This window comes from Exiguobacterium sp. s125 (assembly GCF_018618605.1).
Classification (GTDB): domain Bacteria; phylum Bacillota; class Bacilli; order Exiguobacteriales; family Exiguobacteriaceae; genus Exiguobacterium_A; species Exiguobacterium_A oxidotolerans.
Window position 1 is genome coordinate 1,028,988 of the sequence record NZ_JACSMI010000001.1, and the last position, 112,129, is coordinate 1,141,116.

Consider the following 112,129-nt stretch of genomic DNA (forward strand, 5'->3'; position numbering starts at 1 on the left):
GGATTGCGAACGATACACAGACGCTTGCTTACCGCGTTACGAAAAAATCTTTTTTTGAAACATTGATGGCGACCGTCCGTAGTAATCGAAAAGATCGTATCGCCCAACTATCTGAACTTGGCATGACGAAAGATGTTGCAGAAAGTTTGGAAGATGAAGTCCGCCATGGCCATATCGTCATTGTCGGATCAAAGTCAGACTTAATCAACCCGGCCTATGCCGCATCTTACGTCGCAGATGAATCGAAAGATTATGGAGCGGGTGTACCGAAGCTTGAAGAAGAGGAAACGACGACAACCTTGCCTGCCGACCAAAATGTGAAGCTCAAAAACGACTAAACAGTCAAAAGACGCATTTGCGATTGCAAATGCGTCTTTTTTTGTCCTATACGACTTAACGAGAAGGCTCGATCGGATTTAAGGGAGTGGAGTGAGAATCAAGTCGTGGTCGCACGACCCGTATTTCTTCATCCGTTTGAAATAGCTGTTCTAGTAAAACGATATGATTGCGTGTCTTAAGTCGTTTCCACTTGCGTTCATTGCGTTTTTTCGACTGTAACATCTAGCACCACCTCCGATTAGTCTGACTACAGAATGGAACTAATCAAAAGATTCCCTTACATAACTTTCCTTAAACGTACGCTTTTGACATTTTTTCTCGGAACGCATCAATCTCTGCAAGGGCGACCGTATCGCGTTCGACGTCCCCCGGTGCATTCCCTTCCGCGAGGATCGCCGTTTCAAGATGGGCTCCTAAAAAGGTCGCGATATGCTCGAACTGTGTCACAAGGGCGCGTCCTTTTTCTTTCGGATCATCGCCGCCGACAGCAATCAGGTGGAATCGCTTGCCTTGCATCCGCTCACGGAAACGTAAGTCTTCATCACGCAACGATTCACTGAAGCGGTCGATGAAGAGCTTCATCTTCGTGGACATCGAATACCAGTAGATCGGCGTAATGAACACGATGTCGTCATGCTCGAGCATTTCTTCCACGATCCGCCGGTAATCATCGCCAATCGGTAAGAACCCACCATGATGCCGCCGGTCTTCCACAGGTTGAATCATCGTGTTGGCTAAATCGACCGACACATGAGGAATGCCTTCGAATGCGCGGACACCGAGCCATTCACTGTTCCCTTTTCTAGAACTGCCGTAAATCGTATACATCTTCGTTCCATCTCCTTTATTAATCGCTATTTGTCCATTGTAAGACAAAGGAAACGTTGAAATAAACTGATTTGCTTCTAAGAATGGTTTTGAAAACCGGGATTGCGGAAAAAGACTATCAGCACACCAGTAAAAGAGGAGGAAACGTCTGATGGAAAGAAGTATTTTGATTGCTTTAGAAAAACACCTTTATGCGATGCACCATGATTTAGACGGTCTCGCTCGTCTCATCACGAAAAAGTTCGTTCAGCTCAGTCAAGTCGCAGCCTCCGTCGAACATTTTCGTCGGATGAGCTTTGATATCTATAAATCACGGGAATCGTTGGCTCAAATTTCGCCGCAAGTCCTCTATGAGACGGCACTTGATTATGAGGACTGGCTTGAAGAGGAGTTTGATCAAATCCCACCGAGCTGGATGCTCAGCCGTGATGAGGAACACGCACTTGATCAACTTTGGTGGTTTGAATTTTTCCGGATTCAAGCTGAACTCGAGGAATGGCTCAGCCTGTACTTAATTCGTCGGATCCGTGAAGACATTCGGTATGTACCCCCTGTCATTGAAAAGAACGCCTATGCATTATCGGACGACGCCCGTCATGTCTTTTGGCGTTTGTTGCAACGGTCCGTTGCCAAACCTTCGTCGAAAATCAAAGCGAATCAACTGTCCTGTCGAATGGGCATCGCAGAAATCGCCCGCTGTGCCCGCTTGAACGAAGAACGGACGGAGCAGGCGATCGACGAATTGACGGCCCGGGGAATCATCTCGATTGTCGAGGAAAATGAAAAAATGAAGCTACATGTTCGTTTACAGGTGATTTAATGTGATGAAGCGTTCAATCATTCGTTCATCTCGTCGTGCTGAAGGACCAATCCAAATCAAATGACCCGGACTTTTCGATTCGATGAACTGGGCATGGGGGATCAGACGCTGCGTATAGCGGGCATGCTCGAACGGGACAGCGCGATCGGCTTGTGAATGGACGATTAGGACTGGGCAGCTGACCGTTTCGAGTGTCTGTCGCTCAAGCTGCTGAGTGATGTCGAACAAGACGCCGCGCCCGGGACCGTTCTGTAGTCCGACGGCATACAATAAGCGTTCATCTTCATGCGTCAAGAGTGACCGAATGTCACTACGTTGCAACAGGCTCGTCATTTCGACCATCCGGACGGACGCCTCTTCAGGAAATTTTTTTAACTTATCTTTGACATACGTCCATAATACCCACTGAATGAAGTGGAGTGGACGTTGGAAGAGCGGTTGAATCAATACGTTCTGGTATGGAAGTGAAATTTGATGAGACATCGCACACGCTAAAACGAGTGAGCAAGCAGCATCGTTTTGGCTCGCTAGGGCGATTGCTGTCGGACCGCCTGCTGAGATGCCGTAGATGGTATAGCGTGTAAAACCGCGTGCCTGCATCCAACCTTTATAGAACGCAGCTAGCTCGACAGGAGACTCCGCTAACCGCAGCGGGGTTTTTCCGTATCCGGGACGTGACGGGACAATCACACGGTACCCGGCGTGAATTAATTTTTCGACATGATAAATCTCCCGGTAATCGGACTGTGTACCGTGGATTAACAGAATGATGGGACCTGTTCCGCTATCTCGGTAATCAAATTGTTGTTCCTTCCATTCAGCAATCAAATGCATCCAAATTCTCCTAACGATATAAATTTTACCAATTTATTGTTAATATTATTATTTATTTACGGTATACTCGAAGTATAATCAAATACCGTAACGATAGGAAATGAGGATGTACCGTGCCTACTGAAAAATTATCAAACCGTGATCGCTTACTGGCTGTTCGGGATATTTTTGAAAAATACTCGGACGAAGAGGAGACCTTGACGTTAGAAGATTTGAGTATCGCTTTATCAAAACGAGGATTGATTGAAAAATTATCACGAAAATCGCTGAAGGACGATATCGAGGCCCTTGCGAAATCAGGGTTTGATGTCGTCAAAGAAGAGACGAAAAATGGACTGGCGACGCCATATCATCTCGTCAGCCGGCGGTTTGAGCACCACCAGTTGCGTTTACTCGTCGACGCGATCGCAAGTGCGAAATTCATTTCGGAAAGTGAGACGAAGGCGCTTGTTCGAACGATCCAATCGTTGACGAGCGAGCGGTTGGCGAAGACGTTGAACCCCGTCATCCATACGGTCAAAAAACCAAAAGGAGTAATTCCGTTCTCGATCGATACGATTCAAAAGGCGATTACGGAACAAGAAATCATCAGCTTCCAGTACCAAGGGAAATTTAATGAACGGACGCGGAAGTTCGAGCTCCGCCGAGATGGTGATTTTTATCTCGTCACACCAGCGCACCTAATTGTCGATAACGGGAACTATTACTTAATCGGTCGTGATGAACGTGTCCAGCAGATTCGGACATATCGTGTCGACCGGATCGTCCAGTGCAGTGTATTCGAACCTACAGAGACTCCGGTCGAGGTGGATCCTTCCTACTTGAGTAACATGTTCAACATGTACGAAGGGGAAGATGAGCAACTGACGTTAAAATTTCACGAAAGCGTCATGCCGACGGTCGTCGATCGATTCGGGACGGATATCCGCTGTCGACGAATCGACGAGGAATGGTTCGAGGTTAAAGTCAGTGCCCTCTTCTCGGAAGGCTTCATGATATGGTTGATTCAATTTGCTAACCAAGCTGAAATCATCGAACCGAGCATCCGTCGTGAAACCTTTAAAGAGAAGGTCCTTCAGTTGGCGCGAATCTATCAGGAAAGTTCTGTTGTAAACTAATGCTGCGAAAAGTGTCCTTGCAAGTGAAAGGACACTTTTTGTCGTTTTTTGTCGTATATTCATATTTGAATATTTTCGCGTATCTTTTCCGTCTACTATTAAGGGTATCTGATACTTATGTAGGAGGAACGTCATGCAACAGATGGAAAATCGCCGTACACGGGGCTGGATGGATGGACTATTGTATCTATTCTTCGTCTGTCTATCCTATATTTCCTGGTACTTATTGTTTATTTTCGCTTTTAACTTACTTTTTGCGGAAGAATTATTAGAAACGATGGATATCGTCATTTTTGGTTTTAGTCCACTCTTTGCACTAGCCATTACAATTTTTTCGATTCGTCTCTTTAAACGTCGTGGTCAACTCAAACATATCCCGGTAATTCTTGTCGTCTATTCGCTTGCAACGAGTATTTTACTGTATTATTCAATCGCTTATTCGGTCTTACCGCGGCTGTAACGAGACTTGCATCATCCCGTTATTTGGAATATGCTACGCTTATAGCTCATGCCAATAAGGGGGGATACCATGAACACACAGTATATCCTCGACTGGATGCCGTTAGTGCTTCCTGTCGGTGCGATCGTCTTTATCGTCGTCATCGCACGTAAAGCCTCGAAAATTGATTCAACTAAATGAAAAATCTCCATTCTCTGTTACAGAGATGGAGATTTTTTTTTATTGTTCAATACGTTCCCGAACCTGACGACGGAAAACTTGCAAATGATAGGCGGGTTCACTTTGACTAAACTCGATTCCGTCAATCAAGCGGGCATTGCGCTCGACTTCCGGGAAGGCGATCCGCTCAAGCCATTCGTATGTCGTCTCATCGCGTTTGCGTGGAAAGGCTTGCTCCAGTTGCGAGGCGAGTTGGAGCAACGGATGCTGACTGTGCTTTTTCGCGGCCTTCGTCCGCTTTTTGGCGGTTGGTCGGACGATCTCGTCCTGCTCCACCGTGACGACGCGTCGTTTACGGAGGAAATAGAACATCAGTCCGACGACGAGGAGAGCCAGTCCGAGGGCGGCATAATTAAACACCTGGACCGTCGCGGCGTTCATTACCCCTTGTTTGATGGGTTCGACCGCTTCCATGTTGCCGAGGTTTGCACCAGTCTGCATTTTTTCATCGACCTTTTCCGAAAGCGGAATCGTCCACGTAAAGAGTGAACCGAATATCTCGAAGGCGGGGCGCATTAAATTTGCGACGGATCCGAACAATGCTTCCTTCATCAGGCGAAGAAGGAAAACGAGCAAAAAGCTAAGTCCGAAGGCGAGCGTGACGCTCGTCAAAATCCGGCGCCACTCGACGAAATGTCGCTTTAAGAATGGCGTCAGGACGAGTAGACCAAGCAAGACATAGGCGAGGAGCGGTGGTGTCAGTCCGGGGTACAAGAAACAAATCCCGACGAAGACAGCACCCGTCAAAGCAAAGCGGTACTCGAGTTCGATCGTCTCGAGGAAGGCACCGATCGCAGTCGCTAACAATAAGAAGATGCTGATCAATGGTGATACATAAAACAGGGCGAGCGCAGCAATCACTTGCAGAAGAATCCGGACTTTCCGAACGGGTAGGACGGCAAGCAGCGCAAAGGCAAGCAACGGGAGTGCCATCGTCTGTAAGAGACTGATGATGAGTAACCACCAGAGCAACATCATGCGCTCACCTCCTTTTGCCGATGACCGAGGTGGATCGCGGCAGTCGTCGACGGGACGGCCCGTTGGAGACGTTTCATGAAGTAGCGGCGCTCAAGCGGTAAGTCGTACTCTGACAGGCGCGCCAAACACTCCATCGTCCGTAAAAACTGTTCCTTTCCTTTTCCGGACGGAACATGATACCACTGACCATCCCGATTGACCATCGAAATCCAAAGACTGTAAGAGGCACCTTGTTTTTCAAGTTCCCGGATGATTGTCGCACCACGGGACAGAAGTTTTTCAAAGTCACTCCGTAAGGACAATCCGTCACCGGACAGACCGTCGATGATGACGGCATAATCATGATTCCGGACACGGTCGTATTGATAGGAATAGAGTTCGCTCGTCTTCGCATATGCTGACCAGTAAATTGTCTTGGCGTCTCCCGCATAAGGGACGACGGAATGAAAGCTCGACCGGTCCGTGAACGGGCTCGACCGATCAACCGCCTCACCGGGGATTTGCCGTTCGTTCCATTCGACGGAAGCAGGGGCGAAGTCCGGGAAGACATGCCCGAGTTGTTGAATCGGTAATGTCAAGTAGACCGTCATCGTATGGAACGGATCTGAAATCATCACATCGAACGACTGAATCCGAATCGTTCCGCGATGTGCGGCGATGACGTCAATTTCGAACGGAACGATTTGATTTTTACCGACGAACAGGTGATGCCGCCAAAATTGACTGCCTGCACCATCGATTCGGACCTGATCCCCGAGCAAGCCGGATACAGTGACTTTACCGAGCGGAAACCTTGCCCGGTTTTCTAAAGCAAACGGGATGGCGAGTTCATCGTCACGAAAGGCACGTGTCGTTTCGACCAGTCGGACGTCGATCTGATTAGCTAAGTATTCGAGACACTTCGGCATATACCAGCCGTAGAGGACATAGGCGACGAATAGACTGGCGAGGACGAGTGAACCATATAGGGCGCAAAAGACACCACTTACCCCGACGAGAAATAAGAAGATGGGATGGAATGCTTTAGGTGTAATCAATTGCATGGTTACACCTCAGTCGGTACAGTCAAAGATTCAAGGGTTTGTTTGACGAGTCGTTCATTCATCATCTTTAACGTCGCTTCAAGGGTCAAGACGAGACGGTGGGCGAGCAAGGGGGTGGCCAAGCTCTTGATATCTTCCGGCGTCACGTAATTCCGCTCATGCATCCAGGCGCGTGCTTTTGCCGCTTTCAGCAAGGCGAGCGTCGCCCGCGGACTTGGACCGATTTCGATGTCACGGTGCGCTCGTAGGGCGTCACATACATCAAGGAGGTAGTCCTCGACCGTATCTTCGATGGTTACGGCTGCGACTTCCTGTTTCCAGGCGTTCAATTGCTCGAGTGGGAGATGAAGATCCATCGCCTCGAGATGCGCGCCCCGCAAAAGTGCTTTTTCAGCAGTCCGGTCGAGCGGCGTGAACGAAAGTTTGAACAGAAAACGATCGAGCTGAGCTTGAGGCAACGGGAACGTTCCTTGTCCATCGAACGGGTTTTGTGTCGCGATGACAAAAAAGTGTTGCGGTAACGTATAGGACGTGTCACCGATTGTGACTTGTGCTTCCGCCATCGCTTCAAGGAGCGCTGACTGGGTGCGCGGGGTCGTCCGGTTGATTTCATCGACGAGGACGATGTTGGCGAACAGAGGACCGAATCGTTGTTCGAATGAGCCGGTCAACGGATTGAACAACTCCATTCCGAGTAAATCGGTCGGTAGCGTGTCGGCTGTACACTGGACACGGGAAAACTTCGCATCGAGCGACTGCGCCAATGCCTTAGCGAGTGTCGTCTTGCCGGTACCCGGTCGATCTTCCAGTAAGACATGTCCTTCGGCGAGCATGCCGATCAACAGATGATCGATGACATGGTCCTGCCCGAGGACGGATTGTTTTAAGGATGTACGTAGTTGTTGAAACATAAAATAATTCCCCCTTGTTTTCTTCTTCTCACTAAAGTGTACGAAAATTCAGATAAAACCGCCAGTAATTCTCGATATTCCTTCTAAATAATTCCATTAATCCGTAAAAAAGCAGACACGCTGTGTCTGCTTCCTGCGTCAATCCTCAAACAGTTCATCCATCAACTGGTCGATTTCCTGGCGACGCGCCACCGTCTCGGTACGTAAAATCCGGATCGAGCGACCTTGCCATTCCAGCCGATCGCCGACTTCTGCTGCGACCGGCAGTCGTTCTCGCGGGAGTTGAATCGTTTCCCGTGCTTCCGTCTCACACAAGGCGAATGCTTCCTCGAAAGCTGTGACCGTCATCTTCATCGTCATGCCTCCTTAGTTCGGACGGAAGTCTTTGCGACTTGTGACGGTAATCGCCGTCCCATCCGATGTGTATTCAATCGTCCCCATCCGGTCCGTACGGTCGATTGTGATGCTCTCTGCTGCTAAGGCATTCATGACTATCGGCCGGGGATGGTTGTAGGCATTTCCTTCTCCCGCTGAAATTAAGGCACGTTCAGGGTGGACCGCTTGCAGAAATGGAATCGACGACGATGTATCGGCACCGTGATGACCAATCTTTAAGACATCTGCCTTGACGTCAATTCCGGCTGTTAGTAATTGTTGCTCCGTCCGAGTCGGCGCGTCCCCCATGAAGAGGAACGTATTCTCCTCGTGCGTCATCTTCAGGACGGCACTCCAACTGTTTAAATCACGGGTCCCGTCCGTCAAAGGAGCGATGATCTCAAAATCGGCTGATTCACTCGGAATGACGACGCCGGCTTTCGCCGTTTTGATTGTCACCCCTTCATTTTTAACAGCAAGCAAAAAGTCACGATAGGTATCGGTCGTGTGATTGACACGCGGGGCGTAGACTTGGTCGACATCAAATGCTTCAAGGACGGTGTCGAGTCCGCCGATGTGATCGGCGTCAGGGTGGGTCGCGATGACGGCTGTTATGCGTCTCACCCCAAGCGCTTTTAAGTAGCGGACAACGTCATCTCCTTTCCCATTGTTGCCGCCATCAATCAAAATCGCGTCCGTCTTCGTCCGGATGAAGGTGCTGTCACCTTGTCCGACATCAAATCCGTATACCGAGACCGTCGTTTCGGCGCGGTCGGTGCGTAGCGCTTCGTCCTCCCGCGTCATATAGAAAATGATGATGAGACCGAGGGCGAGCAGAATCGTCGAAGCCCATTTCATCGTCTAACCTCACTCTTTTCAAATTGATAGAGCATCCCGTTGCGCGGGTGACGGAAGCGGGGGCCGGTGTAACCACGTTTTTTCAGTGCCGTCCGCATCAATAACATCATTCCGCCGTGACCGACGAGGAGAACGCGTTCATTATTCTCGAACGCCAATTGATTCAACAACACTTCAATGCGTTGGTTGGCATCTTTAATCTGCGCCTGAATCCGTTTGCTGAACGGAGCGACAAGCCGACCGATGATCGCCCAGGCGAGGAAGGGGAGGCGAATCCGGGAATTGATTGTCGGGAACGGCACTTCCCGTAAAAGGTCGGTCACGATGATCTCATCCTCATAGACACTCTCCGCTGTCTGGATCGCCCGCGGCATACTGCTCGCATAACAGATCGTCCAGTCCGTCTGTCCGAGTTCGACCGGTTTGACATCGATCGCCGAGCTATCGTACCGTTCAATCCAAGCTTCGATATCGGAAGCGCTAATCCAACCTTTCGTCGGATATCCTTCTGTGACCCGGTGGTGTCTGACTAATCCAATTGTTTTCATTTTTGTTCGACGGTCTTTCTGGTAAAGCCAGGAAGCCGTCTCACCTCACTTTCTTTCTCGTTCTATAATACGAAGCGAATGGCGATTCCGCAGAGGAGTGCGCTCAAAATACTAAGTAAACTGCCGATGATATAATATTCCGCAAAACGGCGGTCTTCAAACTGCTTGAACCGCGCCAATGCTTTGAGAGCGATGATGAAGCCGATTGCACCAACCGCATTGACGGCGACGAGAATAACGATGATTGCCCGCTCGACGAGACCGATATAGCGACCAACGCCATTAATCTCTGTCGTGTAACTGCGGGCCGAATCCTCAACCTCGTGGGTGACGGAACGGCTGATCCCGTTCAATTGTTCCTTACGAGTCACTTTCCGCTCGAAATGGGATTCAATCAATCGGGGAGCGAACGGTAGCAGCAAGGGGGCGATGCCGCGTCCGACCAGTTCCGTCGCAACCAGGCTCCACATGATGATCCAAAGCACTTGGAAGGAGAGGGTGATAGCACTTGGCCAACTGATTGGGAACATCACCGCAATCAGACCAATGATGATGCCGATATGTAACAGTTGATCAATCCAAAAAGCCGGTGCCGGTTTGATGATCCGCTTAAGTTGCGAGCGGTCAATGACGGCGTGTGATCCGATAATCGCACTGAAGAGATACAGGGCACTTACGAGCTCGAATTGTCCGGTCAGGTAAAAATAACTTAAGACAGCCGCTGTACAGAGGCTATGTATCCCGAGATGGACGAGCAGGGGGCGAAGCTTCCGGTGCTTGTGCTCCGCGATCCGTTTACCTTGCAGCGGGAAATCGGCAATGAGATGGGCAATCAGAAGGCTCAACAGTAAATTCATCCAATCGCCTCCCAGACCTGGAGTTGCTCGAGCGCTTGTATAAAAGCCGTTTCGAGTTGCTTCCGTTGTTTACGTTGCGAGCGGGCAACAAGTTTCGCGACGTTAATTCGGGCATCTTTTTCTTGAAAACCCATTTTTAGTCCGATTTCTTCATACGTTGCGTCCGGGAATCGGTCCATCAGTGTATGGAGCTCGACTTGACGATCTGTTTTCCCAAAATAAGCGGGATACAGCATATCGACATAGCCTGTTAGTAAAGCAGCCGGGAAATAAGGGGGGCCGGCGAAAACGATTTGATTGTCTGATTTTTTGGCCGCCTCTTGCGCTTCGAAGGCAAAAATGATGGCGCTACCGTTCGCTTCGTCGGCTTCTGTCGTCGAAAGCGTTTCATATTGACCAAATCCGACGCCGACATAACCGTCGAGCGGACTATTAACGAGTTCGAGTAAAACAGGATAACAGATTGGGTAGCTTTGGAAAACACCGAGTAAGCTGTCTCCAGACTTGATTTGAAATGGGACGAGTGCGTCTTTAAACTGATCATTTAATTGCTCCGCTAACGTCCGGAGTGTCTGCAATAATTCTTCTTTGTGCGGAAAAGTGCGTGAGTTTTTGACGTCAAATGAAATGGCGACGGCTTGCATCAAATTCCTCCTTTGTTACTGATAATCCGGTTACAACCGTAATGTTACCGACATAAAGGTAACAAGTGATTTGTTACTGTATTTAGAGTAACAGGGGTGGATGTAAAAAACAAAGGGGCAAACTGACTATTTTTTATGGGGGACATGCAAAAAAATTATTTTTCTTTGTTAGTTAACATAACATATATTATCAATAGTTAAATAATCTTGTCTCATAAGTAAGGTAAACTCAATATAGTGAGACAAAACAAAAAAACACGACATTAGCCGTGTTTGCGACAATCATATGGTTGATTACGTTCCAACCGATGAATGAGCCGATCAAGAAAAATATGATGCCGGCGTTCGAGCTGTGTGATGCGATCAAGCGGCAACCAGGCGAAATGGAAAAAATCACCGCAATCTTGACCGTCACCCGCAACACAATGCGTCCATCTGTTTTCTTGGCATTCGATATGGGCATGATAGAAATACGTGTAATGGACCCGCATCCGCTCTGGGTAACGCATCTCTTCTTCGCCAACGTATTGAACGGTCGCAAGTGATAGACCACTTTCTTCCAACGTCTCGCGGACGGCTGCTTCCTTGGCGATTTCTGCGTCTTCAATCGTCCCGGCAGGAATCTGCCAGTCACTATCTGGAGCTGATTGTGGATGAAAAACAAGTAGTTCCCATCCCTCTGGTTGTTCCCGTGTGATATAGATTGCTACTTTTTCGCGTCGTCTGAATTTCATCTTCATCACCTCTCCAGTTAGGCAGATGGCACAAAAGCAGCTAAGGACGGATCCGTAGCTGCTTGAGAAATACATATAAGCTACGCTTCGAACCGCTTCGCGTCTGATGTGACATGCTTGACCTGACCATTTTCTTTTATTGTAGCGGTTATTGGTCACTCTTTCAATTTGTAAACTAAAGATTCACCGATAATTTGTGGAAATAATCTAAAAAAATGATTAAAAAGACGACATTTCCTACAAAAAGACAGAAAAAAAGACGTCCCCCACGCTTCATCGTGAGGGACGTCTGACCGTCAAACGGTATACCAGTCAACGAGTGGACCGAATTTTTCTTCATCATACGCAAACGAACCATTCGATAACCGATCGAGATAAGACAAGGAACCGATTTGAATCGATTTTGCCTGCTCTTTTCCGATCAAAACGAGTTCTTTTTGATTCGTGACATCAAGTAACGCCGCTACCTGATGCGGTTTTGATTTTAAATCACGCAACAATTGCTGACCACGTAAGGCACGATTCGTGATTTGGAACTGATCCGAAAGGCGCATCTTCTTCAAGGCACCCCGCTGTGTCAGTAAGACGATATTCGGTGCTTGCATAAAGGCAATCGCCCCTGCGACGACATCATCATCCTTCAGGTTGATGGCTTTGACACCTGCTGCCCGAACGCCGACGACCGGCACATCGTCTTCCGTGAACCACAGACCAAAGCCGTTTTGCGTTGCGAGGAACAATTGTTTCTCGCCAGTCGAGACCGCAGCATAGAGGACCTCGTCATCTGCTTTTAAGCGGACGCCTTGCAATGGTTTCGACTTCCGCTGGGCATTGTAATCGCTCAGTTTCGATCGTTTGACCATTCCTTGGCGAGTGACGAACAGACAATGTGACGTTTCGTCGAACGTCCGGACGAGATCGATCGAGAGGACACGGTCACCCGGTTCGAGTGGTACGAGATTCGCGACGTGTTGTCCGCCATCCTTCCATTTCGTATCTGGGAGCTGATGGACCGGAATCAATAAGTAATTACCGCGTATCGTCCAGACGATGACGTGATCGGTCGTCATCGCTTGCCCTTGATAGAGCAGACGATCTTGTTCCTTCATCTCCGGAAGGTCGTTCGAGGCACCGAATGACCGGAGCGACGAGCGTTTGATGTAGCCGTTTTTCGACATGAAGACCATCGTTTCTTCGACGGCGATCATGACTTCCGTCTTCAGCTTCAGTTCTTCGACTTCGGCTTCGACGGTTGAACGGCGTTCATCCGCGACTTGATCCTTTAAGATGCTCAATTCTTTAATGATGAGGCGGTTCCGCGTCTTCTCATCGTTCAAGATTTTCTCGAGACGCGTGACTTCCTTCTCGAGTTTTTCAGCCTCTTCCTGCAATTCGACGATGTCCGTATTTGTCAGGCGATACAGTTGGAGCATGACGACAGCTTCTGCTTGGCGGTCCGAGAAGGCGAAGCGTTCAATCAGATTCTCTTTTGCTTCCGCTTTGTTCGTCGCAGCCCGAATCAGACGGAGTGTCTCATCGAGGACGGAAATCGCAGTCATTAAGGCAGAGACGACTTCCTGGCGGCGTTTCGCTTGATCGAGATCAAACGTTGTCCGGCGGATGACGACTTCCTTGACGTGGCTTAAATAAGCATCCAGTAAGGCGAGCACACCCATTTGACGCGGTGTCCGCTCATGGATGGCGACCATATTGTAGTTATAGGCGACTTGGAGGTCGGTTTGTTTGAGGTAAAAATGTAAAATCCCCTCTGCATCAGCCTCTTTTTTCAGTTCGATGACGACACGCAGTCCGTCGCGGTCCGTTTCATCGCGGACTTCAGCCACTCCTTCGACTTTACGGTCGAGGCGTAATTCTTCCATCCGTTTGACGAGATTTGCTTTGTTGACTTCGTATGGCAGTTCCGTGATGACGATTTGCTGACGTCCCCCGCGGAGTGTCTCGATTGTCGCCCGCGACCGGATGATGACTTTCCCGCGTCCTGTTTCGAACGCTTTTTTGATCCCGTCGAGCCCTTGCACGACGCCACCAGTCGGGAAATCAGGTCCTTGCATGTGCGTCAGCAGGTCGTTGACGTCATTGACCGTGCCTGAGATGCGACCGATTGCCGCGTCGAGGACTTCGCCCGCGTGGTGCGGAGGAATCTCTGTCGCGTATCCGGCAGAAATCCCGGTCGAGCCGTTCATCAACAAGTTCGGTAACAACGACGGTAAAACGAGTGGTTCTTCCGTTGTATCATCGAAGTTGAGGGTATAGTCGACCGTCTGTTTATTGATGCCGTCTAGAATCAAGCTTGAGACTTTTGAGAGACGTGCTTCCGTATACCGCATCGCGGCCGCACTATCGCCGTCGATCGATCCATTATTCCCTTGCATGTCGACGAGCGGGTACCGTAACTTCCACTCCTGACTCAAGCGGACCATCGCCTCATAGACAGACGAGTCGCCGTGCGGGTGGTAATTGCCGATGACGACCCCGACCGTCTTGGCAGACTTCCGGTACGCACGGTCATACAGGTTCCCTTCCGTATGCATCGCATAGAGAATACGCCGCTGGACGGGTTTGAGCCCGTCGCGCGCATCCGGTAAAGCCCGGTCTTGAATGATGTATTTCGAATAACGTCCGAACCGGTCACCGACGACCTGTTCGAGCGATAAATTTAAGATGTTTTGTAGATTAGACATGCTTTGTCACACTCGCTTTCGTCACGTGTTCATTTTCAATGATTGAGATGTCTTCCGCGAGTCCGAACGCGACGTTATCTTCAATCCATGACCGGCGGTGGCCGACGTTATCGCCCATCAAGACGGAAACACGTTTTTCAGCAACGGCGGCGTCGTCGATCGTGACGCGAATCAATGTCCGGGTCTCAGGATCCATCGTCGTTTCCCAAAGTTGAGGAGCATTCATCTCACCAAGTCCTTTGTAGCGTTGGATCATATAGCCTTTACCATACTTTTTTGTTGTTTTCGCCAGTGTGTCTTCATCCCAGACATACTCGAACTTCTCCGTTTTCCCCTTACCTTTCGAGACACGATACAGCGGCGGTAAAGCGACGAAGACTTTCCCGGCGTCAATCAACGGACGCATGTACCGGAAGAAGAACGTCAGCAGGAGGACTTGAATGTGGGCGCCATCGGTATCGGCATCGGTCATGATGATGACCTTGTCGAAATTACAGTCGGACAGGTCGAAATCTGCCCCGACCCCGGCTCCGATCGCATGGATGATCATGTTGATTTCTTCATTCTTCATAATGTCGGCGAGTTTCGCTTTTTCCGTATTCAGGACTTTCCCGCGTAACGGTAAAATCGCTTGGAACGTCCGGTTCCGTCCTTGTTTCGCAGAACCGCCGGCAGAATCTCCCTCGACGAGGAACAATTCATTTTTGTCGGCGTTTTTTGAAGCGGCCGGTGTCAATTTCCCGTTTAAGATGCTGGAACGTTTCTTTTTCTTGCCGTTGCGCGCTTCTTCCCGGGCTTTGCGGGCTGCTTCGCGAGCTTGTGCCGCACGAATGGCTTTTTTAATGAGCAAAGTCGCCGTTTGCGGGTTTTCTTCGAGGTACGTCGACAGACGGCGGCTGATGACGGCGTCACAACTCGTCCGTGCTTCAGGAGAACCGAGTTTTGACTTCGTTTGTCCTTCGAACTGGAGGAATTCTTCCGGAATCCGAATCGAGACGATCATCGTCAAGCCTTCCCGGATATCATTGCCGTCGAGATTTTTATCTTTTTCTTTTAATAAACTATTTTTACGGGCATATTCGTTCATAACGCGGGTCATTGCCGTTTTCGAACCGACTTCATGGGTTCCGCCGTCACGCGTCCGGACGTTATTGACGAACGACAGGACGTTTTCCGAGTAGGCGTCCGTGAACTGGAACGCGATATCGACTTCGATTTCGTTTTCGACGCCTTCAAACGCGACCGTCGGATGCAGGACATCCTTGTCGTCGTTCAAATAACCGACGAACTCGCTGACCCCTTCTTCGTATTGGAAGACATCTGCTTTGTCGGACCGTTCGTCCGTCAACGTGATTTTCAAGCCTTTTAAGAGGAAAGCGGATTCACGAAGACGTTCAGCGAGCGTTTCGTAGTTGTATGTCAAGGTACTGAAAATTTTCGCATCCGGCTTAAAATAGACAGCCGTTCCTTTTTGACGCGTCGCTCCCGTCTCAAGTAACGTCGTTTTAGGCATTCCGCCATTTTCAAACGTTTGCTCGAACTGTTTTCCGTCACGATAAATCGTCACCTTCAAGTCTGTGGATAAGGCATTGACGACGGAGGCACCGACACCATGCAATCCACCAGACGTCTTATAACCGCCTTGACCGAATTTTCCGCCGGCGTGGAGAACGGTGAAGATGACTTCTGCCGTCGGTTTCCCCGACGCGTGCATTCCCGTCGGCATCCCGCGCCCGTGGTCACGGACGGTGATGGCGTTATCTTTATGGATCGTGACATCGATCTGTTCCCCGAACCCGGCAAGGGCTTCATCGATTGCGTTATCGACGATCTCATACACCAAGTGGTGGAGTCCACGATGATCGGTCGATCCGATATACATACCTGGGCGCTTCCGGACAGCTTCGAGTCCTTCGAGCACCTGGATGGCATCGTCATTATAATTGTTTAAATCTGTCGCCATAGTTTTCACCTCATATAGAAAAACGCCGATTTTCCAAACATTCGTTCGTTTTTCTAGTAGTCTGTATCTAATTGTAGGCATCTTCTTGCTATCTGACAAGGGGGAACGTAAAAAAGACACTCACTCGCGTTTGAGTAAGTGTCTTGATTTGACTCGAAATCATAAGTATTGGTGTTCGATTTTGATGCATCGATTTTCGATATACGGGATTCCTGCCCCGAGCGCTAAACTTTCCGCTTCGACGCTCGACAGACCGAGCTGGTTCCAAATCATCCCGACGTCGCCATGGGCAACCGCTTCTTTTGCAGCGTCCGCTAAAAACTCGGAGCGACGGAACACGTCGACGATATCGATATGACCCGGGATGCTATCGACCGTCGGATAAACTTTTAATCCGTTCCATTCGTCAAGCGTCGGATTGACGGGAACGACCTCGTACCCGTGCTGCACAAGATAATCGGCGATCCAGTTCGCAGTTTTCCCGGAATCACTTGAAATCCCGACGACGGCAATCCGTTTCGCTTCTTTTAGTAATTGGCGTGCTTGTTGATCAGAAATCATTCGTTTCTCCCCCTATACGTAATTGAGTCAATCTTCTTGTCTATACCCGAATCACTTTCGGTTAAGCCGTGTTTCTAAAAGTTTGCAACAATTCCGAGAAAAAACGAAAAACGATCTGTACGAAAATGAGACGACCAACCACCTGTCGAAGTCATGTTCGATGCAACTGAGAGCGAAATTGGTTTTCAAGAATATTTTTCTGAATTCATTCTATCAAGGTGACATAATACAATTATTGTTCTGTTTGACATAAGAAAATACACCTTTCGTTGATTTGCATCGAGTTGACCAGTCGCCCGTTAGTCGGAAAGTCGATGCAACTGAGGGCTCCCTGTCTGACAATTTAACATTGCGTGAAATAACTATTTCACGCAAACTAGTGTACCGTCTACCAACGTTTGGTATAGTAAGGTCAGAGGGGGAATAGACTGATGAGTTTATTTAAAAATCTAGGAAAAACCGTTAAAACCGTCCAAATTCCGGCCCATACCGTTGATCTACCAGGCTATCACCGGATGCCGGAATTTATTCGCGATTACATCGACCACTTAGCTTCAAAAAATTTCTCGAAAGCAACGATGCGTCGTTATGTGTATGATTTTGATTCGTTTTTTAGCTTTGTCGCTGCTGCGTCAGGTCAGGATGTCCGGGCGATTGATATCACGCAAGAGGCATTCCTTGAGATTGACGGCGCGGGAATTGCGGCTTACGCCGAATACTTAGCCTTGACGAAGGGCAATGCGCCGAGTGTCATCAACCGGAAGTTATCGGCGTTACAATCATTATTTCGCCATTTGATCGACATCGGCGTCCTGTCGGAAAATCCGGTCGCAAAAATCAACCGTCCGAAACAAGCGAAACGCGATCCGGTCTACTTAACGAAACGCGAATGGGATGAACTGATTCAATTGTTGCCGTCGAACATTGAGATGAATCCGCGGGAGGCGGCGCATTATGAGCGTGACCGCGTCCGTGACGTGACGTTGTTCCAGCTACTCGGCTATAGCGGGATGCGTCTCAGCGAGATGACACAATTGACGTGGAACGATCTCGATTTTCATGAAGGAACGATTCGCGTGATTGGTAAAGGCAACAAGGAACGGGTCATCCCGCTTGCGCAACCGGCACGCGTCGCCCTCAGAAAGTATGCCGCGCACTATCAGTTGTCGATGCGTGGGAAAGATGCTGTATTCGAAAAACAAGGGAAACCGCTCAGTCCGCGGGCGGTCCAACATATATTAAAACGGCATACCGATCGGTTACGACCGGTCTTACCGTTTTTGGAACGGAAACAAATCACGCCGCACAAGTTACGGCATACGTTTGCGACGCGTCTCGCGACAGGTGGCGTCGATGTCTTGACGATTCAGCAACTCCTTGGGCACGAGTCCGTCGCGACGACTCAAGTCTATGCCCATATCGGCGATCAGGAGAAAAAACGGGCGATTGAATTATTTGATGGTGAACGATAATAGTATTATGTCATCTTATAGTAAAGGAGACCACAGATGAATTTTGGATTAAGTGAACGAAAAATCAAACAAATGTCAGATACTTATGCCTTTCGCCGCGGAAAACGGTATGTGACGGCAAAAAAAGTGATCTTACGCAACTACACACCGGGTGACCTCTTCGTCGAGGCGGAAGTTGCCGGTGAAACACGTTTTCACGTCCACGTTCATCTCCGGGAAACGGGTGTTGACGCCGGATGCAACTGTCCCTCGCTCGCCATGGATGCCTCGTTTTGTGGGCATATCGTCGCAGTGCTGTTAGCCTTACAACAAATTCAAGCCTACGGGACGCCCGGACCGAATCGTCCGGCCATCACACCGTTTTCAGCGCAACCGACAATTGAAGATGCCGCAGCTGCAACCTATCTTGCGACATTGACACGCGAAAATAAAGCGCAGCTCCGGTTTGACGTCCGCGACGGCGGGATTGCACTCGAAAGCCTGACGACACAGCGCAGTTATCTCTTGTCCCTGCCCTACTTCGACCGTTTACTGAACGACCGCGACTGGTTACGGGAACGGGCGGACATCTGGATGAGCGCCGCTGTCCGGGGCCGACTCGTCAGCGGATCCCCTCGCGTCAAACTGGCTCTCGACCGGATCAATACCCGCCTGGAAGTCGTCGTCACGTTTGATTACGACGGCAAAACCGTCAACCCGTTGACTCCGACACGCTGGATCGGGCGTGACTTGTCGACGGAGCGGGCGGTGACGCGTTACTTGGAAGCGACAGGACTCCGCGCGGATCAAGCCCGTTATGTAGTAGAAGGAGAAAGTAATCACTACGTTGTCTTAAAAGGTTTACTTGACCCGATGGTTGCCCTCGGTCAACTCGAGTTATACGCGACGGCGAGTATCAAAACGGCATTGCTCCCCGGTCCATTCCATCCGAAAATTGAAGTCAACGTGACGAAGCGACTCGATTGGTTGACGTTCAAGTTTTCGATGGACGGGATTTCAGAACAAGAACTGTCGGCGGTCCTCGCGTCACTCGTGACGCAAAAGACGTACCACCGTTTACGTTCGGGACAATTGTTGTCGCTTGAAGACCGTGCCTTCACGCAAATCAAACGGCTGTTACGGGAAGTCGAAGCGACGGAACAGACGTTACTTGAAGCGGAATTGACCGTTCCTGCCGTGCCGAACTTGGCCCTGTTGACCCCGGCTGCTTTCTTGACGGTCCACAGTCAACTGAAGGAACGATTGCTCGAGATGAAAGCCGGAAAAACAGAACGACTGGCGTTACCGGAACCGCTCGCGACACAACTTTTGCCGTATCAGCAAGACGGCGTCCGCTTCTTCAAGAGTCTTGCGGCACACGACTGTCATGGCATCTTAGCGGACGAGATGGGACTCGGCAAAACGATTCAAGCCATCGGTTATATCGAAACGCTCCCGAGTGCACGTGTCTTGATCGTCGCCCCGGCGTCACTCCTCTACAATTGGGCAGCAGAGCTGCACCGCTTTGCTCCGACACGCACCGTCCGTGTGCTCAGCGGGAGTCGTGCGTCGCGCTTACGACAGCTCGAAGACTTGCCGGACGACGTCATTCTCATCATCTCCTACCCGTCGCTCCGGCTCGACATCAAAAATCATCAAACGATCCATTACGATTGTATCTTTTTTGATGAAGCACAACATCTGAAGAATCCACGGTCGCAGACGACGGTCAGCTTAAAACAACTGTGGGCGACGCGGCGGTTTGCCTTGACGGGGACGCCGCTCGAAAACAAGACGCTTGATCTCTGGTCAATCTTTGACGTCGTCTTCCCGGCACTCTTGCCGGACCGGCAACGGTTTCTCGACTGGTCAGCACGGGACGTCCAACAATTCGTCGAACCGTTTTTGCTGCGCCGGACGAAAAAAGATGTTTTGCAACAGTTGCCGGCGAAACAAGTCGTCCATCAGTACACGGAACTGACGGCGGGTCAGAAAAAACTCTATGCCGCCCACTTGGCAAAGTTACAGCTCGAGACGTTACAGCATCTTGATCAGTCAAAACCGGAAGAACGGATGAAGTTACTCGCCGGATTGACCCGGCTCCGGCAAATCTGTTGCGATCCCCGTCTGTTCGTCGAAAACTACCGCGGCCGGTCGGCGAAACGGGACCGGTTGCTCGCCTTGATTCAAGAAAAACGGGCAGCAGGCAAACGGATCTTAATTTTTTCACAGTTTACAAAAATGCTCGATTTGATTCGGGACGACCTGCATGAGTTGCACCTCCCTCATTTCGAACTGCGCGGGGATACACCGATTGCGGAGCGTCTCGAACGCTGCGACCGTTTTAATGCAGGCGAAGTCGATCTGTTTTTGATTTCACTGAAGGCGGGCGGCACCGGACTGAACCTGGCGACGGCGGATACTGTCATCTTATATGACAGTTGGTGGAATCCGGCTGTCGAACAGCAAGCGGCTGACCGGGCACACCGGATGGGACAAACACAGACGGTCGAAGTCATTAAATTAATCACGAAAGGCACGATCGAAGAAAAAATCATCGAGCTGCAGGAACGGAAAGCGACACTCGTGACGGACATACTTGAACAACCGGCGTCACTTGCGTTATCGGTCGATGAGATGGTTCAATTGCTTGAATAAGAGGAAAGGCACCGATTTCTTTACATGATGTAAACCGTTGCTGCTCTAGGGAGAACAGGTTTCTGGCTATCGTTTTTTCGCCGGTTGATGTTTAGCTTTTAATGTTACAGGGGTATAACTATCATAGCACCGCATCAGCGAGTTGCTTTTACAACCACATGTTTCTCAATATCAGCGTAATGACCTGGGAGAGAAATGCTAACCACTCACTTCGATCTTCATTTTTATGAAATCAATTTGAAATAGCATTCGATGCACTGTCTTGATCCGGAACGATTCGTTCCACTCCTTTCTTCATTACCTTTTGAGGGCTATACCAAATTCAAGGGGGAAATGAACATGTCAGTAACATTAAAAGTAGAAGAACGCGAAGTACGCCCACGCTCACTTAGAAAGCAATTACGTCATGAAGGAAAAGCTCTTGGTGTCGTGTATGGTTACAAAGTGGAAAGTACACCGATTGCCTTTGACGAAAAAGCATTGATCAAAGTCGTTCGCGAACATGGTGAGAATGCACTTGTTGCACTTCAAATCGGTGGTAAAAAAGTCAACACACTGATCAACAAACTCGATATGGATATCTTCACACCAACAATCAAGCACGTTGAATTCATCGCTGTTAAAATGGATGAAGAAACAGAAGTCGAAACAGATATCGTCCTCGTCGGCGAAGCGGCTGGTGCAAAACTTGGTGGATATCTTTCACAAACACTCTTTAAAGTAACAGTTGCAGCTACACCAGATAAATTACCGGAACGCGTCGAAGTCGATGTGACAAATCTTAACCTCGGTGATTCTCTATCGGTTTCGGATTTGCCGGAAGAAAAAGAATACCGTATCGTTACGGAAGGTGACATTCAAGTCGTTGCCGTCGTCGAATCGACACTTGAAGCGGATCTCGAAGAAGCAGATGCTGAAGAACCAGCTGAAGCGACAGAAGAAGTTTCTACTGAAGAACAAACGAAAGAAAAAGAATAATTTTTCTTACCCTCCCCTCGCGGAGGGTTTTTATCTGTATTGACAACTGTCGGTAGAGTCGGTACAGTAAATAGCGTACACACTATATGCACATCCACTAGGGGAGCCCATTGGCTGAGACGATTCACTTCGGACCCTTTGAACCTGATCTAGTTCATACTAGCGTAGGAAAGTGGAGCGGTAATTCGTTCAATTTTTCTGCATGTTTGCAGATTCAGTGACCGCTCTCTTTCATAGAGGGCGGTCTTTTTGTTTGTCTGGTGGTTGTGCCAAAGGGAGATAGGAACATGAACAGTTGGAAAATGAAAGAAATCATCGTCATGATGATGTTGTCGGTTGCTTGCGGGGTACTCTACTTAGGGTGGTCGACATTGTGGTTACCGATTTCCGCGATCTTCGGACCGGTCGGATCGAACTGGATGTTCGGGATTTGGGTCATCGCGAGTCCGCTTGTCGCCTACATCATTCAAAAGCCCGGGGCAGCACTGATTGCAGAAGTCGTCGCCGCGGCTGTCGAATTATTCACGGGGAGTCACTTCGGATTATCGGCCTTATTGATTGGTTTCGCTCAAGGAATCGGTGCCGAAATCGCTTTTGCCCTCTTCGGATACCGGAAGTTCAACACAATGACGTTAGTTCTATCCGGAATGTTCGCCGCAATCGGTAGTATGGTCTATAGTCTTGTCGTCAATGGTTTCGCCTACTATACGACGACGACACTTCTGTTGACGTTTTCCCTTCAACTCGTCAGCGGTGCATTGCTCGGTGGATTACTTGCGAAAGTCATCGTCGATGCGCTCGTCAAGACAGGGACGTTGAACGGTTATGCGATCGGGCGTAAGCGGCGGAAGCCGGATGCAGCATGATTCATTGTAACGACTTGTCTGTCCGCTATCCGGGGCAACATGACAACGTCCTGCACAAGGTGACGGTGACGCTACACGAAGGGGAAACGACGTTGCTCGTCGGACCGAGCGGCAGTGGGAAAACGACGTTTTTACATGTTCTCGCCGGTTTATTACCTGACGCGATCGAAGCCGATGTCAGCGGCCACTGCAAAACGAATGGGACGGTCGGAATCCTTTTTCAAAATCCGGACGACCAGTTCTGCATGCAGACCGTCGGAGCGGAAGTTGCCTTTAGTCTTGAAAATCGCTCAGTCGACCGCAGTCAGATGGATGACCGGGTTGACGCCGTACTGGCACGTGTCGGCCTTGATGTGCCGCTGACGACACCGATTATGCAACTGTCAGGAGGGATGAAACAACGACTCGCCCTCGCCTGCGTCCTAGCCCTTGAGCCGGATATTCTATTGCTTGACGAACCGACGGCGCAACTCGATCCGGCAGGACATCGGGTTTTGATGCAGCTGATTGAGGAACTCCATCACGACCGGACGTTGACGCTCGTTCTGATTGAACATCAGCTTGACCGCTGTGTGACGTTCAGTGACCGGGTGCTCGTCTTCGATCACGGCGGAACGATTTTACGCGATGGTCCGCCGCTTGATGTCTTCGGTCAGTATCGCGATGAACTTGAACGACGCGGCATTGCGACGCCGCTCCTCTACCCGTATGAACTGGAAACCGTGCCCCCCGCTTCTTCCCAGGCGGGGCGGTTACGAAAAGTGACTAACAACCGTCCTCCGGTTCGGCACGACACGACGTTCGCGCTGACGCGCACCGCGTTAGGACGCCGTAAGCAAGTGATTGTCGATAACCTGTCGCTTGCAACACACGCCGGAGAATGGATCATGGTCGTCGGATCGAACGGTGCCGGGAAAAGCACGTTGCTCGAAACACTGGCGAAATTGATTCCGGCGCAAGGCGGTACGGTCCGCTTGTTCGAAAAAGAACTGCGGACATGGAAAAGTCGGAGCTATTACCGACACGTCGGATTCGTCTTTCAACAGCCAGAGCTCCAATTTCTCAAGCAGACGGTCGAAGACGAGCTCGTAATCAGCATGGATGCACCGACGCCGGAGCGGATTGAAACGGCGTTGCAATCCTACCGGTTAACCCATGTCGCCCGTCAGTCGCCCCTCGCCCTGAGCATGGGTCAAAAGCGACGGCTCAGCGTCGCAACGATGTTGTTAGAACCAAAAGACGTCCTGTTACTCGATGAACCGACGTTCGGTCAAGATGCCGAGACGACAAGTCAACTCATCGAGATGTTCGAGCAGGCGCGATTAAACGGGACGACGCTGATCATGGTGACGCATGACATGGAGCTGGTCCACCAGTATGCCGACCGGGTCCTCGTCCTTGGTGACGGGCGACTTCAGTTCGACGGCACACCGGACACTTTGTTTAAAGACGAGACGTTACTCGAGCATAACCAACTCTCTCGTCCGTTATCGTATTTGTATCAGCAACTCGAGGAGGTGAAACGTCGTGCAGGAAAACGACTCCCCGCTCGCACGTATTAATCCGGCACTCAAGCTCGGTGCCCTCCTGTACGTGATGGTGCTCTTGATTGCGGCACCGACGTTACGCGAAACGATAGCCTTACTTTTACTCGCTGCGGTCGGATTGGGCTGCTCCGGTTGGTCACTGTTGACGCTCGCCAAACGGGTCTCCCCCTACCTCGTCTTGTTCTTGCTGACATTTTGGATGATGGCAGCCTTCGGAAAAGGCAGTACGGAAGTTTGGTCATTCGGTTGGTTTCGCGTCACGGAAGAAAGTATCGGTCATGCCTGGTTGATTGCACTGCGGATGCTCGCCTTCGTCTTCCTCAGTTTGACGTTCATCGCGACGACCGACCAAACCCGGTTCGTCATGAGCCTGATTCATCAGTGCCGCCTTCCGGACCGTCTCGCATACGGCTTTTTAGCAGGGATTCGTTTTATTCCGATCTTTCAGCAGGAAATAAGAACAATCCGTCAAGCACGGCGTGTCCGGCAACAGCACTCGATTTGGCCATGGCAGACGTTTTTCGCCATCAGTTTACCGCTTTTTACGAACAGTATCATCCGTTCGGAACAAATCGCGATTGCGATGGAAGCGCGTCGGTTTCAGGCCGAGCGGACGTATTATGTCCGTCCTGTCGTGACGCGTCACGATCAAGTGTTTTTTTGTCTCGTTTGTCTCGTGGCGAGCTTGCTTCGGATTGTCCTATGACATTCATTAGATTAACGCAGACGGATTCAGGGAATCATAGTTTCGGAAGCAGTTAATTTAAAGAAGTAGGTGAAGGTTTGAAACGAATCGTATTAGTCGGGGCAGGTCATGCCCATTTAGAATGTATCAAGGAAGGAACGCATCCGGATGTTGAATGGATCGTCATCAACCCGTCCCGTTATCAGTATTATTCAGGAATGTTCTCCGGTCTTGCGGACGGCACGTATCGACTCGAGGAGACCCGGGTCGATGTCAAAGCACTCTGTGCGCGTCACGGAAAGACATTGATGGAGGACCGTGTCACGCGAATCGATCCGCAAACGAAACAAGTTTTCTGTCAATCGGGTCAAATCATTCCCTATGATGTTGTATCGTGTAACATCGGTTCGAATGACTGGAATGTCTCAGATGCGACGTCACGCGTCACGATCAAGCCGAATTATCAAATCGATCAGGCGCTCCGTCAGTTTAAAGAGGCATCGTCGCCCGTCATCGTCGGGAGCGGTGCTGCTGCAATCGAGATGGCCGCCTCATTCCAATCGGACGGTTGTCCGGTCACGCTCGTCCATGATGAACCGCTCCTCGCAGGACACCCGGCAGAAGCGAGCATCCTTGACCGGTTGGATACGCTGGGCGTGACACGCATCGTCGACCGGTTCGTCTCTCTTGATGAGCAAACCGTCCGGCTCCAGTCGGGCCAATCATTTAAAGCAGATGCCGTCCTGTTTTTAGGTGGCGCGTCAGCGCTGGATTTGTTTAAGGCATCCGGCCTCTATTGTGACGACCGCGGGTTTTTACTCGTCCACGAGACGTTCCAGTCGCTAGAGGACCCTTCTCTGTTTGCCGTCGGCGACTGTGCGACGCTCGCCGCATATCCGAACACACCGAAGAACGGTGTAACCGCCGTCCGGCAAGCACCGGTCTTGCTTGAGAATCTCCTTCGTTTCGTCAATCAGGAACGTTTGCGGACGTTCCGGCCGCAAACGCGTTACTTGACGATTCTTTCGATGGGACATCAGCAAGGGACCTTGCTTTACGGACGACACTATCAGACGAATCATTTGAGCTGGCGTTTGAAACAATGGATCGATCGCCGGTTCATCAAAAGTTATACGACATAAGAACTCGAATTTCGAATGAACTGGGTGTTCGGTTCAAGGCGGAACGTGCACTAAGGTGTCTGCATGTGGAACCTCCTAAAACAGAGAGGTATTCATTCCTCAATCTAGACACAAAAACAGCCATCACATACTTGCGATGGCTGTTTCAGACTGTAGACAACGTGCTATCAGGAAATCAAGCGTCTTTTTTCGTTGCTTTCCTCGGGCGAGGCGCAAGCCGTTGCTCCTTGATCCTAACGGACAACGAGCAGGGTCTTGCCTGCCTCTGAAAGTGCGTTAAAAACGCACTTTTTCCCGTAGGAGTCAACGAAACGTGACGCTTTTTAGGGAATACCGTGAGATAAATCCAAATATGCAGACGGTTTAGAGCGTAATCTGTCTTGAATCGCTTAGAACCGCGAACGATTGCCGCTTTGAATACGAGGTGAGACAGGGAAGCGCATCTCGATATAGAATTTTCAGGCTTCATAACCGTTTGTCTACAGCTTTAACAGCCATCGCATACTTACGATGGCTGTTTTTCGTGTCTTTGATTATTTAAGAAAGCAAGTAATGTATCGTTGAATTTTTCGCGTTCATCGAGTACTGTCCCGTGCCCGCTCTCTTCAAATGGTTCGATCCGTGAGTTCGGGATTCCTTTTTGCATCTCTTCCGCAAATTCAAACGGACAGACTTTATCTTTTTTGCCATGAATGATTAACGTCTCGACGTCAATCTGCTGCAATTCATCCCGTAAGTCTTCGTCGCGCAAGGCGATTGCCGATAAAATCGTGCCGTGAGAAGAGGCTGCGACACTTAAGTTGTGGAACCATTGTGTCAGCGGTTCTGAATGGTCTTGTTCAAAGAAGATTTTTCCGAATCCTTCAAGCATCGCCGGACGGTCTTTTCTCGTATCGGCAATCAAGTCATCGACTTCGTCTTTTGTCATCCCGTACGGGTACCCTTCCCGTTGCGTGAAGACCGGAGCTGCAGCACCCGCAAGAATCAATTTCGAGATTTTGCTCGATCCGTGGTTAAGGAGATAGCGTAACGCAATCCCGCCCCCCATTGAAAAGCCGAGTAACGCTGCGTCTTTCAGTTCGAGCTGCGTGATGACTTGATCGATGTCAGATGCCATCGTTGCATAATCATATCCGCTGGCTGGAGCATCCGATTTGCCGTAGCCGCGGTAATCAACTCCGATGTAACGGTAGCCGGCGTCGAGCAAGGCATTCTTTTGATATTCGAACATGTTGTTATTCGCTGGCCATCCGTGTAACATGACGACCGGTTGTCCTGAACCGACATCTTCGACATAAATTTTAGTTCCGTCAACTGCTTGAATGAATGTACCCATTTGAATAACCCCCGTGTAGTAGTGAAATTCGTGATGATTGAGTATTACCCGTTCTGATAGATTATTAACATCTTAAGGTTAAAGTGAAATGAAAAATAGATAAAATATGGAAAAATATATGGTAAAATAAGTAGAAAACGACGGGGAGGGATTGTCATTAAATCATGGTCACTGGCATTAGGACTGGCCTGCAGTCTCGTCTTGACCGGGTGCGGTCAAGAACGTTTATTGAAGCTTGAGTCCGTACCGGCGTACTGGTCAGTCGAACGTTTTACCGATCATCAATTCGTAGACGATGTATCGACGAAAGAGAAAAAACAATTGTTAAAAACGTGCAAGAATAAAAAGACGACGGCACTGCCCTCATCCTACCGGATCCTTAATACATATGAGATGTACTTTTCCTTAAAAACGCTTGAAATGTATGGAGCTCAAACCGAGGTCTTTTATCTCGCTGAAAAAGAAAACCTGTACCTCGCCTGCCGGTCGCGGGATACGCATCAATTAAAAATTCATCCGGTCGAAGCAAAAGACCATCCGTGGGTGAAGGTAGACCAAGGAACGGACAAAACGCCCTTGCAGACGCCGACATTTTTCCCGGTGACGGAAAAACAACGGACACGCCATGCGGATCAAAATCGTGAAGCGAAAACAGAGGGTGATTTCAGCCGTCGTCTCGCACCCTTCCATAACTTACATATGCCGATTGCAGGACAAATACTCGTCATCCTGACAGAGAACAACAAAGAGCACGTGCTCGTCGATGTCCCGACTTCGTTCATCAACCAGACGACAGACTTTTATTTGACGACGCGTCCGAGCGGGAACGGAGCAAATGCGATATATCATTCGATTACTTTCGAAAGTCCCGGTTGGTACCTGCAGGACCGGATCGTAATGACGACATATGATCAGGAAAAAGTCGACATGACGTACCATCCCTTACCGGAGACACTTACGGCGAATCAAACGATTCCGTATGTGACGTTACGCGCAAAAAATGAGCTGGGCGATGTAGAAGAAAAAACCTTGTCCTTACGCTATCAACCGGTCTATCAGAAGGTGAAGTTATTCGAAATGGACGATGAAGAACGCAATGACGGAATCGAAGGTTTCCTCCATCCGACGATCGAGTCCCTGCAAGAAGGCAATATCCGCAAAATTGGTATCATGCCGGATGAATTATCACTTGCCCTCGCGAACGAACTGAAACAGGTCACCCTCGAGCAACCGCAAGGAAATAAACCGTCGCTTCAGTATTTAACACTCGTCGACAAGGGGAAAACACAAACGTTCACCGTGTATTTAAAAAAGCGTGCCCAGAAAACAGATGTCTACCTGCAAGACACAACCTCGAAAAAAGGTACAAAATTGTCAGGTGAGCTGGCTGCACAGCTCGCGGAACAGATTGAGGGGGAATGAGATATGCGCATACGGTTCGTGTTGGCCCTCTGCCTCGTATTCTTAAGTGGCTGTGCTGAAGATCCGGAACCGGTTCAGTTCAGCTATGTACCGGACCTTTACGATACGTTAAACGTCAGCGACTTTAAAAGTGCCGATCCGAAACTGGGGAGCCTGATTCAAGAAGTCTGTCATCAAAAAAAGGTCAAGCCACCAAAACAGTATACCGTGGGTGACCATTATTACGTCTCGCTCGTCAACATCGGACTGTTCATCGAAGGGACGCGGGCGACGTATATCGAGGCGGACGGTCAACCATACCTTTATTGTGAAGATATGCGGCATCTGCCGACGTTCCATTCGTTAACGAAAAAACAAAAATCGTTTTCAACTTCAGCCTTGAAGAAACCGGTGAAAAAGATCGAAATCAAGAACATTGATCCGAAAAATCGTCAACTGTACAGCCATCTGGTCGATCATGTTCGCAAGTCGCAAATGCAGTTGACACTGCCGACGACGGGATACCTCGTCATCCGGGCGACGAATGATCAGACGAAAGAAACAACCGTCACGAATGTGATGGAATTGACGCCGTTTGCTCACGGGATACCGCACTTCGTATTTATTGATAAGACGTACATGGACGACCGACATCAGATTCGTCCGCACCTGCTGACGGATGGGATCAATCTTCTTTTTGAAGCGCCGATTATCGAGGCGGAAAAACCAGTCAAGGTACGCTTTACACCGGCAGAACCGAACAGTCGGGGTGAGTATGGATTGCTACAGGTAACAACGACATCAGGAGAACGGTCGCGCTATACGTTGACCGTCAGACAGGAGTCCGAGCTACCGCCAGGCATCAAGCTGCTACCAGATGACGACGACAGTTCGGAGTCCCCCCGCCATGCCGTTTTTCATGACCGTCCGTTTCCAAAGGTCGACTACACACAAAAAACGCCATATGACGAATTGAGCGAGCAGGAATTCCTGATGACATCCGTCGAGGAAATGAAGACGTTGACAGGATTGATCAAGCAAAGTCAGGTCGCGGAGAAAAAGGGAAAACTCGCAGAGCGGTCCTATTTGACGCTCTTCAACGGAGATCAAGCACAACAGTATCGGATTTATCTCGATCGACGTGTCAAAAAGACGGATATCTACCTTGAAGACCGGACGCGGAAAATCAGCTTTAAATTGACGCCGGAAGCACGGGACTTACTGCTCGATTCCTATCAGATCAACTGATTAGAATAAAAAATGCTGGGTGACATAAATGAGACAACATACGAGGATGAAGACAATGCCTTCTTGCAACCATTCTGCACGGGACAGCGGTTCCCGCAAAAACGAGGCACAACCGATCAGGATGGCAAAGAAATAAAGATAGACGAATCCACCTGACAGTAAAAAACCGAGAATCAATACCATGCCGAATACTACGGTCATACCGGATACAATCAGTTTCCGTCGCGTCATGCTGTCTCACCTCTGTTGTCCGTTTTAACTCTTTTACCCATTTCTGCGAAAGAACATGTAAAATGCCTGACATCCGAAGAACGGGTGTCAGGCATTTCAGACTGTAGACAAATCCTCATATCCACTTGGAAATGAGGGTTTGTCTTATGTATGCGTAAAAAATATGACACTCCATTAGGATTCCGACTGGAATCCCATGACCAATTGGCCAATTTTTTGAGGTTCAGGGCAGCAAAAGTGAGCATGGTCTGCATCGTTACTTTTTTTAACCCGCGGTAGCGAGTCCAACGCATGCCATGCTTTTCTTTCGCGTCGGCAAAGACACGTTCGATTGTCTCTTTTCGTCGGGCATACAGCTGCCTATTAACCGGTGTGTGGCGAAGGTGCTCGACTTCGTCGATTGCATCTTGCCAGAGATGCCGATGAATCACTTTCTGCATCGTCTGACTTTTCGTACACCGTTCTAGAAATGGACAAGTTTCACAGATTTTTGGATCTGATACGTACTCCCGTCTCCCTTCCCGTGTAGTTGTTCGATAGACAAGCTGCTGATTATTTTCACAGAGATAGCAGTCGTAATACGCATCATTATAAAAGGCATTCGTTTTGAACATACCTTTCACCCCTTTGGGGCGAGTGTAGGGGAAGACTGGCAAAATACACTGTCTGAGAAGTAAATGTACGATGGGGGCGGTTTTATAGGCGGAGTCTGCGACGACTGCAAACGGGACGGTAAAACGGTGGATGATGAGCTCGAGCAAGGGATTTAAAATGATACTATCGTGAATATTACCTGGTGTGACAATTGTCCCGAGTACAAAGCCATTCCGATCACACGCTGTATGAAAGGAATAGGCGAACTGCTTTTCACGCTCCCCCTTCACGTAATATCCTGACTCAGAATCCGTGGTACTCTCCTTCGTCAAACGTCGATCATTCTCGTCCTTCTTCTTGGGGGTAAAACGCTTTTTTCCGTGCGCCTCACGATCATCATTGATTTCTTGTTCCAGTTCATTTTGATAAAAACGTGCTGCACGACGAACATGTTTCTTTTTATATTTCCGCTTATTCGCATTTGCTTTGACGTGTGTCGAATCGATAATCAGGACCACTGGGTCCACGAATCCAGCATCGACGCCTTGGTTCAGAATTTTGTAGAAGATATCTTCAAAAATCGTCGTGTCTTGGAAGCGTCGGACATAGTTTTTTCCGAAGGTTGAAAAATGAGGAACCTTTTCATCCAATCCAAGTCCTAGAAACCAACGATAGGCGACGTTCGTTTCGATTTCTTCGTCTTCCGCATAGAAGGAATACCGAATAAATATTGAAGGAGAGCCATCTTGATTAAGAGAACAGAATCCACGCTAGGTCTTCCGTTATTTTCACAGTACAACTTTTCAACCAATGGATAGATGAATTGAAAGTCCATCACCTGATCGATCTTGCGGACCAAGTGGTCCGCAGGAACCAATTGTTCGAGTGTGACCGTGATGTTTTCAGAACGATGGGGTTGATTTCGTTTTCCCATCATGGGAAACCCTCCTTCGTGGTATATTTCTTTTACTTTATAATATGAAAGAAAGCTAAAAAAGCCTCGATTTCCGATCTAATCGCTTCCTAGTAGAAAGCAAACAGGAGCGACCCTGCAGCGAAGCGAAGCGGCGCGATGTTTGCCACAGGAAGACGATTAGGGAGGAAAGAGAGAGCAAAAAAAGATGGGAGATCACATTCAAGTGACCTTCCATCTAGTTTGTCTACACGCTGAAATGCCTGACATCCGAAGAACGGGTGTCAGGCATTTTTTAGAGATGCGGATGATCGGCGACGACGGCATATTCCGTCACGGCATTCGAGAGGACAAGTGGTTTGACTTCAGAAGTCCCAGCGTCTCGTTTTTTATGGACGCCTTTATATGCTTGGCTCGCTTGCCAAGCGTGGAAATCTGCTTGTTTTCCCCATGTCGTCATGATTGTCACGACATCATGTTCGTCCTGACTAATATCGACGAGCACTTGCATCCGGATGAATCCTTCCATCTGCTCAATCCCTTTTGTCGTCTTAAAGCGCGCCGCAACTTGATCGGACTTCCCTTTGACGACGCGTAGTTGATTCATTACAATCCACATACCGATTCCTCCCTTGTTCACTGCAACTAGTATACCGAACGAGAAGACGAGTGCCCACTCTTGATGCTTCAGTCGATGCTGTTCGACAGGAAGCGGAACCGTTCTGCGCCTGAGGCGTCGACCGCGTGGAGATCAAAGAACAGTGATTTCGAAAAAGCTTGCGGGAGCTTTTGCACCGTATGGAACCGTTCCTTCGTTGCGACGTCAAATGTACGCGTCATCGCTTCGATGGCACGGGTCTCTTCTGCGCCGTTCGTCAACGAGACCTTATAAGGCGCGATCGTCAAATGATCAATCAGGCGACGGTGATTTTCCCCGATAACAATCAAGAAGCGGCCGGCGTCCGTTTCGATGACATCCGCTTCCGCCCACTCTTGTCCGTCGTTTATGGTGCGGCGTGTGACGTGGGTGACGGCGTACGTTGCCTCGTTGCGCCGTAACACAATCAAATAGCGCGTCGTCTGCGTCTCTGCATAAGCGATCGCTTGCGTGTCGCTTAATGTTTCTGTCCAGTAGACCTCTTTCGTCGTAAGCTGAATGGTCGCATCTTTGTTGAAACTCGCGACGACCGCTTGCGGTGTCAGTTCTGGGGCCGAATCCTGGAACGCAGCGGAATGGTTGTCGTGTTGTAAAAATAAGAAACAACCAATCCCGACGAGGAAACTGCTGATGAGCCATACAAGTTGTTTCTTCATGCGATTCTCTCCTTGTGTAAGCGACGGTCCGTTCAACCGATTGATGGTTTCGTCTAGTTCTTTAGCATAACAAAGACCTGCTCGTCGCAACAAGAGCAGGTCTTATGTCCCGATGGAAAATCCATCAAAGTGTCGTCCGCCATGTTGTGTTAGCCACGTCTCGATCAACTGAATGACCGGTTGTTTCTCATCATGACGGAAATAACGTTCGAAAGCATCCGTGAATCGGTCAGCATCTGCTTGACTGAGGGCGGCGAGTTCACGCGGCAACCATTTTCCTTGACCGAGCCAGCGTCCGGATGCCGTTAAGTGAAAGGCAGCTGCTTGATCGAAAAGACGTGTTGCGATGGCGAGTCCTTCCGTCCGATCCTCTACCCCGATGAAGTCATCGAGCAGATCCGTCAAAAAATAGCGATTCTGATTTAATTGTTCAACCGTCCATCGCGTTGGTCCAGCAAGCAATTGGCGCGACGCTTCCGTTTTCAACCGGTCGACGAGTGGATGCACCCGGACCGGCACCGCTTCCGCGACCATCCGTTGCAGCGACGGACGACGACGCGCACGGTCAGCGTCGAAAAAATCACCAATCGTCGCTTCCGTATAAATGAATGCTTCGACGGGGTGTCCTTCATACAGAAACGACTCCCGGTAGGTGCGTGATCCTGTTGGCATGAGGACAATCAGGTCGATGTCAGACGTTGTTGTCGCCCGTCCGCGGACATGACTGCCGGCAATCATTGCAGCTAAGGATTCAGGGAATCGTTCAGCCACCAGTTCATTCGTAAGTGTAAGAATTTCTGGATTCATATCAATCCATGACTCGATCTTGATCTTGGAATAAGGCGTTATCACTGGAGAAAACGGCCACTTCATCTCCCGGTACAGCGACGATTGAGGCCGTCGCTTCGGCGTTCAACCGTAAATCGACCGTCCAGGATTCGTAATACGTATCCGAGCCGTTGACGACGAGTGTCTTCCCGGAACTGAACGTCAGAAAAAGGTGCGGAATCGTTTTTCCGATGCGTACACCGGTAATCCGTTCTGTATGTAAAGTCACAATCAGATGCAACATCTCTTCTTTCGTCATATGGCGGACGACCCAGTCTTTTGACGATTCGACGTCCCCGTAATAGAGGCGATCGGTTTCAATCCGTAACGAAATTTCCGGGTTCATCGTATCGTAGAGATTAATGAAATCCAGGCTGACGAAACTAGCCAAGTGAATCGTCGCGAGTTGGGTTCCGGTTAAGTAGGTCGTTAAAAGTTTTCTCGCAAGTTGATGGTCTTCTTTGTTCATCTGTACACACCTCTTCATGTAAGTTTTAAGTCAGTTCAAGATGATTTCCAGTCCATACATCACCGTCATGAGTCCGGTCATCGTAAGCAGCAGACACACTAACACGATTTGCAGGATGCCGGTATACACGTGTCGCATTTGACTGAGTAGTACGATCGAACAGGCCGACAGCAAAATTCCCAAGTAAAACAGCAAACTGAACGGATCGGCGACGGCGATTCGGAAATAGCCGCTCAAGACGAGACTCGAGACAATCAAATAGAGGATCGAGGAGCTGACGACGACAGGGATCGACCGACGCAATACATGATTCAAGAGCGTACCTCCTCTTAAAAAGAATCTTTCTTCCAACAAATTTACCACATATTAGTAAGTCACGGGAGTCCTAAAGAAAAAAGGAATCCTATCGGTAACGATAGAACCCCCCCTTCAGACCGACTCAGTCTGCTTTCTTTAAGATGTTGAGTAACCATTTTTGCAGGTCTTTTCCACCTTCGTAAAAAGAGCTGTCACGTAATTCAATCGTGTGTCCGCCTTGCTTGATCGCTTCGTTAAACGTATCACCAAGATCGCGGTTTTCCCACTTGCGTTCATCATTCAAATATTTAAAGCCGAAATTACATTCGACATTAAAAATGATATGGAATGGTTCTTTAAATGAATTGACGGCCCGAATCATCTCGAGCAAAATCATCCGCTTCGGTGTCGATTGTTTGATGGTGTCGATCGTCGTCGTCCGACGCCCGTGAAACTCGACGACGCGGACGGCACGTCCCTGGTCTGCTTTAAAATCATAACTTGTCCGGATGGAGACGATAATTTCTCTCATGCTTTCTGTCATACGCTCTCACTGCCTTTCTCTCGCTTTCGAGTATACCACCCCACTCCACCTTCCTTGAAGAAAAAATTTTAGTATTCCGTCCTGAGACGGATTGAATACTACCATATTTTGTATTAAAATGAAGTAAATGACGAAAGGAGCCTTGTTTTGAAACCGTTATTTTCCATTATCCTGACTGTTTGTTTAGTCTTCACAGGGTGTTACTGTTCCCTTGAAGCACGAACAGACGACCCGCACTTCAAATCACGGACACGTTCGATTTCGACGTATCATACATTCGATATTGAATTTTCACATGGACTCCGCGCTGATCAAGTTTCGAACCGAACCGTTACCGTCACGGATTCGACGGGGGAACGGATGCAAAATGAACTCGTTGTCATCGATGGGAAAGAGTTGCGGATTAAACCGCCTCGCTCTGGGTATCGGAAAGGACGACAATACATTATACATATCCGTGACTCGATTGATGCCCGGAAACAATTGAAAACAACGACTGTCCGCGAACGGATTTTTACTGTTGATCGTTAACAGTGAGATTCGTTTTTCTTATGTATTTTATTAAAAAATCGGACTGAACAAGCGTTATTTGCTTTCGGACAAATTAAAAGATGACGGGGATGTCCGTCATCTTGATTACGCTACAGCCTATTGCCCTATTATAGTATATGCTCTCGTCTTATCGGCCTAATAGGCACTCCATCCCCCGTCTGCAACGACGATTGCCCCATTGATGAAACTCGCGTCGTCTGATGCAAGAAACAAAGCGAGCTGTGCGATTTCGTCAGGTTGTCCGGTTCTGGGGTTCAAGCCCATCCCGAGCATCGTCCGTCCCATCCCGAACTCACTGATGTTCGTCATCGATTGTCCGATGTTCGTCTCGACGGCACCGGGCGCGATTCCGTTACAGCGAATCCCTTCTTGTGCATACATGAACGCCGTGTTTTTCGTCAGACCGACAACGGCGTGTTTGGAGGCGGCGTACGCAGCACCGGCACGCGCTCCGTTTAGTCCACCGATTGAGATGTTGTTGATGATGTTTCCGGAACCTTGTGCACGAAATAAGGGAATCGCGAGCCGTATCGTCCGCATGACGGCCGTCGTATTGATGGCGAGAACGCGGTCCCAGCGTTCATCGGTCAGCTCGTCGACCCCTTCCATCCCGTCCATGATTCCGGCATTGTTGACAAGGATATCAAGTTGTCCGTAAGCCGTTAACGTCTCGTCAAACAGTTGTTTGATCGCTTCAGCAGACGTGACATCCGTTTTGATGGCGGTCGCCGTCCCACCGGCTGCTTCAATCGCCGCGACTACTGCGTTTGCCCCGTCCAGCTGAATGTCAGACACGATGACACGTGCTCCTTCTGCTGCAAACCGCTCCGCGATGCTCTTGCCCATTCCGGACGCCGCCCCGGTCACGATGGCCACTTTGTTTTCGAGTCTCATGTTTTTTCATCCTCTCTGCTTAAACACGACGACCTTACTCGTCTTTACCCGTTTCGACGTGTCATTTCACTTCAATCACGAAAGCCGAGTTCCCGTCCCCTTGCTCCCAATCAGCAAGGACATGATACACATAGATTCCGCGCGCATCAGGTGCTTTGAGTTGTTCGCCTTGCAGCGGAACCGTCTGTATTGTCCCTGCATCTTGCCACTGTTCGATTTTTAAATCGTCCGGCGCAGGGCCGTCATGAAAGGCAATCGTAATCGGTGACTCCGGTCGGACCACGGTCGGCTTCAATTTTTCTGTCATTTCGAGCGGGTTCGTGTAGATATAGTCGACACATTGTCCCCGTATGAGACCATGCCAGCAATAGGACCCTTGCTGCGTCGGGATCGTTTGGTTTCCGACCGACACGTCAGGAAGCGGCGGTTGATTTCGGAATGGTTCGATGATGAAAATCAATCCAATCACAAGTAAGATGACGATTAAACGAATCGTCCGTCGTTTCATACGAACCAGCTCCTTTTTTCATAAGTGTCATCCGAAGGTTTGTCCTGCAGCAAAACAGGCAATAACTCAACAGTGAGCATAAATCAGTGAAGCAACTACTACAGGAGGTTATCAATCATGGCTGAAAACAAAGTCGTCATCATTACAGGTGCATCAAGTGGTATCGGGGAAGCCACAGCGAAGTTACTTGCGAAGAATGGTGCAAAACTTGTCCTCGCAGCACGTCGTGAAGAGCGGTTGCAAGCATTAAAAGAAGAAATCGAGCAGCTCGGTGGTCAAGCGGTCTATCAAGTGACGGACGTGACAAAGACGGAGCAACTCGAACAACTCGCGAAACTGGCACAGGAGACGTACGGATCAGTCGACGTCCTCGTCAACAATGCCGGTCTGATGCCGTTGTCGCAACTCCATAAAAACAAGCAGGATGAATGGGATACGATGGTTGACGTCAACATCAAAGGGGTTCTTTACGGAATCGGGGCTGTCCTTCCGTACATGCGAAAACAAAAATCAGGGCATATCATCAACATCTCGTCCGTCGCAGGTCACGAAGTCATGCCGTCAAGCGCTGTCTACAGCGGAACGAAGTTTGCCGTTCGTGCGATTACGGAAGGTCTCCGGAAGGAAGAATCAGTCGACAATAACATTCGCGCGACAATCATTTCACCGGGAGCCGTCGATACGGAGTTAAAAGACCACATCACGGATGAAGACATCAAACAAGGAATCGGCAACATGCAGGCGATTGATGCCGACGCGATTGCTCGGGCAATCAACTATGCGGTCAGTGAACCGGATGATGTTTCGATCAATGAAATCCTGATCCGTCCGACATCACAAAAATAAGGAGTATACAAGAACGGCCGACACATCGTCGGCCGTTTTTTAGTGCTGTATCATCTGTTCGGCGATCAACCGGTACGATTCGAGCCGTTTGTCTTGGTCGTAAGCATTGTTGATTAACAAAAATTGATTCGTCCCGTACCGGGTTGCCAACTGTTCGAGTGCTGCTTCGACTTCCGTCGCCGTCCCGACGATAGTCCGGCGCCGGTCATGTTGGATCCGTTTTAATTGTTCCGGGTTCCAGTCCTTCGTCCCGACGGTATCAAACGACGGGACGATCGAGTTTCCGAGCCGGATCCCTTGAATCCAAGCATCTTGTGTCGTCGCCAACTGTTCTGCTTCTGTTGTCGTTTCGGCACAGATCGCAAACACACAGACGATGACCGTCGGCTCCTTGAACTGCGCACTCGGAATGAACTGCTCGCGGTATGTCCGTAATGTCTCTTCCCAGCGGTCCGGATTGATGAAATGACCGAAGACAAGCCCCATCCCCCGCTCTGCCGCGAGCCTTGCACTGTTCGGTGACAGACCGAGCAAATAGAGGGGAGCCGTTTGCGTGAGGCGCGGCGTCGACTTGACGATCCGAAACGGATGCTTTGCGGACAACGAATCAGTTAAAAAACCGGACAATTCATCCATCAAGCGTGGGAACTCAGAATACTTATTCGCTTCCCCGTCCGTCAAGGCACTTCGTGTCCGCTCGCTCCCGCCTGGTGAACTGCCGATTCCGAGTTCGATCCGTCCCGGATAAAAGGCTTCGAGCGTCGAAAAGTTTTCCGCGACTTTTAATGGGCGGTACTGCGGCAACAGGACGCCGCCTGTCCCGAGCTTAATCGTTTTTGTCTCACTCCCCATCCGGGCAATGAATAATTCAGGCGCCGCGCTAAGTAAACCATTCGTATTATGGTGTTCGGCGAACCAGTAGCGCTCATAACCAAGCTGTTCTGCTGCTTCGACGAGTCGTTTTGTTCGCATCATCGTGTGTTCGATCGTATCCCCTTCGTGGAGCGGGACTTGATCGAGTATGCCAAGTCGCATCGTGCGTCGCCTCCTTTACTGATAAGTGTAAAGGGTCAGCCGTCCGAAAACAAAATCGGTGCTCCGTCAGACCGTGACGAGTCGCGAGTCCGCGATGACGAGTCCGTCCTTCATCTCGATTTTTCGATTGGCGCGGTCAGCAAGCTCCGGGTCATGGGTGACAAATAAGACGCCACATCCTTTTTCAGCGTTCAACCGTTTTAAAAGTTGAAAGATGATTTCCCCGGTTTCCGTATCGAGGTTCCCCGTCGGTTCATCCGCGAGGAGCCACTTCGGCTCATGGACGAGTGCCCGGGCGACGGCGACACGCTGCTGTTGTCCGCCGGAGAGCTGGGACGGCAACGAGCTGGCTTTTTCTGCAAGACCGACTTGGTCGAGTAAGGCAAGTGCCCGCTCCTTCTTATCATAGGAAACTTTGCGTCCGAACAATGGAGCCATCACATTTTCAAGTGCCGTCAACGTCGGAATCAAATGAAACTGTTGGAAGATAAATCCGACGTTCTCGAACCGGAAATCAGACAGTTCTTTGCTCTTCAACTGATTGATCGGTTGATCACCGTACAGCAGTTGCCCCGTCGTCGGACGGTCGAGTGTCCCGATCAGACTAAGCAATGTCGATTTCCCTGATCCAGACGGTCCGATGATTGAGATGAAATCACCTGCGTCGAGCGTCAGATTGACGGCGTCAAGTGCCTTCGTTTCGATACCGTCCCCTGAAAATGATTTACCGATGTCCTGACACTGAAATGTATCCTTCATCTGATTTCCTCCTTAAATTCATCTTGTCCTGAATGGAATTCGTGATGTATTTGGAAATTCCTGCAAAACAAAAACGACCTTTAAAAAAAGATCGTTTTACGTCGAGACAGAGGGACGTTTAACCCGTTTTGCACAGACTTCATACGGAATCACATAAAACAGACAGGCGATGACGGCAAAGCGAACGATTCCGAGCACGTTCAGTTGGATATCGATGGATGATTGACCAAACGCTTGATAACCACCGATAAACAAGAGAATGGCGAAGGTCAACGTCGTCAGATAAATCAGGAGACGTAACGGTAAAGGGTACCGCCCGGCAATCCATAACATGGGAATCCCGAACAAAAATGAAAAAAGTGTCACGGCAAACGTTCCAAATTGATAAAGAAATTCATTTTCTAAGTTGTTTAACAGCGCATAACCCGTAAAACATAAAAACGATAAAAGGACACTCACAGCAGAGTAACTGACTAAGCGCATCGTTTATCCTCCTTTGAATCCGTTTACAAATCTAGACACGACCACCATCATCTCGGAATGAGACGATGGACGACATCAGCTAACGTTTCTGCTGCAAGTTCTGCTTCTAACGCCTGTTGAGCCCGGCTGAACGTCGTCTCGAGCGCGCCTTGAATCTCGCGGCCGATCGGACAATTCGGATTCGGGGACTCATGCATCATGAATAAGTCTTCTTTCGGCTCAACAGCACGATAGACCATCAGCAATGTGATGTCTTCCGGCTTTAGTGTCAGGATTGCACCGGTCCGTCCCGCCTGTGTCTTGAGCAGTCCTGCTTTTCGCAAAAGACCGGTCAGGCGACGGATGACGACAGGGTTCGTATTGACACTCCCGGCAATGATTTCGGAAGACATCGGTTGTTCTTCACTTGAACTGATTAAAGCGAGTATATGCACTGCGACCGCTAGTCGACTATTGATCATTGTTTTCACCACCAATATCTTCAGTTTAGTGAGGGGATGTTTTTTTGTCAATTTCCTTGACAGAATAAATTTTTGTAACTAAAATGATTACAAGTGTCATGCTACATAAACTTAAAAGGAGGAGATGTGAGATGAAAGTTGCGATCATCGGTGCAAGTGGGAAAGCAGGACGAACCATTTTAAAAGAATTAGCAGAAAGAGGTCATGCCTTGACGGCCATTGTCCGAAATGTAACCCGGACGACGCACGATGCTGTCCTCGAAAAAGACGCGTTTGCATTGACGAAGGACGACCTGTCGGGATTCGATGTCGTCATCAATGCCTTTGGCGCGGCGCCTGGAGATGAACTGCAGCACGTCGAACTCGGTCGCCATTTGATGGAGGCATTGTCCGGAACGGCAACGCGTTTAATCGTCGTCGGTGGCGCCGGCAGCCTGTTCGTCGACCAGGAACAAACGACACGTTTGGCAGATACACCGGATTTCCCGGAAGCATACCTTCCGACGGCGAAAAGTCAGACGCTTAACCTGATTGATTTGGAAAAGACAACCGACTTACATTGGACGTTCGTCAGTCCGGCAGCCTTCTTCGATCCGGAAGGTGAACGGACAGGAACGTACCAACTCGCTTCAGACGTCTTGACCGTTAATGCAGCAGGTGACAGTTACATCAGTTACGCCGATTATGCCGTCGCCATTGCGGATGAGGTCGAACACAATCGCCATGATAAAGAGCGCATTTCAGTTGTCTCGAAGTAACAGATAACGCCCGATGTCCTGTTCAAAAGGACGTCGGGCGCTTTTTCTGTCATGCTTGGTTTAATTCTTTACTTCAAAGGAGTTACGTAATGCCCAAATCGTGGTACCTAACTCCTCCAGTAAGGCATGTGCCCGTTTTTCGATTTTTTCCGGGAGCGCATCTTGACTGAAGTATGCCAAGTCAAAACTTTCGTCATCATTGATTTGTAATGTCCCCGTGACTTCGTGCGCGTGGAACAGGTTGATCACACTATCCGTCTCGTCTCCGTTCGGATATGTGAACTGGTAGCGTGGTCCGGAAAAGACACCAATGAGTTTGACCTTGTCCGTCACAAGTCCCGTTTCTTCATATAATTCCCGGATTGCGACTTCTTCTAATGTTTCCCCGAGTTCCATCGAGCCGCCCGGTAATCCCCAATCGTTTGTATCGGAACGGTGTTGGAACAAAAGTTGTCCTTGTTCATTGATGACGAGGATTGTCGCACCGACGCTGATGATCGGTCGACTGCCGATGAATTTTCTTAATTCTGTTATGTATCCCACGTGTTGTCCTCCTTTGTTACGATTGCTTCCAATTTCACTGTACCCTCTTTTGTAAAATACTGTATGATATGAAAGTCAGTTCATTTTACCAAAAGAGTGGATTTTCGTGAAGTCGTTTCCTAAAGAACTAGATCTGTTGTCCTTATTTTCAGTAAACCCGGGTGAACCGGTTCCACTCTTCTATTACGACGAATCGACGTACCGCTTTCAAAATGCCGTCGAACAGTTCATCGTTCGTCTGACACCGGCAAGCGGTCAGTTTTTCCTTCAAGTCAATCAGCGTTCCGACGGTCGACTGCTGTCGAGTATGTACTTAGAGGCACTTTCGTCATTTGAAATCATTCAAGACGACCGGGAGGCTGCACGGATTTTACTGACCTTGGAACAAGACGAAGTCGTCCAAACCATCGAAATCGACGTTCGTCCGAAGTTTCGTCTCATCTTTCAAGAACAATTAACGCGTTAAAAGGAGCAGATCATGTCGTATTTCGTATTATTGGGGACTTTTTTGCTGGCGACGCTCCTCCATGAACTCGGACACGTCGCAGGTGCCAAGCTCGTCCGGATACAGGTCCGCACCCTGTCAGTTGGGTTCGGTCCCGTTCTCGCGCGGGCGACATACCGTGGAGTCACCTACCAGCTTTGTTTGCTGTTACTCGGAGGTTATGTCTTACCGGCTGACGCTGCTGTCACTCGCGGTAGACGGATCGTCTTTGTCGCTTCGGGACTAATCATGAGCATCGTCCTCGTCCCGCTTGCTTGTCTCTCGGTCCTGCAAATCATGAATCCGGCACAATCTCTAGTGGCCGGGTGGTATCACCTGATAACACCGTGGGTCACGTATCCGGTTCACTTCCTGTTTGATAGTCTGCCGTCTCTTTTGCCGGACGGTCCTTACACCGTGACGGTCCTGCTTCAGTTACTCGCTGCGACGAGTCTCTTTCTCGGATTGACGAACTGTCTTCCGCTGATCATGCTCGACGGCGGACAACTGCTTTTGCTGCTGTTTGAAGGTTGGTTCCCCGTGTTGCGGCAACAAGAGCGCAGATTACTCAAAATCAGTTATGTCCTGCTCGGCCTATTGATTGCCGTCCCGATTCTCATTGTATTCGTCAAACACATCGAGACGACGTATCCGATCCTGTTGGTCGGTGCCTTCGTACTCTACCGTATCGGCAAATTGACACCCGGACTCGCTTAAAATCAAAAAACAGACCACTTTGTGTGCAACGGCAACAAAGTGGTCTGTTTTTTGTATAGAGAATATCCCCTCGTCCGGTCATTTGACGATCATGACGGGGCTTTTAACGCGTTTCGCGACTTTATGGCTGACGCTGCCGAGGACCATTTCCTGAAGCGAGTTCAACCCGCGGCTACCGATGATCGTCATATCCGTCGGCTGCTGATTCGCATGCTCGACAATGGCCGGCCCCGGTTCCCCGCGGAGGATTGTAACGTAATAGGACACCCCTGCCGCTTCGAGCTTTTCTTCGACCGGTCCGAGCTTTCGTCGCCGTGCGACTTCTAGCGCCCCGCTCCCCTCCGAATGCAAGACTTCTTCGCGTGCTTTCGCGAAGTCTGCGACGAAGACGACCTCAATCTTGCTCGATTCGTTCAAGCGTGCGAGTTTAATCGCCTCTTCCGCTGCACGGACAGAATGGTCAGAACCGTCGACGGCTAATAGAATATGATTGTACATACAAATCACTCCTTCAGGTTAATGAGGTGAGGACTTCGAATCCGGTCGGTTATGAATCGCCAAGCGATCGACGAGACGTTTACTTTCCGGATTCAATCCAAGGATCGTGATACTATTCTGATTCGACATCAAGCGTAACATTACCTTGTCGATGGCACCGACTCCTGAATCATCCCAGATTTGTGTCGATGAGAAATCGATGATGATCGCAGTATCGTGGACCTCATAATCAAAAGATGCGATGAAGTGATCGACGGAAGCGAAGAAGAGTGGTCCCTGGACGGTATAAATCGTCTGATCCTTCTCCTGTCGTTTGACGACGTTGATTTTTGAGACTTTCGCGACAAAGAACAAGGCGCTCAAGATGACTCCAGTAATGACTCCGATTGATAAATCATGTGTTGCGACGACCGTGATGACCGTCGTCAACATAACGATTGCATCGGCTTTCGGCGCCTTTCGGATATAGGTGAAGGACGACCAATCAAATGTTCCGATTGAAACCATGATCATAATCCCGACAAGAACCGGCATCGGAATTTGAATGACCCAGTTGCCAAGGACGATGATTAAGAACATTAAGAACAGTCCCGCGACGAGCGTCGAAAGTCGACCACGTCCCCCGGATTTAACGTTGATGACGGATTGTCCGATCATCGCACATCCAGCCATCCCTCCGAAAAAACCGGTGACGAAGTTCGCGATCCCTTGCCCCCGTGCTTCGCGGTTCTTTTCGCTCTCCGTCCCCGTCATGTCGTCGACAATCGTTGCTGTCAGCAACGATTCGAGCAATCCGACGATCGACAAGGCGAGTGCGTACGGGAAGATGATGCCGAGCGTCTCGAATGTGAACGGAACGTCCGGTAAGAAGAACGATGGCAATGACCGCTCGATCGTTCCAAGATCTCCGACCGTCCGTAAGTCGAAGCCGAAGTAAATCGTCAGTCCCGTCAAGACGATGATGGCAACGAGTGGTGCCGGAACCGCGTTGAACAAGCGCGGCAACAAATAGATGATGGCGAGTGTGATGCCGACAATGACATACGTCAACGTTGAAATCCCGACGAAGTGCGGGACTTGTGCCATAAAAATCAAGATTGCCAGTGCGTTGACGAAACCAATCATGACGGCTCTCGGGATGAACCGCATGAAGCGGGCAACCTTCAAGATACCGAATACGAGTTGAATGACACCGGTTAAAATCGTTGCCGCTAATAGATAATCCAGTCCGTGTTCCTTGACGAGCGGGACCATCAGGAGTGCCATCGCACCGGTCGCTGCCGATATCATTCCCGGTCGTCCGCCGACGAAAGCGATGATGACGGCGATACAGAACGAGGCATACAAGCCAACCATCGGATCGACACCGGCAATGATCGAGAAGGCGATCGCTTCCGGAATCAATGCGAGGGCGACGACGATTCCCGCTAAAATATCACCGCGGATGTTTGAGAACCACTGTTCCCGGAGTGTCAAATTCATCAATTTCGTTCCACCTTTCCTTTCACCCCTACAGGGTTTCCCGTATACTAAGGGTGACCCGAATGGGTGGTTTCGTTGAATGTCCGTTAAGCGTACCACTTAAAGTATCATAATGGAACTGTTTTGGGACGATTGATTTTACGACTAGTGTACGATGTGAGGAGAATTTTATGATTATCAGTTATATGCGTCCGTTTTATGAAGATCCGGAATGTATCCTTCAAATGGAAGCCGTTCAAGCCTTCAAACCCGAACGCCAAGTCATCGAAGAACACGCTTCGTCCAAACGACGGGAAGCGCTCGAACAGTTAATCGCTTCACTGGCGACGGGGGATGTGGTTGTCGTCTCGCAACTTTATGTCTTGGCTGACTCATCGCGCCATTTGATTGAATTGCTTGAACAAATCGAACAAAAGCAAGCATACCTCGTGACGATCCGGGAACAAATCGATACCCGCGAACCGCTCACGCACTCGTTTCGAGAACTCGTCGAACATCTTGTCGCCCTCCAAAGCGATGTCGTCAGTATGACGACACGCCAAGGGTTGACGAAAGCGAAGGCGGACGGGAAACAGACGGGCCGCCCGCGTAAAGCAGATGCCAATGTCAAACGGGCAATCGAAATGTATCAAAGCAAACAGTACAACCTCGCTGAAATCCGTCAGGAAACGGGGATTAGCAAAAGTACGCTCTACCGCTATTTGGAGCAATGACTAGAGACCTGTTAATCAAATCCGTGTTTCCTTCCGAAGTGACAGGAAACACGGATTTTTCATATTTTACAGTGAAAGTGGGTATACTGACTGTAACGAGTAGATGAAGAATGGAGGTATTACCCATGACTACAACAGAAGAAGAGTTGTTACTCGAACAACTCGAAAAACGCTTCAAGGAACAGATGCACCGGCACCCGAATGTCGACTGGGCTAATGTCGAAAGACGCTTACAGCAACAGCCTGATGCGTTAGCGGTTATCAAACGAATGGAACAGACCGGTGGTGAACCGGATCTCGTCACGGACCCGGACGCACCCGATGACTTAACCTTTTTTGATTGCGTCAAGGAAAGTCCGACGGGTCGCCGCAGTTGCTGTTATGACCAGGCTGCCCGCGAGAAGCGTAAAAAAAATTCACCTGCGACGAGTGCGCTCGAACTGGCAACCGAGATGGGGGTCAGCTTATTGACAGAAGCGCAATACCGAATGCTGCAAGCACTCGAACCGATTGACCTCAAAACATCAAGTTGGATTGCAACGCCATCATCGATTCGTGACCAAGGTGGTGCGCTTTATTGCGATCGCCGGTATGATACGGTATTCGTCTATCACAATGGAGCGGATTCCTATTATGCGAGTCGTGGCTTTCGCGGCTGCTTGACGCTGTGACGTGAAACAGAGATAAACCAAGAGTTACTCCGTGCTTACGTTGGAGTGTGTCTTGGTTTTTTGTTTACCGTCTAGTCAAGGTGTGGTCACTTGCATCAATCGCTCGTTCAAGGAGTTGGACCTGTTGATGCATCGTATCTCCATGACGTTTTAACTGTTCCTGCCGCGCGATGTTCACATTCATTTGATCACCCAGCGTCTTGCCGTACGTTTGTAACGTCAGTAAGGTGTGCTGGATGGTCTTGAGGTGCGAGGCGACTGCTGGATTCACCGTATTGACCGCATGGCGTTCCAGCTCGACGTGTCGTAATGCTTCTTCAATCCGGGATGAACCGGAAAATAGCTGGGTCATCCCGTCCGTCGCTTGACCTAACTGTTGGAACGTGTCATTGATGTGGGTCGTCATCTGGCTTAAATCGCCTTCCATCGTCGTGACACTCGCTGTCAATTCGTCGTTGGCTTGATTGATGCTCCGAATCAAGTGCGTCACGTCAAGCGATAGCAGTTCGACTTCTTTTGCGACGATTGCGAAACCACGCCCCGCTTCACCGGCGCGCGAGGCTTCTATCAAGGCATTAAGCGATAACCGTCGTGTCGCCTCAGCGACGCGTTGAATCTGCTGAATGGAGTGGTTCATCGAATCATTTTTCTCACGTGTGCTGTGTAGTGACCGCAAGACGACGTCGGACGACGTATGTAACGTCTGCGTTCTGATTTTCAACGCATCAAGAATGGTTTCTTCCTGTGCGATCTCCGACTGGAACTGGACGAGCGTCCGTTGACTCTCTTGTAGTGATTGATTCATCCGTTCTAACGCTAACGAGGAGGTGTGCAGGAGTTGATCCGTTTCTTCGACGACAGATTCCACTTCCCGTGAATGGGTGGTCAAGGAAGTGGCGACTTCTGAGATGGCGGTCACCGACTCCTCGGTTGCCGATAGCTGAGTCATGAATTCCGGTTGCATCCGTTTGAGCTGGTTACTCGTGTTGCCCAGTTCATCCGTCAAGCTTGTGATTTGGTTCATCAATTGATTGTATTGGAACACTAACTGTTCGACTTCAAACGTGGTGGTCTTAAGGGAAAGCGGCCGATAGTTCCGTTTCGCGTGGGCCTCTTCAATCTTCAGCGAGAGGACGGATAACGGGGCCAGCTGTTGTTTAATCCGGAAGCGGATCAGCAGACTGACGAAAAACAGGACCGCGAGGCTTAAGGTCCCGAGTTCGAATGCCAGTGCCTTGGCCGGACCAATCAGTTGATCCCGGTCGACCGATAAGAAGACGATCGTATCGAGTTCCTGAATCGCTTTTGCCAGGATGAACCGGTCTCCATGTGTTACCGTCGTGACGGTTTTCGTGTTTAAGTCGCGCCGGACGGTGGTTTGCTCGGTGTTCGTTAATGCAATTGCCGGGAAAACCTGATCTTTCGTACGGAACGTTTCGAACGCAGCTTCATAATCATCTTGCGCAAGATCCGCCAACTGTTGATTTTTCGTCCGTTTCACCGCTTGATCCCGCGCTTTATTCGCTTCCGGATAGGTCAGCGCAATCGCTTTGACGCTTGTATCGAGCATCGTCAACTCCCGTTCGAGCCGTTCCGTCACTGACTTCGTCGATGTCTGATATACTTCATAGACGCTCAGTAAACTAATCGTCAGTAAGCCGATTCCGACTAAAGGAATTAACCACCCGTTCAATTGTTCACTCAGCAATGGTTTTCTTTTTCTAGGTCTCATGGCGTATCATCTCCTCGTCGAGTCTATCGGAGATGTCGACCGTTTCATTTATGAAGGGCGTGTAACGATTCGGTAAACTTCTGGTGCGGGCTGCCGCTACACGACTTCGAAAGGAGAAATGACATGACAAACTGGCAAATCTGGATGGACCATTATGGGTATCTCGGTGTCTTTCTCGCCCTGTTCGCCCACTTTATCCCGACCGAACTGATCATGAGTTATGCCGGCTTTTTAGTGGCGACGAATCAGCTCTCCTACGTTTTGATGCTTGCGACGGGCGTCATCGGATTCGTCCTGTTGCAACTCGTTTTGTATGGTCTCGGCTACTTCGGCGGTGAACGGCTGCTGCATGTGCTGACGAAGTGGCTTCACGTACGTCCGGACCGTTTGCAACGCGCCGAACACAACTTACGCCAGTATGGTGGCTGGTACCTGCTCTTGTCCCCGCTCTGGAAAACGGTTTTTGCGTTTGGTGCCGGGACGGTCCGGATTCGCTTGACGACATTTTTACTTTCAACGGCACTGTCCTTTACGGTCTGGTCCTTGCTCTTCATGACGAGCGGTTACTATCTAAAGGAACGCTGGGATCTCGTTGCCACATTTGCCATGAAACACGTCTCCTGGATGGTCGTGTTCGTCGTGCTTTCTGTGCTCGTGATTCGTTGCTGGAGCAGGAAAAGAGATTGATTGAAGAAATCAAGGACCGCATGACTCGTCTGACGTTTACTTGATACTTCCTTCGATTCGAATCGAGATTTGTTTAATCAAGATTGCGACGAATAAGATGAACGGGAAGAATTGAAGTGGGAACAAAAATAATAACAACGTCGCCGTGACGAAAGGTTGTTTCAAAATGACGGTACAGCTCGCAGCAACGGCGACGGCGACGAGTAACCCGGGTGTATACGGAAACAAGACGGCAAACGCGAAGCCGATGGAGGTACTTGAGAAAATCGCCGGAAAGATTTTCCCGCCCCGCCATCCGAATGAAAAACAGATATTCGTCAGCAAAGCTTTTCCGAGCGCAAGCAAGACTAAAAAGAGAATGGATTGATCGAGCGCTTCTTTTGAAAAGTCTAATAGTTCATGTTCACCGGAAAATAAAAAATACGGTGACCAGATACCAAACAAACCGATGGCGAGTCCGGCGCTGATTGCGAGTCCGAGCGGTGATGGATATTTGATTGCAAGCTGGTCCGTCCATCGACCAAGAAGAAGAAACACTGCTCCGAAACCTGCCCCGATGAGGATTGCCGGGACTATGAAGTAAAGGACTTCCCGCGTCCAATTGACTTCGGGGGTACTGATACCGAATACGGAAGCACTCGGGAAGAGGCGGTTCAACAACGTAAACGCTAAAATCCCGCACGCTGTCGTAATCCCGTACAAGAGGGCTTTCGTCAGTTTTGATTGAAAACGACGTTCTGCGATTCCCTCTTCGATCGCTTCACTGACACCGACGAACGGTGCATAAAATATCGTCGCTAACATCGCCCCGATCCCGAGTTCAAGCAATTGTTCCTTTTTATGAATCGTCCACGTCATCCGGTCGCCGATCCACGTCATCAATCCTCCCAAAATACTGACGAGTGCCGCTTCCGGACCAAGACTTGCCCCGAACGTTAAGACAAGTAATGCCGCGCTACTGTTTTTGATAATCGCCCCTTCATACGTAACCCGTCCGGTTTCCTGAAATTCACGTAACGTTTCGTGCATCGTCTTCGGATAATCCCCGATGTATTTCTGAAACAGTCCAATCAACACCCCACCCGTCGCTCCCATCCAAATCGGGTACCAGGTGCTGTCAAACGTTTCCGGTAATGTCGTCCACACAAGATGAATCAATGCGTTGACGACGCCTAAAAAAAGTGACGCGACTACACCGACGAGAATCCCGAGTAAGCAACTGTAGAAGATAAAAACCAGATTGAACTTCACATCATTCCCCTCCTCCTTTAGACCTCATTTCGGCTTCCGTTTCGTTTGATGAAATTCTTTTAACGCCCGATTGAAGTTGGCAATGACGGCACTGAGGACCCCGATGCCAAGCAACACGTAGACCATCGAAAAGATTTTTCCGAGTGGCGTGATCGGATGAACGTCACCATAGCCGACCGTCGTCAATGTCATGACCGCTAAGTAGACGGAATCGAGATACGTCAATTTTTCGACGCTATGATAGAAGAACATTCCGACCGCGAGTAAGAAGACGACGGAAAACATGACCGCTTTCTGTTCTTCTTGGCGAAACAGGATTCGGACGACATGAAACATGTTTCGCATCAATATGAAAAAGGCAATCATCGAATCAGTCCTTTAATTGGAATGGAAGTTCATCAAGATTGAATGACCGGTTGCTGAACCAGCTGGATTGACGCAACCGTTCTTCGAGATAACGGTTCAGGACGGCTGCTGCTTGTTCGCCCGTCAAGGCGTTGATGTCCGGGACCTGATTGATCACCAAGTCTGTATCCGCTAATCCATAGTCCGGTAAGCTCGATTCGATTGCCGTCACCTCTTCTTGAGACAGGCGTTTCCCGGTGACCGTCACCGTCAATTGTTCTTTTTGTTCATCATAGGACTGGTCAATCACCACGTTTTCTGCGAACTGCTCATCGATTAACGACGTGATCCCGGTACTGATGACACTTTCTTGGACTAACGTCACGGCAGAAAAAATACTGGGGATCGTAATCAGGATGGACAGGACGGCAAGTGCAATGTTAATGCGAGGGTTTTGACGTTTATTAGCATTCACTGCAGAAGCGATGCCCATGAACCGAATACCGATGAACGTCGCAATCGTGATGAAGCCGCAATTGATGACGAATAAATAACTCGATCCTAAAAAATAGTCCAAATTCATCGTCGCAATCGAATAGCCGACCGTACAAAGAGGCGGCATTAAAGCGGTCGCAATCGCGACACCGGGTACGATGTTATTGCTGACTTTTTTTCGCGCACCGATGATGCCTGCCGTCCCGCCGGCAAACGCAATCACGACATCCCAAATCGTCGGTGACGTTCTTGCAATAATCTCATTACTTGCATACGTGATGGGTGAAATGGAAAAGTATAACGTTGCCACAATCAGACTGACGGACACTTGGACAATCAATAATTTCGTCGCACGTTTGAGGAGTGTTAAATCGGATACGGATAATGCAAATCCGACACCTAAAATAGGGGTCATCAACGGCGAGACGAGCATCGCGCCGATGATGATTGGAATGGAGTTCATGTTCAGACCGATTGAGGCAATGAAGATTGAACACATGAGAATAACGGAGTCGCTCGGTGTTACTTTTAAATCGGCATACATCTTATCTTTAAATTCACTTGGCGAATAATGATGATCCATTATTTAATCAACTCCTTTAAAACAAAAGGACAGCTGTCGTGAACGATGCATGATGTTGATCCATTTAATTAATGGTGATGCGAATGAGGTGCGGCACGCCCCTCGAGTTCACAAAGTAAGGCATCACTATGCTCGTGATTGGCAGTCTCGATTTGAATCGTCGCATGATGGATATGTTGATCTTCAAGCTTATGCTTGATTTCCTGAAGTAACGCCTCCCCTTCAGCAATCGACATGTCCCCGTCCGTGACGACGTGACACGACAGGGCATTCAATCCACTCGTGATCGCCCAGACATGTAAGTCATGGACGTCGTTGACACCCTCTGTCCCTTGAATCGTCGCGGTGATTTCTTCGAGATTGACGTTCTCAGGGACACCTTCCATCAAAATATTGACGGCTGATTTCGTCACGAAGTAACCACTTCGTAAGACGAGCAGCGCTACGATGATACTTGCGAGCGGATCGGCCCAGTTCCAACCGAAAAACATGATGAGCAAGGCTGCTGCAATCGCACCAATCGAGCCGAGTGTGTCACTCAAGACATGGAGATAGGCACCTTTCATGTTCAGGTTTTCTTTGACGTCGCCTCCGCGTAGCATGATCCAAGCGACAAGCAGATTGACGAGAAGACCGATGACACTGACGATCAGCATCCCTGTCGAGGCAATCGACGTCGGCTCTGTAAAACGACGAATCGCTTCATAAAAGATATAGAGCGAAATCGCGATTAAAGCGACACCGTTGATGACGGCAGCCAGGATTTCGAAACGTCTGTAACCGAATGTCTTACTGCCGCTCGCTGCCCGTTCCCCGAGCTTAAACGCGACGAGCGAAATCGCGAGTGACGCCGAGTCACTTAACATATGTCCGGCGTCAGCGAGAAGTGCCAAACTATTCGTCAAGTATCCGCCAATCACTTCAACGATCATAAATAGTGTGATGATGGAAAAAGCAATCAATAATACACGTTTGTTTCCAGTGTGTGCATGGTCGTGCCCGTGGTCATGTCCCATTTCATTCTCTCCTTTAAGTGTTGTCTGCAATTCGGACAGTCAATCGTCCGTAGATGCACGCGGAAAGGATGAAGCAGCTTCTTGTTTAAAGCAGATCGCAACCCGTTCAATTCCTCGTATATTGCAAGTAGTTCCTATCCACTCGATACCCGAAAAAGACAGGAACAATTCATCCGGTTCAAAAAAAGGAATTACAGTTCTGGATGGAAGCAGAACGGAAACCTAAAAAATCGTCGTGTAAAAAAGTAAAATAATTCAAAAAACATGGTATTATATAGGTTATATAGAATACAAGAAGGTGAATCCGCATGCTTGTTTTAGGAATGAGTCTTGGTATTATCATGGCATTAATCTTTACTAAACTTCAAAAACCCGATGAAGCTTCTCAATTATCAGTTGAACTGATCGGACATCATACGAAAGATGTTATTTATGTTTACGAAGTGAAACCGATCCAACGCTTTCGGTACATCAGCCCGTCGCTTGATGAACATATTGGTGATGGCGTCGTCGACGCGAGCTACGCCGATCCGGCTGTCTGTTTTGACCGTATTCATCCGGATGACTTTGATATTTTGATTGCAAAGATATCAGGTACGGGAAATTATGATACCGCCTTTTTACAACGGTGGCGGACGAATGATGGACGATATGTCTGGTTTGAGGAGTATACAACTCCGATTTATGAAAATGATGAACTTGTCGCAATCCAAGGAATCATACGTAATGTTGAACAAGCGATAACTGAAAAAAATGAATTAGAGAAACGGTGCAGGACCGATGCTTTGACAGGACTTTATAACCGTTATCAATTTGATAATATGATATCGGAACTTATGCCGTGTCAAAACGTTCCACTCGCTATCTTATTATTTGATTTAAACGACTTAAAGATTCAAAATGATCATCACGGTCATGCTGCCGGAGATGAATTGCTCAAATTGACCGCGTTCGCTCTAAAGCAGCATAGCCAAAACGTTTACCGCATTGGCGGTGACGAGTTTGCCATTATCGAATCACACTTGACGCTTGAAGAAATCGAAACACTAAGAGCAGGCATTCATGCTGAAATGGACAAGATGCATATCGCTCTCGCTTCGGGCTTCGCGAACGGAATGGCACAAGATGTCGAGCAGCTCATCATGCAAGCTGATGCTGCCATGTACATTGATAAATCAACAAAAAAAATCCGTACATCTTCCACACTTTAAAACGCGGAAGATGTACGGATTTTTTATATAAGCGAATGAATGGTGCTTCGCCTTACCGACTGATTTCGTCATGCTCAGGAGCACCGTCTGAACGAATCAATTTCTCTAGAATCTGAACAAGCCTTGAACGTTTGACCTGACTGGATGCATCTTGATGCGGATTTACGAACTGGCAACTATCGTTATCGTAATATTTTCCAGAAGCATTTTTGAACTCGTCTGAAAGTGCGGCGTCCACTAAAATTTTTGCGCCAATTTTCACATCATGACCTTCAATGCCAAATGCAGACTTGACCATTTTACTTCCTAATAGTGATTTAGGGTTAATAGCGATAAAGGCAGGTGCTTGCTGTTTCGCCATTTCGATGGTCCACATTGTAAGTGCTAACTTGCTTTGAGCGTATGCATCCCCGTCAGGCAATACTTTTTTTCCGAGAAGGGCATCGACCTCTACTTCTTGTTGAGCTGCTGACGAAACGTTAATGACGCGACTACTTGAAGACATCAATGGCAGAAGCGCTTTTGTCAGCGTATAAGGAGCAATTGTATTTACGGCAAACCGAATGTCTAAACCTTCAGCAGTAACCGTTTCGGGTGCACCGTAGACGCCGGCATTGTTAATGAGCACATCGATTCCGGAAACCTCATGAGAGAGTTGCTCCGCCAATCGCTTAACCTCGATTAACCTAGACAAATCTGCTACAAAAGGTACGATTGTCGAGTTTTTCAAAGTTTTACACACAGCGGTTAACTTCTTTTCGTTCCGTCCGTGTAACAATATCGTATGACCTTGTTCGGCTAGCATCTTTGCTGTCTCAAGTCCGATTCCGTCTGTAGCACCGGTGATTAGGATATTCATCAGAATTCTTCGATGATTTCAGATTGCTCGAGTCGCGATTTTGGTAAGGATGCATTAAAATCAGAAGCAGCCCGATAGCCTAATGAAACGACGACACTTGAAGTGAAGCCTTGCTCGCGTAAGTTAAATTCTTCATCTAATACTTTCATGTCTAGTCCTTCCATTGGGACAGCATCGATTCCTAAATCCGCGACGCCGAGAAGGAATGACCCTAAGTTCAAGTACACCTGCTTTTCCGTCCAGTGTTGAAGATCTTTAAAGTCGTATTTGTGTAAATCAACGAAAATTTTTCGCCCCCCATGATTTGCCTGCTTAAATTCTTCTTCAGCAAACCGGCCATCCGCATCTTCTTTTTCCGTCAGATGAAGTAAATATTCGTCTGAAATGTCGCTTTTCGCGGCAAAGATCACGACAGCTGCTGCACCGGTGATTTTTGATTCGTTGAATCCGAAAAAGCCTTGTGCCGCCTTTGCAATCCGTTCTTTCCCTGCTTCACTTGATGCGATGACAAAGTGCCACGGTTGGACATTTGTTGACGAAGGTGCTAGTTGAAGGAGTGATTTAATTGTTGCCATATCTTCCTGTGAAATTTGTTTTTCCTGATCAAACTCTTTTGTAGAGTAGCGTGTTTGTAATGTGTTGATCAATGTCATATTGCCACGTCCTTTGTATGTTTAATGTGTAAAGTACTTCGTCAGTATATATCCCGGAAAATCGGCAAACAAGTACTGACATTTTTATCCGTACGGACATTAAAGTACAAAAAACGTGAACCGTTCACCCCTTAGTAAAAGGCGAACGGTTCACGTTTTTATGTTTTTTACTCGTATTCCTCGCTAAAAGAAATTTCACCATACTCATACGTTTCGTGGTAGGTTTTTCCCCAAGTGCCCAACTCTTTCAAAATCGGCAGTAATGCTTGTCCCAAGTCCTCTAACGCATATTCGACTTTCAATGGCAATTCGTCATATACTGTTCTTTTTACAAGCCCCGCATCTACCAGCTCTTTTAGTTGTCTTGAAAGGACACGTTCATTCACATTCGGTATTTTTCGTTTCAATTCGCCGAACCGGAGGATTTTTGCTCCGCCGATATGATAAATAATCAAAGGCTTCCATTTACCGCCCATGACATCTAAAGAAAGTTCAACATTACAATAAAAGTGCTTCTTGTTTTGATTCACCATCTTAATCTCCTTTCTATCATTCCCTTTTTGAGTTTATGCTTTTTGAATGAAAGAAACTAGGAAAATGCTGATTGATGGTAATACCAACATGATTCGAAAGGATTTTTAAACAACTGTTTACAGCTTGATTGATGTAGCTAGTAATTTCTTGATTGTGATTTTTATAAAATTCCAGCTTCTCGGTTTCTAATGAGGCATCAAGTTGAAAATCCAATGCCAACTCGTCAATTAAAGTAGGCAGATAAGTCTGATCATAGCCTTCGATTTCAAACAAAGGAACCGTTAGCGGAGAGAGTTTGAGTTCATATAATTTAATAATCCGACCATTTAAACGGTTGAAATCCCTGTAAGATTTTTCTAAATCCGCCTGCCATTGCTCGCGTGAGACGTACGCGACCTTCTCGAGGTAAAACGCTAACCATACCTGATCGGATATCAAATGACAGAGGTAACCGAGGTAAAACGGTTCCGCTAATCGTGTTTCATATGTATGCAAAAAGCGGTCCAGGTTAATCCGGTTCTTCCCGTTCTCATCCAGGTCCTTGAAGTGGGTTTTCCCTTTCGGCACGCCCATCAGACCGTGGATATCCGGTGCAATCCCGCCTAACAGAAAATCACTCCGGGGCTCCGGTTTCAGCTTGTCCCCGAGCAATGACGCAATACAATAATGCATGATCCGCGATCCCATATGTCTTCGCTCCTTTTAGTTTAATCGTTCGCGCGTTCATCGATTCGGCGGACGGCATCAAGGACGGCGTCCGGTCGGTCCAGATGAATCGCATGACTTGCCTGCTCCACAAAAAGTAGTTCGCTTTGAGTCGATAAGTCGGCCTGTTCGCAAATCAATCGTTTCCATGTGTCCTCAAGCAAGCGTAGCTCCGCTTCCGGCAACCCCTCTTCGATTCCGCTGTTCACGGCCAGTTCCTTGTCGCGTCCGAGCACAATAAGTGGAAGATCAGCGAGTCGACCGCGCCGTTCCAACGTAACAGCGTCGTTCTGCCACTGTTCGATGGCGGTGGCCATTTCGCCGTACAGCAACGGATCGGTTTGGAAATCGAGCAGCTCTCGTTGGACGCTTACCGGTAACTGCCGTTGCTCGTGTGTCAGTTCTGGTCGAATGGCTTCACATAAGGCGTGACGTGTCATTTCCGCGTAACTTCGGCACTTGTCAAGCCAGACCTGATCCGTCGACAGTTCATCGAGGACCGGTAACGTCAAGGAATCGAGTTGCCGTAAGCGGACGGATGTCGAGTCGACGAGAACGAGTCCACGAACGGTTTCCGGGTAATCATGCGCCATCTGTTGGGCACACAGCCCGCCGTAAGAGTGTCCGACAATCAGGACCGGCTCCGTGACGTCTAAAGTTTTCAGTAATTCCTGCAATTGCAAAGCGACCGCAACTGTCCCGGTTTGAGTTGTGTTCATCAGTTCATGGCGGTGAAATGAAATCACGCGAAATGTTTGTTTTAATGATTCAATGACTGGATACCATTCATGATAGGTGCAGCCAAGACCGGGCAGAATAACGAGTGGTCGTCCCGGCGTTTTCGTATCGAAATGGGACATGTATATCCTCCGTTTTCTACAGTATAAACAATTTTTCCTATAGTCGTCATTTTTCCATTATAATGAAATTATGTTTTGATTTTATTATAGGAATGGCGGTAATTGAAATTAAAAATATTCAAGCTGTTATCTTTGATTTAGACGGTACCCTTCTGAATCGTCAGTTGTCCTTACAAAGATTCATCACGGGACAATACCAGCGTTTTTTAAACGACTTACAACCTGTTTCACTGCCGGACTATTCGCGTCGCTTCATCACATTAGATCACGATGGTTACGTTTCAAAAGATGTTGTCTATCAACAATTACTTCAAGAGTTCGAGATCACGACGGTAACGTGGCGTCAATTATTCGACGATTACCTCGTTTTTTTTCCAGACCATTGCCTCGCGTATCCTGATACGACGGTCATGTTAAACAACTTAAATAAACAAGGTTATCTGATTGGCCTCATTTCAAACGGCGCATCTGACTTCCAGTGCGCCAATTTAGAAGCTTTAGGGATTGTACATTATTTCAATCACATCCTCATTTCGGAAGACATTGGAATCAAAAAGCCGGACCCGCTTATTTTTAACTACTTTTTAGAAAAGTGTGCCCTTGACGCACATGCGACCGTCTACATCGGCGACCATCCCGTAAACGACGTCTACGGTGCGCAGCAAGTCGGGATGAACGTGATTTGGAAAAGAAACGGATCCACGCGTCGGCCCCCGTGTACGGACTGGATCGACGACTGGTCCGAATTAGGCACATTGCTTCAGAACGACTAACAAAAAGGAGTTTTTACCATGTCAGAACTGCAATACCAAATCCGCCCCTACGCGGACCACGATTTCGAGGCGATTCAACGGTTGAATGCGGCTGAAGGCTGGAGTAATCTCGTCGCCCGTGCTGACGAAACAAAACGCGCCTTTGCGGCGTCTAACGTTGCTTACGTTGTCGTCATCGACGGAACCGTTTCCGGCTACATCCGTGGCATGACGGATACGGCGATCACGCTCTACATCTGTGAACTGTTGATCGCGGACAGTGCCCGCGGACAGGGACTCGGACAAGCCTTGCTCGGACACGTCCACGCCCTCTATCCGGCGACACGGCTCGAGATTCTCGCGAGCGCTTCCTCCCACTCGTTTTACGAACAACTCGGCTATCGTCCGTTTTATGGTTTTCGAAAGACGATCGATGCCACCGTCACAACGCCTCCCACATCGCTTTGAAGACGACCGGGTCGACCTTAAAGAAGACACCCAGTTGGTGATAGACGACGTAGCCGCCTGCAATCAGCCGCAGCGACACCGTGATTCCGTCCGCTTGCGTCACGCGTAAGACCTTCATTGTTTTGTAATCCGTGACTTTTGGCGGGACTTCTTCGCGTGTCATCGCACGGGCCTCGTACAAGGCATCAATGAAAGCCCGGTACCGATTGTCCGCTGTCATCGGTTGTGCCGTTTCGTCGTCGTTCCACTGGTCAAATGTTTGATAGGCGAGGCGTCTGACCGGCGCGTCGAGGTTTAAATCCCGGAAAAAATCGTTGCCTGTTTTCAGCACGAAGCCTGTCTGGCGCTCGAGTAGCCAGACTTTTTTTATGCCTTCTTCCTCCCCTACAGCGAACAGGAGCACGGACGGCTTATAGCCGTCGACCCGATACAAAGTGACCGGTCCGAGGTTCGAGCCACTTTCCAGTGTTTCAGGGGTAGTATCACCCGTTTCCTCAAGTGTTGCCGTCACGCGCCCCAGTCTCTTCCCTTGCAGGGCACGGACGTCATCCGTCAGCGGTGTCTCCATCGCAAGATAAAGCTCATTTTGATAGACGAGCCCGGGGAGCATACTGCCTGCGGTCGAACTGCCCTCCACTTGTTCGTCCTGCGCCCAGTTCGGGACGACGACGGCACCGTCTGTCCGAACGATTTCTGCCGCAGGCGGTGTCTCTTCCAGTAGCATGCCGCCACCGACCGCCAACAGGAGTGCTGCTGCAACCAGTCCTGTCGCGGTCTTACGTCCGACGAAGCGCGGACGGCGTGCCTGCTGAACGCCGGCGAGCAAATGACTGCGGACCTGTCCGCGGGGCACATCGATTGAATCCACTGCGCGTTTGACCTGCTCTTTCATTTTGCCCCGCCCCCTTTCACCTGTTTGGCCTGAACCTTTTGAATCGCCCGGTAGAGTGTACTTTTGACCGTGCTGACCGGTATTTGCAGGAGATCGGCGACGTGCTGCAGTGTGTAGTCCTCGTAATACCGTAAGAACAGGATGGTCCGTTCCGCTACGGTGAGCACTTCGAGCAGCTCCTGCAAGTAAAGATCATTGACGATTCGCTCCTCGAAAACAACTGGTTCGGCGACATCCGTTGCCGCCGTCGCGTAATCGACCCGGATTCCTTGGGTTTTCTTTAGCATGTCGAGCGCACAATTGATCGCGATCCGCGTCAACCAGGTTTTAGCGATCGTCGCGTCCAATAGCGTACGGCGGTGTTTCCAGGCGCGATAGGCGACTTCCTGCACATTTTCGAGCGCATCCTGGTCATTTTTTAAGTACAGGTAGGACATCTTGTAAAGATAGGTATCATGACGCGTCAAAAACATCAGAAACGTGTCATCGTCAAACGCGGGTTGTCGCTTGTTTCGCCGACCGATCATCGCCCGTTCTCCCCTTTCTGTCTGTCACTACCTGTTAGACCGCGTAATCGACGAATTTCGTTTCAACGATTTAAATTTTTTTCACTCAAGTTGATTCATTCTCCGCTTCATGGACACCCGGCCAGTTCTTTCCCCACTGTTTTTCCGTCAGCCGTTGCCGGTAAATCAAATGCCGTGCCGTCGCCTGGAACAGCGGCGTCGGCCGCAGCCGTTGTTGCAACAGATCACCAACGCCGTAGGCCGTGAAAAATTCGAGCTGGTCCGCTTGTAGCGTCAGACCGATCGCCGTCACCGTCTCCGGAAACTGTGCCATTGCGTCGCGGGACGACCGGTATGGCGGTAAGTCATTTTTGGTATGCATCCGCGCCTGATTTTTGACGGACCAGGGGTAGTCCGGCAACTGTTCGTTCAGTCGGGCTTCCAGCATTTGGTCAGTCGCTTCTGTCGTGTCGGATGTATCAAAATAGATGACGTCGATGTCTCCGACCGCTGTCGCTTCCTTTTGCTCTAAAACATCCCAAATTTTCGCCCGGACATACCCGGCACAAATCCACCAGTCCGGTAAGTCGAGTGTCGCGACCGCCTCAAGAAGTATTCTTGTCTCCCGGTCCCGTTCAAACATTTGGACGATATCTGTTTCCATCTTCATTTGCACCATCGCTCCTTTTTAATCGAACCACGTCACACCATGCTGCTTGATGAAGGCAAGTTCTTGCTCATAATGCGTCGCATGCCCCTCCTCAATCATCCGCTGAAACGCCTCCTCCCCGTCGGCTGCTTTACGATGAATCGTCAACAGGAGGGCTTCAATCCGCAGCAGTAACGTATCAAACAATTGCGTTTTTAATTCCGGCATCCCGTAAGCCGCTAAAAAGATGTCGATGCGGCGTTTGATCCGGTCCGGTCCCGTAACGGGGTCATAGTCGACTTGTCGCCCGTGTTCATCGTGATGATGGCGGCTGAGCGGGACGAACGTATACAACGTGTAGGCGATGTCCCAAATCCGTGGTCCGGGTGCCGCTAAATCAAAGTCGATGACGCCGATCGGTTTTTCGTCCTTAAAAATGACATTGTAGACGGCAAAATCATTGTGACAGATGACTGCATACGGCAGCGGCGTATTGTCGAGCGGCTCCCATGACGCGGGTACTTCGAAGTCTGCCGTGGCATCATGAAACTGACGGAGTAACCGGGCCGTCTCTTCTAACACGGCCTCCGACCACATGTAGGCCTTGAGGGGATAGTTTCCCGCCTCCCCGTCAAGATACGACAGGATTTCCCGGTTTTGCGGATCGATTCCGAGAAACCGTGGACTTGCTGGATACTCTTTTTTCTCGAGGTGCACGAGCAGCCGGTGAATCCGCGGACTGTCCGGCTTTTGTTCCCGCCGGACCGTGTCGCCTGCGCGACTGACGGCAGAAACGTTTCCCCCTGTTAACGGTTGTTCCTGTTCGCTTTTCTTTGACAAGATGTAACCTCCCTATCGTTTCGAATCAAACTTGGGTAAGAAGACGATGATACCTGCACCAATCAAACACATGATGACATCACTGAACGTAACCGCTCCTATCTCAAAATCAAGCATCGTCCTGACAAGCTGCCAGACGAGCACGAGCGTGATTACTAAAGGAACGGCACGTTTCATCCAGCGGGGTATGCGAATCCATTCCCGTAATAACCGTGCTCCCCATTTCTTCAACACGTCCCCCACCTTTCACGACTGATTAATCCCATATTTTCCCTATCCAATTTCAGTATAGCATTATCGGAAGGCGTGATACACTGGTTAAAAAGAGTTGTCAGAGAGGGTGGATGCTCGGTGAAAGCAATGACGATTGAAAAATATGGAAACGTACCACTCGAACTAACGGAACAGCCCCTTCCCGTTGTCTCCGCACATGATGTCTTAGTCGAAATTCATGCCGCGAGCATCAATCCGGTTGACTTTAAGATTCGGGACGGCAAGGTCAAGCTGTTGATTCCCTACCAGTTCCCGTTGATTCTCGGCAACGATTTTGCCGGTATCGTCACGAGGGTTGGTTCCGCGGTAACACAGTTTCAAGTCGGCGACGCCGTCTACGGACGGGCCGAAAAACAGCGGATCGGGACGTTCGCGGAATTCATTGCGATTCATGAAGACTTAGTCGCACGAAAACCGGAGGCGTTATCGTTTGAAGAGGCGGCGTCGATCCCGCTCGTCGGTTTGACGTCCTATCAGGCACTTCACGACGTCTTACAAGCGACACCGGGTCAAAAAATCTTGATCCAGGCCGGTGCCGGGGGTGTCGGGACGTTCGCCATCCAACTGGCGAAGGCGATGGGACTGTATGTTGCGACGACTACCAGTCCTGCCGGTCATGATTTGGTCAAAGCACTCGGTGCCGACGAAATCATCGACTACCGGACCGTTGCGTTCGATGAGGTCTTACATGACTTCGACGGCGTCTACGATACGATTGGCGACGACACGCTCAGACGGGCCTTTAAAATCGTACGGCCCGGTGGACAAATCGTCTCGATTTCCGGATTGCCGAATGGTCGGTTCGGTAAAGCGTACGGTTCCGGATTTTTAAAAACGATGTTATTTCGTCTCTTGACGGTCCGTGAGGCCTTTCTCGAGCGAAAATACCGCGTCACATACACGTTTTTGTTCATGAAACCGAGCGGACGACAACTGCAGCACATCACGGAATGGATTGAGACGGGGCAAATCAAACCGGTCATCGATCGCGTCTATCCGTTTGAAGCGGCACAGGAGGCACTCGCCTATTCGGAATCCGGTCATGCGAAAGGGAAAGTCATCTTGAAGGTGAAGTAAGCGAATTAAGTTTTTTTGACAACCCATGCTGAAAGGAGCAGACGGATGCAGTTTTATATTGGATCAAGCTTTGCAAATATCACGAACGTCCGGATATTACGGGATAAACTGATTGATCGCGGATTTTCGCTGACGTATGACTGGACCCAAAACGAACGGGCAACGAGTAAAGCGGCACTGCAAACGATTGGTCATGCTGAAAAGCAGGCCATCACGCTCTCGGACTGCGTCATCATTTTGCTGCCGGCAGGTAAAGGAAGCCATATCGAACTCGGAATCGCCCTAGGACAAGACAAGCCGATTTTTCTCCATTGTGTTGATCAGACATATGACCGGTTCGAGACGACGAGTACGTTCTATCATTTGCCGGAAATCATCCCCTGCAGTGGGACGCTTGATGAATTGACCGAATTGATTGTGCAGCATCACCAGCGGATGTCTATTCGTGGATTGTAGAGGGTCCTCCTCCGCAATCTTTTTTTATCGTCAACTACTGCATCTGGATTTTTTTGTAAATTACACTAGCTATTTTTCGCTCCTTCCGCTATGATTTGTTTAACAGTTAACTTTTATTAACCGGTTTATTTAATGATAAGAGGTGTTGGAAATGATGCAAAAGTCGATTTTGATTTTAGAACACTATGAACAGCTGAAAGTCATCAGTGACCCGATGCGGACAAAGATGTTGATGCACTTGATTGAACAACCGCATACGGGTCACCAATTAGCTCAAAAACTGGATGTCTCCCGGGCAAAAATCCTGTACCACTTACGTGAACTCGAAAAGTACCAGCTGATAACGTTAGTGAAAGAAGAGATTCAGGGTGGAAACGTCTTAAAGTATTATCAATCCGTCGCACGCGGTTTTATCCCAGCTGATCATTTGCTTAATTTAGTTGAGACACAACAAGCGACTCGCCATTCTTACCTTGAAGTCCTCGACCGCGCGAAAACACGTGTCCTGACTGCGCCGGACGACTCCTTTCAACCACGTTCTTCCGATGTCGAAGCGTGGACCAGTTTGTCCGTCCAAAAAGAAATCGCGACGACACCACAAAAATTTTTAGAATTCACAAAAAAATACCGGCATCTCCTGGCTGAGTTAGAAGATCAATGCGTGACGGAAGACGACAAAAAACTTTTTTATATCATGGCGACCGGGTTTGAAATCGATGAGGCGTTGTTCGAGGAAAAATAACGGAAGGAGAAACGCTGATGTATGAACGCACGGTGAATGAAAATCATGCCTTTTTTCGAAACCGCTCCTTTCTTAGTCTTTGGCTAGCGAGTACATGTTCTTTTCTTGCACTATCGACTTACCTCTTTGCTGAACAATGGTATATCTTACGGGTGCTGCAGCAGGAGGCTTACCTCGGTATCGTCCTGATGTTGACGCTTCTTCCGCGAATTTTTCTCATGTTGATCGGCGGAGTGATCGCTGACCGCTTCAAAAAGGCGATGATCATGCGCTTTTCCAGTCTATTCCGGTTAGGTTTCGTCATCGCCCTTTTGTTTGTCTATCAAAATGATGCCTTAGGAATCATTCAGTTGTCACTGTTCGCATTTCTATTCGGCTGCATCGATGCGTTTTTTTCACCCGCCAGCTCCTCACTCCTTCCGTTACTCCTGTCATCCGAAGACTTCACACGGGCAAATGCCGTTGTCCAAACGTCGAACCAACTCGCCTTATTTTCCGGACCGCTTCTCGGCGGGATTCTTTTAACGACCTACTCGTTCACTCTTTTATTTGTTGTCGTCGGCTGTTTTTTGTCTGTGACGTTCCTTTGTTCCTTATTCATTAGCGAACGCCGTGTTGAACACCGACGTTCAACGTCTGCAACAGCTGAACTTATCGAAGGCATCAGTTATGTTTTTTCTGAACCTTATTTACGAAAGATCCTGTTCATCTTAATCATCATCAACTTTTTCTTTTTCGGTCCACTCTTAATGGGAATCCCGTTATTAGTCGATGGTGTGCTGCACGGGCAAGCCCTCGATTTAAGTTATCTGCAAGGAGCGTATCAAATCGGCATGTTGCTCGGTGCTGCCTTGATAGGACTACGCAATATCAAAAGTCAGTCGATCCGCTTACTGCTTCTACTGATTGGCGGATTAGGCATCGGGTTAGCCGCACTGGGTCAAATCTCAACGGTCTTTCAAGGTGTCGTCCTGTTGCTTACAATGGGGTTACTGTCCGCTGTCATCAACGTCTTACTCTTGACGACCATTCAAGCGAAGAGCCAACAGCCGATGATGGGACGTGTCATGAGTTTAGTGAATGCGGCGTCGAACGGCTTAGTCCCGCTGTCGTATGCGTTAATCTCACTTTCGCTCTACTTCCATTTCACCATCACATGGATTCTCTTGTATTGCGGCATCATGATCGTGACCACTTCCTGTTTTTTCTTCATCCGTTCAATGAAAAAAGATTGATGAAGCTTAAAGATTTTACGTACAGATGCCGTTTTGTCGAGACGGAATACGCTTTAATACGTTTAGATGACGCATCTTTTTTTGGCATCTTCTAAATAAGGACAGATGCTTTTATCACTCAATATGACTTTGGCTACATATTGAACTATATGTACGAATTAATGATTTCAGTTGGAAAAACCGCTTGAATTGGATAAAATTAGAAATAGAAACATAGGACAATAATTCATTCGGCAATGCCCATACATTTTAGTAATTCAGAACATGAGAGGATACAACAGATGCTAACATTACAAAACATTTCGAAAACGTTTGATGATCGGCTTGTCTTATCAGATATGTCGTTCACGATTCCACGGGGAAAAGTAGTCGGCTTGATCGGTCCGAACGGTGCCGGGAAAACAACGCTGATTCGAATCATGAACGGTGTGATCTCCCCGACGCATGGTACGGTCCGTTATGATGATCAGCCGATTGAAGTCCTTCGCACGAAAGCTGGCATCGTCACCGAAAGTGCGGGATTGTACCCTGATATGACGGCGCTTGAAAATTTAACTTTTTACGCGTCTTTATACGGTGTCAGAAATAAAGCTCATCTGCTTGAACTGTTGAACCAGTTTGATTTGGCCCATGTCCGCGATGCCTACGTTCATACGTTTAGTACCGGTATGAAAAAGCGACTCGCGCTCGCTAAAGCAATGCTGCATGACCCGGAAATTTTATTTCTGGATGAACCGACGAATGGACTGGACCCCGACGGCATTCGCCAGGTGCTGGATATGATTCGGTCCGTAAATCAAACGAAGGGAACGACCGTCATCATCACGTCGCATCTCCTCTACCAATTGGAGAGTGTCTGTGACGCCTACATCTTCATCGAACAGGGCCGCCTCATCGATCAAGGGACACTCACGGACTTACTGAAGCGTCACCAAACTGCGATTCGCGTCAGAATCCGGACAAACCTTCCACCAGGTTCCGTCCACACGATGTTCGAAACAGCTGTTGCACCTGTTGCTTCTGACGTGATTGAAGTATCGTTTAAAGACGAAACGTGCATCAGTCCTTTTTTGAAACAAATCATTGATCAGGGCTACGCGGTGTATGAGTGTCAAATAATCGACCGTGATTTAGAAGGTGTCTATTTTAAGTTAAGGGGTGAAACGAAATGAATTTACCACTCGTGCTTGCCGTGATTAAAAAAGACAGCATCCAACTCTTCCGAAAAAAGATCTTGCTGTTTACGTTGATTATCATCCCGGTCTTGATGGGGCTTGTCCTTCCGATCGGATTCGCCTGGTTCATCATCGAGCTTGATCCGTCCACGTTAACCGATCCGGAAGTGCTCGATTTATTAAATCGTTTTTTAGCGACTACGGCCAGTCCGGATGTCCTGACACTGACGTTTAATGAACAATTGCTTTATTTGTTCCTAAACTATCCGCTCGTGACGTTATTTTTGTTAGTTCCGGTCATTACATGTTCCGTCATCGCTGCCAATAGTTTCGTCAGTGAAAAGGAACAGCATACATTAGAAAGCCTACTGTTTTCGCCAATCACCATCCGTGATTTGTTTTACGGCAAGCTGCTGATCTCGATTGCCTCATCCTACCTGATTTCCGCCGTCTGCTTTTTGATAAATCTGCTCGTCATCAACACTTTGATTTCCGTCAACGGCTTTTCAGTCAGCTTTCCCTCGACCCAGTGGTGGGTGTTACTCTTCTTGCTGTTACCGATTCTTTTATTGACGACGGCGTTAATTAATTTATTGATCTCGACTCGGGTCAGTACGTACCAGGAAGCACAAAACTTGAGCGGTATCATCATCTTACCGTTCATCGGATTAATCATCGGTCAAATCAGCGGATTATTCTTCATCAATACGCTGTTCCTGATTCTGTTATCGATCGGTTTACTGATTCTAAACGTTTTCCTGTTAAAACTCGCGTTGCGCTTCGGGACACGCGACCAGCTATTTAATTCCCAAATGTCATGAATCGGGTAACTTATGAAAAAATCGGTCTTGTTGAAGTTTTGCGTCACGGTTTTAATACAGCTGTCTGTGTAAGGAAGTAACAAAAAACGCCTTTCGGGATTCAAAAGAATCTCGAAAGGCGTTTACTTTATAGCCGGATCAGGACAATTCCGCCGATCATCACGAGCAAACTGAGAATTTGAACACCGGTAACCGGCGTCCGGGCTGCCCCGAACCAACCGAACCGGTCAATCAAGAGACTCCCCGTCAACAGACCGATCGTCACGATGATGATGGCGACGCCGGTGCCGACGAGCGGGACGATGAACGCATTTCCGGCAATGAACGTCGCACCAATCAGACCGCCGATGAACATCCACCACGGTTTTGGCGCCGTCCGGTCCACTTGGAGCTTCGGTCGCACGAGCAACAACACGAGCAGCAACGTCAGCGTCCCGATGACGAAGGAAATCAATGCCCCTTTAATCGCCGAATCGAGGACACTTCCGAGATGCCCGTTAATCGCTGCTTGCATCGCACTTATCATCCCTGTTACGATGCCGAGTAAACGCCAACCGGTCAAGTTGACTTCCGCAGAGTTCTTCGTTTCCTGTTGTCCGCGTTGCCGGCGTTTCGCTAACCAATCGCCTAAGGCGACAGTACCGACGACACCAAGCAGGACAAGCACGGCCCCGATTAACCGGGTCGGCGACAACCGGTTGACCGCTGAATCAAACCATCCGAAATGGTCAATCAACAGCCCCATGATGACTTGTCCGAAGATGGGCATGATGACCGTCTGGACCCCGCCCAGTTTTGGAAAGAGTAAGATGTTTCCCGTTAAGAAGATGACCCCGAGAACACCACCGAACCAAATCCAGCGGGGTTCCGTCGTCCAGAGGGCTTCGTTCAATGTGAAGTCCCCTTCGACGATCAGGGTCAAGAGGACTAAAAAGACCGTCCCGATACTAAACGAGATGAAGGATGCCGTAAACGGTGATCCGACAACTCCACGCAGCCGCGTGTTGACGCTCGTCTGCACCGGAACGATGATGCCGATCGCTAAACCAATGATAATTGCTAACATGACGTGCCTCCTCTAACTACAAACAGATTCCGTCTCATCATACGGCAACTGTTTGCGAAAAGGCGATTCCTCTGCCTATATGTTCAAACGAACTCATGATGAGAGGCACCTCTCTGTTCCTTAAACGAGCTGCGTGATCGCCATCAGGTCATCGACGATATACTCGGCCGTCGCGAGCTCCGCTTCCTGTTCAAAATCAAACCGGCAGCCGATCGCCGACCAGCCGTTTTCTTTCGCTGCCTTAAAGTCCGATTGCCGGTCGCCGACGACGACACCCGACTGTAATCCGTGTTTCGTCCGAATCATCCGGACGAGTTCGGATTTGTTGAGCGAATCAACGTCTTCGATGCTATAGACGCCGGTCAGGTAACGGTCTAACGCAAACTGCTCGACGATCGCCGCTAGATATGCCGAAAGTCCGTTACTCGCGACATACAGGTCGTGTCCGGCCGCGTGGAGTGTTTGCAATACCGTCACCGCTTTCGGATACAAGGCGCCTTGCCCTGCTTGAATCCTCTCGATCAAGGCCTGTTGAAACCAGTCGTCCATCAGCTTTCGGTCCGCCTCCGGATGGTTCGGCAAGAGCGTCGCCCAGACTTGCGGTAACGGGACACCCATGATCGCTTCGTATGTATCAAGCGGTGTTGCGTCATGCCATTTCCCTGCTTGCCGTAACCGGGTGAACGCCACGTCTAAAGCCGGTCCTAAAATCCGGTGCGTCTGAAATAACGTTCCGTCCATATCAAAGATGATTGCTTGTTTCATCGGTCTCCTCCTCTGCTTGAGCGTTCATATATAACCAGTCGCTCCAGTACATCGTACCCGTGATCCGGTGCGGATTGTCGACCGGGCAGATGAACTCGAGGCTGTTCCCGTCCGGATCATTGAAATGAATCTTCGCGTGCGCGTGGTGCGCCAGTGCCATGACGAATGGTTCCGTCGGTTCGAACCCGAACGCTTTTCGTGGCGTGTAACCGCGCGCCGTCAGCCAATCGACGGCATCCGTCAATGCCTCCAGTTCGACATGAAAGGCGATATGCCGGATGGACGGGTGGTAGTCGAGTTCGACTTGATCCGCGACCCAGAGGCCAAGCCAACTTTCTTCTTTGACAATCCAGAGGAACGCCAACCGGTCGTCGACGATATGATCGAGCGTCAGCCCGAGCCCTTCGTAAAAGGCAATCGATTGTTTTAAATTCCGGACCGGGAGATGGGCTTCGTACAGGCCGTTAATCATCCGTGCCGCCTAACGCGTCGATGTAGCGCGCGGCCGACCGCGCGACCGCACCTGCCGCGTCGGTCTCGACGATGCGGTGAAAGGCATCATACAACTGGTTGAACGAAAGCGGGCTAAGTTGTCTTGCCATCTGCGCTACCGTCGTTGCCGGCAGCGGAATCAGGTTCGGGTAACTGTACATGAAGCTGACCCATGCCCGGTCAGCGACGACACGGACGATATCGCCCGTCAACAGGACACCCCGTCCCGCGTCTCCCTGCGTCCACTCAAGGACCGTCGCTCCTTCAAAATGACCACCGATCCGGTGCAGGACGAGGTCATCTGCCAGTTCCAACCGGTCGCCGGACCAGAAAATAATCCGGTCGCTCGGTCGCGTCACCCACTGTTCGTCCGCCTCGTGGATATAAATCGGAACATCAAACGCTTCTGCCCAGTCGACTTGTGTCGCATAGTAGTGCGGATGCGACAAGGCGATTGCGTCGAGTCCCCCCTGTTGGTTGATTTCATCGATCACGGTCTGATCGAGATAAGTAATGCAGTCCCACAACAGCCGTTTTGACCCGGTGACCAGATACGTCGTTTGCCCGATTCCGAATTGTGGTGATGTCACGAGGCTCATCAAACCCGGTTGCTCCGGTGTCACCGTCGTCCGGTAGTTCTTGGACGCGACCATCGCCTCACGCGTCGTCCACGATTGTCCGTCCGGATTGACGTATTGCCGTTCATCACTGCAAATCCGGCAGGTCGTTGGTTGAACCGCCTCCTCATCCGTCTGCACCCCGCAGGTCGTACAAATCCAATAACTCATTTCTTTTCCCCCTTATTTTAACCAGTTACGCGTGCCGCTTCTTACGGGCCACTACGGCACTGATGCCCCCTAACAGGAGTGCTCCGCCGACGAATCCGAGAAAAACACTCCAGTTGAACTCTCCTTGTACGCTGTACATGATTGTTACTCCAATCAAGGCGCCGATTGTGATCGCGATCAGTCGCGCTGCTAAGGATGACGCGCGGTTCTGTTTGTTCATCTTGGTTGCCTCCCTTTTAGTTAAAACTCGTGTCATAACGTCCGTGGTGGACTCGCCATCGCATTCGCAAGAATCATGTAGATGATGACGTTGACGGGCAGTGGAATAAAAATAAATATCAAGCGGACGGCGAATGACGACAACCCAAGCTGTTCCGCAAGTCCACCGCAGACACCCTGGATTGATTTGTCCGTCGCTGATTTCCGTAATGTTCTTGCCATTTCGATGCACTCCTTGCTGAATGTAAATATTCGATTTACCTGAACCTCCAGAAAAAAATTGGATAAACCGTCCATCTGTTACAATAATTAGGTACTCCACCAGTCTACACGTTTTGGTATCGTTTTTCATCTGATTGACAATTTTCACTCTACTAAAAAAAGGAGACACTGGTCTCGGTCGGTACGAAGCATTCATACAACCTGTCGCCTTTTCTTGTCGGGCAGACGGTCCAGGTTGCCACGGAGTATCTGTATGAACACGATATTTACTACACGCACTTCATCCAGACGAACGAAAACAAGGTCAGCAGTACGATCTACTGCTATACCCCGGGGTCGAACACGAACGAAGTCATCCAGACGGTCGATCAGCCGATTGGCTCATTGACCGGTGTGTCCCATTACCTGTTCTGGGTCGCGTCAGCGCCGGCAGAAGACGGATTGCCTGGACGATTCATAGTTTCAATCTCAAAAACGGAAAACAGGATCTGCTTGACCGAGGGATCAGCCGCTTCGACGCCTCCATCCCGGTGCTTGACGCTTCAAGGACCCGCCTCTCCTGGCTGATCCTTGACGCGACCGCGAAGACGACGACAACGCTGATGAAGTCCTTTGATGTAGCCGCCTCGTCCACGAACAGTATGACCTAACCAAAAAAAACAGGACGGCATCTTACCGCTTGATTCAAAACAATCCGACTTCACTTATGAATTATCCGATCGGCATTCGACCGTCGCTTCGTTTCGTTTCTTGTCCCGCGACCGGGTAATCTTCCGTGAAAACACGTCGCAGCTCCTCTATGCCGACTTAACGCGCGGAACCGTCGCCCCGTTGACCGAAATGGAAGACACGATGTCTAAACCGATTTACGTCAATAGGACGATTGCCTATGCCGTTTCGGACGGTCAGGATGTTACGTTTCATGTCATCGACGTCACGCCGTAACCGCTACTCCACCTTGATCTTTTCTTGAACAGGTGGAGCTTTCCGTCTGCATTGAAACGGTTTAAACTATGCTAAACTGACATATAGACTAAACAACGGAGCACCGGTTGCGGTCCGTTTTCGAAAGGACGTCCTGACGTTGAAACAAATCCATCACCTCTGTATCCAAACGGCTGATTACGCGGCCTCTAAATCCTTTTATGAAGCACTCGGGTTCGAACTCGTCCAGGAATCCCCGGACTTTCATACCCGTGCGTTCAACAGTTGGCTCAAGCTCGGCGACTTTTATATCGAACTCCAGACGAACAAAGTTGACGAGACCTTGATGCCTTATACGAAACATACGTCCGGTCCCGTTCATTTTGCTTTATACGTCGACGATTTAGCGGCGGAAGTCGCACGGCTCGAACAACGCGGTGTCACCTTCCTGCCGAAAAACGGCGGAAACATCTACTTCGTCGTCGACGGGCATCTCAGTAAATTAAAAGCACCGGAAGGGACGATTGTCGAGCTGCGGGATACCTTCGTGATTGCCTGACTATTTAATAGCGAGACTAGATTTTTAGGAGGAGTTCAATCATGCGCATTCAAATCATCGGCGGGTCCGGCACCGGCAAAAGCACGCTCGGCGAGTGGATCGGGCAGCAAGAAGGCATACCATGGATCGATAGCGATCACTACTTGTGGACGGATCAAACATTCACTGAAAAACGGTCGGTCGACGACCGGTATGCCTTATATAGACAGGACATCGAACGCCATCAACAGTACATTGTTTCCGGTTCCGTCTTTTCATGGAATCCATACGGCTTCCCGGACCGCGAGCTGCTCGTATTTTTAACGTTGGACGAAGAAACACGGATGAACCGGTTAATCAAACGGGAACAGGCACGCTATCCCGATTTTTCAGGGTCAAACGATTTCCTCGATTGGTGCAGGACGTATTTGACGGAGACGGACCCTGCCAAGATTGGGACATTGGCAGAACATCAGCTCCAGATGATCCTTTCAAGGTCACCTGTCATCCGGATCGATGCCGCACAATCGACGGACCAGATGTATCAACAAATCAAAGAGCTGTATCACGAACTGTGTCCGACAACGTAGTGCCGCGCTTTTTTTGATGTAAAATATACGAATCATAAGGAGTGAGAAAAATGGGGCAACACCGGCTGTACACGACAGCGTTCTCAAGCGTCTATCAGCTTTACGTGAAAAAAGCGGAACGGAAAGGTCGGACGAAACAGGAAGTCGATACCATCATCCGTTGGTTGACCGGGTACTCGGAACAACAGCTCTCGACATTATCGCAAGATGCGACGACCTTCGAAACCTTTTTTGCGGAAGCACCAGACATGCAGGAACGGCGATCACTCATCAAAGGTGTCGTCTGCGGCGTCCGGGTCGAGGACGTGGAGGACGACTTAATGCGCGAGATCCGCTATCTCGACAAACTGATTGACGAACTGGCAAAAGGAAAAGCGCTCGAAAAGATTTTACGGTGACCGTGGCGAATGCCTCATGTTGGCGACTCTCGCTTCCATCTTCGGTGCAACATCCCTTATAACCAACCGCTTCTAAAGAAAAACCGGGCCCCTAAAGAGGAGTCCGGTTTTTCTGAACTGTTAAAAACGCTCATCCAACCAGTTTAAAACGTCTGCAATCATGTCATCTGAGATAGTATGGTTGATGAATGGATATTTGAGGAACGTCAAATCATTTGTAGTTGAGACAGTTTGTTGCACAAAATGCTGTTGTGTCGCAATCGGAATGACCTCATCGTCCTCTCCATGTAACAATAATGTCGGCGTCACCTGCTCTTGCGACAAGGGATCATACTTTCTCAGGCGTTGTTCTTCTGAAGTCGACAACGTCGTTCTTTTGTCACGGCTTCGTAAAAGCTGTTCCGAAAAGAGGAAGGAACCAGACCCGTTGATGTTAATCAATCCCGCGCTTCCCTGTTGTTTAGCCGCTGCACCGCTCGCGATGAATCCTCCCATCGAGACGCCGAGCCAGATGATGTCCCCTCTTGGAACGTTCAGCTGTTTTGCGAGCGTGCTCGATTCTTCAATGCTTTGAAACACCACTTCCCAAAAGTGCTGTTCGACGATGCCTTGATCAAAATACGCACTTAGCGCATTGCGGCTGTCATGCAGAATCAGCTCCGGCACAATGACGGTAAATCCTTTACCGGAAAGCATCCGCGCAAATTCATCATATTTGCTAACACTGGATCCCCACCCGTGGTACAGACAGATCGTTTTACGGTGTTTTTGATGTTCGGCCGGATATGTCCGGATCGACAGAACGGAATCATTTACTGTGTCCATCGGTCTGTCCCCTTTCCCATTTAAATCTGTTAAATGGAATTATCGGTTTTAAATATCTAGTCTCGTAAACCAGATTTATTGTGATACAGAAATAGTGAGATAGGTGAATAGAACAAGGAATATAAACAATCTCAAGCCATCTGCAAAAAGTTCATTCGCATGTTTCTTTAATGCATCCCATTAAAATCGAGTCATTATTTAACTCTTTCATTTGTTTGAAACCACACTTTTCATAACTTGAAATTGCTCGTTTATTCGTTTTTTTAACATCCAATACTATCATTGCAGCATCTTTGTCATCCAAAAGATAATCCACCATCTTTCGAATCATTATCGAACCTATTCCTCTTCCCCATAATTGCGGTTCTCCAATAAATTGATCTATCCCATAAATATCTTGATTGTTTGGAAGTTCATATTTTTTCAAATCAGTTTCCTGAATCTTGTAGTACTGCATATAACCGATTGGTTGATTTTTGTACTTTACAATACAAGGCGTGACATAGTGTTCCCCTTTAATTCTAGGACCATATTTGTTGATCACCCGCTCTAAACTTGAAGGTGGTTCTTCATAAAATTCTAATACCTTCTGATTATTTAACCATTTAACCATTAAATAAAAATCGTTTGTGGTCATCATTCGAATATGTACATTACCGTCCAGCGCCATCATGAATTCTCTCAGTCCTTTTTAAAATTGGAGTACTTAAATTCCACTTCATAATAAAAAATAAATATCTATTATCATCTAATGACGCTCATTCGCAGAATCTGGTCAGAAACCCGTTTCATAACAACACTCCATCCCCGACCGTAAACGCCTTAAACGCAACCGGCGACGACAAACGGATCCAGGTCGACGGTTTTCCGTATTCCATCGAGGCATCGATGAACGCTTCGAGTGTCTCGACCGTCGGCGTGTACAGTTTGACCATGAAATTAAACGTCCCGGCGAGCCGGTGGCACTCGACGACATCCGGATGATCTTTACAAAACGTGATGAACGCCGCACAGCGTGTCTGCTCGAACATCAAGATCGCCATGATCGTTTTTTCGATCGCGACGGGATTGATGACGGCGCGGTATCCTTCAATCACTCCCCGATCTTCCAACTTCTTGACCCGTTCGTTGACGGCGGGGGTTGACAGGCCGACCGTTTTGCCGAGTTCCGTCCAGGACATTCGTCCGTCCGCCTGCAACGCCCGGATAATGGCGTAATCAATTTCGTCCAATTTTTCACCCTCCTAATATTATGAAGACATATCTTTAAATTACCATTGATTCTTAGGCGAAGCTACTTGAAAACGAGGAAAACCATCTGTCGGACCGTGACTCCATTTTGTAAAATAAAGATAGGTAAACAAGAAAAGTGAGGTGAGACCGATGCAGGCAACGACGTGTACCCGCTGCGCAGAGGCGTTCAAAGACAACCAAGTGACGTATCATTGTTCGCACAACTGTACATATTGCGCAGATTGTACGAAGACACTCGATTCCATTTGTCAAAATTGCGGGGAAACATTGATTCAAGTACGGCAGTAAATCGATTTTTTCTCTAAAGAAAAAGCCCTCCTGCTTAGGAACGGGCTTTTTTGTCTGCTTCACTGTTGTTCCGCATATTCTTTGAAGCGGTCAAGGATCGCCTGCCAGCCCGCTTGTTGCATCTCGGGCGGATTCGCCGACTCCGCTTCAAATGTTTCGACGACGTTCGTTTCGTCCCCATTTGCTTCGAACAAGACCGTCACGTGGCGACCGTCGTCCAGTGTATAGGCTAATTTTTCGTTCACGACGACATCGTCATAAACACCGGAAAAATCAAACCCCATGCTGCCGTCTTTTGCCGCCATGTGACTGGAAAAACGACCGCCTGCTTGGACATCATTCGTCGCTTCCGTCGTATGCCAATCGTCCGATGCCGCATTCCATGCCTTGATGTGCTCCGGTTCCGTCCAGTACGTCCAGACTTCGGCGACGGGTCGTTGGATGACGGTCTCGATTTGTAACACTTGCACCTGACTCATATCAATCGCTCCTTTTCCAAATTCGTTCGCTTACCCCATTTTATTTCTCCATGTGCTGCACAATCCCTGCTCGCTTCACTTATTAAGTCCTCCTTTAACTGCCCGCTCAAATGATGCCTGTGTCCGGTACTCGTGATCCAACCAAATCCACCGTTTCGCTGTTCCTTTTTTTAATTGATAAGTATTGTGGTCAAACTGATTGCCGGAACTCGTTTTGAAGAAGTTCGCGACAAACAGGTTATCCCGCCCTGTCGTAAATGCATTATGGTCAATCCGATTATCGCGAACATCATGTTGGACGAGCAGCTGACCGCCTTCCAGCCCTTTCGTGTCATTATCAGTGACCTGATTGTCCGTAATCCGAACCCGTTTCGTGCCACCGCGCTTTTTATCGTATCCGCCGATCGAAATGCCGGTAAACCGGTTTTGTTGGACGAGATTGCCGCGGACCGTAATGTCTTCTGCATACTTCTTCGCATGTTCACTCGTCACTTCAATCCCGATATCATTTCGCTCGACGGTATTGTGTTCGATTGTCAGCTGTTTCCCGCCGTCGACATAAATCCCCGCCGCATTGTAGTCCTTGCCGTAGACCGGATTGCCGTAACTCGAACTGTCGGAGACGTGATTCCCGGAAATGACTCCATTACGGACATAATCCTCCGAGTTGTTTGTCGCGACTCCCTCATAGCCGATCAAGTCGATGCCGATATTATCGTTACGACGGACGATGTTGTCCGTGACGGAAAACCCGTCGATGTTGCCGTTTAAGACAAGTGCTTCGCTCGCCCCGAGCCGGTTGTCTTCGACACGATTCCCACGGACGGTGATTTGCTTCAAGCGACCGGTTCCGTAAATCGCAATCCCATGGGCATTGCCGCCTTTCGCATTCGTCTTGATGCGGCGGACCTGATTATCGATCAGTTGAATGTTCCGTCCTGTCCCGGTGATACATATCCCAATCGGTGTCTCATCGTTTCGTGTCGTCTTGATGTCTGCGACAACCAGTCCTTGAATCGTCACGTACTGCCGGTTTTCGATTCGGATGAGCGTCGTCTCCCCGTCCTGTTTCTTCAACGCCTTCCCACTTAAGACGACTTTTTCCGTTTGGTAATTCCGGAAGACGACCGGTGCCTGTTTCGTTCCGCTGTACCGGACTGTCAACGCTTCCGTGTATGTTCCTTGACGCAGATAGACCGTCGTCCCTGCTTTCGCAAGCTGACTCGCCCGTTTCAGTGTTTTGAGCGGTCGTTTCAACGAACCGGAATTCGTATCTTTGCCGGCTGGCGCGACATACAGGACTTTTTTGGAAGCGGTCGCCTCTGCCTGTTCCTGGTTCCATGTCGCTAAACAACCGAACAGTCCGAGCGACAGGAAAAGAATAAATCGTTTTTCCACGCAAATCCCCCCTTTCCGTGAACACTTTTCTGATTGTAAATAACATCCAATCCTTTTATACTTACTTTATTTACATACGAAGGACGTGAAGTGGATGTTGAAACAAATGCTCGTCTGTTCATTATCGGCACTTTTACTTGCCGGTTGCAGTTCGGAAGAGGCTGTGCCAAAAAAAGTCGTCAAACCGATGGAGTTGCCGTTGACACTCACACTCGATACGACTAAAACTCCATCAGATTCGGATAAAAATGAGGCTGTTTATATCATGACTGGGAAAACCGACAACCTCCTTTACCTGACCGGAATTGAGTATTTTGCATCCGGCGAACAAAAAAATTGGTTTACCGAAACCATCAAACCCGGTCACTATGATGGGGAAAAACTGACACTCGGGCAAGTGTTCGATACGACAAAAGGCTACCGTTCATACATGTTTGACTTAGATGGTCTCATGCAGGAAAAATCCGAGGAGTCAGATGATTTAAAGAAAGTCATGATGAGTGGCGTCGAGTTTCGTGATACGTCATTTCGCCCATCTGAATACGAGGTGTTGATGTTTGAGAAATCAACCGTTCAGGAGTCGATGGGAACAGACTCAATCGACGCCATCCATTCTCCTGAAGATATCCAACTCAAAAAAGGCGAGCGCGCTTTTACGATTTCTTTATCGACAACTCCTGTCGGCAGTTCGAGTGACGATACATTATGAAAACAGACCTGCCCCTTAAGTCAAAGAGGCAGGTCTGTTGTATTCACTTCCGTTGATGCGGTAAGGGAATCGTCAACGGCTTGAAGTCCGGTCCGAGCAGGATCTTCATTAAAAAAATCAGCTGTCCGGTGTGATAGGCATAATGCGCGAGTTGCCGTTCGATTGCGTCAACGACAAGATGCGGTTCCTCGCGAATCAAAACGGTCCGTTCCAAATCGTCCGGTGTCAGGGACGCGAGCGTCGCTTCGACAAGCCGCCAGCCGTCATCCCACAGTTTCAGTAACGTCGCTTTGTCATGTCCCTGGTCGATGAACTCAGCGTCCCGGTCGCGGTCCGGCTTTTCGCCGTCCGTCGTCAAAAAATCGGTCCAGCGTGACGTCATATTGTTCGTCATATGCTGAATCAACAGGGCAACGCTGTTCGTGTCCGGCGCCAGTGTCTGATGAAACTGTTCCTCATTCAGCCAACCGAGTGCCTGCTCTGCCGGTTCCCGGGCTGCGCGGAACCGTGCTTGAATTGCCGTCAAATACACCTCTTCAAAAGCCATTTCCCTCACTCCTTCTGCTGTTAATCAATCACAAAGTCCACACCTTTTTCTCCATCAATCGGTATCGTCCGTAACGTTTTTAACTGGTCGTCCGTGACAATCAACCGGTATTCACCAGAAGATGACATGTCCGTTTCCGTGAAGTAGGACGTCTTCTTATACGGATTCCGGTACAAGTAACGGTAATAGTTACCCGGCTTCCAAAAATCAGGTCGGACCGGTTCAACCCGGAACGCTTGTCCGAACGTCCACTTAACGAACCGTTGATCCGTATCGTTTTCACCGGTGCCGATGATTTGATAACCCGTCTGTTTGTTGATCATCCGCATCGGTTCCGTCGCCCAGTAGTTGACATCATCCAATACTGAAAATGACTTTTGCTGCATCGTTCCGTCGGTCTTCAGCTTGATCATCATGCCGTCGGTCGTTGCAAAATACGCGGTGTCCTTAGCGCCGTATAAAGCAGTATAGGCATATGGTTCAACCGCTTTTCGAATGACGTGTGATTTTCCGGTCGTCTGGTCGAGCAGGACCATTCCGGCCGCCCCTTCTTGATCATCCTCGGTACCGTTGTTGGCGTAAGCAATCGTCTGATTCAGTTCAAGGATTGGTGAATCAACGACTGGCATCAACCGGTCTTCAATCGGATACCGTTTGTCCGTCCGGACGTTGATTAATCGAATCTTTTCCGACGGCTTTGCAGCGTTTGATGTGACCCAGGCATCTTTCCCGTAATGGGCAACGGATGTGATCGATGTATTCGGCACCTCGTGTTTCTTGAACGTCCCTCGTTTTAAGTCATACCTAAAAAAGTGGTCCGCTTCGATACCGTCCGGGTGATGGATATAAATATGCCGCGGGTCCGTTCCCTTTTGTGAAAATGCCATCCGATACAAATCTGGATCAGCAATCGCTTCCGTCTTTAATTCTGTTCCCGTTTTTGATAATGTCGTCATCAGCGCCGGCTCTTGCGGATCACCCTGTGTTTCTTTAGAACGGTTGATGTCGCTTCCAGACAGCAGGATAACCTGACCGTCGTTCGGCTTAAACGTCATCGTCGTGACATCTTTTGATATGATCGGGTAAGAACTGGCTTTTGGTTCTTCGGGATGCGCGCCGATATAGAATGCACTCGCACATCCAGCTGCTGCTAGTCCAGCCGTTCCGTAAATCAATCGTTTTTTCCATGATTGCAGCAAAATTATCCACTCATTTCGTTTGTCATTTTCCCCTTCCATTGTAACGCTTTTTTTGTAAAAAAATTCTTTTGATCACATCCTCTGTTACTTATTGACCAAATATTTCATTAAGAAAAGACACTGTCGCATTAACAGTGCCTTGATGTATCCTCAGTTATCTTGCCGTGACGCCACTGTCGACCGGAAGACAGACGCCTTGAGATATGGCTCGCTTCATCCGTCGCGAGGAACAGGACAGCATGCGCGATTTCTTCCGCATTCCCGACATGACCAAGCGGAACCACCCGTTGCATCACGCGAAACACACTGTTGACGTTATTGATCGTCAACATAGTTTCTTGTTATTTCTCACTAAACAAATAGAGAGTGCACAGTGCTAGCCGTGTCACTCTCCTATACTTTATGAAATTTGTTCAGCCGATTGATTCGCTCCGTTATTGACTTTCTTTTGAGCGACGAATACAAATGCTGCCAAGACGAGCAAAATCAACGGTGTCATTGCGACTGCCATGCCTTGTCCGGCATTTAAGTGTGTCAAAACGGCGCCTGCCATGACGAGTACAAGTAGCCCGCTGAAGACTGGAATAAGTTTCTTTTTCCAGTAACCAATCAATAAGCCGATGGCTGCTACCACTTCAATTGTTCCAACAAAATACATGAACCCTGTTCCATAGCCGTACACGTTTTCAAACGAGTCGACCATTGTCGGATCTGCACTCAGTTTCATAAATCCAAATAATAAAAAGCCAACTACTAACACTCCTTGAATAATTCGTACACTCCACTTCATTTTTACAACCTCCTGTTTTTTCTGTCTCTTACTCTCTTATCATAAAGTCCTGTTTGTGAACTGAGAAGTAGGCACATTAATGTCGTTAAGTATCAAAAAGGATACTACGCATAATCAGCAGGCACTGACGAGACAAGGCTGTCTCAGTTCTTAACCCGATAATAAAAAGAACAATAGACAAAATTTTCAAATAATTTTATAGTTGAGTTACCTTATTTTGTAAAAGGAGCGTTCGAATGGATATTTCCGTTAATCACCTCTCCCATGCGTTTCAATTAGCCGGGAGTCCATCACTCGTCTTAAACGACCTCACGTGCCAGTTCTCAGCCACCGAAGTGACGGCAATCGTCGGTGCCTCGGGTTCCGGAAAGTCGACCTTTCTCAGTATGATCGGTTCACTCGACCGTCCGACGTCCGGACAAATCGAATACGACGGCCAAGACATCAGCCGTTGGAAAAATCGCCGCCTCTCCGCCTTCCGGGCACAGGAAATCGGCTTCATCTTTCAACAATTTCACCTTCTGCCTGCGTTGACGGTCAAAGAAAACGTGCTCGTCCCGCTCTTAAAACAAAAAACGGACTTCAATAAAGAAGAGCGGATTGCCCAGATCCTCGAGAAAGTCGGCTTACTTGAAAAACAACACGCGTTACCGGCCCAACTGTCCGGGGGTCAACAGCAACGGGTCGCAATCGCACGGGCGCTGATCAGTCGCCCGCGCTGGATCCTTGCCGATGAACCGACCGGAAATCTTGATTCCGTCACCGGCGAGACAATTTTTCAATTGTTGCTTGACCTGCACAGGGAAGAGCAGTGCGGCATTTTGTTCGTCACCCATGACGTGGCACTTGCTGAACGGGCGGACCGGATTCTGTTCATGCAGGACGGACAAATCATTGAAGATCGTCGTAAGAAGACCATCCAAAGCGGGTAAACGAGACATCACAGCTCTTCTTATCGGCCTTTACCAAATGCTCCACGGCTCACCTCGCTACTCATTACAACATCAAGGAGGATCCAGATGCTACGTTTCGTTTTGAACCACTGGCGCCGGCAACGCTTTAAATTCATCTTGACGCTTGTCGGTGCCCTGATTATCAGTGCCGGACTCAGTTTGATGTTCAACCTGACCGATTCAAGTCAAGGAACGGTCGAACAGACATTACAGAAAAAATGGTCGTCCGCTTACGACATCGTCGTCCGACCAAAAGGCAGCCAGATGGCGACCGAAGCGAGTGACCTGCTTGAGCCGAACTATTTGAACGGCATCAACGGCGGGATTTCCTTTCAACAGTATGAGGACATCAAACAGATGAAGGAAGTTGATATTGCCGCACCGATTGCTGTGATGGGGTACGCGAATTCGAGTGTTTCTTACAAAAAAGCGTTAAAGTTTCCGACAAAGCCAGGCATATATCGTTTGACGACGACGAATTACATTCAAAATGGTTTTACGAAAGAACAGCAATCGCAAGAAATCATCCATATTGCACAAGGCACAAAAGTCCCTGTTCCTCAAAATGCCTCCTTTACGACGAATCCAGTTGAATATTTTCAAGATGCCAACGCAAGAAATCCTGCCCTTGTCGTCGCCATCGATCCGGTCGAAGAAGCGCGACTGGTCGGACTGGATGAAAGTGTCAGTTCGAAAAATAAATCGCGTTATTTCTCTAACCTTGATCACCATAAACCTGGAAACAACCCGGGTGAACATATCATTCCCGTCCTCATTAATCCGAATTCCTTTAATCAGGGCAATTATGAATACACGATTGAACGATTGGATGCTCCTTTTGTAACGGAACAAGATCAACAAAAGCTGATTGATGAATTGATTAAAAAACAACCAAAACGTTCCATTACTAACTCTGCCCTTACTACGTATTCTGCTAAAGTCATTCAACATCTCACAATCCCGATGTCTAAAGTAGAAAAAACGTATTTACAACAATTGATAGAAAAAACGAACGCTACTGCCTTAGGCACGGATGAGTTAGAGGGGGCACAATTGCTCTACACATCAGGTCCGCTCCAGTTCAAAACAATCAACAGTCCTTATCCAACCCGTTGGACTACGGCTTATGAGATAAATTCCGCTCCCATCCAAATTAAAAATTGGACATATGGTAAAAATTATTTCCCTGAACATGGATTCCGGTCACTTGAATCGAGTGGTCGAAAAATAAACAAGCCAAAGCCAGGTGAAGTAGACACTGCGTTCCCATACTTATCATTTAATGTCGTCGGTTTATACGACCCGAATAAAATCAACGTCTCAAAAGATCCACTCAACGAATTACCGATGGAAACATATCGTCCGTCGTCCGCTGATCTCGTCCTTGACGCCGAAGGAAAACCGATCAATCCGGCTAAACCGATTGATACGTCAGGAAACCCGGTCGGTCTATTGACCAGTTCACCAAATATCCTGACGACGCTTGACAGCGCCTTAGCAGTTAACGGGAAACAAGCGATTTCATCCATTCGTTTAAAAGTCAAAGGAGCAGCGACCGTCAGCGAACAGTCGGAACAACTGCTGCAAGACGTGAAAAAACAAATTGAACAAGAGACCGGTCTCGTCGCGACGATCACGAAAGGCTCCTCCCCGCAACCGGTCGTGACGAAAGTCGTTGATGACGGGAAGACACTCGGCTGGATTGAACAGCCGTGGATCCACATCGGTGCCGCGATGACGATTTTCCGTGAGACGAGCGTCGGCTTCTCCGGTGTCATCTTCGCGATGCTTGCCGTCGCCATCGTGTATGTCCTCGCGACGAGCTACGTCTCGATGCTTGCCCGCCGGAAAGAGTTCGCTGTCTTGCTCGCACTCGGCTGGCGGACGAAAGATCTTTACCGGATCGTCATAATTGAAGCCGTACTGCTCGCAGGCTTCGTCTCGCTCGTCGCCCTGCTCGTCGAAAGTATTTTCTCGTATGTCCGCAATGAAACGATGAACGTACTGAGTCTCGTCTTGATCGCCGGGTTCAGCTTACTGATCTACATGACCGGTGCTGCCTGGTCCGCCTGGACGATTCGTCAGATTTCGCCGTACGAAGCGATCAAGACCGGTGAATACGCCGCATCCTCACATATCAAACTGGGTCTGCGTTCGACCTTTACACTGGCGTTAAAGGAAATCTTCGGTAAATGGAAACGCAATGCGTTGTCGATTCTGTCGATTGCGTTACCGACAGCGCTGTTGACGTTCTTCCTGTTCGTGACGTTCCACTTGCAAGGTGTCCTCTATACGTCCTGGCTCGGCCAGTTCGTCGCGCTTCAAGTCGGCCCGATGCATTACGTGACGATGGGCGTCGCGATCACGATCGCCATCTTGACGACCGGTGAAATCATGTGGCAAAACGTCACCGACCGCCGCGCCACCCTCGCCATCCTCAAAGCTGTCGGTTGGACAAATCGTTCGATCCGCCAATTGATTCTGCTCGAAGGGATGCTGATCGGATTCGTCGCAGGGCTGGTCGGTCTCAGCATTTCCTATCTGACGATTTACGTCCTGTATGGCTTAGTCCCGTGGGACGAACCGCTCTTGATCGGTGTCTCGCTTGCTTTGCCAATCCTGTTCGGGACAATCGCTTCACTGCTGCCGGCGCAAATCGCGGCACGGGTCAATCCGTATCAAGAGTTGAAAGATGCAGGCTAACCGCATCCATACACAAAACAGGCATGATGGCTCGCGGCCATCATGCCTGTTTCGTGATTCATTGCTTTGGAATCGGCAACGTCTCTGTCAGTCCGAGTTCAATCACTTTATTTTTCTTTAAGCGGTACAACATGTATTGATCCTGCTTGTATGCCTTCAGCTTGACGGCGATTTGGTGGCGCCGCTCCTTACTTTCGTCCGTATCGGCATATGCCGGACGGACCTCGACGATTTGCGCTTTTCCATATTGTTTTTGGACATATTGCGTCACTTTTGCTTGAACCATTTTTTCATAGGCGACGTCCGGTCCCCGGTTGAGGACGACATAGCCGACGCAACCAATCAGTGTCAGTAAAAAGAATGCTAAGATGGACTTTTTCACAATGTTCCTCCTCGGCCAAGCGATTCGTCTTTCCTGTGAAACGTACTTCTTATCGCAAATAGTTGACCGTTCACTTCTTTCTATTTATACACAATCGCTTCGTTTCCTTCTTCCGCATCGATTTAAGTGATTAAATGATGGATGCGATCATTTACGGAGTTTCAAGACGGGTGAATTTTCTTTTAACCGGAAGTCATAATCCGCGGCATTGACATATAACGGATCTGTATACAGTGACGTCGCATCACTGACTTGTTTATTAAATGCAGCAAACGACAAGGCGTCCTCTTCCCAAATCCAGTCACTCGTCTTGCTGGGCTCTTTTTCATAGACGTTGCGTGCGAACTGATTCGTCGAACCGCTCGACACGTAATTGGCGATCATGATGCGTGACGGACCCGCCGTCACAGTATTTTCCTCGAAGCGTGTCGTTTCCACATAGTGCTGGACCAACAGTTGTCCGCCGTCTTCGCCCTTCGTATCGTTCCGGTAAAGGACATTTTGTTGAATCACCGTCTGTCGTGTCCCGCCCCGCTTGCTGTCGTAGCCGCCAATCGCGATGCCCGTGTAGTTGTTTTCATACACTGTATTCCCGACGACATTAATCTGTTCAGCATATTTTCCGTGATGCTCGGATGTCACTTCGATTCCGATATCACTTCGATAGACGGTATTGTTGATGATGTCGATATTTTTCCCGCCGTCGACGTATATCCCGCCGGCAGCATACGCGTTCCCGTAAGCCGGGTTCCCGTAGGACGAGATGTCGTGGACGATATTGCCGGTGACGATTCCGTTACGAACGTAATCTGTTCCGCTCGTCGCGACGCCCTCGTGCCCGATCAAATCGATTCCGATGTTATCATTTCGGCTGACCCGGTTCTCTTTGACAGTGAAACGTCGGATGTCCCCGTTTAAAACAATTGATTCACTCGAACCGAGCCGGCAATCTTCGACACGATTTTTTGTAAGCGTGATGTCATGCATCGGTTCTGTCCCGTAGACGGCAATCCCGTGCCCGTTTCCGTCTTTCGATGACGTTTCGATCCGGCGGACGGTGTTTTGCTCGAGCGTCACGTCGTGGCTCGGTCCCGTCAGGTAAATACCGATGATCGTTTCATCGGCACGCTTCGTTTTGATGTCCTCGATGATGAAGCCGCGAATCGTCACGTAGGCCTTCCCGTCCATCGTGATGAGCGCCGTTGTTCCATCTTGCGACTTGAGTTTTTTCCCGCTTAAGATGACTTCATCATTCCGGTACGGTCGAAAGACGACCGGTTTCGCCTTCGTCCCGCTGTTTTTGACGACGAGCGGTTCCGTGTAGACGCCGGCATGGACATATACGGTCGTCCCTGGTTTCGCTAACGCAGCTGCCTGTTTTAGCGTCCGGACCGGGTTTTTCCGGGATCCGTCTTGTACATCGTCACCGTCCAGTGCGACATGAATTTCATTCGCCTTGAGACTCGGATTGATCCAGACGGTATAAAGAAAAGCCCCTCCTAGCAAGAGAAACAAGAGGAGGATGTAACGATTTTTCACAAGCTTCACGTCCTTTAAAAAACGATCTGACGTGCAATCGTTTCGTCTCTTCTTTTCATTATACTTGATTTTCAGAACGGTCTCCTAAAAAAAATCAGAAGCCGCTTCCTCGCTCCTGACGAATCGTTTAGATAATGGTCGTGAATTTTTTCGAAGTTTGATTCAAGGTCTCGGCCGCATGACTGACTGTATCAAACCGGCTTAACGTCTCTTCCATGACGCGGACGCTTGACGAGGCATCTTCGTTCGCCCGGGTAATCCCGGTTTCAATCCGGCTTAATTCCTTGTTCATGTCATCGGTCGTCGTCCGGACGTTGACGACGGCGAGTTCGACGAGTTTCGAAAGATTTCTGACTTCCATCGCAACGACGTTAAATCCACTCCCGTGTTCACCCGCGCGTGCTGCTTCAATCGAGGCGTTCAAAGACAACAAGTTCGTTTGGGCGGCAATCTCTTTAATCGTCCCCGCGATTTTTGTGATTTCCGACGATTGTGCCTGTAAGTTCGCTAACGTCTGCAAATTGTTTTTGGCATCCGTCGCCATTTTTTCAATCGTTCGCTTCAATTCTTCACTTTCCTGCTTTCCTTGAAGCGAACGCTCATCGAGATGTGTCGCAATTTCTTCGAAGGATGTCGCATATTCTGCAATCGTTTCCTGTCGCGCCGTAATGTCTGACGCAATCTTGACGACGCCGACGACCTGATCATTTTCGTAAATCGGCATATACGTCGCTTCGAGCCAAATCGCATTGCCCCGCGAATCAATCCGCTTGATTTTGTCGGCGGCACTGAAACCGCTCAGTAACTTATTCCAAAGTTCCTGGTAAGCAGGGCTGTTGACGAATTCCGGTGGACAAAACAGATGATGGTGCATCCCAATCATTTCGTCGCGTCGGTATTTCATCGTCTTCGCGAACAGATCATTGACGTCGACGACACGGCGTTGTACGTCGAACCGGATCATGGCGACATTTGTTTTTAAGGCTTCCAGGACATGGGTGGATGAGAGTGTTTTTTCGTTTGAAAGAAATGTAGTCAAGTGGGTGGTCTCCTTAGCTTAAATCTTCTCCCGTGTACAACCGTCTGTTTTATACATGGAGAAGTTTTTTAATAATGTACATAATGGAATGATTGACAATTAATTCTAAATATTAATAGTAAGAATTAAAGATAAATAGTAAAAAAAAGATTTGGGTCATTTTTACGTAAAATTCTTTATCCTCATATACTATACGTATTAAGTAATTATATCCTGATTTATCAGGTTTTAAACTTTTTTCCGAATTAAATCATGATTTAAATTTAAAAGACGTTTTGTAAGCAGAGTTACAGCCTTTCTGCTACAGATGGTGTAAGGTAATAAGTAGATTTAACATTAAGGAGGAATAGAATACAATGAGTACATTTCAACTAGGTACACATATTCCATCATTTACGCTCCCTTCTACAACAGGTGAAGATTATCACTATCCTTCATCGAAAAAACAAGACAACAATTGGCAGCTAATCATCTTCTTTAGAGGGGCATGGTGTCCTGTTTGTGTCGCAGATTTAAAGGAACTTGAAGAAAATAAAGGCTTTTTTGATAAACATGGCGTCGATCTCATTACGATTGCGACGGATCAATTAAAAAATTTGTCGGAAATGACTTCAAAAGAGCAACTGTCCTTCCCTGTGCTCTCCGATGAAGAGCTGAAGGTCCTTAAAGACTTTGACGTCTATTACCACGGTGAAGATTCACCTTATGAGGATCATGGATTACATGGTGAGCCGGCTTATTTCCTTGTTGATGAAACAGGATCTCTTCTTTATCAGCAACGGCAAACTAGCCCGTTTGGTCGTCCTACTGCTACTGAACTTCGTAAAATCATTACGTATATTAAGAAGAACTTAAAATGATAAAAAAATAAATAGGTGAACGCTTATTTCATTCACTCCAATGAAGAATGTATCCAACAAAAACCAGGCTGCCCTTACACGGATAAAATACTGTGTAAGGGCAGCCTGATTAACTTGTTGATTTCTAAAACGCCTACTAGCTGGACTCCGAAATTAAACTCACGTTCATCCTCCCCCTAAGGAGTGGACTTTCTCGTTCACAAATCCTGTAATGTGTGAAACTAACCGACATTAAAGTCTGAATATTCAGTCAATTATTCACGTTATTATCTTGAAAGACTACAGTTATATTCATCGAACTTCCACATCACTCATGATGAATTCAAATGTTCCCATACAATTGCGGGGAGCTTGTCCCTGCGGAATAATGAAATGATCTCCCGCTTGAACCGGTACATTTTCAATCTCTCCGTGCCCGTTTAAAATTGTGATCGTACGGAAACGTTCAAGTGGCTTAAGGACAAACCCGTCTTTTACTTTGACGTGATATACGTTGAATTCCGGAACTTTAATAAGCGTCGTGATCTCTGCGTTTGTCACTTGCTTCGTCTCTGTTCGTCCGTAAAACGTAACATCGGGTGTTGTAATGACATTAAACGCTTGTTCAAGGTGCAAAACTCTTTTTTCTCCAACATCATCAATACGGTCGAAATCATACAGCCGGTAGGTCGTATCAGAAGATTGCTGTGTCTCGAGAACCACAATGCCTTTTCCAATCGCATGGATCGTTCCGCTCGGTACAAAAATAAAATCGCCCGCTTTGACACGTTGTGTCCGCAACAAGGTACTCCATTCAGCTTGTTCGATTGACTCTCGCAACGCTTCTTTCGTTCGGGCAGTATGACCTAAAATGATTTCCGCATCTTTTTCTGCTTCGATGACATACCAGCATTCCGTTTTTCCGTATGCTTCACCCTCCAGCTCAAAAGCTTGTTCATCACTCGGATGGACCTGAACCGACAGATCTTTTTCTGCATCGAGAATCTTCACTAATAGTGGGAATTTTGCTAATGTGTAGTCGCCGAACAATTCCCGTTCCTCAGACCATAACCGTTCTATTGAGTAGCCGGCATAGTGTCCTGTTTCAATGATGCTCATTCCATTGGGATGACCCGAAATCCCCCAACATTCGCCGATTGGACCGTCAGGAATTTCATAGTTAAAACGTGAGGCGAGCTTTCGTCCCCCCCAAAGCCGTTCTTGAAATACAGGTGTACATTTTAAAATCATTTTCGGCTTCATCCTTTCATCTCATCGTCATCCATAGTGCATATAGATTGGCCGCCGTGTACTTCAGAGTGTCATATGCTTTTTTAGGCTGCATCATCTCCTCTAGCGCGACCGGTTGTTGTGTAATCGAAAACGCAGCTGTGATCCCTGCTGTTCTTATGTGTTCAATCGGTGCGTCGACACTTCCGCCTAATAAAATAACGGGGATGCCGAACCGGTGTCCGAATTGCCCGATTGCTTGCGGCAATTTCCCTTGAAACGTCTGTCCGTCAATTTTTCCTTCACCTGAAAAAATAAACGCATAGTCCGCTATTTGCGCCATGACCCCTGTTTCCTCCAAAATCAGTTCAGCACCGCGTTTTAATTCAGCCTGTAAGAGCGACGAACAAGCACCTCCTAATCCACCTGCGGCACCTGCTCCTTGAATAGACTGAACATCTATTCCAGTATGTTCCGTAATTACTTTTGCTACATGGATGAGACGATCATTCAGCTCGACAACATCACGCTCGGATGCCCCTTTTTGGGGACCGTATACATATGCAGCTCCAGTTGGACCGTAGAAAACATTATCGACATCACAAATGATTGTGAATTGACAATCTTCGAGAGCAGGGTGAACCCGTGTCTCATCGATGGACGCCAAAGAAGTAAGTTCTTGCATCTCTGTAATTTCTGTCCCGTCCTGTGCCAGAAATCGGTACCCCAATGCCTGAAGCATGCCGACCCCTGCATCAGTCGTCGCCGAACCGCCGAGTCCTAAGTAAATCCGCCGTGCTCCTGACGACAGGGCATCTGTAATTAATTGTCCGACCCCGAACGATGTCGCAGTTAGCGGATTCCGTTCTTCCTTTTTCAGTTGTGGTAATCCACAAGCAGATGCGACTTCGATCACGGCACGTTTTGTCTTTTTGTTATGACCATATACGGCTTCAGTCGGACGGCCGTTTGCATCATGCACAGTAACTTTCCGTCTCGTTAAATTAAAGGGGCCAGTCAAGGCAGCGACCGTTCCTTCGCCGCCATCTGCCACCTCGATCGATTGTATGGATTGATTCGGATTGATTTGACGAATTCCTTCCATGACCGCCCCGTTTGCCTGAGCTGAACTTAAACTTCCTTTAAAAGAGTCCATTGCGACTAAAATGGTTTGTCGTTCTTGCATTCGTCAGCCCTCCTGTCGTTTTACAGACCTTCAAATCAGACCATGGTCTGACGATTAATTATCTTTTAATAAGAATTGTTTTTACTTGGTTCGGTGCGACCTCATAAGATTTGTCTTGTACCGCTGACGTGATTTCAACTGGATGTGCTTCGTTTAAATTGACTTCATGGAACGTTCCCGTTTGGTTTGATTTAAATCGAACAGATCGGCTGGTCGTCGTCGGATTGAAGACACGAAGAATGAGTCCTTCCCCTTGCTCTGCTTTTTTCAACGTACTCATGATAATCCCCGTCGATTCGAGTTCGAATAACGAATACGATACCGGCAAATGGAGTCCGGTCGGATTTAAACGCATCGCATCGTGCGGGATTTTATTGTAAGCAACAGTCGGTGATAAGTGACGCTTAGCGCAAACGGCCAGTTCTTCTTCTTTGCGGAGTGAAACGAGACCGAAATCAAAGCTGTATGTTCCGATCATCTGCGAATCCGGTGTCGCTAATTTGATTCCTGACGGACGACCCGGGCGGCGGACGAGCTCTTCTTTTCCGAGTACACCTACGCTACGGAACAGCGTAACTGCAAGCGTTGGTCGAGCTCCTGCAATGACCTCATATTCCCGTGAGCTGTTCGTGATTAAACCGAGTCCGTTCTCTGTCTCATCATCCTTTAGCCCAACATACGATAACATCGGGAAGATACCGTCTGGTCGTTCATTCCATTGTTCCTCTTCCCACACACGGAGCGCATCATCGACGAAGGGGCGGTGTATTACACCAAACTGATTATCTGAAAATGTTTGCCGGGTGTTTACTTCTGCCGGAATCAACAAACGTAAACGGTGGTCCTTCGCGTTGTTCGTAATCGTCACATTAAAGGCAATAACAGGATCGTCATGCTTTAAGACGATTTCAAGCGCGACCGTCATCTCTTTCGTCCGTTTGCCTTGCTTCCGCTCTTCTAAATCTGCCGGTACAGCGAAGCGGTGATCGATTCGGATCATTACCCGATAATTTGTTTGTGTGACTTCGATTGTCGGGCGATCCGTTTCTGTCGTAATACTCACATCATGAAGCAGGGGCGAATAATCATATTCATCTCCATCGTCCCCACTGTCCTCAAGCAGGAAGAGATTGCGGTACGTCCGATTCGACTGTTTATCTGTCACATCAAGTGTACCGTTCGACTGAATTACTACGTGATACAGCGCTGTGTCACATTCCGTTATACCTGTTTCCGCCTGCGGCAACGCGTCCGGAGTCGCACTCTCTTCAACAACGAAAAGTGTTTCATAACTCAAGGCCGGAAGTGTGATATCAAGTTCAATTGTGTAACGATAAAACGGATCATAGTTTCCATAGTGGACGATTTGGCGGTCAATCAGCCCTGGGTCGATGACTGCTTTTTTCATCAACTGATAAGGAACAGGCTGCCCTGCTTCCGTTTCCAGACGGATATTTTCAAATTTACTGATGATTTCCGTCGTCGTTGTGGTCGTTTCCTGACTCGCATTCAAATTAAAGAAGGTTAACCGGTCTTCCGTTCGCTCCGTCGCAATCGAATCGACAATCTTTCTTTTATAGAATGAAATCAATTGATCGGTTTTTTCGTTTGCAATGAAAAAACGGTTGTAAATTTCTTGATGGACTTTATCGGAGCAACAACATCCGATGCTATCATGGGCATGATTTTTCATGATTTCTTTCCAAATCAATTCGACTAGCCCGTGATGGTATTCAATCCCAAGTGAATAGGCAAGGCTCATTAACGGTTCTAATGTATTCGTCAGCTTGTTTTCGATTTGAGTATTCATCGCTTTGATGTCCATCCGTGTCGAATAGATGCTACGGTGAACACGCATATATTTCCCATCTAAAAACTCTCCTGAAATGGTCGGCAGATTAAGTTGTTGCTCCAGTTGATCAAATAAATCTTCGTATCGACTCAAGAAAAACTCGCGTTCCGGATACAGACGATGTAGTTGTTCGATGACTTCCGTAATGTTTTGCTGGAGCGGCATTTGATCATGACCATTCGGTAACAGCAGATGATCTCCGGTCGCACCCTTATCGAGGACAGGCAAATATTTATCCATTCGCTTTCTTAGTGCCGTTTCTTCAGTCGGTAAATATTTACCGATTGCATAGCCGAGCGGCATCAGCTGGACGAGTACATTGGAACCGTCCGCTGAATTCCAGTTGAATTCAGTTTTGTTCGTTCCATGCCGTTCCGACGTTCCTCGCCAGAAAATCGAGCGTTCGATATCGAATCCGTTCAAAATCATCGGCATTTGTGCCGACTGCCCGAACGAATCCGGTAAATAACCAATCTTCATATGGGGACCAAATTCACCTGAATCTTTAATGCCGTACAATAAGTTTCTGACAATCGACTCCCCGCCTACAATCATTTCGTCTGTTTGGGTATACCAAGGTCCAATAATCAATTTTCCTGATTGAACTAGCTGTTTTATCCGTGACCGGTTCTCCGGCTTTACCGCAAGATAATCTTCGAGGATTGATGTTTGTCCATCTAAAACGTAATATGGATAATTTTCATCCGTTTCAAGCCTTTCCATGATTTCTTCTAAATTATTGACTAATAAGATGCGTGATTCTTCGGTCGAGAAGTACCATTCCCGATCCCAGTGCATATGTGGTACGACATGAACATTTTTCATTGTTTCCAGCTCCCTTTAAGCAACATTTTTCAGTGCATCCTGATGCTTTTTATTTTTATGTTTTCGAGTGAGAAGGAGAAGGACCATCGAAATGAACGCTCCTACCAATGCCGCACCAAGCCATACTGATGCCGCAAGTACGAGGGGTTGTCCCTGAAGTAATGCCAACGAAAAGATACCTGCTCCCGGTACGTTCAGACCGATTCCGAAATAGGCCACAATCGCTCCCGTCACGGCGGATCCTGCGACTAATGAGGGAATGACACGGAGGGGATCATTAATCATGAAAGGAATCGCCCCTTCCGTAATCCCTGCTAAACCGAGTAACCAGGTTTGTTTTCCAATTTCCCGTTCTTCTTTAGTGAACGCCTCTTTGCCTAGGCGGGTTGCACCGGTTACGGCAAACGCTGATACCATCTTGACTGAAGCAAATGTGGCATACGGGATTAAATTTCCGCTCGCCATCGCTCCGATACAAAATGTATACGCCGCTTTATTGATTGGTCCACCGAGATCAAACGAAACCATCGCACCAATGATTGCCCCGAGTAATAAAGCATTAGCCCCCTCTAATCCATCCAGCCAAGAAATCAGTCCTGTATTTAAATACGCTAACGGACGACCGACGACAAATAACATGATTGACCCGACGACAAGTGTTCCGACGACCGGATAAAACCAAAAACTGATAAACCCGGCAAATGTACCCTTCGGTTTAACTTTTTGCTTTAAGAATTTGAGGAAATATCCGGCAAGTAAGCCTCCGAGCATTCCACCTAAGAAGCCACTACCGATTAAGTTGGCTGCGACTCCGGCAGCAAATCCAGGTCCTAGAGCAGGTTTATCAGCAATCGAATACGCCATGTATGCAGCTAAAATCGGAATCATTAACTGACCGAGCAGGGATCCCCCTAATTGACGCAGTAACCATAACCACGAACCTTCTTCCGCATAGAGCGCCTGTAAATCAAACAGTTGGGAGATGAAGACGGCGACGGCAAGCGTCATCCCTCCGGCAACGATAACCGGAATAATATGCGAGATACCTGTCAGCAATGACGCTTTCACTTCGCTTTTCCAATTCGTCGGCTCCTCATCCGCTTCATCCGCCATCCGGTCAGCATCAGACTTCACATTTTCACTTTTCGTCAAAGCTTTTTCCAGGAGATCCTTTGCATTACGAAGCGGGGCAGCGACTGATGTTTTTATAGACGGAATGCCTTTAAAACGTGCTTCGTCCTTTACCGCGACGTCAACTGCAAAGATGACGGCATCTGCCTGCTGTAAATCTTTGGCTGCATGTCGGTCTTCGATTCCGTTTGCGCCTTGTTTTTCAACCTTCACTTCGATGCCAAGTTCGCGACCGGCCTTAATCAATGCTTCGGCTGCCATGTACGTATGCGCAATCCCTGCCGGACATGCTGTAACTGCCAGTACTAACTTTCCAGACGAAGGAACTTCTGCTGTTGAGTCCAACTTTTCATCGACAGAGGCGTCTAAGGCTGCCAGTAAGTCTTCTGCTGAACGCGATTGAAGGAGGCGGTTTTTGTAGTCTTCGTTTGAAAGACGGGTTACAAATTCAGCCAATAGTGTCAAATGGGTTGATCCCGCTTCCGCTGAAGGAATCGCCAGCAGGATGACCAGCTCCACCTTGTTTGCCGGATCAATGCTTTCCCAGTCCGTTATCGGTTTTGTCAACGTCGCAATCGCAAATGATGCTTCTCTGACACTATCTGACTTACCATGGGGAATCGCAAGCCCCCCTTCAAATCCTGTCGGTGACAGTCCCTCCCGAGCGATGACTGCTTCATAAAATGCTTCTTCCGATGAAATTTTACCGGCTTCGGCGAGTTCGTGAATTAAAAAGCGAATCGCTTGATCTTTTGAATCAAATGCCTGTTGAACATGTAAAAGTGAGGTTGATGTATTCGCTTGCAACAACATGTTTGTAACCCCTTTCATTTTTACTTTTAATGAATTACCTGTAGTGTATCAACAAAAAAAGAAGAAGCTTGATTCTTCTTCTTCTTTCACATCCTTTTCTTTTGTAAGGGTTTTCATGTGTATAAATACACATCACTTGTGATTTTTCCAATACTGTTCTAACAGATGACGCAACAAGTAAAAAATCGGAGTCGGGTTTGTAATGTTGTGATGTAATAAGCGTTCAGGGGGCGAATAAAAATAGAGGCGGTAATCGGCATAGTTCACGAGGCTGTTATGCGTAAAGTGGGTGATACTGACAATCGGAATGTTTTTCTCTTTTGCCCGCCCTGCCAGTTCAATGACGGCTTCACTCTCGCCAGAAACGGATATCAAAAGAAGTAAGTCCTTCGGTGTCATCGCTTCTAGTTCCGTGATTGTCGTATGACGGTGAAGATAAAACTCACATTTTTTATTAACGACTCGATACCCTTGCACCAAGTATTCGCAATAGGTGACAGAGTCTCCAATACCGTATACGAGTACGCGACGGGCTTGTTCGAGTAAATGATGAACTTGCTCGACATGTACTTCATCGATGAGTTCTTTCGTCTTTTTTAATACGTCACCCGGCACATCTTCTTCATTTGCTTCAAGTTCATGCTTGATTGCATTTTTCATGTGCGAAAAACCGTCATAGCCTAATTTTTTAGCTAACCGGACGATTGTATTCGGGACTGTAAAAGATTCTTCCGCAATCGCCTGAATCGACATGCGTGTTACGTTCGTAAAATGATCGTTGATATATGAAATAATCTGATCGTCTGTATCGTTCAGGTGATATTCATACTTTTGAATCCGTTCCTTAAAAGTCAACATATACCCCACTCCTGCCGCAACGTTTAACCGTTTAATTGTCTACCAATTAAACAGTATACAAAAGCTCGAGTCAAAACAACAGTCACTTCAAGGACAGACCCTTTAACCGGTTTCAGCGAATTCCTTTTAATGAACGTTCACGCACGCTGGAATGCCTTCTCTTCATGACTTCCGTATATTTCCTTGGTCTGCGTAATCGTTAAATAGGCAGTGGAGTCCGTTGCCAACACAAAACGCTTTAATTTCGTGACATCCGGTGACATCAAATGCACCGTGATTACGTGTTGCTTCGCCTTCGAAGAATTCGTATTAACGACATGAACCGTTGCCGGTGCCTTTAATTCCTGTAGAATAAAGGACTGGATATGTTCAAATTGATGACTGATGATGACAACTTCACTATGCTGCTTTAATTTTTGTAGCAAAGTATCGATCAGGACCCCATTGAGAAATACACCAAATACAGCATACATTCCCTTCTCAATTCCAAATAGCATACTGGACACAAGCGCAATGCTTAAATCAAATAAAAGTACAGCTACTCCAATTCGTACACCACTCCATTTATTCAATATCATCGCTAAAATATCTGTTCCGCCGGTCGAAGCATTATGACTAAAAATCAATGCCATCCCGTATGCATTAATCGAAAAACCAAATACTAGCTGGATGAATAAATCATTTCCTACCGGTTGACGGATTGGTGCATACAAATCGAGCATATACACAAACAAAGATAATACCAGACTTGCATAGACTGTTTTAAAACCGAAAGTAAACCCTAAGAAAGCAAAACCGATACAAAAAATAAAAACGTTCAATCCTATCATGAGCACACCTAACGACAAGTTCGGCAGAAATTCGTGGATGATAACGGAAAGCCCTGAAATCCCGCCGGCCGCGACCGAATTTGGTACTAGGATAAAGTGAATATTAAAGGCCACCATCAAAAGCCCGGCATGTAATTGCAGTACATGTTTTTTTTGCATTTTTTTGCTCTCCTTTGTAGTAGAACTAAATTGTAGTACAATTTAGTTCTACTACATAAAACCTGTTTTGTCTATTGCTTTTTTCAGTTATAAAAACCATTCGATTTTTCAGAAAGAATCGACCGGGAAAAATGCTAAAATAAAATAAGAGACAATTCAATGGACGGAGGAACGTTTTCATGAAAACTGTAAAACCCATCGAAACGATTATTATTGAAAAAATTAAACGAGCTATCCTCAATCGGGAATTTGCTCCCGGTATGCAACTTACTGAATCCGTCATCGCTGAGAAACTTGAGACAAGCAGGACGCCCGTCCGGAACGCTTTTAAGAAACTCGAACTTGATGGATACGTCGTCCTGAAACCGAATCGCGGAGCTTATGTGATTCAACCGACCGTAAATGACATCATTCAGGCGTTTGAACTCCGGATTGAATTAGAAGGTGTCGCCGTAAAATTTGGTCTCGCGAATGTCGAACAGAAGGATCTTGACTATTTAAAGCAACTCATCGAAAAAGAACTGGACGCCTACACTCATGAAGATTTAACCGAATATACGAGCATCAACAAAAAATTTCATATGCTACTCGCCGAAAAAAGTCAGAACCGGTATGTCATTGAATTTTTAAGTCGGATCATTGATCAAATCGATGTCTATTTAATGATGTACAATGTCATTGATTATAAAAGTAAAAGAAATAACAAGAGCCTTAAGGAGCATCTCGAGATCATCACAGCGATTGAATCCCGTCAGGTTGATCTTGTTACCGATGCCCTGCAACGCCATTTACACCAGACATTAGACTCTATTAAGTCAATAACGGAACCTTACCAGTCGCTTGAAGATATGTTCTAAAAAAAAACGCAACGCATCCATTTCCCGACGACTCGGAAGTGAACGCGTTGCGTGTGACAGATTACATATTATATTGATGCTGCAGTTAAGAATAGTTCATTTATTCGTTTACGCTTTTGTCCAGTTTGGCACCATTTCAACATTTGCAGCGACCATAGTCGTGTAGACTGGGCAACGTGAATCCACAATGTGTTGCAATTCTTGTACACGTTCTTCGGATTCGCTTGTTAAGACTTTTGCATTGACTGTGATGCGTTCGAAATAGGGACGAACTGATGCATCCCCCATCATACCACGTGGATCCAGCGTGCCTTCCACTTCAAATTCAATTCCTTGCAGATCGAAGTTGATTTCTTTTGCGACGAAGTTAGCAATCGCATTTTCGCAACCTGTCAAAGCAACAAGCAGTGTTGCAAGTGGATTTGCACCTTCATCTGTTCCGCCCATTTTCGCCGGCTCATCGATGATGACTTTATGACCGTGTGAAACGCCTTCTGTATACATACCTTTTGATACTGCTGTAATTTTTTCAACCATTTGTAATCTCTCCTCATACACTTTTTTGTTGGTTTCTTTACCACACGCATACCGTACCACGCAGTCTTTTCTCTCTCCAAGACGAATGCTTACGCGTGTAAGCCAGCTTACACTTTCGGCGATTACCTGTTCACGTTTGCTACTGATTCGAAACTATCTGTTTAGAAAATCTATGAAAACCAGTTATAGTGAAAAGACAATCCTCATCTTGATGAAGAGATGACCAAAAGGAGTAATAACATGGATAAACTTAAGCTTTTGTCGCAAATCAGCTTGTTTGAAGAACTTCCGACGAACGAATTGCAACTTATTAATGACGCAAGTGAAATGGTCCAGTTGAAACGGGGCGACGTTATCCTCTCGCCGCATCAACGGCAAGACGCACTATTTTTTCTAAAAGAAGGACAAGTTCGTTTGTATCGGATGAATAAACAAGGCAAGCAATTCACAGTTGATGTTTTAGTTGGTGGCAACACGTTCGGAGAAACGGCAACACTATCGTTGACGGACGACGACATGTATGCAGAAGCCATGACAGATACGTGCCTTTGTATCATGCCAACTGATCAGTTCGAAACATTCATCGAAAGTAATCCAAAAATTGCGATGAAATTGATTCAAGTCTTGTCAAATCGACTAAAGGATGTCTACTCCTTCAGTGAGCACCTCGCGCTAAATGATGTGAAATACCGAATCGTTTATTTGTTGCTGAAGCTGAGTGAAAAATCGGGCACGCGACACAAACAGTGGCAATCAATCGATTTGAAACTTACCCACACTGACATCGCACAAATGATCGGTTCCACAAGAGAGACAACGAGCCTCATTCTGAATCAGTTAAAAAAAGAGGAAGTGCTCAAAAAAGAGCTCTACTTCGCGATTGATGCCAATCGTGCAAGTGAGCTTCTCAACCAATTTTAATTTTTTAAGTACGGCCTACTAATTACGCCAACTAAAAACGGTCATTGCCCGAATCTTTTTTCGAGAAATGACCGTTTTTTAGGTTTAAGCACAAGTTCAAACAATCTGATGGCCATCTGCCCGGAACAGTTCAACCGTTCGCTCGAGCGTGACATCTTTTACGAGAATATAGTCCGTATCATATGTGGATAAAGCAAAGATACTGATTTCATGTGCTGCAAGTGGACGAATCAGCTTGGATAAAATACCCGTCAATGCAAAATCAAGTGGACCTTCGACCTTGATTGCCCGAAATCCGGACTCGATTTTTAAGTATGTCTCGTCTGTCGGAATACTGGATGTCTCGCAGACGACCGATAGCTCATCACGTGTTTTCATGATGTTCCAAAATGATCCACTCTGAAAGATCCATTCTGGTAGTGTGGCTTCAACCGCATAGCGAACGACCGATAATTCTTCTGGTAAGACTGTTAAGTTCAATTGTTTATCCCCCTCTTATCTTAGATGTCATAAGAATACCCCCGAATCTTAGCCTTGTACAGGTCTAGATTTCGGAGGTGTTTTTTACGCTTTCGTCCAATTCGCGACAAGTGTGACGTCCGCTGCGACGAGTGTCGTCGAAATCGGACAACGGGCATCGACGATTTTTTGCAATTCCTGGACCCGTTCTTCCGTTTCCGATGTCGTGACCTTCGCATGGACCGTGACCCGCTTGAATTGTGTCCGGACAGACGGGTCACCCATCATGCCGCGCGGGTCAATCGAACCTTCGACTTCAAAGTCGATTCCTTGTAAATCAAACTCAATCTCTTTTGCGACGAAATTCGCGACCGCATTTTCACAACCGACGAGGGCGACGAGTAGCGTCGCAAGAGGATTCGCGCCTTGATCTCCACCACCCATGCTTTCGGGTTCATCAATCCGGATCGTATGAATCCCTGCCTGACCTTCCGTGTGCATCCCTTTTGAGACTGCTGTCACTTTTTCGATCACAATCAACCGCTCCTTTTAATCGTTTAGTTTTTCAATATGAAAGTAGATTATTCAACGACGTTGCCTTCAGCCGGGATCGGGTGAGCTTGCAGCAGCTTCGCGAAATGCATCAAGTTGTAGGCCATGACTTTCGCATGCCCTTGCGTGAACGCGTTGTTTTTTCCATTTGCTTCAATGAAGGACGGACCCGGTCCCGCTTCGCCAACCCAGTACGTATCGACGTTCGGCGGAATCGTAAAGCCGATATGTGATAATCCGTAAAGAATCGACGCCGATGCATGCTTCGCCCCGTCCTCGTTCCCCGTGACGATGACTCCCCCGACTTTGTTGTAATACATGTATTGCCCTTTCTCATTTGTTAACCCGCTGCCGCCATACAACCGTTCAATGACTTGCGTCGCGATGCTGCTCTTCTCACCGAGCCAAAGTGGTGTCCCGATGACGACGATGTCAGCAGCCTTTACCTTTTCAAAAATTACCGGCCACTCGTCCCCGTCTCCCTCGTCAGTCGTCACGCCATAGGCGACGTTATAATCGACGACGCGAACGATTTCCGACTCGATGTCAAAGTCTTGATAATAAGCAATCACTTCGTTGATTAAGGCTTCCGTATTCGATAATTCATCTGACGATTTTAATGAACAATTTAAAAATAAAGCTTTTGTCATAAGTCTCAACTCCCTTATTGTCTAGCATTCACGTACTTTTTTATAATTCCTTTGTTTTTGATTTGTCAAACCTGACCGTCCTGCATTTTAAACCGTCACAACTTCTCCATTCAAAAAAATTGAACTTTTATTTTAAAACATCGAAAAAATAATTTTCAGACCGATAGTATATATATCACCAACTAGAAATCCACCAGGAGGTCCATCTATGACTGAAGCAAGAACCCATTCCATTCGTACACGTTTGTTACTGATCATCAGCTCCATCCTCATCATTTTTTTCCTCTTTAGTAGTGCCGCCCTTTATTACAACACGAACCAAACAGCGGTTTCGACGCTTAAAAAAACAGCGGAACAAGACGCTCTTCGCATCGCAAAAACATTCGACACGGCTGCCTACGCTGAATTTTTGAGCAATCCGACCGCTTCCGAGAATTATGAAACGCTTCGTGAATCACTTGATACGTTACGTCAGCAAAACGGTTTACTGTATGCCTATACGGCAACGATTGACCAAAATAAAGTCAATTTGTTGATTGACGGTCTACCGAAAGCAGAAGCCGCAGCCATTAATGACCCGGCGACAGGTGCCGTCGCGCAGGACATGAAACACGTTTTGAACGGTGAGACCCATACGACGGACGTGATTGATGATCCGAAATACGGACAATACGTCAGCGTCTATGTACCGCTGAAAGATGCCTCGAACACAATCATCGGCATATTAGGTGTCGATATCGCTGCAAAAGACGTCGATGCGCTGTCGACAACTTTACTCAAACAAAACTTACCGCTCTTCATCGGTTTATTACTGATTTTACTTGCACTCACCTTAGCTGCCTTGTACTATATGCTCGGACGGAAGCTGAAACCGCTCGAGACGCTCCAAGCCGTCTCGGAAAACATCGCGGCCGGGCAACTTCGGCAGGCGGATACACAACTGACCCAGCTCGAAATCAAATCGCATGATGAGATTTATTCGCTCGCCCACTCGATTAAACAGATGAACGACATGTTACGGACGATGATCACCGACATCTCGCAGACGTCACTTCTCGTCCATGAGACGAGTCAATCGATCGACGACAGTACAACGGAAGTCCTCGACGGTTCAACACAAATCGCACAGACGATGACCGAAATCGCGACCGGGACCGAAAGTCAGACCCACGTCACGTTATCATTGACGGATGAAATGGATGCATTCTCGCGATTAATCGGGGCGACTTCGACGGAAGGTGAACAGGTCCAGATGACGGTAGCTGAGATGCGTGACATGACAGACGCCGGACGTTCCCAAATGGAACGGTCGGTCAGTCGGATGGAAACGATCCATCAACAAGTTCACGCTTCAACAGACCAAATCCAGCACCTGAAACGACAATCGACGGAAGTCCAAGCGCTCGTCACAATCATTCGCGACATCGCCGCGCAGACGAATCTGCTTGCACTGAACGCCGCGATTGAGGCAGCACGTGCCGGAGAACAAGGAAAAGGCTTTGCTGTCGTCGCGTCCGAAGTCAAAAAACTGTCGAACCATGTCGCAAGCAGTGTTAACGAAATCGCGGCAATCGTCCAAAGCGTCCAGGAAAACACGCAGCAGATGGAAAGCAGTTTTGCTTTGACGCTGCAGGAAACAGTGTCCGGACAAACGGATATTAAAGAGACGGATGCTTCGTTCCGTCACCTCGCTGAACATGTCACAAGCGTCGCCTCGTCGATGGCACAAATGACCGATCAGATGACACAAGTCACCCGGTCGGAACAAACCATCCGCAGTGCCTTGCACGAAATCGCGACGGTCGCAGAGGGACATACGGCAAGCAATGAGGAAGTCGCAGCCGCTTCTGAACAAATGATTGCGACGATTACGGGCCTGCATACGCTTGTCGCGACCCTCAACACAACTTCTCGTCATTTGGAAGATCAAACGAACAAATTCTCGTTATAATGAAAACCGCGCAGTGCCCAAATGGGATACACTTGAAAAAGTGAACTGTTTGGGTTTTTCTATTGTTAGACGCCACTCGCCGGTACTGCGCAATCATGATTGGATTAACGTAAAATCAAATCGACACCTAGAAAGTGAGGCATCTTATGGTCATCAAACTATCACCGCTCAAACCCGTCTATTATGAAGGAGGTGAACGCGCCGTTCTCCTCTTACACTCGTTTACGAGTAATCCGAACGACATGAAACCGCTCGGACGTTATTTGCAGCAAAATCAGTATTCGTGTTACACCCCGGTACTTAGTGGTCATAGTCTGCCGGCAGAAGACCTTCTGACCTATGGACCAGCCGACTGGTGGCAGGATGTGCGCGACGCTTATCAACTGTTGCAGGACAAAGGATTTGAAAAAATCGCCGTCGTCGGTCTTTCGCTTGGCGGTGTCCTTGCGTTAAAACTGGGACAGGAATTGCAGGTCAACGGTGTCGTAACACTGTCTGTGCCGATGTACAAGAAAGCCGGTTCCTTGCAAAAACGGCTGTTATATTATGCCCGACGCTATAAACAGATTGAAGGGAAAGAGGAGCAGCAAATCGAGTCAGAAATGGAAGCGCTCCGACATCTTACCGTTGATTCATTGGTCGATTTTGAACAGCTCGTCAACCAAACACGGGACAACTTAGTGCAAATCGATTCGCCGATTCGCATCCTGTACGGAGAATTAGACACGCCCCTGTACAAAGAAAGTGCCGAGGAGATTTTTAACCGCGTGGCGTCAGATCAAAAATCAATTAAGGGGTTTGCCCAATCAAAACACTTGATGACGTTAGGTCAGGACAGAAACGACATCAATGAAGAGATTCTTACCTTCTTAAACGAGCTGACGTGGTAGAAGACAGGCACGGAAAAGCAAGTTCAAATTGTTTTAAGGCACCCTGTACGCTACAGGATGCCTCTTTTTATATCGTCAGCATGCAGAGAATCAAAACAATTGACGACGAAATCGGTAGATGTTATATTTATCTTGAATTAAAGATATTTGAACTAAAGACAAATTGAGGTGAACGACATGGAACAGTCGAATCCGAACTTAAAAGCGTTGACCGTCATGGTTCGGGCCGTCGATGTGCTTCATGAAGTGATCAAACAGGATGTTGCGAAGTTCGGACTAAATCCGACCGATTTTTCTGTCCTCGAGTTGCTGTACCATAAAGGAAGGCAACCGATTCAACTGATTGGTAAAAAAGTCTTGATTACGAGCAGCAGCATCACCTATGTCATCAATAAGCTTGAAAAAAAGAATTACGTCGTCCGGCAGGCGTGTCCGACTGATCGGCGCGTGACATTTGCCGAACTGACCACAGAAGGCCGAGAATTAATGGACACGATTTTTCCGGAACATGAGAAAGCAATCAATCAGGTGTTCGAAGGAATTGACCCGTCTGACATCGAAGCGTTGATTAACACTGCTAAAAAAGTCGGCTATCAGGCACAACACCATTAATTTTTTTAATAGATATCTCGAATTCGAGATAATAATCAAAGGAGCGATTTTCATGAATGAATTAAAAGGAATCCACCACGTCACGGCGATTACAAGCAGTGCCGAGAAAAACTATGCGTTCTTCACAAATGTCTTAGGGATGCGTCTCGTCAAGAAGACCGTCAACCAGGATGATATCCAGACCTATCATCTATTTTTTGCCGACGACAAAGGGTCAGCCGGGACGGATATGACATTCTTTGATTTCCCCGGCATCCCAAAAGGAACACACGGTACAAATGAAATCTTTAAAACTGCTTTTCGCGTCCCGACGGATGCAGCGCTTGACTACTGGATTAAACGGTTTGATAAATATGACGTCAAGCATCGCGGCATCAAGGAACAGTTCGGGAAACAGACGCTCTCGTTCGTCGATTTCGACGACCAGCAGTACATGCTGATTTCAGACGAGTTGAACGAAGGCATCGCCTCCGGAACCCCGTGGCAAAACGGTCCCGTTCCATTAGAATTCGCGATTACCGGTTTAGGTCCGATTCACATCCGGATCGCGGAATTCGACCGGTTAAAAGACGTCTTGGAAAAAGCGATGCTGATGCGGGAAATCGATCAAGCCGGTTCCCTGCATTTGTTTGAAATGGGTCAAGGCGGAAACGGCGCCCAGGTCATCGTCGAACATAACCTGTTACTGCCGAGTGGACGTCAAGGGTTCGGCACCGTCCACCACGTCGCGTTCCGCGTCGAAGACACGGCTGCCTTAACTGAATGGATCGAGCGGATGCAACAGTTACAATTCAACACATCCGGCTACGTCGACCGGTTCTTCTTCGAATCCCTGTATGCACGGGTCGCCCGCGGTGTCTTGTTCGAATGGGCGACAGACGGTCCCGGCTTCCTAGGCGATGAGCCGTACGAAACGGTCGGAGAAAAGTTATCCTTGCCACCATTCCTCGAATCCCAACGGCTACAGATTGAACAAATGGTCCGTCCGATTGATACCGTCCGAAGCACACGGACGATTGAAAAAGAATATCTTTAAGAAGGAAACACTACTTCAAGAGGAGGAAACGATCATGACAAAATTAAACATCGGCATCATCTTAGGCTCAACACGGGAAGGCCGTTTAAGTCCGCAGGTAGGCAGCTGGGTCAAACAACTGGCCGACCAACGCGGCGACGCCAACTATACGATCATCGACATCGCCGAGTACAAATTACCGCTGCTTGGTGAAAAGGACGGCGACGCAACAGGAGCAGCCGCCTGGTCTGAAGCAATTGCGGCGCAGGATGGGTTTGTCTTCATCACCCAGGAGTACAACCACTCAATCTCCGCTTCCTTAAAAAATGCCCTTGATTACCTCCGGGTCGAGTGGCATAACAAAGCGGCAGGGATCGTCTCCTACGGCTCAGTCGGCGGTGCGCGTGCGGCAGAACATTTGCGCGGCATCTTAGGTGAATTGATGGTTGCCGACGTCCGGGTCCACCCCGCTTTATCGTTGTTCACGGATTTTGAAAATGGAGCTGTGTTAAAGGCGGCATCCGTCCAGGAAACTTCCGTGAACCAAATGCTTGACCAGGTCATCCCGTGGGCGACGGCCTTAAAAACGATTCGCTGAGCACCGCATCGTGGTGAAACACCTATGCAAGCGCACTAAAAAAGCGACTCCGGCACGATACCGAAGTCACCTGATTGCTACTCTTTCATAGACGTAAGGCGTAGTTCCGAAGCGGGAGCTACGCCTTTTAGTTCGCAACTTCCGTCATAACGTCGTTGCGACTTCCTGCAGGTCATCCGCCGTCTCGGAAATTGATTCTGCGACGGTCCGCATTCCTTCGATTGTGCCGGCGACATCCTGGGTATCACTCGACAAGTCGACGAGTTGTTTTGAGACATGGATCGTCTGATTCGAAATCATCGTGAAGGCCGAGACGACACGCGCCATTTCATTCGTCGTCTGCGTGACTGACTGTTCCGTTCCCGCCATCTGACTCGAGACCGTCATCATTTTCGACGTGATTTCCTGCGCGATATCGGACGCTTCCGCGGCTGACCGTTTGCTTTCTTCCGCTAACTTGCGGATTTCCTGGGCAACGACGGTAAAACCGCGCCCCATCTCGCCGGCGCGTGCCGCTTCGATGGAAGCATTCAGACTCAATAAATTCGTCTGATCGGAAATTGCTGTTACCATCGCGGCGATCCGCTCGATTTCTTGCGACAAGAAGGCGAGCTGGGCGACCTGTTCCGTCGTCGCCTTCATGTCCGTGACGACGGCTTCGAAGCGTTGTGTCTCTGCTTCGACCAACTTGACACCATCTTCCGCCTCTTTGACGGCTTCTGCCAACTGACTTGAGATTTTCTCCGTCGTCATCGAAACGTTGTTCGCATGCCGCTCCATCTCCTGGAAACTCGCTGACGATTCTTCACTCATCGCCGCCAGTTCCTCGGTTGATTTTTGGACGGCGGCACCGACACGTTGTTTCGTCTCCAGCACACCTTGACGTTCCTCGTCGACAGTCGCTTCATACATCGTCAAAACGATTTGTTGTTCGAGATTGAATAACTTCCCGACAGAACGCAACATTTTCATCTTTTCGAGCTCCGGCCAAGTACTTCGTTCGACGTGTCCGCTAAAGACGTTTAATACATTCTGAAAAGCGGCGATGTACCACTTATTATGTAGGCCGATCTGAACATGACGCATGGCAATCCGTTGCCGTACCGCAATATAATCTGTCGTCACTTTACCTTCAAACATTTGTAAAATGTGCGTCGCAAGCGTCCCTTTTAACCGCTCAAGTGTCGAGTGCCGTTCAATCAGTTGCTTGAGTTCCGGCACACGGACGAGTTCTGCATAAAAGGCATCGACCATCTGTGGCATCCAGTCTTTAACGTCATCACGGATGACCCGGACGTTTTGTAAATCCTCGACCGTTAAATCAATCAATCGGAGTTGTTTCACCAAATCTGTCCCGAGTTCGAGCTCGACTTCGCTTGCGACCGACGCACGTGCTTTCTCAAAGTCGTTTCCTTGTCGGTTCGCTGACCACCATTTCATCATCCATTCCCCCAGTCATTCGTTCCCTCCCTAGTATCGGTTCATTTTCCAGATATTAAACGCTTTCAACACACTTTTTTCTTTTCTAGAACAAAATCATATGGATGATCGGCTTATCGTAGTCGTTGATTAATTATTTCCTTATCTTACGGTTTTGTTAGTTAACGAACCCGTGACGAACTGCTACACTAGATTTAAGTTTTTCACCACTTTAAGGGAGACTCCGCTATGCGAAAGACCACTCACGCACTTCAACCCGATTTGACGGACTATCAAAAAATTATCCGCTTGATTCAAGGACTCCATCATATTCACCCAGAGCCGATGAGAGCAGCACATTATCAAAAGCTCGCTGCCTATCTTCCCTATCCGCCACTCGAAGAACTCGAACAGCGTTTTGACTCCTGGACGAATTTATTGCAGGAAGCGGGTGTCATCACGGAAGGACAACTGACACCGGCAGAACTGTCGACATTGAACCGACCAAAACCAGGAACAGGACCAAAAAAGCGCTGGACGGTGGAACAAAGCATCGCTCATTACGTCGAAACATACGGAACGCGCGTGACGATTAAACGCTATTCCGACTTACGCGAGACCGAGCGTCGCATGGTCAGCAGCAATACGATCATCCGCCATTACGGGACGTGGAAAAATGCGTTGGAACAGTTTGCTTTGTCCTCAAACGGCTGTTTTACGAACGAAGACTGTCTCAATGGATTACGGCAAGCCGCGGACGAATTAGGTGATCGTTTGACGAGTCAGACGTATGCACGGTGGGCGCGCGAACACCATGCGCCTTCATTAACATTATTGATTGAACGGTTTTCGAGTTGGCGGGAAGCCGTCCGGTATTATGAAGCTCATGATTTCGAAGCGTGACGACCGTAAAAAAAGGACCATCCCGCTCGAGGATCGTCCTTCTTCGACTTATCATGTGTTTACGTTGACAGCTAACCAGTGGTCAAGCCGTTCTAATTGTGACGTGAACCCTTCTTTCATTCCCATCTCAAGAACTTGACGGACGGCTTCCGCTGACCCGAAGTCAGACCGGAAGATGACCCGCGTCTTTCCGTCAAGCGCTTCGAATGTCGTCTCATTTTCGCTTCCTGGCAAGGTTTCAGAAATCGTTCCTGCCTCGTCTGAAAAATAGTCGGCATGGGCATAACGGACCGGGGCGTCGATACTCCGGAAGATTGCTTTCCCCCATGACTCCATCCCGTAAAAGTCTCCTTGTGCCGGATCCAGACACCGCATGCAGTAATGCCAAATGCCGTTCGAGACGAACTCGAACTGTTTGATTTCCGTCTCCCAGCCGGCTGGTCCTCACCATGCCTCGAGGTGATCTTTTTCTGTGAAAGCAGAAAAGACCAGGTCACGCGGTGCATCAAACGTCCACTCCATGATTAAGGTTGATCCGTCAAGCGTCGTTTTCAACTTTTCAGTCATCATCCGTCACTCCTTCAGTTGGTTTTTCCTGCAGCTCTAAAAGATACGATTCAAGGCGTAACATCCGTTCCTCGACTTGTTGTTCGAATGATTGGCTCCACGCCGTCAGCTTAAAAAAAGTTTCCGGACGCAAATGATAGATCCGCCGATTACCGAGCGGTTTTACCTGAACGATCTCAGCATCATGTAGCGTCCGCAAGTGCTTCGAGACTTGCGGTTGATTTAAACTCAATCGCTCCGCAATCTCTCCGACCGTCAACGGTCCCCGTTTCAACAAGTCGACGATCGCAAGACGGTTTGCGTCTGCTAAGGCGACGATGATCTGTAACATCGGTTCTGTCATGGCTGTCACCTCTTCTATATCTTCTATATACCCAAAAAGGAATATTCCAAAAGAGGAATATATAAATTTGAGCGAATTGATTGTCGCCACGAGCGGTTCTGCTGTATCGTCAATCACAGTGAACGACGAAGAAAGCGTGGGATTTCAATGAAAACGGAATGGTTGGAAGCATTTCAGATGACGGCTGAAACAAAAAGTTTGACGAAAGCGAGTGAGCTGTTACATCTGACACAACCGGCACTCAGTAAACAGATTAAGAATTTAGAACACGATCTCGGTACAAACGTCTTTCACCGCTCGGCGACGGGGGTCGCTTTGACGCCAGCCGGCGAAATCGTTTATGCTCAAGCCTTACAGATTTTGTCGCAACTGAGCGACATGCAACGGCAAATCGACCAATTGCAGGGTCAGGTTACGTTCACACTCGGGTCATGGCCGAGTGTCGCGATGTCCTACTTGCCGCAACACTTGGCGCTCCATCCGTCGGCAAACGGTCCGGAACTCAAAATCAAGACGGCCCATACGTATGTCGAATTGATGGCAGGACTCGAGCAACACCATTACGACGGTGTCCTGCTCGACGACCGGAAAATCGACCATCCGTATCCGTCGACGCATCTTTATACGGAACAGTTTTTACTCTATTTCCACCGTGAAGATGAACGGTTTACGGGGTGCGACGACGTCCGGTTCGACCAGATTGAGGCTGCTTCGTTTCTGTCGTTACCGACCGACTGCGACTCGACGAACATCTTAAAGGCGGCGTTCCAGGAGCGCGGTGCCACTTATACGGCTGCTTCCGAAATGGAGTTCGGGTCAAGCGTGCTCGGTTTCATCCGTGCTAAGCTCGGGATTGCCATCTTACCGGAGATTTTCCAGGACGGGCTTCCCCCGGAAATCCGGACATTGCCGATTACAGGGTTCGATGTCAAACGTGAATTATCGCTTCTGACGCGTGACGCGACGCATCACAAGACATTGCTCGGTTTGATTGGTCATGACTAAAACGGATGATCCACTATACGAAAACAAAGCTCGAGTTCCCGTTGTGCTTCGGGAAGTCGAGCTTTGTTTTTACATATAACCCGGCAAGTGGCTAATTTGACCTTAAGCATCCTTGACATCAAGCAGCGGCCGCACTTCCATCCGCCAGCCGTACTGTTCCGCTTCTGCAAGTTGCGTCGTCGGATGGAGCAGCGCCAAGTCGACGGCCTGCTCCAAATCATCCGCTTCAAAAAGGATCAGGCTGCCGATTTGCTCCGCTTTACGCGTATCCGGTCCATCCTGCCGTTCAATCTGTCCATCAAGGAGCCGGGCATGTTTCGTCTCTTCCCCCGGACGCCATTCATACAAGACCTTCGTCTTTTCAAAAAAATCTTCAAGTGGTGGATTACAGCGTTCCATGACGGCATCGAGCTCTTCTTGCGAGGACTGATTCATCTTTTCTGCATCGTAATAGCCGATGAATAGAAAGTACATCCAATCCCTCCTAGTTCTAAGGCTCTCCTGACACGTCGCTCTTTAAAAAAATACCCTGATTTCAGTTGACTTACTCGCTCAAGTCCCTTATTTAACAGAAAAACCCCTTGTCTCCCTGACGGAAACAAGGGGTTTCTTATTTAATGGTAATCTTGCGTAACAGATACAGCGCGTACACCATTGACGGAATCGCCATGACGAGTACCGCAATACGCAACAATCCAAAAATAAAATTCAATTCTATATTATCCGTTCCTAGATCCTTCTTCCTATTAGTAATCAAGCGACTTCGCGACGACCTGCCGCGTTTTTTCAAAACCGATTCGCTCGTAGAAGACCTCGACCCCGTCGTTGCTCATCCAGTAATCCAGTTCAACCTTATGTATTCCCTGCTCACGTGCCCGCCGTTCAATGTCTTCGAGCAACAGGCGACCGTAGCCGTTCTGCTGTTTCGTATCCATGATACAGAGGTGATGGACACGGACTTTCGCCTCAGCAAACTTAAATGCACTCTCAGCACGTCTGACGTACTCAATCCACGCGTAACCGATTGCTTCATCCTCCACTTCAAGGACCAGGAACTGATACAGCGCTTCCCCGGCGATTTTCGTAAAAAAGGCACGGACGGCATCAACGTCGTACGGCTTAAAATGATGCGGCTGCTGACGCACATGCGGCTCATGGACGTACCGGTTGAGTCGTGCCAGGACGTCGACGTCCGTTGTTTCGATGATTCGCATCGATTACACTCCCGTCTTAATGTGTGATTTGCCCATTGAAGATATACGGCACCGTTTGTTGTTTCGTCAAGATGTGTTCATACTCCGGCTCGAGCTGCATGTAGCGGACGGCGTCCGGAATCGCAACCCATGTGATGTCTTCGATTTCATCCGGGAAGACGGTGCCGATGACACCACCGACGATTTCCGATGTGAAAAAGAAGAACAGGCAGTGTTCGTCGACTTGCGGGAAAAACGCTTCACTGACGTGTAACAGGTCTCCGACTTCGACGTCAAAACCGGTCTCTTCCT

At 48.3% G+C, this 112,129-nt stretch carries 129 protein-coding genes, 1 pseudogene and 1 riboswitch (2 of these 131 only partly in view); of the genes and pseudogenes, 47 read left to right on the top strand and 83 right to left on the bottom strand.

The genetic code is table 11. From position 1 onward, the window contains the following. Nucleotides 1–338, top strand: the 3' portion of a protein-coding gene (locus tag KNQ05_RS05030; RefSeq protein ID WP_088837180.1) for a YflT domain-containing protein. It extends 124 nt beyond the left edge of the window; only the last 338 of its 462 coding nucleotides appear in the window; its start codon lies off the left edge, out of view; its stop codon occupies nt 336–338. A 55-nt stretch (nt 339–393) separates the two neighbouring features. Here KNQ05_RS05030 and KNQ05_RS05035 read toward each other — a convergent pair whose 3' ends face one another. After that, nucleotides 394–561, bottom strand: a complete 168-nt coding sequence (locus tag KNQ05_RS05035; protein WP_214766142.1) for a hypothetical protein — start codon at nt 559–561, stop codon at nt 394–396. Between the two features lie 69 nt (nt 562–630). Continuing rightward, the gene (locus KNQ05_RS05040) at nt 631–1,167 is read right to left on the bottom strand and encodes a flavodoxin family protein (RefSeq protein ID WP_214771071.1); all 537 of its coding nucleotides are present in this window, start codon (nt 1,165–1,167) and stop codon (nt 631–633) included. Nucleotides 1,168–1,318: 151 nt separating this feature from the next. On the opposite strand from KNQ05_RS05040, the gene KNQ05_RS05045 reads away from it, so the two are divergent. Further along, nucleotides 1,319–1,987, top strand: coding sequence for a hypothetical protein (locus KNQ05_RS05045; RefSeq protein ID WP_159172483.1), 669 nt, complete (start codon nt 1,319–1,321; stop codon nt 1,985–1,987). On the opposite strand, the gene KNQ05_RS05050 is transcribed toward KNQ05_RS05045, so the two are convergent. Then, nucleotides 1,973–2,821, bottom strand: a complete 849-nt coding sequence (locus tag KNQ05_RS05050) for an alpha/beta fold hydrolase (RefSeq protein ID WP_214804533.1) — start codon at nt 2,819–2,821, stop codon at nt 1,973–1,975. The two genes, KNQ05_RS05045 and KNQ05_RS05050, sit on opposite strands and share 15 nt — an antisense overlap. Nucleotides 2,822–2,934: 113 nt before the next feature. Between KNQ05_RS05050 and KNQ05_RS05055 the strand changes: the two genes are divergently transcribed. Beyond that, entirely contained in the window at nt 2,935–3,939 is a 1,005-nt protein-coding gene (locus tag KNQ05_RS05055; protein WP_214804535.1) for a helix-turn-helix transcriptional regulator, read from the top strand. A gap of 133 nt (nt 3,940–4,072) precedes the next feature. Then, nucleotides 4,073–4,399 (top strand): hypothetical protein, encoded by a 327-nt coding sequence (locus KNQ05_RS05060; protein WP_029330229.1) that lies wholly within the window; start codon nt 4,073–4,075, stop codon nt 4,397–4,399. A 219-nt stretch (nt 4,400–4,618) separates the two neighbouring features. On the opposite strand, the gene KNQ05_RS05065 is transcribed toward KNQ05_RS05060, so the two are convergent. From KNQ05_RS05065 to KNQ05_RS05120, 12 genes are all read right to left on the bottom strand, one after another. Further along, nucleotides 4,619–5,596 (bottom strand): hypothetical protein, encoded by a 978-nt coding sequence (locus tag KNQ05_RS05065; RefSeq protein WP_251132443.1) that lies wholly within the window; start codon nt 5,594–5,596, stop codon nt 4,619–4,621. Beyond that, nucleotides 5,593–6,639 carry a DUF58 domain-containing protein gene (locus KNQ05_RS05070; RefSeq protein ID WP_214804537.1) on the bottom strand — a complete coding sequence of 349 codons (1,047 nt, stop codon included), beginning with the start codon at nt 6,637–6,639 and terminating at the stop codon, nt 5,593–5,595. Before KNQ05_RS05070 ends, KNQ05_RS05065 begins: the two co-directional genes overlap by 4 nt. A gap of 2 nt (nt 6,640–6,641) precedes the next feature. Next, nucleotides 6,642–7,550: an AAA family ATPase gene (locus tag KNQ05_RS05075; protein ID WP_214804539.1), complete on the bottom strand. Its 909-nt coding sequence runs from the start codon at nt 7,548–7,550 to the stop codon at nt 6,642–6,644. A 138-nt stretch (nt 7,551–7,688) separates the two neighbouring features. Then, nucleotides 7,689–7,904, bottom strand: a complete 216-nt coding sequence (locus KNQ05_RS05080) for a DUF3006 domain-containing protein (RefSeq protein WP_157898482.1) — start codon at nt 7,902–7,904, stop codon at nt 7,689–7,691. Between the two features lie 12 nt (nt 7,905–7,916). Then, nucleotides 7,917–8,783, bottom strand: a complete 867-nt coding sequence (locus KNQ05_RS05085; RefSeq protein WP_088837171.1) for a ComEC/Rec2 family competence protein — start codon at nt 8,781–8,783, stop codon at nt 7,917–7,919. Then, the gene (locus KNQ05_RS05090; protein ID WP_029330219.1) at nt 8,780–9,331 is read right to left on the bottom strand and encodes a histidine phosphatase family protein; all 552 of its coding nucleotides are present in this window, start codon (nt 9,329–9,331) and stop codon (nt 8,780–8,782) included. Before KNQ05_RS05090 ends, KNQ05_RS05085 begins: the two co-directional genes overlap by 4 nt. 62 nt (nt 9,332–9,393) lie before the next feature. Further along, the gene (locus KNQ05_RS05095; RefSeq protein WP_214766135.1) at nt 9,394–10,188 is read right to left on the bottom strand and encodes a DUF3307 domain-containing protein; all 795 of its coding nucleotides are present in this window, start codon (nt 10,186–10,188) and stop codon (nt 9,394–9,396) included. Continuing rightward, nucleotides 10,185–10,832, bottom strand: a complete 648-nt coding sequence (locus KNQ05_RS05100; protein WP_088837169.1) for a hypothetical protein — start codon at nt 10,830–10,832, stop codon at nt 10,185–10,187. The genes KNQ05_RS05095 and KNQ05_RS05100 overlap by 4 nt, the downstream gene beginning before the upstream one ends. 263 nt (nt 10,833–11,095) lie before the next feature. Continuing rightward, nucleotides 11,096–11,566: an NUDIX domain-containing protein gene (locus KNQ05_RS05105; protein ID WP_235195152.1), complete on the bottom strand. Its 471-nt coding sequence runs from the start codon at nt 11,564–11,566 to the stop codon at nt 11,096–11,098. A gap of 296 nt (nt 11,567–11,862) precedes the next feature. Beyond that, the gene (parC, locus tag KNQ05_RS05110; protein ID WP_214804541.1) at nt 11,863–14,268 is read right to left on the bottom strand and encodes a DNA topoisomerase IV subunit A; all 2,406 of its coding nucleotides are present in this window, start codon (nt 14,266–14,268) and stop codon (nt 11,863–11,865) included. Continuing rightward, nucleotides 14,261–16,231: a DNA topoisomerase IV subunit B gene (parE, locus tag KNQ05_RS05115; RefSeq protein WP_088837167.1), complete on the bottom strand. Its 1,971-nt coding sequence runs from the start codon at nt 16,229–16,231 to the stop codon at nt 14,261–14,263. The genes parC and parE overlap by 8 nt, the downstream gene beginning before the upstream one ends. Before the next feature lie 159 nt (nt 16,232–16,390). Then, nucleotides 16,391–16,792 carry a CoA-binding protein gene (locus tag KNQ05_RS05120; protein ID WP_088837166.1) on the bottom strand — a complete coding sequence of 134 codons (402 nt, stop codon included), beginning with the start codon at nt 16,790–16,792 and terminating at the stop codon, nt 16,391–16,393. Nucleotides 16,793–17,223: 431 nt separating this feature from the next. Between KNQ05_RS05120 and KNQ05_RS05125 the strand changes: the two genes are divergently transcribed. The 7 genes from KNQ05_RS05125 (at nt 17,224) to KNQ05_RS05155 (ending at nt 26,119) form a co-directional block, all read left to right on the top strand. Further along, on the top strand, nt 17,224–18,264 hold the full coding sequence (locus KNQ05_RS05125; protein WP_239456895.1) for a tyrosine-type recombinase/integrase: 1,041 nt from the start codon (nt 17,224–17,226) through the stop codon (nt 18,262–18,264). A 36-nt stretch (nt 18,265–18,300) separates the two neighbouring features. Then, nucleotides 18,301–20,901, top strand: coding sequence for a DEAD/DEAH box helicase (locus KNQ05_RS05130; RefSeq protein WP_214804543.1), 2,601 nt, complete (start codon nt 18,301–18,303; stop codon nt 20,899–20,901). Nucleotides 20,902–21,240: 339 nt separating this feature from the next. After that, complete coding sequence (locus KNQ05_RS05135; RefSeq protein ID WP_214801721.1) at nt 21,241–21,879, top strand: 50S ribosomal protein L25/general stress protein Ctc; 639 nt, start codon at nt 21,241–21,243, stop codon at nt 21,877–21,879. Between the two features lie 89 nt (nt 21,880–21,968). Further along, a riboswitch (TPP riboswitch) is annotated at nt 21,969–22,067 on the top strand. Between the two features lie 99 nt (nt 22,068–22,166). Further along, on the top strand, nt 22,167–22,745 hold the full coding sequence (locus KNQ05_RS05140) for an ECF transporter S component (protein WP_088837162.1): 579 nt from the start codon (nt 22,167–22,169) through the stop codon (nt 22,743–22,745). Next, nucleotides 22,742–24,307 carry an ABC transporter ATP-binding protein gene (locus KNQ05_RS05145; protein ID WP_251132442.1) on the top strand — a complete coding sequence of 522 codons (1,566 nt, stop codon included), beginning with the start codon at nt 22,742–22,744 and terminating at the stop codon, nt 24,305–24,307. The genes KNQ05_RS05140 and KNQ05_RS05145 overlap by 4 nt, the downstream gene beginning before the upstream one ends. Then, entirely contained in the window at nt 24,273–24,998 is a 726-nt protein-coding gene (locus tag KNQ05_RS05150; RefSeq protein WP_088837161.1) for an energy-coupling factor transporter transmembrane component T family protein, read from the top strand. The genes KNQ05_RS05145 and KNQ05_RS05150 overlap by 35 nt, the downstream gene beginning before the upstream one ends. A 77-nt stretch (nt 24,999–25,075) precedes the next feature. After that, the gene (locus tag KNQ05_RS05155; protein WP_214804545.1) at nt 25,076–26,119 is read left to right on the top strand and encodes an NAD(P)/FAD-dependent oxidoreductase; all 1,044 of its coding nucleotides are present in this window, start codon (nt 25,076–25,078) and stop codon (nt 26,117–26,119) included. A 505-nt stretch (nt 26,120–26,624) separates the two neighbouring features. On the opposite strand, the gene KNQ05_RS05160 is transcribed toward KNQ05_RS05155, so the two are convergent. Then, entirely contained in the window at nt 26,625–27,455 is an 831-nt protein-coding gene (locus tag KNQ05_RS05160; protein ID WP_214804547.1) for an alpha/beta fold hydrolase, read from the bottom strand. A 201-nt stretch (nt 27,456–27,656) separates the two neighbouring features. Here KNQ05_RS05160 and KNQ05_RS05165 point away from each other — a divergent pair, with 201 nt between their 5' ends. After that, on the top strand, nt 27,657–28,877 hold the full coding sequence (locus KNQ05_RS05165) for a hypothetical protein (protein WP_214804549.1): 1,221 nt from the start codon (nt 27,657–27,659) through the stop codon (nt 28,875–28,877). Between the two features lie 3 nt (nt 28,878–28,880). Continuing rightward, on the top strand, nt 28,881–30,104 hold the full coding sequence (locus KNQ05_RS05170; RefSeq protein ID WP_214804551.1) for a hypothetical protein: 1,224 nt from the start codon (nt 28,881–28,883) through the stop codon (nt 30,102–30,104). Here the strand turns inward: KNQ05_RS05170 and KNQ05_RS05175 are convergent, their stop codons facing one another. The 8 genes and pseudogenes from KNQ05_RS05175 to KNQ05_RS05210 form a co-directional block, all read right to left on the bottom strand. Next, on the bottom strand, nt 30,105–30,335 hold the full coding sequence (locus KNQ05_RS05175) for a hypothetical protein (RefSeq protein ID WP_029330173.1): 231 nt from the start codon (nt 30,333–30,335) through the stop codon (nt 30,105–30,107). Next, a pseudogene (locus tag KNQ05_RS05180) lies at nt 30,332–31,866 on the bottom strand (IS1182 family transposase). The gene KNQ05_RS05175 and the pseudogene KNQ05_RS05180 overlap by 4 nt, the downstream one beginning before the upstream one ends. Nucleotides 31,867–32,137: 271 nt before the next feature. Beyond that, a complete protein-coding gene (locus KNQ05_RS05185) occupies nt 32,138–32,461 on the bottom strand; it encodes an antibiotic biosynthesis monooxygenase (RefSeq protein WP_088837154.1) in 324 nt (107 codons plus the stop codon). Nucleotides 32,462–32,529: 68 nt separating this feature from the next. Further along, nucleotides 32,530–33,156 (bottom strand): hypothetical protein, encoded by a 627-nt coding sequence (locus KNQ05_RS05190; RefSeq protein WP_214804552.1) that lies wholly within the window; start codon nt 33,154–33,156, stop codon nt 32,530–32,532. A gap of 102 nt (nt 33,157–33,258) precedes the next feature. Beyond that, the gene (locus KNQ05_RS05195) at nt 33,259–33,963 is read right to left on the bottom strand and encodes a nucleotidyltransferase domain-containing protein (RefSeq protein ID WP_214804554.1); all 705 of its coding nucleotides are present in this window, start codon (nt 33,961–33,963) and stop codon (nt 33,259–33,261) included. A gap of 1 nt (nt 33,964) precedes the next feature. Further along, nucleotides 33,965–34,453 (bottom strand): hypothetical protein, encoded by a 489-nt coding sequence (locus KNQ05_RS05200; protein ID WP_214804556.1) that lies wholly within the window; start codon nt 34,451–34,453, stop codon nt 33,965–33,967. A 30-nt stretch (nt 34,454–34,483) separates the two neighbouring features. Further along, a complete protein-coding gene (locus KNQ05_RS05205) occupies nt 34,484–34,768 on the bottom strand; it encodes a hypothetical protein (protein WP_214804558.1) in 285 nt (94 codons plus the stop codon). 124 nt (nt 34,769–34,892) lie between these two features. Next, complete coding sequence (locus KNQ05_RS05210) at nt 34,893–35,282, bottom strand: hypothetical protein (RefSeq protein ID WP_251132441.1); 390 nt, start codon at nt 35,280–35,282, stop codon at nt 34,893–34,895. 159 nt (nt 35,283–35,441) lie between these two features. On the opposite strand from KNQ05_RS05210, the gene KNQ05_RS05215 reads away from it, so the two are divergent. Further along, nucleotides 35,442–35,825, top strand: a complete 384-nt coding sequence (locus tag KNQ05_RS05215) for a hypothetical protein (protein WP_029330159.1) — start codon at nt 35,442–35,444, stop codon at nt 35,823–35,825. A gap of 156 nt (nt 35,826–35,981) precedes the next feature. On the opposite strand, the gene KNQ05_RS05220 is transcribed toward KNQ05_RS05215, so the two are convergent. Both KNQ05_RS05220 and KNQ05_RS05225 read right to left on the bottom strand, forming a co-directional pair. After that, nucleotides 35,982–36,740 carry an SDR family oxidoreductase gene (locus KNQ05_RS05220; protein WP_214804562.1) on the bottom strand — a complete coding sequence of 253 codons (759 nt, stop codon included), beginning with the start codon at nt 36,738–36,740 and terminating at the stop codon, nt 35,982–35,984. 61 nt (nt 36,741–36,801) lie between these two features. Next, complete coding sequence (locus tag KNQ05_RS05225; protein ID WP_214804572.1) at nt 36,802–37,248, bottom strand: hypothetical protein; 447 nt, start codon at nt 37,246–37,248, stop codon at nt 36,802–36,804. Nucleotides 37,249–37,365: 117 nt separating this feature from the next. Here KNQ05_RS05225 and KNQ05_RS05230 point away from each other — a divergent pair, with 117 nt between their 5' ends. Continuing rightward, nucleotides 37,366–38,094 (top strand): SDR family oxidoreductase, encoded by a 729-nt coding sequence (locus KNQ05_RS05230; protein ID WP_214804574.1) that lies wholly within the window; start codon nt 37,366–37,368, stop codon nt 38,092–38,094. Nucleotides 38,095–38,133: 39 nt separating this feature from the next. On the opposite strand, the gene KNQ05_RS05235 is transcribed toward KNQ05_RS05230, so the two are convergent. The 4 genes from KNQ05_RS05235 to KNQ05_RS05250 form a co-directional block, all read right to left on the bottom strand. Further along, nucleotides 38,134–39,129: an LLM class flavin-dependent oxidoreductase gene (locus KNQ05_RS05235; RefSeq protein WP_214804576.1), complete on the bottom strand. Its 996-nt coding sequence runs from the start codon at nt 39,127–39,129 to the stop codon at nt 38,134–38,136. Nucleotides 39,130–39,195: 66 nt separating this feature from the next. Further along, nucleotides 39,196–39,888, bottom strand: coding sequence for an ABC transporter ATP-binding protein (locus tag KNQ05_RS05240; protein WP_214801698.1), 693 nt, complete (start codon nt 39,886–39,888; stop codon nt 39,196–39,198). A gap of 96 nt (nt 39,889–39,984) precedes the next feature. Then, nucleotides 39,985–40,371 carry a hypothetical protein gene (locus KNQ05_RS05245; RefSeq protein WP_088837143.1) on the bottom strand — a complete coding sequence of 129 codons (387 nt, stop codon included), beginning with the start codon at nt 40,369–40,371 and terminating at the stop codon, nt 39,985–39,987. 47 nt (nt 40,372–40,418) lie between these two features. Next, a complete protein-coding gene (locus KNQ05_RS05250; protein WP_088837142.1) occupies nt 40,419–40,832 on the bottom strand; it encodes an Rrf2 family transcriptional regulator in 414 nt (137 codons plus the stop codon). Nucleotides 40,833–40,963: 131 nt separating this feature from the next. On the opposite strand from KNQ05_RS05250, the gene KNQ05_RS05255 reads away from it, so the two are divergent. Next, complete coding sequence (locus KNQ05_RS05255; RefSeq protein ID WP_214801695.1) at nt 40,964–41,590, top strand: NAD(P)-dependent oxidoreductase; 627 nt, start codon at nt 40,964–40,966, stop codon at nt 41,588–41,590. A gap of 60 nt (nt 41,591–41,650) precedes the next feature. Here the strand turns inward: KNQ05_RS05255 and KNQ05_RS05260 are convergent, their stop codons facing one another. Further along, nucleotides 41,651–42,133 (bottom strand): NUDIX hydrolase, encoded by a 483-nt coding sequence (locus KNQ05_RS05260; RefSeq protein ID WP_088837140.1) that lies wholly within the window; start codon nt 42,131–42,133, stop codon nt 41,651–41,653. A 106-nt stretch (nt 42,134–42,239) separates the two neighbouring features. On the opposite strand from KNQ05_RS05260, the gene KNQ05_RS05265 reads away from it, so the two are divergent. Together KNQ05_RS05265 and KNQ05_RS05270 are read left to right on the top strand one after the other, a co-directional pair. Then, complete coding sequence (locus KNQ05_RS05265; RefSeq protein WP_214801692.1) at nt 42,240–42,599, top strand: hypothetical protein; 360 nt, start codon at nt 42,240–42,242, stop codon at nt 42,597–42,599. 12 nt (nt 42,600–42,611) lie between these two features. Then, a complete protein-coding gene (locus tag KNQ05_RS05270) occupies nt 42,612–43,334 on the top strand; it encodes a site-2 protease family protein (RefSeq protein WP_214801689.1) in 723 nt (240 codons plus the stop codon). A gap of 78 nt (nt 43,335–43,412) precedes the next feature. Here KNQ05_RS05270 and KNQ05_RS05275 read toward each other — a convergent pair whose 3' ends face one another. Continuing rightward, on the bottom strand, nt 43,413–43,832 hold the full coding sequence (locus KNQ05_RS05275; RefSeq protein ID WP_029330103.1) for a universal stress protein: 420 nt from the start codon (nt 43,830–43,832) through the stop codon (nt 43,413–43,415). A gap of 18 nt (nt 43,833–43,850) precedes the next feature. Next, the gene (locus KNQ05_RS05280; protein ID WP_214769116.1) at nt 43,851–45,314 is read right to left on the bottom strand and encodes a SulP family inorganic anion transporter; all 1,464 of its coding nucleotides are present in this window, start codon (nt 45,312–45,314) and stop codon (nt 43,851–43,853) included. A 170-nt stretch (nt 45,315–45,484) separates the two neighbouring features. Here KNQ05_RS05280 and KNQ05_RS05285 point away from each other — a divergent pair, with 170 nt between their 5' ends. Beyond that, the gene (locus KNQ05_RS05285) at nt 45,485–46,027 is read left to right on the top strand and encodes a recombinase family protein (RefSeq protein ID WP_088837135.1); all 543 of its coding nucleotides are present in this window, start codon (nt 45,485–45,487) and stop codon (nt 46,025–46,027) included. Nucleotides 46,028–46,152: 125 nt separating this feature from the next. Beyond that, nucleotides 46,153–46,698 (top strand): DUF4256 domain-containing protein, encoded by a 546-nt coding sequence (locus tag KNQ05_RS05290; protein WP_214804578.1) that lies wholly within the window; start codon nt 46,153–46,155, stop codon nt 46,696–46,698. Nucleotides 46,699–46,762: 64 nt separating this feature from the next. On the opposite strand, the gene KNQ05_RS05295 is transcribed toward KNQ05_RS05290, so the two are convergent. After that, nucleotides 46,763–48,430 (bottom strand): methyl-accepting chemotaxis protein, encoded by a 1,668-nt coding sequence (locus KNQ05_RS05295; RefSeq protein WP_214801680.1) that lies wholly within the window; start codon nt 48,428–48,430, stop codon nt 46,763–46,765. Nucleotides 48,431–48,553: 123 nt separating this feature from the next. Between KNQ05_RS05295 and KNQ05_RS05300 the strand changes: the two genes are divergently transcribed. Continuing rightward, nucleotides 48,554–49,117: a DedA family protein gene (locus KNQ05_RS05300; protein ID WP_214804580.1), complete on the top strand. Its 564-nt coding sequence runs from the start codon at nt 48,554–48,556 to the stop codon at nt 49,115–49,117. Between the two features lie 36 nt (nt 49,118–49,153). Here the strand turns inward: KNQ05_RS05300 and KNQ05_RS05305 are convergent, their stop codons facing one another. The 4 genes from KNQ05_RS05305 to KNQ05_RS05320 form a co-directional block, all read right to left on the bottom strand. Next, on the bottom strand, nt 49,154–50,368 hold the full coding sequence (locus tag KNQ05_RS05305) for a chloride channel protein (RefSeq protein WP_214801677.1): 1,215 nt from the start codon (nt 50,366–50,368) through the stop codon (nt 49,154–49,156). Nucleotides 50,369–50,392: 24 nt separating this feature from the next. Further along, nucleotides 50,393–50,734, bottom strand: a complete 342-nt coding sequence (locus KNQ05_RS05310; protein ID WP_088837130.1) for a potassium channel family protein — start codon at nt 50,732–50,734, stop codon at nt 50,393–50,395. A 4-nt stretch (nt 50,735–50,738) separates the two neighbouring features. Continuing rightward, entirely contained in the window at nt 50,739–51,791 is a 1,053-nt protein-coding gene (locus KNQ05_RS05315) for a DUF389 domain-containing protein (protein WP_204251449.1), read from the bottom strand. Between the two features lie 68 nt (nt 51,792–51,859). After that, nucleotides 51,860–52,807 (bottom strand): cation diffusion facilitator family transporter, encoded by a 948-nt coding sequence (locus KNQ05_RS05320; protein WP_088837128.1) that lies wholly within the window; start codon nt 52,805–52,807, stop codon nt 51,860–51,862. Between the two features lie 308 nt (nt 52,808–53,115). Between KNQ05_RS05320 and KNQ05_RS05325 the strand changes: the two genes are divergently transcribed. Continuing rightward, complete coding sequence (locus KNQ05_RS05325) at nt 53,116–54,018, top strand: sensor domain-containing diguanylate cyclase (protein ID WP_214804582.1); 903 nt, start codon at nt 53,116–53,118, stop codon at nt 54,016–54,018. A gap of 52 nt (nt 54,019–54,070) precedes the next feature. On the opposite strand, the gene KNQ05_RS05330 is transcribed toward KNQ05_RS05325, so the two are convergent. The 5 genes from KNQ05_RS05330 to KNQ05_RS05350 all read right to left on the bottom strand — a co-directional run bounded on the left by KNQ05_RS05330 (nt 54,071) and on the right by KNQ05_RS05350 (nt 57,629). Beyond that, the gene (locus tag KNQ05_RS05330) at nt 54,071–54,877 is read right to left on the bottom strand and encodes an SDR family NAD(P)-dependent oxidoreductase (RefSeq protein ID WP_214769128.1); all 807 of its coding nucleotides are present in this window, start codon (nt 54,875–54,877) and stop codon (nt 54,071–54,073) included. Further along, the gene (gene nfsB, locus KNQ05_RS05335; protein ID WP_088837125.1) at nt 54,877–55,530 is read right to left on the bottom strand and encodes an oxygen-insensitive NAD(P)H nitroreductase; all 654 of its coding nucleotides are present in this window, start codon (nt 55,528–55,530) and stop codon (nt 54,877–54,879) included. The genes KNQ05_RS05330 and nfsB overlap by 1 nt, the downstream gene beginning before the upstream one ends. Before the next feature lie 167 nt (nt 55,531–55,697). Beyond that, entirely contained in the window at nt 55,698–56,060 is a 363-nt protein-coding gene (locus KNQ05_RS05340) for a winged helix-turn-helix transcriptional regulator (protein ID WP_239456891.1), read from the bottom strand. Nucleotides 56,061–56,079: 19 nt separating this feature from the next. Further along, nucleotides 56,080–56,751, bottom strand: a complete 672-nt coding sequence (locus KNQ05_RS05345; protein WP_214804584.1) for a hypothetical protein — start codon at nt 56,749–56,751, stop codon at nt 56,080–56,082. 20 nt (nt 56,752–56,771) lie between these two features. Beyond that, nucleotides 56,772–57,629: an alpha/beta fold hydrolase gene (locus KNQ05_RS05350; RefSeq protein ID WP_214804586.1), complete on the bottom strand. Its 858-nt coding sequence runs from the start codon at nt 57,627–57,629 to the stop codon at nt 56,772–56,774. A gap of 92 nt (nt 57,630–57,721) precedes the next feature. On the opposite strand from KNQ05_RS05350, the gene KNQ05_RS05355 reads away from it, so the two are divergent. Beyond that, entirely contained in the window at nt 57,722–58,402 is a 681-nt protein-coding gene (locus KNQ05_RS05355; RefSeq protein WP_214804588.1) for an HAD family hydrolase, read from the top strand. 18 nt (nt 58,403–58,420) lie between these two features. Next, a complete protein-coding gene (locus KNQ05_RS05360) occupies nt 58,421–58,849 on the top strand; it encodes a GNAT family N-acetyltransferase (protein ID WP_214801665.1) in 429 nt (142 codons plus the stop codon). Here the strand turns inward: KNQ05_RS05360 and KNQ05_RS05365 are convergent. The 5 genes from KNQ05_RS05365 to KNQ05_RS05385 all read right to left on the bottom strand — a co-directional run bounded on the left by KNQ05_RS05365 (nt 58,824) and on the right by KNQ05_RS05385 (nt 61,967). Beyond that, nucleotides 58,824–59,741 carry a hypothetical protein gene (locus KNQ05_RS05365; RefSeq protein WP_214801662.1) on the bottom strand — a complete coding sequence of 306 codons (918 nt, stop codon included), beginning with the start codon at nt 59,739–59,741 and terminating at the stop codon, nt 58,824–58,826. The genes KNQ05_RS05360 and KNQ05_RS05365 overlap by 26 nt on opposite strands. Then, the gene (locus tag KNQ05_RS05370; protein WP_214801659.1) at nt 59,738–60,268 is read right to left on the bottom strand and encodes an RNA polymerase sigma factor; all 531 of its coding nucleotides are present in this window, start codon (nt 60,266–60,268) and stop codon (nt 59,738–59,740) included. The genes KNQ05_RS05365 and KNQ05_RS05370 overlap by 4 nt, the downstream gene beginning before the upstream one ends. An 85-nt stretch (nt 60,269–60,353) precedes the next feature. Further along, on the bottom strand, nt 60,354–60,917 hold the full coding sequence (locus KNQ05_RS05375) for a nucleotidyltransferase family protein (RefSeq protein ID WP_214766071.1): 564 nt from the start codon (nt 60,915–60,917) through the stop codon (nt 60,354–60,356). An 18-nt stretch (nt 60,918–60,935) separates the two neighbouring features. Further along, the gene (locus KNQ05_RS05380; RefSeq protein ID WP_214804590.1) at nt 60,936–61,736 is read right to left on the bottom strand and encodes a phosphotransferase enzyme family protein; all 801 of its coding nucleotides are present in this window, start codon (nt 61,734–61,736) and stop codon (nt 60,936–60,938) included. A gap of 12 nt (nt 61,737–61,748) precedes the next feature. Beyond that, the gene (locus KNQ05_RS05385) at nt 61,749–61,967 is read right to left on the bottom strand and encodes a hypothetical protein (RefSeq protein WP_251132440.1); all 219 of its coding nucleotides are present in this window, start codon (nt 61,965–61,967) and stop codon (nt 61,749–61,751) included. 120 nt (nt 61,968–62,087) lie between these two features. Here KNQ05_RS05385 and KNQ05_RS05390 point away from each other — a divergent pair, with 120 nt between their 5' ends. The 6 genes from KNQ05_RS05390 (at nt 62,088) to KNQ05_RS05415 (ending at nt 67,515) form a co-directional block, all read left to right on the top strand. Further along, a complete protein-coding gene (locus KNQ05_RS05390) occupies nt 62,088–63,086 on the top strand; it encodes an NADP-dependent oxidoreductase (RefSeq protein ID WP_214804593.1) in 999 nt (332 codons plus the stop codon). A gap of 45 nt (nt 63,087–63,131) precedes the next feature. Next, nucleotides 63,132–63,542, top strand: a complete 411-nt coding sequence (locus KNQ05_RS05395) for a nucleoside 2-deoxyribosyltransferase (RefSeq protein ID WP_214804595.1) — start codon at nt 63,132–63,134, stop codon at nt 63,540–63,542. 151 nt (nt 63,543–63,693) lie between these two features. Next, nucleotides 63,694–64,284 (top strand): ArsR/SmtB family transcription factor, encoded by a 591-nt coding sequence (locus tag KNQ05_RS05400; protein WP_214804597.1) that lies wholly within the window; start codon nt 63,694–63,696, stop codon nt 64,282–64,284. 17 nt (nt 64,285–64,301) lie between these two features. Further along, the gene (locus KNQ05_RS05405; protein ID WP_214804599.1) at nt 64,302–65,519 is read left to right on the top strand and encodes an MFS transporter; all 1,218 of its coding nucleotides are present in this window, start codon (nt 64,302–64,304) and stop codon (nt 65,517–65,519) included. A gap of 281 nt (nt 65,520–65,800) precedes the next feature. Then, a complete protein-coding gene (gene ccmA, locus KNQ05_RS05410) occupies nt 65,801–66,691 on the top strand; it encodes a heme ABC exporter ATP-binding protein CcmA (RefSeq protein ID WP_214804601.1) in 891 nt (296 codons plus the stop codon). Beyond that, entirely contained in the window at nt 66,688–67,515 is an 828-nt protein-coding gene (locus KNQ05_RS05415) for an ABC transporter permease (protein WP_214804603.1), read from the top strand. The genes ccmA and KNQ05_RS05415 overlap by 4 nt, the downstream gene beginning before the upstream one ends. A gap of 127 nt (nt 67,516–67,642) precedes the next feature. Here KNQ05_RS05415 and KNQ05_RS05420 read toward each other — a convergent pair whose 3' ends face one another. The 6 genes from KNQ05_RS05420 to KNQ05_RS05445 all read right to left on the bottom strand — a co-directional run bounded on the left by KNQ05_RS05420 (nt 67,643) and on the right by KNQ05_RS05445 (nt 71,067). Further along, nucleotides 67,643–68,581 (bottom strand): DMT family transporter, encoded by a 939-nt coding sequence (locus KNQ05_RS05420; protein WP_214804605.1) that lies wholly within the window; start codon nt 68,579–68,581, stop codon nt 67,643–67,645. A gap of 120 nt (nt 68,582–68,701) precedes the next feature. Beyond that, entirely contained in the window at nt 68,702–69,346 is a 645-nt protein-coding gene (locus KNQ05_RS05425) for an HAD family hydrolase (protein ID WP_214804607.1), read from the bottom strand. Beyond that, complete coding sequence (locus KNQ05_RS05430) at nt 69,324–69,818, bottom strand: VOC family protein (protein ID WP_088837107.1); 495 nt, start codon at nt 69,816–69,818, stop codon at nt 69,324–69,326. Before KNQ05_RS05430 ends, KNQ05_RS05425 begins: the two co-directional genes overlap by 23 nt. Continuing rightward, the gene (locus KNQ05_RS05435) at nt 69,811–70,626 is read right to left on the bottom strand and encodes an MBL fold metallo-hydrolase (protein ID WP_214804609.1); all 816 of its coding nucleotides are present in this window, start codon (nt 70,624–70,626) and stop codon (nt 69,811–69,813) included. Before KNQ05_RS05435 ends, KNQ05_RS05430 begins: the two co-directional genes overlap by 8 nt. Before the next feature lie 25 nt (nt 70,627–70,651). Then, the gene (locus tag KNQ05_RS05440; protein WP_088837105.1) at nt 70,652–70,846 is read right to left on the bottom strand and encodes an LPXTG cell wall anchor domain-containing protein; all 195 of its coding nucleotides are present in this window, start codon (nt 70,844–70,846) and stop codon (nt 70,652–70,654) included. 32 nt (nt 70,847–70,878) lie between these two features. Then, nucleotides 70,879–71,067, bottom strand: coding sequence for a PspC domain-containing protein (locus tag KNQ05_RS05445; RefSeq protein WP_088837104.1), 189 nt, complete (start codon nt 71,065–71,067; stop codon nt 70,879–70,881). 1,084 nt (nt 71,068–72,151) lie between these two features. On the opposite strand from KNQ05_RS05445, the gene KNQ05_RS05450 reads away from it, so the two are divergent. From KNQ05_RS05450 to KNQ05_RS05460, 3 genes are read left to right on the top strand one after another with little or no spacing between them, the layout of a single operon-like run. After that, nucleotides 72,152–72,550 carry a VOC family protein gene (locus KNQ05_RS05450; protein WP_214804611.1) on the top strand — a complete coding sequence of 133 codons (399 nt, stop codon included), beginning with the start codon at nt 72,152–72,154 and terminating at the stop codon, nt 72,548–72,550. 41 nt (nt 72,551–72,591) lie between these two features. Then, complete coding sequence (locus KNQ05_RS05455) at nt 72,592–73,119, top strand: shikimate kinase (RefSeq protein ID WP_214804613.1); 528 nt, start codon at nt 72,592–72,594, stop codon at nt 73,117–73,119. A 50-nt stretch (nt 73,120–73,169) separates the two neighbouring features. Beyond that, nucleotides 73,170–73,517, top strand: a complete 348-nt coding sequence (locus KNQ05_RS05460) for a DUF2200 domain-containing protein (RefSeq protein ID WP_214804615.1) — start codon at nt 73,170–73,172, stop codon at nt 73,515–73,517. A gap of 120 nt (nt 73,518–73,637) precedes the next feature. Here the strand turns inward: KNQ05_RS05460 and KNQ05_RS05465 are convergent, their stop codons facing one another. The 3 genes from KNQ05_RS05465 to KNQ05_RS05475 form a co-directional block, all read right to left on the bottom strand. Next, nucleotides 73,638–74,342: an alpha/beta hydrolase gene (locus KNQ05_RS05465; RefSeq protein WP_214766043.1), complete on the bottom strand. Its 705-nt coding sequence runs from the start codon at nt 74,340–74,342 to the stop codon at nt 73,638–73,640. 151 nt (nt 74,343–74,493) lie between these two features. Then, nucleotides 74,494–75,015, bottom strand: a complete 522-nt coding sequence (locus KNQ05_RS05470; protein WP_251131964.1) for a GNAT family N-acetyltransferase — start codon at nt 75,013–75,015, stop codon at nt 74,494–74,496. Between the two features lie 115 nt (nt 75,016–75,130). Continuing rightward, nucleotides 75,131–75,574 (bottom strand): Lrp/AsnC family transcriptional regulator, encoded by a 444-nt coding sequence (locus KNQ05_RS05475; protein WP_214766041.1) that lies wholly within the window; start codon nt 75,572–75,574, stop codon nt 75,131–75,133. Between the two features lie 151 nt (nt 75,575–75,725). Here KNQ05_RS05475 and KNQ05_RS15810 point away from each other — a divergent pair, with 151 nt between their 5' ends. Next, complete coding sequence (locus KNQ05_RS15810) at nt 75,726–75,884, top strand: DUF1272 domain-containing protein (RefSeq protein ID WP_088837093.1); 159 nt, start codon at nt 75,726–75,728, stop codon at nt 75,882–75,884. Nucleotides 75,885–75,943: 59 nt separating this feature from the next. Here KNQ05_RS15810 and KNQ05_RS05485 read toward each other — a convergent pair whose 3' ends face one another. Further along, nucleotides 75,944–76,363 (bottom strand): SRPBCC domain-containing protein, encoded by a 420-nt coding sequence (locus KNQ05_RS05485; protein ID WP_214804617.1) that lies wholly within the window; start codon nt 76,361–76,363, stop codon nt 75,944–75,946. 75 nt (nt 76,364–76,438) lie between these two features. Beyond that, nucleotides 76,439–77,761 carry a right-handed parallel beta-helix repeat-containing protein gene (locus KNQ05_RS05490; RefSeq protein WP_214804619.1) on the bottom strand — a complete coding sequence of 441 codons (1,323 nt, stop codon included), beginning with the start codon at nt 77,759–77,761 and terminating at the stop codon, nt 76,439–76,441. A 94-nt stretch (nt 77,762–77,855) separates the two neighbouring features. On the opposite strand from KNQ05_RS05490, the gene KNQ05_RS05495 reads away from it, so the two are divergent. Further along, on the top strand, nt 77,856–78,470 hold the full coding sequence (locus tag KNQ05_RS05495; RefSeq protein ID WP_214804621.1) for a hypothetical protein: 615 nt from the start codon (nt 77,856–77,858) through the stop codon (nt 78,468–78,470). 43 nt (nt 78,471–78,513) lie between these two features. Here KNQ05_RS05495 and KNQ05_RS05500 read toward each other — a convergent pair whose 3' ends face one another. The 4 genes from KNQ05_RS05500 to KNQ05_RS05515 all read right to left on the bottom strand — a co-directional run bounded on the left by KNQ05_RS05500 (nt 78,514) and on the right by KNQ05_RS05515 (nt 81,006). Further along, nucleotides 78,514–79,017: a DUF1572 family protein gene (locus KNQ05_RS05500; protein ID WP_214804624.1), complete on the bottom strand. Its 504-nt coding sequence runs from the start codon at nt 79,015–79,017 to the stop codon at nt 78,514–78,516. 20 nt (nt 79,018–79,037) lie between these two features. Further along, complete coding sequence (locus KNQ05_RS05505; protein ID WP_214804626.1) at nt 79,038–80,216, bottom strand: hypothetical protein; 1,179 nt, start codon at nt 80,214–80,216, stop codon at nt 79,038–79,040. A 128-nt stretch (nt 80,217–80,344) separates the two neighbouring features. Then, nucleotides 80,345–80,548, bottom strand: coding sequence for a hypothetical protein (locus KNQ05_RS05510; protein ID WP_214804628.1), 204 nt, complete (start codon nt 80,546–80,548; stop codon nt 80,345–80,347). A gap of 68 nt (nt 80,549–80,616) precedes the next feature. After that, nucleotides 80,617–81,006 (bottom strand): DoxX family protein, encoded by a 390-nt coding sequence (locus KNQ05_RS05515; RefSeq protein ID WP_214804630.1) that lies wholly within the window; start codon nt 81,004–81,006, stop codon nt 80,617–80,619. A gap of 236 nt (nt 81,007–81,242) precedes the next feature. Between KNQ05_RS05515 and KNQ05_RS05520 the strand changes: the two genes are divergently transcribed. Continuing rightward, entirely contained in the window at nt 81,243–81,938 is a 696-nt protein-coding gene (locus tag KNQ05_RS05520; protein ID WP_214804632.1) for an ABC transporter ATP-binding protein, read from the top strand. Nucleotides 81,939–82,025: 87 nt separating this feature from the next. Continuing rightward, nucleotides 82,026–84,662 (top strand): ABC transporter permease, encoded by a 2,637-nt coding sequence (locus KNQ05_RS05525; protein ID WP_214804634.1) that lies wholly within the window; start codon nt 82,026–82,028, stop codon nt 84,660–84,662. 58 nt (nt 84,663–84,720) lie between these two features. Here the strand turns inward: KNQ05_RS05525 and KNQ05_RS05530 are convergent, their stop codons facing one another. The 3 genes from KNQ05_RS05530 to KNQ05_RS05540 all read right to left on the bottom strand — a co-directional run bounded on the left by KNQ05_RS05530 (nt 84,721) and on the right by KNQ05_RS05540 (nt 87,622). Further along, on the bottom strand, nt 84,721–85,044 hold the full coding sequence (locus tag KNQ05_RS05530; protein WP_088837084.1) for a hypothetical protein: 324 nt from the start codon (nt 85,042–85,044) through the stop codon (nt 84,721–84,723). 147 nt (nt 85,045–85,191) lie between these two features. Next, a complete protein-coding gene (locus KNQ05_RS05535) occupies nt 85,192–86,583 on the bottom strand; it encodes a DUF1565 domain-containing protein (protein WP_214804636.1) in 1,392 nt (463 codons plus the stop codon). 127 nt (nt 86,584–86,710) lie between these two features. Further along, nucleotides 86,711–87,622: a methyl-accepting chemotaxis protein gene (locus KNQ05_RS05540; protein ID WP_214803580.1), complete on the bottom strand. Its 912-nt coding sequence runs from the start codon at nt 87,620–87,622 to the stop codon at nt 86,711–86,713. A gap of 356 nt (nt 87,623–87,978) precedes the next feature. Here KNQ05_RS05540 and KNQ05_RS05545 point away from each other — a divergent pair, with 356 nt between their 5' ends. Beyond that, entirely contained in the window at nt 87,979–88,482 is a 504-nt protein-coding gene (locus KNQ05_RS05545; RefSeq protein ID WP_214769222.1) for a peroxiredoxin family protein, read from the top strand. A gap of 291 nt (nt 88,483–88,773) precedes the next feature. Here the strand turns inward: KNQ05_RS05545 and manA are convergent, their stop codons facing one another. The 6 genes from manA to KNQ05_RS05575 all read right to left on the bottom strand — a co-directional run bounded on the left by manA (nt 88,774) and on the right by KNQ05_RS05575 (nt 97,345). Further along, the gene (gene manA, locus KNQ05_RS05550; RefSeq protein ID WP_214804639.1) at nt 88,774–89,712 is read right to left on the bottom strand and encodes a mannose-6-phosphate isomerase, class I; all 939 of its coding nucleotides are present in this window, start codon (nt 89,710–89,712) and stop codon (nt 88,774–88,776) included. Nucleotides 89,713–89,728: 16 nt separating this feature from the next. Then, nucleotides 89,729–90,877 (bottom strand): glycerate kinase, encoded by a 1,149-nt coding sequence (locus KNQ05_RS05555; protein ID WP_214766013.1) that lies wholly within the window; start codon nt 90,875–90,877, stop codon nt 89,729–89,731. Between the two features lie 58 nt (nt 90,878–90,935). Next, nucleotides 90,936–93,554, bottom strand: coding sequence for a mannosylglycerate hydrolase (mngB, locus tag KNQ05_RS05560; protein ID WP_214766011.1), 2,619 nt, complete (start codon nt 93,552–93,554; stop codon nt 90,936–90,938). A gap of 15 nt (nt 93,555–93,569) precedes the next feature. Further along, nucleotides 93,570–95,498, bottom strand: a complete 1,929-nt coding sequence (mngA, locus tag KNQ05_RS05565; protein ID WP_214804641.1) for a PTS 2-O-a-mannosyl-D-glycerate transporter subunit IIABC — start codon at nt 95,496–95,498, stop codon at nt 93,570–93,572. A gap of 132 nt (nt 95,499–95,630) precedes the next feature. Next, a complete protein-coding gene (locus KNQ05_RS05570; protein ID WP_088837078.1) occupies nt 95,631–96,356 on the bottom strand; it encodes a MurR/RpiR family transcriptional regulator in 726 nt (241 codons plus the stop codon). A 137-nt stretch (nt 96,357–96,493) separates the two neighbouring features. Continuing rightward, nucleotides 96,494–97,345 carry a YitT family protein gene (locus KNQ05_RS05575; protein WP_214804643.1) on the bottom strand — a complete coding sequence of 284 codons (852 nt, stop codon included), beginning with the start codon at nt 97,343–97,345 and terminating at the stop codon, nt 96,494–96,496. Nucleotides 97,346–97,524: 179 nt separating this feature from the next. On the opposite strand from KNQ05_RS05575, the gene KNQ05_RS05580 reads away from it, so the two are divergent. Beyond that, the gene (locus KNQ05_RS05580) at nt 97,525–98,202 is read left to right on the top strand and encodes a GntR family transcriptional regulator (protein WP_214766005.1); all 678 of its coding nucleotides are present in this window, start codon (nt 97,525–97,527) and stop codon (nt 98,200–98,202) included. 108 nt (nt 98,203–98,310) lie between these two features. Here the strand turns inward: KNQ05_RS05580 and KNQ05_RS05585 are convergent, their stop codons facing one another. After that, complete coding sequence (locus KNQ05_RS05585) at nt 98,311–98,739, bottom strand: OsmC family protein (protein WP_088837075.1); 429 nt, start codon at nt 98,737–98,739, stop codon at nt 98,311–98,313. Between the two features lie 240 nt (nt 98,740–98,979). Between KNQ05_RS05585 and KNQ05_RS05590 the strand changes: the two genes are divergently transcribed. Beyond that, complete coding sequence (locus tag KNQ05_RS05590; protein WP_214766004.1) at nt 98,980–99,660, top strand: Crp/Fnr family transcriptional regulator; 681 nt, start codon at nt 98,980–98,982, stop codon at nt 99,658–99,660. A gap of 96 nt (nt 99,661–99,756) precedes the next feature. On the opposite strand, the gene KNQ05_RS05595 is transcribed toward KNQ05_RS05590, so the two are convergent. The 3 genes from KNQ05_RS05595 to KNQ05_RS05605 form a co-directional block, all read right to left on the bottom strand. Continuing rightward, entirely contained in the window at nt 99,757–100,140 is a 384-nt protein-coding gene (locus KNQ05_RS05595; RefSeq protein WP_157898478.1) for an ACT domain-containing protein, read from the bottom strand. 84 nt (nt 100,141–100,224) lie between these two features. Further along, nucleotides 100,225–100,620, bottom strand: coding sequence for an OsmC family protein (locus tag KNQ05_RS05600; RefSeq protein WP_088838483.1), 396 nt, complete (start codon nt 100,618–100,620; stop codon nt 100,225–100,227). An 80-nt stretch (nt 100,621–100,700) separates the two neighbouring features. Further along, nucleotides 100,701–101,321, bottom strand: coding sequence for a flavodoxin family protein (locus KNQ05_RS05605; protein WP_088837073.1), 621 nt, complete (start codon nt 101,319–101,321; stop codon nt 100,701–100,703). Nucleotides 101,322–101,529: 208 nt separating this feature from the next. Here KNQ05_RS05605 and KNQ05_RS05610 point away from each other — a divergent pair, with 208 nt between their 5' ends. The 5 genes from KNQ05_RS05610 to KNQ05_RS05630 all read left to right on the top strand — a co-directional run bounded on the left by KNQ05_RS05610 (nt 101,530) and on the right by KNQ05_RS05630 (nt 106,387). Beyond that, nucleotides 101,530–103,272: a methyl-accepting chemotaxis protein gene (locus tag KNQ05_RS05610; protein WP_214804645.1), complete on the top strand. Its 1,743-nt coding sequence runs from the start codon at nt 101,530–101,532 to the stop codon at nt 103,270–103,272. A gap of 146 nt (nt 103,273–103,418) precedes the next feature. Then, the gene (locus KNQ05_RS05615) at nt 103,419–104,162 is read left to right on the top strand and encodes an alpha/beta hydrolase (RefSeq protein WP_251132439.1); all 744 of its coding nucleotides are present in this window, start codon (nt 103,419–103,421) and stop codon (nt 104,160–104,162) included. Between the two features lie 177 nt (nt 104,163–104,339). Further along, complete coding sequence (locus tag KNQ05_RS05620; RefSeq protein ID WP_214804647.1) at nt 104,340–104,774, top strand: MarR family winged helix-turn-helix transcriptional regulator; 435 nt, start codon at nt 104,340–104,342, stop codon at nt 104,772–104,774. A gap of 52 nt (nt 104,775–104,826) precedes the next feature. Then, the gene (locus KNQ05_RS05625; RefSeq protein WP_088837070.1) at nt 104,827–105,810 is read left to right on the top strand and encodes a ring-cleaving dioxygenase; all 984 of its coding nucleotides are present in this window, start codon (nt 104,827–104,829) and stop codon (nt 105,808–105,810) included. A gap of 34 nt (nt 105,811–105,844) precedes the next feature. Then, nucleotides 105,845–106,387 carry an NADPH-dependent FMN reductase gene (locus KNQ05_RS05630; protein ID WP_088837069.1) on the top strand — a complete coding sequence of 181 codons (543 nt, stop codon included), beginning with the start codon at nt 105,845–105,847 and terminating at the stop codon, nt 106,385–106,387. Nucleotides 106,388–106,531: 144 nt separating this feature from the next. Here the strand turns inward: KNQ05_RS05630 and KNQ05_RS05635 are convergent, their stop codons facing one another. Then, nucleotides 106,532–107,827: a globin-coupled sensor protein gene (locus KNQ05_RS05635; RefSeq protein WP_214804649.1), complete on the bottom strand. Its 1,296-nt coding sequence runs from the start codon at nt 107,825–107,827 to the stop codon at nt 106,532–106,534. 228 nt (nt 107,828–108,055) lie between these two features. Here KNQ05_RS05635 and KNQ05_RS05640 point away from each other — a divergent pair, with 228 nt between their 5' ends. Beyond that, nucleotides 108,056–108,709, top strand: a complete 654-nt coding sequence (locus KNQ05_RS05640; RefSeq protein WP_088837067.1) for a homing endonuclease associated repeat-containing protein — start codon at nt 108,056–108,058, stop codon at nt 108,707–108,709. 51 nt (nt 108,710–108,760) lie between these two features. Here KNQ05_RS05640 and KNQ05_RS15655 read toward each other — a convergent pair whose 3' ends face one another. The 3 genes from KNQ05_RS15655 to KNQ05_RS05650 are packed head-to-tail and all read right to left on the bottom strand — an operon-like array spanning nt 108,761 to nt 109,619. Next, complete coding sequence (locus KNQ05_RS15655) at nt 108,761–109,129, bottom strand: SRPBCC family protein (protein WP_353048689.1); 369 nt, start codon at nt 109,127–109,129, stop codon at nt 108,761–108,763. A gap of 24 nt (nt 109,130–109,153) precedes the next feature. After that, nucleotides 109,154–109,276 carry an SRPBCC family protein gene (locus tag KNQ05_RS15750; RefSeq protein WP_256445131.1) on the bottom strand — a complete coding sequence of 41 codons (123 nt, stop codon included), beginning with the start codon at nt 109,274–109,276 and terminating at the stop codon, nt 109,154–109,156. Then, nucleotides 109,269–109,619, bottom strand: coding sequence for an ArsR/SmtB family transcription factor (locus KNQ05_RS05650; RefSeq protein WP_088837065.1), 351 nt, complete (start codon nt 109,617–109,619; stop codon nt 109,269–109,271). The genes KNQ05_RS15750 and KNQ05_RS05650 overlap by 8 nt, the downstream gene beginning before the upstream one ends. Nucleotides 109,620–109,766: 147 nt before the next feature. Between KNQ05_RS05650 and KNQ05_RS05655 the strand changes: the two genes are divergently transcribed. Beyond that, nucleotides 109,767–110,624 carry a LysR family transcriptional regulator gene (locus tag KNQ05_RS05655; protein ID WP_088837064.1) on the top strand — a complete coding sequence of 286 codons (858 nt, stop codon included), beginning with the start codon at nt 109,767–109,769 and terminating at the stop codon, nt 110,622–110,624. A gap of 102 nt (nt 110,625–110,726) precedes the next feature. Here the strand turns inward: KNQ05_RS05655 and KNQ05_RS05660 are convergent, their stop codons facing one another. The 3 genes from KNQ05_RS05660 to KNQ05_RS05670 all read right to left on the bottom strand — a co-directional run. Next, entirely contained in the window at nt 110,727–111,098 is a 372-nt protein-coding gene (locus KNQ05_RS05660) for a YciI family protein (RefSeq protein WP_214804651.1), read from the bottom strand. 272 nt (nt 111,099–111,370) lie between these two features. Further along, nucleotides 111,371–111,838 carry a GNAT family N-acetyltransferase gene (locus tag KNQ05_RS05665; protein WP_214765988.1) on the bottom strand — a complete coding sequence of 156 codons (468 nt, stop codon included), beginning with the start codon at nt 111,836–111,838 and terminating at the stop codon, nt 111,371–111,373. Between the two features lie 16 nt (nt 111,839–111,854). Then, nucleotides 111,855–112,129, bottom strand: partial view of an NUDIX domain-containing protein gene (locus tag KNQ05_RS05670; RefSeq protein ID WP_088837061.1) — the 3' portion only. Its footprint extends 163 nt past the window's final position; only the last 275 of its 438 coding nucleotides appear in the window; its start codon lies beyond the right edge, outside the window; it ends in the stop codon at nt 111,855–111,857.

Bases quoted from the DNA above. Each gene is read 5' to 3' on its own strand.
- KNQ05_RS05035 (WP_214766142.1), bottom strand. From the start codon at position 561: ATGTTACAGTCGAAAAAACGCAATGAACGCAAGTGGAAACGACTTAAG.
- KNQ05_RS05040 (WP_214771071.1), bottom strand. From the start codon at position 1,167: ATGTATACGATTTACGGCAGTTCTAGAAAAGGGAACAGTGAATGGCTC.
- KNQ05_RS05045 (WP_159172483.1), top strand. From the start codon at position 1,319: ATGGAAAGAAGTATTTTGATTGCTTTAGAAAAACACCTTTATGCGATG.
- KNQ05_RS05050 (WP_214804533.1), bottom strand. From the start codon at position 2,821: ATGCATTTGATTGCTGAATGGAAGGAACAACAATTTGATTACCGAGAT.
- KNQ05_RS05060 (WP_029330229.1), top strand. From the start codon at position 4,073: ATGCAACAGATGGAAAATCGCCGTACACGGGGCTGGATGGATGGACTA.
- KNQ05_RS05065 (WP_251132443.1), bottom strand. From the start codon at position 5,596: ATGATGTTGCTCTGGTGGTTACTCATCATCAGTCTCTTACAGACGATG.
- KNQ05_RS05070 (WP_214804537.1), bottom strand. From the start codon at position 6,639: ATGCAATTGATTACACCTAAAGCATTCCATCCCATCTTCTTATTTCTC.
- KNQ05_RS05075 (WP_214804539.1), bottom strand. From the start codon at position 7,550: ATGTTTCAACAACTACGTACATCCTTAAAACAATCCGTCCTCGGGCAG.
- KNQ05_RS05080 (WP_157898482.1), bottom strand. From the start codon at position 7,904: ATGAAGATGACGGTCACAGCTTTCGAGGAAGCATTCGCCTTGTGTGAG.
- KNQ05_RS05085 (WP_088837171.1), bottom strand. From the start codon at position 8,783: ATGAAATGGGCTTCGACGATTCTGCTCGCCCTCGGTCTCATCATCATT.
- KNQ05_RS05090 (WP_029330219.1), bottom strand. From the start codon at position 9,331: ATGAAAACAATTGGATTAGTCAGACACCACCGGGTCACAGAAGGATAT.
- KNQ05_RS05095 (WP_214766135.1), bottom strand. From the start codon at position 10,188: ATGAATTTACTGTTGAGCCTTCTGATTGCCCATCTCATTGCCGATTTC.
- KNQ05_RS05100 (WP_088837169.1), bottom strand. From the start codon at position 10,832: ATGCAAGCCGTCGCCATTTCATTTGACGTCAAAAACTCACGCACTTTT.
- KNQ05_RS05105 (WP_235195152.1), bottom strand. From the start codon at position 11,566: ATGAAATTCAGACGACGCGAAAAAGTAGCAATCTATATCACACGGGAA.
- parC (WP_214804541.1), bottom strand. From the start codon at position 14,268: ATGTCTAATCTACAAAACATCTTAAATTTATCGCTCGAACAGGTCGTC.
- parE (WP_088837167.1), bottom strand. From the start codon at position 16,231: ATGGCGACAGATTTAAACAATTATAATGACGATGCCATCCAGGTGCTC.
- KNQ05_RS05120 (WP_088837166.1), bottom strand. From the start codon at position 16,792: ATGATTTCTGATCAACAAGCACGCCAATTACTAAAAGAAGCGAAACGG.
- KNQ05_RS05125 (WP_239456895.1), top strand. From the start codon at position 17,224: ATGAGTTTATTTAAAAATCTAGGAAAAACCGTTAAAACCGTCCAAATT.
- KNQ05_RS05130 (WP_214804543.1), top strand. From the start codon at position 18,301: ATGAATTTTGGATTAAGTGAACGAAAAATCAAACAAATGTCAGATACT.
- KNQ05_RS05135 (WP_214801721.1), top strand. From the start codon at position 21,241: ATGTCAGTAACATTAAAAGTAGAAGAACGCGAAGTACGCCCACGCTCA.
- KNQ05_RS05140 (WP_088837162.1), top strand. From the start codon at position 22,167: ATGAACAGTTGGAAAATGAAAGAAATCATCGTCATGATGATGTTGTCG.
- KNQ05_RS05145 (WP_251132442.1), top strand. From the start codon at position 22,742: ATGATTCATTGTAACGACTTGTCTGTCCGCTATCCGGGGCAACATGAC.
- KNQ05_RS05160 (WP_214804547.1), bottom strand. From the start codon at position 27,455: ATGGGTACATTCATTCAAGCAGTTGACGGAACTAAAATTTATGTCGAA.
- KNQ05_RS05170 (WP_214804551.1), top strand. From the start codon at position 28,881: ATGCGCATACGGTTCGTGTTGGCCCTCTGCCTCGTATTCTTAAGTGGC.
- KNQ05_RS05175 (WP_029330173.1), bottom strand. From the start codon at position 30,335: ATGACGCGACGGAAACTGATTGTATCCGGTATGACCGTAGTATTCGGC.
- KNQ05_RS05185 (WP_088837154.1), bottom strand. From the start codon at position 32,461: ATGTGGATTGTAATGAATCAACTACGCGTCGTCAAAGGGAAGTCCGAT.
- KNQ05_RS05190 (WP_214804552.1), bottom strand. From the start codon at position 33,156: ATGAAGAAACAACTTGTATGGCTCATCAGCAGTTTCCTCGTCGGGATT.
- KNQ05_RS05195 (WP_214804554.1), bottom strand. From the start codon at position 33,963: ATGAATCCAGAAATTCTTACACTTACGAATGAACTGGTGGCTGAACGA.
- KNQ05_RS05200 (WP_214804556.1), bottom strand. From the start codon at position 34,453: ATGAACAAAGAAGACCATCAACTTGCGAGAAAACTTTTAACGACCTAC.
- KNQ05_RS05210 (WP_251132441.1), bottom strand. From the start codon at position 35,282: ATGAGAGAAATTATCGTCTCCATCCGGACAAGTTATGATTTTAAAGCA.
- KNQ05_RS05220 (WP_214804562.1), bottom strand. From the start codon at position 36,740: ATGAGACTCGAAAACAAAGTGGCCATCGTGACCGGGGCGGCGTCCGGA.
- KNQ05_RS05225 (WP_214804572.1), bottom strand. From the start codon at position 37,248: ATGAAACGACGGACGATTCGTTTAATCGTCATCTTACTTGTGATTGGA.
- KNQ05_RS05230 (WP_214804574.1), top strand. From the start codon at position 37,366: ATGGCTGAAAACAAAGTCGTCATCATTACAGGTGCATCAAGTGGTATC.
- KNQ05_RS05235 (WP_214804576.1), bottom strand. From the start codon at position 39,129: ATGCGACTTGGCATACTCGATCAAGTCCCGCTCCACGAAGGGGATACG.
- KNQ05_RS05240 (WP_214801698.1), bottom strand. From the start codon at position 39,888: ATGAAGGATACATTTCAGTGTCAGGACATCGGTAAATCATTTTCAGGG.
- KNQ05_RS05245 (WP_088837143.1), bottom strand. From the start codon at position 40,371: ATGCGCTTAGTCAGTTACTCTGCTGTGAGTGTCCTTTTATCGTTTTTA.
- KNQ05_RS05250 (WP_088837142.1), bottom strand. From the start codon at position 40,832: ATGATCAATAGTCGACTAGCGGTCGCAGTGCATATACTCGCTTTAATC.
- KNQ05_RS05255 (WP_214801695.1), top strand. From the start codon at position 40,964: ATGAAAGTTGCGATCATCGGTGCAAGTGGGAAAGCAGGACGAACCATT.
- KNQ05_RS05270 (WP_214801689.1), top strand. From the start codon at position 42,612: ATGTCGTATTTCGTATTATTGGGGACTTTTTTGCTGGCGACGCTCCTC.
- KNQ05_RS05275 (WP_029330103.1), bottom strand. From the start codon at position 43,832: ATGTACAATCATATTCTATTAGCCGTCGACGGTTCTGACCATTCTGTC.
- KNQ05_RS05280 (WP_214769116.1), bottom strand. From the start codon at position 45,314: ATGAATTTGACACTCCGGGAACAGTGGTTCTCAAACATCCGCGGTGAT.
- KNQ05_RS05285 (WP_088837135.1), top strand. From the start codon at position 45,485: ATGATTATCAGTTATATGCGTCCGTTTTATGAAGATCCGGAATGTATC.
- KNQ05_RS05290 (WP_214804578.1), top strand. From the start codon at position 46,153: ATGACTACAACAGAAGAAGAGTTGTTACTCGAACAACTCGAAAAACGC.
- KNQ05_RS05295 (WP_214801680.1), bottom strand. From the start codon at position 48,430: ATGAGACCTAGAAAAAGAAAACCATTGCTGAGTGAACAATTGAACGGG.
- KNQ05_RS05300 (WP_214804580.1), top strand. From the start codon at position 48,554: ATGACAAACTGGCAAATCTGGATGGACCATTATGGGTATCTCGGTGTC.
- KNQ05_RS05310 (WP_088837130.1), bottom strand. From the start codon at position 50,734: ATGATTGCCTTTTTCATATTGATGCGAAACATGTTTCATGTCGTCCGA.
- KNQ05_RS05315 (WP_204251449.1), bottom strand. From the start codon at position 51,791: ATGGATCATCATTATTCGCCAAGTGAATTTAAAGATAAGATGTATGCC.
- KNQ05_RS05320 (WP_088837128.1), bottom strand. From the start codon at position 52,807: ATGGGACATGACCACGGGCACGACCATGCACACACTGGAAACAAACGT.
- KNQ05_RS05325 (WP_214804582.1), top strand. From the start codon at position 53,116: ATGCTTGTTTTAGGAATGAGTCTTGGTATTATCATGGCATTAATCTTT.
- KNQ05_RS05330 (WP_214769128.1), bottom strand. From the start codon at position 54,877: ATGAATATCCTAATCACCGGTGCTACAGACGGAATCGGACTTGAGACA.
- nfsB (WP_088837125.1), bottom strand. From the start codon at position 55,530: ATGACATTGATCAACACATTACAAACACGCTACTCTACAAAAGAGTTT.
- KNQ05_RS05345 (WP_214804584.1), bottom strand. From the start codon at position 56,751: ATGGGATCGCGGATCATGCATTATTGTATTGCGTCATTGCTCGGGGAC.
- KNQ05_RS05350 (WP_214804586.1), bottom strand. From the start codon at position 57,629: ATGTCCCATTTCGATACGAAAACGCCGGGACGACCACTCGTTATTCTG.
- KNQ05_RS05355 (WP_214804588.1), top strand. From the start codon at position 57,722: ATGGCGGTAATTGAAATTAAAAATATTCAAGCTGTTATCTTTGATTTA.
- KNQ05_RS05360 (WP_214801665.1), top strand. From the start codon at position 58,421: ATGTCAGAACTGCAATACCAAATCCGCCCCTACGCGGACCACGATTTC.
- KNQ05_RS05365 (WP_214801662.1), bottom strand. From the start codon at position 59,741: ATGAAAGAGCAGGTCAAACGCGCAGTGGATTCAATCGATGTGCCCCGC.
- KNQ05_RS05370 (WP_214801659.1), bottom strand. From the start codon at position 60,268: ATGATCGGTCGGCGAAACAAGCGACAACCCGCGTTTGACGATGACACG.
- KNQ05_RS05375 (WP_214766071.1), bottom strand. From the start codon at position 60,917: ATGAAGATGGAAACAGATATCGTCCAAATGTTTGAACGGGACCGGGAG.
- KNQ05_RS05395 (WP_214804595.1), top strand. From the start codon at position 63,132: ATGCAGTTTTATATTGGATCAAGCTTTGCAAATATCACGAACGTCCGG.
- KNQ05_RS05400 (WP_214804597.1), top strand. From the start codon at position 63,694: ATGATGCAAAAGTCGATTTTGATTTTAGAACACTATGAACAGCTGAAA.
- KNQ05_RS05405 (WP_214804599.1), top strand. From the start codon at position 64,302: ATGTATGAACGCACGGTGAATGAAAATCATGCCTTTTTTCGAAACCGC.
- ccmA (WP_214804601.1), top strand. From the start codon at position 65,801: ATGCTAACATTACAAAACATTTCGAAAACGTTTGATGATCGGCTTGTC.
- KNQ05_RS05415 (WP_214804603.1), top strand. From the start codon at position 66,688: ATGAATTTACCACTCGTGCTTGCCGTGATTAAAAAAGACAGCATCCAA.
- KNQ05_RS05420 (WP_214804605.1), bottom strand. From the start codon at position 68,581: ATGTTAGCAATTATCATTGGTTTAGCGATCGGCATCATCGTTCCGGTG.
- KNQ05_RS05425 (WP_214804607.1), bottom strand. From the start codon at position 69,346: ATGAAACAAGCAATCATCTTTGATATGGACGGAACGTTATTTCAGACG.
- KNQ05_RS05430 (WP_088837107.1), bottom strand. From the start codon at position 69,818: ATGATTAACGGCCTGTACGAAGCCCATCTCCCGGTCCGGAATTTAAAA.
- KNQ05_RS05435 (WP_214804609.1), bottom strand. From the start codon at position 70,626: ATGAGTTATTGGATTTGTACGACCTGCGGGGTGCAGACGGATGAGGAG.
- KNQ05_RS05440 (WP_088837105.1), bottom strand. From the start codon at position 70,846: ATGAACAAACAGAACCGCGCGTCATCCTTAGCAGCGCGACTGATCGCG.
- KNQ05_RS05445 (WP_088837104.1), bottom strand. From the start codon at position 71,067: ATGGCAAGAACATTACGGAAATCAGCGACGGACAAATCAATCCAGGGT.
- KNQ05_RS05455 (WP_214804613.1), top strand. From the start codon at position 72,592: ATGCGCATTCAAATCATCGGCGGGTCCGGCACCGGCAAAAGCACGCTC.
- KNQ05_RS05460 (WP_214804615.1), top strand. From the start codon at position 73,170: ATGGGGCAACACCGGCTGTACACGACAGCGTTCTCAAGCGTCTATCAG.
- KNQ05_RS05465 (WP_214766043.1), bottom strand. From the start codon at position 74,342: ATGGACACAGTAAATGATTCCGTTCTGTCGATCCGGACATATCCGGCC.
- KNQ05_RS05470 (WP_251131964.1), bottom strand. From the start codon at position 75,015: ATGATGGCGCTGGACGGTAATGTACATATTCGAATGATGACCACAAAC.
- KNQ05_RS15810 (WP_088837093.1), top strand. From the start codon at position 75,726: ATGCAGGCAACGACGTGTACCCGCTGCGCAGAGGCGTTCAAAGACAAC.
- KNQ05_RS05485 (WP_214804617.1), bottom strand. From the start codon at position 76,363: ATGAGTCAGGTGCAAGTGTTACAAATCGAGACCGTCATCCAACGACCC.
- KNQ05_RS05495 (WP_214804621.1), top strand. From the start codon at position 77,856: ATGTTGAAACAAATGCTCGTCTGTTCATTATCGGCACTTTTACTTGCC.
- KNQ05_RS05500 (WP_214804624.1), bottom strand. From the start codon at position 79,017: ATGGCTTTTGAAGAGGTGTATTTGACGGCAATTCAAGCACGGTTCCGC.
- KNQ05_RS05510 (WP_214804628.1), bottom strand. From the start codon at position 80,548: ATGTTGACGATCAATAACGTCAACAGTGTGTTTCGCGTGATGCAACGG.
- KNQ05_RS05515 (WP_214804630.1), bottom strand. From the start codon at position 81,006: ATGAAGTGGAGTGTACGAATTATTCAAGGAGTGTTAGTAGTTGGCTTT.
- KNQ05_RS05520 (WP_214804632.1), top strand. From the start codon at position 81,243: ATGGATATTTCCGTTAATCACCTCTCCCATGCGTTTCAATTAGCCGGG.
- KNQ05_RS05525 (WP_214804634.1), top strand. From the start codon at position 82,026: ATGCTACGTTTCGTTTTGAACCACTGGCGCCGGCAACGCTTTAAATTC.
- KNQ05_RS05545 (WP_214769222.1), top strand. From the start codon at position 87,979: ATGAGTACATTTCAACTAGGTACACATATTCCATCATTTACGCTCCCT.
- manA (WP_214804639.1), bottom strand. From the start codon at position 89,712: ATGATTTTAAAATGTACACCTGTATTTCAAGAACGGCTTTGGGGGGGA.
- KNQ05_RS05555 (WP_214766013.1), bottom strand. From the start codon at position 90,877: ATGCAAGAACGACAAACCATTTTAGTCGCAATGGACTCTTTTAAAGGA.
- mngB (WP_214766011.1), bottom strand. From the start codon at position 93,554: ATGAAAAATGTTCATGTCGTACCACATATGCACTGGGATCGGGAATGG.
- mngA (WP_214804641.1), bottom strand. From the start codon at position 95,498: ATGTTGTTGCAAGCGAATACATCAACCTCACTTTTACATGTTCAACAG.
- KNQ05_RS05570 (WP_088837078.1), bottom strand. From the start codon at position 96,356: ATGTTGACTTTTAAGGAACGGATTCAAAAGTATGAATATCACCTGAAC.
- KNQ05_RS05575 (WP_214804643.1), bottom strand. From the start codon at position 97,345: ATGCAAAAAAAACATGTACTGCAATTACATGCCGGGCTTTTGATGGTG.
- KNQ05_RS05580 (WP_214766005.1), top strand. From the start codon at position 97,525: ATGAAAACTGTAAAACCCATCGAAACGATTATTATTGAAAAAATTAAA.
- KNQ05_RS05585 (WP_088837075.1), bottom strand. From the start codon at position 98,739: ATGGTTGAAAAAATTACAGCAGTATCAAAAGGTATGTATACAGAAGGC.
- KNQ05_RS05590 (WP_214766004.1), top strand. From the start codon at position 98,980: ATGGATAAACTTAAGCTTTTGTCGCAAATCAGCTTGTTTGAAGAACTT.
- KNQ05_RS05600 (WP_088838483.1), bottom strand. From the start codon at position 100,620: ATGCACACGGAAGGTCAGGCAGGGATTCATACGATCCGGATTGATGAA.
- KNQ05_RS05605 (WP_088837073.1), bottom strand. From the start codon at position 101,321: ATGACAAAAGCTTTATTTTTAAATTGTTCATTAAAATCGTCAGATGAA.
- KNQ05_RS05610 (WP_214804645.1), top strand. From the start codon at position 101,530: ATGACTGAAGCAAGAACCCATTCCATTCGTACACGTTTGTTACTGATC.
- KNQ05_RS05615 (WP_251132439.1), top strand. From the start codon at position 103,419: ATGGTCATCAAACTATCACCGCTCAAACCCGTCTATTATGAAGGAGGT.
- KNQ05_RS05620 (WP_214804647.1), top strand. From the start codon at position 104,340: ATGGAACAGTCGAATCCGAACTTAAAAGCGTTGACCGTCATGGTTCGG.
- KNQ05_RS05625 (WP_088837070.1), top strand. From the start codon at position 104,827: ATGAATGAATTAAAAGGAATCCACCACGTCACGGCGATTACAAGCAGT.
- KNQ05_RS05630 (WP_088837069.1), top strand. From the start codon at position 105,845: ATGACAAAATTAAACATCGGCATCATCTTAGGCTCAACACGGGAAGGC.
- KNQ05_RS05635 (WP_214804649.1), bottom strand. From the start codon at position 107,827: ATGAAATGGTGGTCAGCGAACCGACAAGGAAACGACTTTGAGAAAGCA.
- KNQ05_RS05640 (WP_088837067.1), top strand. From the start codon at position 108,056: ATGCGAAAGACCACTCACGCACTTCAACCCGATTTGACGGACTATCAA.
- KNQ05_RS15750 (WP_256445131.1), bottom strand. From the start codon at position 109,276: ATGACTGAAAAGTTGAAAACGACGCTTGACGGATCAACCTTAATCATG.
- KNQ05_RS05650 (WP_088837065.1), bottom strand. From the start codon at position 109,619: ATGACAGAACCGATGTTACAGATCATCGTCGCCTTAGCAGACGCAAAC.
- KNQ05_RS05655 (WP_088837064.1), top strand. From the start codon at position 109,767: ATGAAAACGGAATGGTTGGAAGCATTTCAGATGACGGCTGAAACAAAA.
- KNQ05_RS05660 (WP_214804651.1), bottom strand. From the start codon at position 111,098: ATGTACTTTCTATTCATCGGCTATTACGATGCAGAAAAGATGAATCAG.
- KNQ05_RS05665 (WP_214765988.1), bottom strand. From the start codon at position 111,838: ATGCGAATCATCGAAACAACGGACGTCGACGTCCTGGCACGACTCAAC.